The sequence below is a fragment of the Pseudomonas trivialis genome (assembly GCF_001439805.1).
GTDB classification, from domain to species: Bacteria; Pseudomonadota; Gammaproteobacteria; order Pseudomonadales; family Pseudomonadaceae; genus Aquipseudomonas; species Aquipseudomonas trivialis.
The window spans coordinates 115,344-201,141 of sequence record NZ_JYLK01000009.1; the positions used below are offsets into that span (position 1 = coordinate 115,344).

At 58.4% G+C, this 85,798-nt stretch carries 76 protein-coding genes, 2 tRNA genes, 1 other RNA gene and 2 pseudogenes (1 of these 81 running past the window's edge); 51 read left to right on the forward strand and 30 right to left on the reverse strand.

Features of this window, described 5'->3' with window-relative positions; all coding sequences use genetic code 11:
• Positions 1–311, forward strand: the end of a protein-coding gene (locus TU79_RS15025; protein ID WP_057008710.1) for a thioesterase II family protein. It extends 454 nt beyond the left edge of the window; only the last 311 of its 765 coding nucleotides appear in the window; its start codon lies beyond the left edge, outside the window; it ends in the stop codon at positions 309–311.
• Here the strand turns inward: TU79_RS15025 and TU79_RS25335 are convergent.
• Positions 267–824, reverse strand: coding sequence for a helix-turn-helix domain-containing protein (locus tag TU79_RS25335; protein WP_082638505.1), 558 nt, complete (start codon positions 822–824; stop codon positions 267–269). The genes TU79_RS15025 and TU79_RS25335 overlap by 45 nt on opposite strands.
• A gap of 349 nt (positions 825–1,173) precedes the next feature.
• Between TU79_RS25335 and argP the strand changes: the two genes are divergently transcribed.
• From argP to TU79_RS15050, 5 genes are all read left to right on the forward strand, one after another.
• Positions 1,174–2,070, forward strand: coding sequence for an HTH-type transcriptional regulator ArgP (gene argP / locus TU79_RS15030; RefSeq protein WP_069665333.1), 897 nt, complete (start codon positions 1,174–1,176; stop codon positions 2,068–2,070).
• A gap of 629 nt (positions 2,071–2,699) precedes the next feature.
• Entirely contained in the window at positions 2,700–3,215 is a 516-nt protein-coding gene (locus TU79_RS15035; RefSeq protein ID WP_057008712.1) for a GNAT family N-acetyltransferase, read from the forward strand.
• The gene (locus TU79_RS15040) at positions 3,199–4,011 is read left to right on the forward strand and encodes a class I SAM-dependent methyltransferase (RefSeq protein ID WP_069665331.1); all 813 of its coding nucleotides are present in this window, start codon (positions 3,199–3,201) and stop codon (positions 4,009–4,011) included. Before TU79_RS15035 ends, TU79_RS15040 begins: the two co-directional genes overlap by 17 nt.
• Before the next feature lie 24 nt (positions 4,012–4,035).
• A complete protein-coding gene (locus TU79_RS15045) occupies positions 4,036–4,638 on the forward strand; it encodes a gamma carbonic anhydrase family protein (RefSeq protein ID WP_057008769.1) in 603 nt (200 codons plus the stop codon).
• The gene (locus TU79_RS15050) at positions 4,631–5,590 is read left to right on the forward strand and encodes an amidohydrolase family protein (protein ID WP_057008714.1); all 960 of its coding nucleotides are present in this window, start codon (positions 4,631–4,633) and stop codon (positions 5,588–5,590) included. The genes TU79_RS15045 and TU79_RS15050 overlap by 8 nt, the downstream gene beginning before the upstream one ends.
• Positions 5,591–5,652: 62 nt before the next feature.
• Here the strand turns inward: TU79_RS15050 and TU79_RS15055 are convergent, their stop codons facing one another.
• From TU79_RS15055 to TU79_RS15075, 5 genes are read right to left on the reverse strand one after another with little or no spacing between them, the layout of a single operon-like run.
• Positions 5,653–6,972, reverse strand: coding sequence for a tetratricopeptide repeat protein (locus tag TU79_RS15055; protein ID WP_057008715.1), 1,320 nt, complete (start codon positions 6,970–6,972; stop codon positions 5,653–5,655).
• Between the two features lie 60 nt (positions 6,973–7,032).
• Positions 7,033–7,284: an acyl carrier protein gene (locus tag TU79_RS15060; RefSeq protein WP_057008716.1), complete on the reverse strand. Its 252-nt coding sequence runs from the start codon at positions 7,282–7,284 to the stop codon at positions 7,033–7,035.
• Positions 7,285–7,322: 38 nt separating this feature from the next.
• A complete protein-coding gene (locus tag TU79_RS15065) occupies positions 7,323–8,234 on the reverse strand; it encodes a beta-ketoacyl-[acyl-carrier-protein] synthase family protein (RefSeq protein WP_057008717.1) in 912 nt (303 codons plus the stop codon).
• 53 nt (positions 8,235–8,287) lie between these two features.
• A complete protein-coding gene (locus TU79_RS15070; RefSeq protein ID WP_057008718.1) occupies positions 8,288–9,232 on the reverse strand; it encodes a chlorinating enzyme in 945 nt (314 codons plus the stop codon).
• A gap of 50 nt (positions 9,233–9,282) precedes the next feature.
• Positions 9,283–10,752 (reverse strand): AMP-binding protein, encoded by a 1,470-nt coding sequence (locus TU79_RS15075; protein ID WP_057008719.1) that lies wholly within the window; start codon positions 10,750–10,752, stop codon positions 9,283–9,285.
• A 206-nt stretch (positions 10,753–10,958) separates the two neighbouring features.
• Here TU79_RS15075 and TU79_RS15080 point away from each other — a divergent pair, with 206 nt between their 5' ends.
• Genes TU79_RS15080 through TU79_RS15095 form a run of 4 tightly spaced genes read left to right on the forward strand, consistent with a single transcriptional unit; the run spans position 10,959 to position 14,656 of the window.
• Positions 10,959–12,143 carry a hypothetical protein gene (locus TU79_RS15080; RefSeq protein ID WP_057008720.1) on the forward strand — a complete coding sequence of 395 codons (1,185 nt, stop codon included), beginning with the start codon at positions 10,959–10,961 and terminating at the stop codon, positions 12,141–12,143.
• A 20-nt stretch (positions 12,144–12,163) separates the two neighbouring features.
• The gene (locus tag TU79_RS15085) at positions 12,164–12,433 is read left to right on the forward strand and encodes an acyl carrier protein (RefSeq protein WP_057008721.1); all 270 of its coding nucleotides are present in this window, start codon (positions 12,164–12,166) and stop codon (positions 12,431–12,433) included.
• A gap of 16 nt (positions 12,434–12,449) precedes the next feature.
• Positions 12,450–13,388 carry a hypothetical protein gene (locus tag TU79_RS15090; RefSeq protein ID WP_057008722.1) on the forward strand — a complete coding sequence of 313 codons (939 nt, stop codon included), beginning with the start codon at positions 12,450–12,452 and terminating at the stop codon, positions 13,386–13,388.
• A 53-nt stretch (positions 13,389–13,441) separates the two neighbouring features.
• Positions 13,442–14,656 (forward strand): cation:proton antiporter, encoded by a 1,215-nt coding sequence (locus TU79_RS15095; protein WP_057008723.1) that lies wholly within the window; start codon positions 13,442–13,444, stop codon positions 14,654–14,656.
• Positions 14,657–14,753: 97 nt separating this feature from the next.
• Here the strand turns inward: TU79_RS15095 and TU79_RS25340 are convergent.
• The 5 genes and pseudogenes from TU79_RS25340 to smpB form a co-directional block, all read right to left on the reverse strand.
• Positions 14,754–15,107, reverse strand: a pseudogene (locus TU79_RS25340) (tyrosine-type recombinase/integrase); the annotation flags it as partial.
• 136 nt (positions 15,108–15,243) lie between these two features.
• Positions 15,244–15,640, reverse strand: a transfer-messenger RNA (tmRNA) gene (ssrA, locus tag TU79_RS25345).
• A gap of 94 nt (positions 15,641–15,734) precedes the next feature.
• Complete coding sequence (locus TU79_RS15100; protein ID WP_057008724.1) at positions 15,735–16,016, reverse strand: hypothetical protein; 282 nt, start codon at positions 16,014–16,016, stop codon at positions 15,735–15,737.
• A 136-nt stretch (positions 16,017–16,152) separates the two neighbouring features.
• A complete protein-coding gene (locus TU79_RS15105; RefSeq protein ID WP_057008725.1) occupies positions 16,153–18,924 on the reverse strand; it encodes an FAD-binding and (Fe-S)-binding domain-containing protein in 2,772 nt (923 codons plus the stop codon).
• 188 nt (positions 18,925–19,112) lie between these two features.
• Positions 19,113–19,595: an SsrA-binding protein SmpB gene (smpB, locus tag TU79_RS15110; protein WP_003235073.1), complete on the reverse strand. Its 483-nt coding sequence runs from the start codon at positions 19,593–19,595 to the stop codon at positions 19,113–19,115.
• Between the two features lie 167 nt (positions 19,596–19,762).
• Between smpB and TU79_RS15115 the strand changes: the two genes are divergently transcribed.
• Entirely contained in the window at positions 19,763–20,197 is a 435-nt protein-coding gene (locus TU79_RS15115; protein ID WP_003235071.1) for a type II toxin-antitoxin system RatA family toxin, read from the forward strand.
• Positions 20,190–20,492 (forward strand): RnfH family protein, encoded by a 303-nt coding sequence (locus tag TU79_RS15120; protein WP_057008726.1) that lies wholly within the window; start codon positions 20,190–20,192, stop codon positions 20,490–20,492. The genes TU79_RS15115 and TU79_RS15120 overlap by 8 nt, the downstream gene beginning before the upstream one ends.
• 63 nt (positions 20,493–20,555) lie before the next feature.
• Here TU79_RS15120 and TU79_RS15125 read toward each other — a convergent pair whose 3' ends face one another.
• Complete coding sequence (locus TU79_RS15125; protein WP_057008727.1) at positions 20,556–21,086, reverse strand: outer membrane protein assembly factor BamE; 531 nt, start codon at positions 21,084–21,086, stop codon at positions 20,556–20,558.
• 98 nt (positions 21,087–21,184) lie between these two features.
• Here TU79_RS15125 and fur point away from each other — a divergent pair, with 98 nt between their 5' ends.
• Positions 21,185–21,589 carry a ferric iron uptake transcriptional regulator gene (gene fur, locus TU79_RS15130; RefSeq protein WP_003194220.1) on the forward strand — a complete coding sequence of 135 codons (405 nt, stop codon included), beginning with the start codon at positions 21,185–21,187 and terminating at the stop codon, positions 21,587–21,589.
• An 85-nt stretch (positions 21,590–21,674) separates the two neighbouring features.
• Here fur and recN read toward each other — a convergent pair whose 3' ends face one another.
• Entirely contained in the window at positions 21,675–23,348 is a 1,674-nt protein-coding gene (recN, locus tag TU79_RS15135; RefSeq protein WP_057008728.1) for a DNA repair protein RecN, read from the reverse strand.
• 254 nt (positions 23,349–23,602) lie between these two features.
• Here recN and grpE point away from each other — a divergent pair, with 254 nt between their 5' ends.
• From grpE to TU79_RS15175, 8 genes are all read left to right on the forward strand, one after another.
• The gene (gene grpE / locus TU79_RS15140; protein WP_057008729.1) at positions 23,603–24,163 is read left to right on the forward strand and encodes a nucleotide exchange factor GrpE; all 561 of its coding nucleotides are present in this window, start codon (positions 23,603–23,605) and stop codon (positions 24,161–24,163) included.
• Between the two features lie 102 nt (positions 24,164–24,265).
• Positions 24,266–26,182 (forward strand): molecular chaperone DnaK, encoded by a 1,917-nt coding sequence (dnaK, locus tag TU79_RS15145; RefSeq protein WP_003235059.1) that lies wholly within the window; start codon positions 24,266–24,268, stop codon positions 26,180–26,182.
• A 317-nt stretch (positions 26,183–26,499) separates the two neighbouring features.
• Positions 26,500–27,624: a molecular chaperone DnaJ gene (dnaJ, locus tag TU79_RS15150; RefSeq protein ID WP_003235057.1), complete on the forward strand. Its 1,125-nt coding sequence runs from the start codon at positions 26,500–26,502 to the stop codon at positions 27,622–27,624.
• Positions 27,625–27,633: 9 nt separating this feature from the next.
• On the forward strand, positions 27,634–28,440 hold the full coding sequence (gene dapB / locus TU79_RS15155) for a 4-hydroxy-tetrahydrodipicolinate reductase (protein ID WP_057008730.1): 807 nt from the start codon (positions 27,634–27,636) through the stop codon (positions 28,438–28,440).
• Between the two features lie 259 nt (positions 28,441–28,699).
• Complete coding sequence (gene carA, locus TU79_RS15160; protein WP_057008731.1) at positions 28,700–29,836, forward strand: glutamine-hydrolyzing carbamoyl-phosphate synthase small subunit; 1,137 nt, start codon at positions 28,700–28,702, stop codon at positions 29,834–29,836.
• 104 nt (positions 29,837–29,940) lie between these two features.
• The gene (gene carB / locus TU79_RS15165; RefSeq protein WP_057008732.1) at positions 29,941–33,162 is read left to right on the forward strand and encodes a carbamoyl-phosphate synthase large subunit; all 3,222 of its coding nucleotides are present in this window, start codon (positions 29,941–29,943) and stop codon (positions 33,160–33,162) included.
• Entirely contained in the window at positions 33,159–33,635 is a 477-nt protein-coding gene (gene greA, locus TU79_RS15170) for a transcription elongation factor GreA (RefSeq protein ID WP_003235048.1), read from the forward strand. Before carB ends, greA begins: the two co-directional genes overlap by 4 nt.
• Positions 33,636–33,663: 28 nt before the next feature.
• A complete protein-coding gene (locus TU79_RS15175; protein ID WP_057008733.1) occupies positions 33,664–34,068 on the forward strand; it encodes a hypothetical protein in 405 nt (134 codons plus the stop codon).
• A gap of 9 nt (positions 34,069–34,077) precedes the next feature.
• Here the strand turns inward: TU79_RS15175 and TU79_RS15180 are convergent, their stop codons facing one another.
• Positions 34,078–34,386 carry a YhbY family RNA-binding protein gene (locus TU79_RS15180; RefSeq protein ID WP_017139256.1) on the reverse strand — a complete coding sequence of 103 codons (309 nt, stop codon included), beginning with the start codon at positions 34,384–34,386 and terminating at the stop codon, positions 34,078–34,080.
• Positions 34,387–34,491: 105 nt separating this feature from the next.
• On the opposite strand from TU79_RS15180, the gene rlmE reads away from it, so the two are divergent.
• The 16 genes from rlmE (at position 34,492) to TU79_RS15260 (ending at position 50,708) form a co-directional block, all read left to right on the forward strand.
• Positions 34,492–35,142, forward strand: a complete 651-nt coding sequence (rlmE, locus tag TU79_RS15185) for a 23S rRNA (uridine(2552)-2'-O)-methyltransferase RlmE (protein WP_003235041.1) — start codon at positions 34,492–34,494, stop codon at positions 35,140–35,142.
• A 200-nt stretch (positions 35,143–35,342) separates the two neighbouring features.
• Positions 35,343–37,253 (forward strand): ATP-dependent zinc metalloprotease FtsH, encoded by a 1,911-nt coding sequence (gene ftsH, locus TU79_RS15190; protein ID WP_057008734.1) that lies wholly within the window; start codon positions 35,343–35,345, stop codon positions 37,251–37,253.
• 8 nt (positions 37,254–37,261) lie between these two features.
• Positions 37,262–38,113 carry a dihydropteroate synthase gene (gene folP, locus TU79_RS15195; RefSeq protein WP_057008735.1) on the forward strand — a complete coding sequence of 284 codons (852 nt, stop codon included), beginning with the start codon at positions 37,262–37,264 and terminating at the stop codon, positions 38,111–38,113.
• A gap of 16 nt (positions 38,114–38,129) precedes the next feature.
• Complete coding sequence (gene glmM / locus TU79_RS15200; RefSeq protein ID WP_057008736.1) at positions 38,130–39,467, forward strand: phosphoglucosamine mutase; 1,338 nt, start codon at positions 38,130–38,132, stop codon at positions 39,465–39,467.
• Positions 39,468–39,533: 66 nt separating this feature from the next.
• A complete protein-coding gene (tpiA, locus tag TU79_RS15205) occupies positions 39,534–40,289 on the forward strand; it encodes a triose-phosphate isomerase (protein ID WP_057008737.1) in 756 nt (251 codons plus the stop codon).
• A 4-nt stretch (positions 40,290–40,293) separates the two neighbouring features.
• The gene (gene secG, locus TU79_RS15210) at positions 40,294–40,677 is read left to right on the forward strand and encodes a preprotein translocase subunit SecG (RefSeq protein ID WP_003235031.1); all 384 of its coding nucleotides are present in this window, start codon (positions 40,294–40,296) and stop codon (positions 40,675–40,677) included.
• Positions 40,678–40,699: 22 nt separating this feature from the next.
• Positions 40,700–40,785 (forward strand) — tRNA-Leu (locus tag TU79_RS15215).
• A gap of 96 nt (positions 40,786–40,881) precedes the next feature.
• Positions 40,882–40,958: transfer RNA gene (locus tag TU79_RS15220), tRNA-Met, on the forward strand.
• A 140-nt stretch (positions 40,959–41,098) separates the two neighbouring features.
• Positions 41,099–41,557 (forward strand): ribosome maturation factor RimP, encoded by a 459-nt coding sequence (rimP, locus tag TU79_RS15225; protein WP_003235029.1) that lies wholly within the window; start codon positions 41,099–41,101, stop codon positions 41,555–41,557.
• 47 nt (positions 41,558–41,604) lie between these two features.
• A complete protein-coding gene (gene nusA, locus TU79_RS15230) occupies positions 41,605–43,086 on the forward strand; it encodes a transcription termination factor NusA (protein ID WP_003235027.1) in 1,482 nt (493 codons plus the stop codon).
• A 27-nt stretch (positions 43,087–43,113) separates the two neighbouring features.
• Positions 43,114–45,630 carry a translation initiation factor IF-2 gene (infB, locus tag TU79_RS15235; RefSeq protein WP_003235024.1) on the forward strand — a complete coding sequence of 839 codons (2,517 nt, stop codon included), beginning with the start codon at positions 43,114–43,116 and terminating at the stop codon, positions 45,628–45,630.
• A 159-nt stretch (positions 45,631–45,789) separates the two neighbouring features.
• A complete protein-coding gene (gene rbfA, locus TU79_RS15240) occupies positions 45,790–46,185 on the forward strand; it encodes a 30S ribosome-binding factor RbfA (protein WP_003176137.1) in 396 nt (131 codons plus the stop codon).
• Positions 46,186–46,188: 3 nt separating this feature from the next.
• Positions 46,189–47,106: a tRNA pseudouridine(55) synthase TruB gene (gene truB, locus TU79_RS15245; protein ID WP_027605370.1), complete on the forward strand. Its 918-nt coding sequence runs from the start codon at positions 46,189–46,191 to the stop codon at positions 47,104–47,106.
• A gap of 115 nt (positions 47,107–47,221) precedes the next feature.
• On the forward strand, positions 47,222–47,491 hold the full coding sequence (rpsO, locus tag TU79_RS15250; protein ID WP_003176135.1) for a 30S ribosomal protein S15: 270 nt from the start codon (positions 47,222–47,224) through the stop codon (positions 47,489–47,491).
• A gap of 194 nt (positions 47,492–47,685) precedes the next feature.
• A complete protein-coding gene (pnp, locus tag TU79_RS15255) occupies positions 47,686–49,791 on the forward strand; it encodes a polyribonucleotide nucleotidyltransferase (RefSeq protein WP_057008738.1) in 2,106 nt (701 codons plus the stop codon).
• A 296-nt stretch (positions 49,792–50,087) separates the two neighbouring features.
• Complete coding sequence (locus TU79_RS15260) at positions 50,088–50,708, forward strand: BON domain-containing protein (RefSeq protein WP_057008739.1); 621 nt, start codon at positions 50,088–50,090, stop codon at positions 50,706–50,708.
• A 214-nt stretch (positions 50,709–50,922) separates the two neighbouring features.
• On the opposite strand, the gene TU79_RS15265 is transcribed toward TU79_RS15260, so the two are convergent.
• The 12 genes from TU79_RS15265 to dksA form a co-directional block, all read right to left on the reverse strand.
• Positions 50,923–53,856 (reverse strand): DUF748 domain-containing protein, encoded by a 2,934-nt coding sequence (locus TU79_RS15265; protein WP_057008740.1) that lies wholly within the window; start codon positions 53,854–53,856, stop codon positions 50,923–50,925.
• A gap of 87 nt (positions 53,857–53,943) precedes the next feature.
• Positions 53,944–54,960 (reverse strand): class I SAM-dependent rRNA methyltransferase, encoded by a 1,017-nt coding sequence (locus TU79_RS15270; RefSeq protein ID WP_057008741.1) that lies wholly within the window; start codon positions 54,958–54,960, stop codon positions 53,944–53,946.
• A gap of 93 nt (positions 54,961–55,053) precedes the next feature.
• Positions 55,054–56,718 (reverse strand): glucose-6-phosphate isomerase, encoded by a 1,665-nt coding sequence (pgi, locus tag TU79_RS15275; protein ID WP_057008742.1) that lies wholly within the window; start codon positions 56,716–56,718, stop codon positions 55,054–55,056.
• A gap of 224 nt (positions 56,719–56,942) precedes the next feature.
• Positions 56,943–57,794, reverse strand: coding sequence for a pantoate--beta-alanine ligase (gene panC / locus TU79_RS15280; protein ID WP_057008743.1), 852 nt, complete (start codon positions 57,792–57,794; stop codon positions 56,943–56,945).
• Positions 57,791–58,591, reverse strand: coding sequence for a 3-methyl-2-oxobutanoate hydroxymethyltransferase (gene panB, locus TU79_RS15285; RefSeq protein ID WP_057008744.1), 801 nt, complete (start codon positions 58,589–58,591; stop codon positions 57,791–57,793). Before panB ends, panC begins: the two co-directional genes overlap by 4 nt.
• A gap of 267 nt (positions 58,592–58,858) precedes the next feature.
• On the reverse strand, positions 58,859–59,344 hold the full coding sequence (gene folK / locus TU79_RS15290; RefSeq protein WP_057008745.1) for a 2-amino-4-hydroxy-6-hydroxymethyldihydropteridine diphosphokinase: 486 nt from the start codon (positions 59,342–59,344) through the stop codon (positions 58,859–58,861).
• A gap of 2 nt (positions 59,345–59,346) precedes the next feature.
• Positions 59,347–60,753 (reverse strand): polynucleotide adenylyltransferase PcnB, encoded by a 1,407-nt coding sequence (locus tag TU79_RS15295; protein WP_057008746.1) that lies wholly within the window; start codon positions 60,751–60,753, stop codon positions 59,347–59,349.
• A 711-nt stretch (positions 60,754–61,464) separates the two neighbouring features.
• Positions 61,465–62,892 (reverse strand): sigma-54-dependent transcriptional regulator, encoded by a 1,428-nt coding sequence (locus tag TU79_RS15300; RefSeq protein WP_057008747.1) that lies wholly within the window; start codon positions 62,890–62,892, stop codon positions 61,465–61,467.
• A 22-nt stretch (positions 62,893–62,914) separates the two neighbouring features.
• Positions 62,915–65,869, reverse strand: a complete 2,955-nt coding sequence (locus TU79_RS15305) for a sensor histidine kinase (protein WP_162276072.1) — start codon at positions 65,867–65,869, stop codon at positions 62,915–62,917.
• A complete protein-coding gene (locus tag TU79_RS26075) occupies positions 65,853–66,029 on the reverse strand; it encodes a hypothetical protein (RefSeq protein WP_003176118.1) in 177 nt (58 codons plus the stop codon). The genes TU79_RS15305 and TU79_RS26075 overlap by 17 nt, the downstream gene beginning before the upstream one ends.
• Before the next feature lie 62 nt (positions 66,030–66,091).
• On the reverse strand, positions 66,092–66,979 hold the full coding sequence (gene gluQRS, locus TU79_RS15315; protein ID WP_057008749.1) for a tRNA glutamyl-Q(34) synthetase GluQRS: 888 nt from the start codon (positions 66,977–66,979) through the stop codon (positions 66,092–66,094).
• 81 nt (positions 66,980–67,060) lie between these two features.
• Positions 67,061–67,504, reverse strand: coding sequence for an RNA polymerase-binding protein DksA (dksA, locus tag TU79_RS15320; RefSeq protein ID WP_003235002.1), 444 nt, complete (start codon positions 67,502–67,504; stop codon positions 67,061–67,063).
• Positions 67,505–67,823: 319 nt separating this feature from the next.
• On the opposite strand from dksA, the gene TU79_RS15325 reads away from it, so the two are divergent.
• Positions 67,824–68,996 (forward strand): pyridoxal phosphate-dependent aminotransferase, encoded by a 1,173-nt coding sequence (locus TU79_RS15325; protein ID WP_057008750.1) that lies wholly within the window; start codon positions 67,824–67,826, stop codon positions 68,994–68,996.
• Positions 68,996–69,709 (forward strand): DNA/RNA nuclease SfsA, encoded by a 714-nt coding sequence (sfsA, locus tag TU79_RS15330; protein WP_057008751.1) that lies wholly within the window; start codon positions 68,996–68,998, stop codon positions 69,707–69,709. Before TU79_RS15325 ends, sfsA begins: the two co-directional genes overlap by 1 nt.
• Here the strand turns inward: sfsA and TU79_RS15335 are convergent.
• Positions 69,706–70,023, reverse strand: a complete 318-nt coding sequence (locus tag TU79_RS15335; protein WP_057008752.1) for a Rieske (2Fe-2S) protein — start codon at positions 70,021–70,023, stop codon at positions 69,706–69,708. The two genes, sfsA and TU79_RS15335, sit on opposite strands and share 4 nt — an antisense overlap.
• 157 nt (positions 70,024–70,180) lie before the next feature.
• On the opposite strand from TU79_RS15335, the gene TU79_RS15340 reads away from it, so the two are divergent.
• The 3 genes and pseudogenes from TU79_RS15340 to TU79_RS15350 all read left to right on the forward strand — a co-directional run.
• Positions 70,181–71,059, forward strand: a complete 879-nt coding sequence (locus TU79_RS15340) for a heme/hemin ABC transporter substrate-binding protein (RefSeq protein ID WP_057008753.1) — start codon at positions 70,181–70,183, stop codon at positions 71,057–71,059.
• Positions 71,056–72,093, forward strand: a complete 1,038-nt coding sequence (locus TU79_RS15345) for a FecCD family ABC transporter permease (protein ID WP_057008754.1) — start codon at positions 71,056–71,058, stop codon at positions 72,091–72,093. The genes TU79_RS15340 and TU79_RS15345 overlap by 4 nt, the downstream gene beginning before the upstream one ends.
• Before the next feature lie 47 nt (positions 72,094–72,140).
• A pseudogene (locus TU79_RS15350) lies at positions 72,141–72,860 on the forward strand (heme ABC transporter ATP-binding protein); the annotation flags it as partial.
• Positions 72,861–73,083: 223 nt separating this feature from the next.
• On the opposite strand, the gene TU79_RS15355 reads toward TU79_RS15350, so the two are convergent.
• The 3 genes from TU79_RS15355 to TU79_RS15365 form a co-directional block, all read right to left on the reverse strand.
• Positions 73,084–73,356 (reverse strand): TfoX/Sxy family protein, encoded by a 273-nt coding sequence (locus TU79_RS15355; protein WP_057008756.1) that lies wholly within the window; start codon positions 73,354–73,356, stop codon positions 73,084–73,086.
• Positions 73,357–73,548: 192 nt separating this feature from the next.
• A complete protein-coding gene (locus TU79_RS15360; protein ID WP_057008757.1) occupies positions 73,549–73,893 on the reverse strand; it encodes a pentapeptide repeat-containing protein in 345 nt (114 codons plus the stop codon).
• Between the two features lie 92 nt (positions 73,894–73,985).
• Positions 73,986–75,542 carry a bifunctional aminoglycoside phosphotransferase/ATP-binding protein gene (locus TU79_RS15365; RefSeq protein WP_057008758.1) on the reverse strand — a complete coding sequence of 519 codons (1,557 nt, stop codon included), beginning with the start codon at positions 75,540–75,542 and terminating at the stop codon, positions 73,986–73,988.
• Between the two features lie 119 nt (positions 75,543–75,661).
• Between TU79_RS15365 and mrcB the strand changes: the two genes are divergently transcribed.
• The 9 genes from mrcB to msrQ all read left to right on the forward strand — a co-directional run bounded on the left by mrcB (position 75,662) and on the right by msrQ (position 85,482).
• The gene (gene mrcB / locus TU79_RS15370; protein WP_057008759.1) at positions 75,662–77,986 is read left to right on the forward strand and encodes a penicillin-binding protein 1B; all 2,325 of its coding nucleotides are present in this window, start codon (positions 75,662–75,664) and stop codon (positions 77,984–77,986) included.
• Positions 77,987–78,003: 17 nt separating this feature from the next.
• Positions 78,004–78,738, forward strand: coding sequence for a tetratricopeptide repeat protein (locus TU79_RS15375; RefSeq protein ID WP_057008760.1), 735 nt, complete (start codon positions 78,004–78,006; stop codon positions 78,736–78,738).
• Positions 78,738–79,067 (forward strand): YqcC family protein, encoded by a 330-nt coding sequence (locus tag TU79_RS15380; protein ID WP_057008761.1) that lies wholly within the window; start codon positions 78,738–78,740, stop codon positions 79,065–79,067. Before TU79_RS15375 ends, TU79_RS15380 begins: the two co-directional genes overlap by 1 nt.
• Before the next feature lie 432 nt (positions 79,068–79,499).
• A complete protein-coding gene (locus TU79_RS15385) occupies positions 79,500–81,224 on the forward strand; it encodes an acetolactate synthase 3 large subunit (RefSeq protein ID WP_057008770.1) in 1,725 nt (574 codons plus the stop codon).
• 2 nt (positions 81,225–81,226) lie between these two features.
• On the forward strand, positions 81,227–81,718 hold the full coding sequence (gene ilvN, locus TU79_RS15390; RefSeq protein WP_057008762.1) for an acetolactate synthase small subunit: 492 nt from the start codon (positions 81,227–81,229) through the stop codon (positions 81,716–81,718).
• Positions 81,719–81,765: 47 nt separating this feature from the next.
• Entirely contained in the window at positions 81,766–82,782 is a 1,017-nt protein-coding gene (gene ilvC, locus TU79_RS15395; protein WP_003234988.1) for a ketol-acid reductoisomerase, read from the forward strand.
• A 145-nt stretch (positions 82,783–82,927) separates the two neighbouring features.
• Positions 82,928–83,785, forward strand: a complete 858-nt coding sequence (gene pssA, locus TU79_RS15400) for a CDP-diacylglycerol--serine O-phosphatidyltransferase (protein WP_057008763.1) — start codon at positions 82,928–82,930, stop codon at positions 83,783–83,785.
• Between the two features lie 63 nt (positions 83,786–83,848).
• Positions 83,849–84,862 carry a protein-methionine-sulfoxide reductase catalytic subunit MsrP gene (gene msrP, locus TU79_RS15405; protein ID WP_057008764.1) on the forward strand — a complete coding sequence of 338 codons (1,014 nt, stop codon included), beginning with the start codon at positions 83,849–83,851 and terminating at the stop codon, positions 84,860–84,862.
• Positions 84,862–85,482, forward strand: coding sequence for a protein-methionine-sulfoxide reductase heme-binding subunit MsrQ (gene msrQ, locus TU79_RS15410; RefSeq protein WP_057008765.1), 621 nt, complete (start codon positions 84,862–84,864; stop codon positions 85,480–85,482). The genes msrP and msrQ overlap by 1 nt, the downstream gene beginning before the upstream one ends.
• Positions 85,483–85,798 lie beyond the last annotated feature (316 nt).

Genomic DNA, 85,798 nt, shown 5'->3' on the forward strand with positions numbered 1-85,798 from the left:
ATCAACTGTTCAGGAAGTTGACCGATGACTTGCTTTTAGCCGATCAGGTGCCTTTCAACTTGCCTTTATTAGGCAATGCACCGGGTCTCATTATTTATGGGCGCGATGACCCATTGGTAACATCAGATATGGATAAATGGCAGGAGCTCTTTGGTGCACCAATAAAGCTGGTCAGTGTATCGGGTGGACATTTCGTTCTTCAGTCTCACTCCCGTCTCGTGTTCAACGAACTGATAGCTTTCTACGAAACATGCGAACTCAGCACGTCAACCGGTAGCATAAGACATGACAACGGTCGCCTGAACGGATAAATTGTGACTTTGATACGAATGATCGGAATCACCAGAAAATGCGTAGAAATCACCTTTATTTAACGTCTCTTTTACGCCGTCGATGTCCAGTGTTAAAATGCCCTCATGAACAAATATATGCTCTTTTGTACCCCGGTTGTGTGCGGGGCTGTTGATAACTACTTCGGGGTCCATGCGGAGATTCCAGATTTCAGATATGTTCCCGAGATTGATCCGAAACAGCATGTCTTGAGAAAGTTTGCCAGTTTTTTCTTTGAATCGCTCAATGCGCGGATAAATGTTTTCCTGACTTAAAAGCAGATCACCCAAGGGTAAGCGCAGAGCGATAGCCACTGAGTCAAGAGTATCAATTCTGGGGTTGGAGTTTCCTGATTCAAGCTGCGAAAGTGCAGCTTTTGAAACCCCGGAAAGTTTTGAAAGTTCACTAAGTGATAACCCTCTTATATTTCGCAGGTTTTTGACTTTGTTACCAATATCCGTGCACGTCTTTTTGAGTCTGTCTTTCTGTTGCATGTTAATGGCTCCATAAAAAATCCAATGATATAGAGGTAAGACGAGTTAGTAAAGTTGAGGGTCTTCTATAGCGGCATCCTCATCTGTTTAGGCTGTAGTCTTTGCGACCTCAGGCCGCAAACGTCTTGATTGGTATTCGTGAAAATAAAGACATGACATTAAGTCAACGTGCACTATCTTTCCACAGAGAGCTGCGGTCCCCACAGCATATCCCTTCTTCAACCTGTCCGGCTTTTCGGATAACTGCCAAGTGAAATGGTGTAGTGGCAACATTGCCATGAATACCCATATGTTCACGCGTGTGCATTATTGAACCCGGTAACGCCTAATGGTCTATAAGGAGGTCGACATGTTAGATCGCCAACAGCTGGAAGCATTTGCGTGTGTCATTGAATATAAAAGCTTTGAGCGTGCAGCCTCAGCGCTTAACATTACTGGCGGTGCTATATCGCAACGCATAAAGTCATTGGAGAACTCGCTTTCAACCATTTTAATTGTTCGTGAGCGCCCCATCCATCCGACGTCAGCTGGGCAAGTCTTGCTTCAGCATGTATCGACACTGCGCTCACTTGAGCATGACGTGCACAAGTTGCTGCGGCATAAAAATAATATGCAGTCAAAAGTGGCTATTGGTGTTCATCCTGACTCGCTCATTACATGGCTTGCGCCTTTGTTGATAGAGCTGATGAAGGCTAAACAGGTTTGCGTCGAAATTATTTCAGATGACCGTTGCTGTAACTTGAATATTCTGAAACGCGGAGACGTTCAAGGATGTGTGTCAGTCATTGCCGAGCCACTTGATGGTTTTGAAGTGCATGCGCTTGGTGCTATGGAATATAAGTGCGTCAGCACACCCGATTTTATGCACCGCCATTTTGCGAAGGGCTTGGGTGTGCATGCACTGCTTGACGCGCCAGCCATCACACGAGGCCGCAATGATACGCGCCATACAGCCTTCCTGCGCAAGCTGCTAGGGGTCTCTATCGAGAGCTTTCCTTGCCATTATCTTCCTTCATTACCCATGGTTCAGGAGGCTGTGTTAGCCGGAATTGGCTATACGTTGATACCCATGGATATCGCTGCTCCTCATATTGCCGATGGGCAGTTAGTGGACTTGATGCCACAACGCAGCCATCTGGAACCCCTCTACTGGCATGGTTGGACGAATCACTCCGTAGTCAACGAGGTTGTCGGTAAGCGGATTATTGATAGCGCGAGCACGTCCCTGAAATCAATATGCGAATGATTTTTTTGCGCCGAAGTCAAGTCTGCTAAGTGAAAGTTATTGAGCTTTAAAAAAACTAACGCGATGCCGGTGTTAATGGCTTGGGCGTAGAATGAAATGATTCAAAATCAGATAAGCGAGGGCGTGCCACTGTGACCATCTGTAGACACCGAGATCATCACACACAGCCCTTGTCACCTGATGCCTTGTTGGAACTCCTCATTGACAGCAAAGAAGAAGTCACCTGGAAGTACGTACTGGCCCCGCGTTTTTCATGCCCGGATGAGTGCGTGGCAGAAGTATTCAACCCGCACCGACCGGGGGGGGCTTATTGCTGTACCGATCGATATGGCAGCCGATTGGGCTGGGCCGTATATTTTCGCTTTCATGAACGTGCAGGTTATGACGGGAGTATGAAGTTAGTTCTGCACAGTGATGAAACCTCCTCGTGCCCTTCTACATTTGATAGTTTGGCTACCGCCTGTGTACGTGAGGGGACGAAACAGGGAGTTCATACAATGATCAGCCTTATTGACAGTAAGATGAGTGCGCACATCGATTGGTACTGCGCCAGTCCTTTTGTGCTCGGAGGTAGGGTCACTGCCAGCGCAGACTCTACATTGAATGTCTTCTATCGGAAGCTCCTCTAGATGATTCGGCCAGCCGTCCCTGCAGACTTACCGTCAATGGTAGAAACGTATAACCAGGCGATCGCCGATAAGGTATTTGCCAACTGCGATGTTCCCCATCGCGATATCAAAAAGTTCGCATTGACCTATTTCGGAGAACATCCGCGCTTTGCCGTGCTGGTTTATCTCTCTAACGCGGGCGACACCATTGCATGGGGTGCGCTCAAGCCGTTTTCCGCCCGGCCTGACGATCAAACAATGGCTGAAGTCGCCGTGTATGTACGACGGGACATGCGAGCCCGTGGCGTGGGTATTCGATTGTTGCGCGCCCTTGAGGACTGCGCGCGGGCAGCGGCTTTCGAGTCTTTGGTCGCAATTATTCTGGGGCCTAATCACGCCAGTGCGCGCGGTTGTATCTCCCAGGGTTTTTCAGAATGCGTACGCATCCCCCAGATTGCGAGACTGGAGAATCATCGGGTCGACATAGTCTGGCTACAGAAAAAAATGGAGAGCACTACCCATGGCATTGATCGTTGATGAGTCGTATCAGCTGGGCAGTTTTCGTGACAACGAAGACTCCTTGCGACGCCTGAAATCACAGGCGGGTATCGCGCTGGACCTGGAGTTCGAACACCTGCGACAAGCAGGGTTGGCTCAAGGGCAACGAGTCCTGGATGTGGGCTGCGGTCCAGGCATCATTACCACGCAGATTGCGCTACGAACCCAGCCGAGCCGGCTTGTGGCGCTTGATTGCAATCAAACCAGCATAACGGAGACGCGCCGGCAACTGGTCAGTGAGGGGTTCGACGAGGCTCAGGTTCGCCAGGCCAATCTCTACGACGATAACCTGGCTGAACCTGAGTCCTTCGACTTCAGCTATGCACGCCTGGTTTTCCAGCATTTGTCCGATCCCTTGCTGGCCCTGCGCAACATTCACCGCAGCCTGTCTATCGCAGGACGCCTGTGCATATGCGATATCGACGACCGGTGGTTCGGGTCGGCACCAAACCCTCCTCAACTGCAGTCCTTCCTGGCACGTGTTGCTCGAGCTCAGGCCGCCCGAGGCGGGGATCGACATGTGGGCAGCAAGCTGGCGAGCTACCTGGAAGAAGCCGGATACGCTGATATTCGGTGCAGCATGCTCTTGGTCTCTACATCATTGATCGGTGCGACGGCGTTCTGTGACTTGGTCTTTGGTTACAAGATGGAAGTGATTCCAGAAAACGAGTTGCAGGAGGCCCAGCGTGAAATGGTGGCCGTCAAGGAATGCATCGAGGGGCCGGGCGGATGGGCAGGCATAGGCGTATTCTTTGTTTCTGGAGAGAAACAGTAACTGAATGGAATCATGGAGCACTTTATGACTGACAAAGCCGAACGCAATGCCGTTGTACGCCAGGCCATCGCCTCGACTGCCCAAGTTGCCTCTAGCGCCATTCTGGAAGGCAATATCACCATCGGTGCGGGCACCGTTATAAGCCACGGCGCGGTCCTGGTTGCGCAAGGAGGTACACTGACCATCGGGGAGGATTGCGTCATCATGGAGCATGCCGTGATTCGCAGCACGTCCCATGATGATTGCCATATCGGAAACCACGTGTTGGTAGGGCCACATAGCCATTTGACCGGTTGCCGTATCGGCGATGAGGTTTTTGTCGCCACTGGCGCATCCGTGTTTAACGGAGCGCGCATCGGCAAGGGCGCGGAGTTGCGCATCAACGCGGTCGTTCACATCAAGACGGTGGTGGAGAGCGGCGCAACGCTGCCGATTGGCTGGATCGCCGTGGGCGATCCCGCTCAATTCTTTTCTCCGGACCAGCACGAGCAAATCTGGAGCGTACAGAAGGAACTGGATTTCCCGGGTTACGTTTTCGGCGTTGATCGGGAGACAGACGGGGTGGTCAAGCAAATTATGGAGCGGTACGCACGCTTCCTGCGCAAGCAGCAGGTGGACGATGAATGATGACTCCGACAGCACCCGCGCACTGACCGTTATTGACGGCCACAGCCACATCGCGTCCACGCACTTCACGCCATTGAGTTTCCTGGAAGGCGTGGCGGAAAATATCGAAGTGAAGCTTCGCGCCAGCGGGTACCCAGTTGCAAAAATAAGGATTGTCGACCAGTTTCTGCGCGAATTATGTGACCACCAGGGGGATGCTCAAGTCGCCGCCATGGACCGAGCGGGCGTCAATCGCTCGGTATTGTTACTGCCAGACTTTTCCTTTGCATTGCCGGATACACCACTGAACATAGAAGAAATGTTCAACGAGCACCGGGACATTCTCCTGCGTCATCCCGGACGCTTTGAGGTGTTTGCCGGCGTCGACCCGCGCTGGGGCAGGGACGGGCTTGAGCTGTTCATTCGAGGTGTCGAGGAGTATGGGTTCAGCGGCTTGAAACTCTATCCGCCCTGTGGATACCAAGCCAATGATCCGCTGCTGACACCGTTCTACGAGTATTGCAACGCCCATCGCCTTCCAGTGCTGCTGCACATCGGGCCCACTTCTCCCGTGCTGTCTTTCGCCCAGGCCCAGGCCATGTGGGTGGACGAGCCTGCACGACGCTACCGTGACACACCGTTTATCCTGGCGCATGGTGCGGTCAATGATCAGGCACAGTGTATTCAGTTGTGCAAATACCGACCCAACGTCTACTTGGATGTGAGTGGCGCTCAACACGCGATCGATGCTCGCGGTAACGCCGCGTCGTTGAAGACATTGTTCGATAGTGAGATCAATCACAAGATCATCTTCGGGACGGACTGGCCAATCAACAATCATGAGGTGATCAACAAACGCCTGCATGCGTTCATTCTCGATCCCGCTCAGGGTATCAGCCATCACGAAGCCAGTTTGATATTTGCCGCAAACATGCAGCGACTGCTTGACAGGAGCCCAATGCACGCGCAATGACGACGGCCTGGAGCGTAGTGCATTACGTCCTTTGGCGTAATGCAGCGCCCGTGTTGATCCGCTCATGCACGCCGGTGGATCGGCTCCTGATCCCGTAGGCGATCGACAAAAAACGTACGAAACGGCGAAGGATGACGCAAGCTGCGTCCGCATTCGATGAGCTGCTCGGCCTGGTCGAACTTGCGTGCTCGGATCGCCGCTTCGATCGTGGTCAACTCCAGGAGATCACGTTGCGCGTTGCTGCCTCCAATGGCACGCACCGCCGGCAGGATATTGCTCAACAATTCATAAGCAGCAGCGTAGTCGCCTTGCTGGAAAGCAACCAACCCTTGGCACACGGTGCGTGTCACAGTGGCAACCTGCGGGACTTTGCCGTAAGTGGCGTCGATACGCCGCAGGATGCGCTGCACCAAGACTTGATGATTAGAGCTGGCCATGGCCATGATCGAATGCACATCATTAAACCAGTACTGAGATTGGTCGATCGACGGCATCCAATGTTGCGCGACTTCCTGCCATAGCTCGCAGACATCCACGCCAGTCAGTGACAAGCGCCATAGCAGGCTGACAGCGTCGAGGTCTTCATACCCGTCGGGATCATTCTTGATTCTGATTTTCTGATGAAAGGTGTGTAGCACGTCCTCCGGGCGCTGCATGTAAAGATTAAACAGCGCGTGATGCCACCATAGGTGAATGCGCATACATGGATTAGTCGCCCAATTGCTCTGGGTATCGTCCAGCCACTTCAGGGTTTGCGCGTAATGCCCACGCTCATACCCGACATGACAGGCTGCATGTATTGCATAGATATCCCGGGGATTGATTGCCAACGCACACTCTGCCGCGATGCTGGCGGTGTCATAGTCACCGTTTTCCACCAGGGCAAAGGCCTCGATACCGCGTACGTAACCATAGTGAGGATGTGACGGCCCCCAGTAGGGTGTGACTGAAACAAGGGTTTCACGCATCCGCTCCGTCCAGCCCATATTGAACTCGAGCATGTGTACGCTGAACAAGGCCACCACATCCCGCGGATGTCGGGTCAGTAACTCACGCCAGCAGCCATGTGCGAGCTCGTAGTCCTGATTGACCCAGTGATTGCAAGCTGCCAGGTGCCCCTGCTCACGTTGATCAAGCTCTTCATGAGCCAGGCTGTCGAGCAGCCCCTTTGCCTGATGAATCTGTCGATCTTCCATACTCGACAGCCTGGCTGCGCACTCGATCAGCCGCGAAACAGGGCAACGCACTTCGCGCTGCTGAAGCAGGGGAAGTGGATCGAACTCCATCCCAAGAATGCCGGTGAGGGCATTCTCCAATTCGTCTGCTTCGGCGGCGTCCTGCACTCGCACAGGTACGCCACGAGGATCAATGAACTCGATCATACAAATTCCTTCCTGTCGGTCTCTGCGTAGCCCATTGAAAATATCCAGGCCTGTTCATCCTCAAGCTGCCAGCTCAGCCAGCCGGGCAGGGGTGATACCGTGGACCAGCGCGGCCGGACTAATCTCACGGTCAAGGCGCTCGTGGATCAGGTTCAGTATTGCGATCAGCAGCATGGAGTTACCGCCAGCGTCGAAGAAATCCGCCTGTTCGTTTTGAGCCGGTTGCTTGAGCACCTCAGCCCAAATGGCGAGGATCGTCGGCAAAGGGTTGGCACCGGTCTGGGTTTGGGATTGCTGGATGGGCATGTTCATGGCGTTCCTCCGGGGAGCGGATGGGTGAGTCGGCTCGGCTATTGTTTGCATTGAACGAGCATGTTGGCTCGCAGATTGGGTGCATCGACCGAGAACAGAAATTTCTCACCCTCAGCGGGCGGAGTCTGTCGGGCGTAGTCGAGATAGTTGATTAATGTATCCGCTGAAAAGCAGTGCCCGCAGCGAGCAACGTTATCCAGATAGAGTTGGCGGCGAGAAAAACCGAGGCGGGTTTCCTTGAGCTGCGTGACGGGACGGAAAATGTTATTGCAAAAAACTTTGCTGACCTCGTTCAAGGGGGTGGCTGCGTCAGCCAATACGTTCTGGAGGATTCGCGCATATAGCTCAGGCTCATCTTTTCCATGGTTGGACGTCATCGGGTCCTGGCTGACACCGAAACCAGCCGAGCATATTTGCAGGCCAGCGACTTCACGCCGGGAAACCATGCAACTGGCAGCCGAATCGCTGAGTAAGGCAAAGTTGTTAAAGCGTATGCATTCGTCGTACACCTTGTCAGCGGTGATGATCAACACATTGTTATACGTTCCACTCAGCACCAGGTGTTGCGCCATCACGATCGCACTCATGAAACTAATGCAATTATTCAATGTGATGCCGATGGGGAATGCTTTTTTTAATTCAAGACTTTTTTGAATTCGAACATTGTAATTAATGTACTCAATCTCGTTTCCCGGAAAGCAGGTAGAGCAGAACATCACGAAATCGACGTCATCTGCGGACACGCCGCTTGCCGCCAATGTCTGACGTGCGGACTTGATGCCCAAGTCAAAGATGTCGCCTTCGGTCTTGAAATAAGAGCCCCAGCCAAACACCGAAGGCTCATCGGGATAGCCATAGCGGCCAAGCATATTTTTGAAGTCGGGGACATCTTGATAGGGCCGTTCAATTTCGCCCAAGACGTAAGAACACGCATCAATAGTTATGTGCATCCGCATCTTCCTTGTCGCAGAACGGGGTCGGAGGTTATCCGACCCAAGCGCTGTCACGCCGGAATAAAAGGCTCGCCCAGCATATTCGTGTCACGGATCCGATTATGCGTGTAGCGGTTTTCGCCCGCGACCACGACGGCCCCGTAGTTTTCCAGGCTGACCTCCCCGCCAAACTCGTGGAGTATGTCCGTATCAGGGTGGATCAACACTTCCGGCGGTACGTAGCGCGCGGAATAACCCAGGCGCATCTTGTCGGTCAGGCCCAGATGGGGCAGCGAAGAATGCAGGACCGTAGACCAGAAGATCACGCACTCGCCGGCTTTCATTTCGAAATAGACGGCTTTTGATTCATCCGGCTTCCAGTCGGGATCGATCTGCAAATCGCGGTAGTCATAACCCCATAACCCGCGACGCACACCGTCTTTGACAACATCATTGTTTTTTTCAGGGTTGAAGATCAGACGCTTTTCTTCGTCGTAATGCATCATGTTGTGGGTGCCGGGCACGATGGCCATGCACGCCGTGTCTTTCATCGTATCAGTGAAAGCGGTCCACGCCGTCAAAGTGCCTCGACGCCCGGAATCATCGGGCCAGACGATATGCGGACGCCCCGCCACGCCAGCAAAGGTGTTTGCCTGATGCCAGTCGGTGCCAGCATCGCCCGGGTACTTGGAGAAAAACTCGGTACGCCAGCAAAGCAAATCCTTGCCCATCAGGCTGCGCACTTTGTGTACGATCTTGGGATGGCACACGTGACTGCCGAGAAAGGGGATATCCAAGTGTCGATCATAGTTGGCCAGATTATTATTGCCAGCGTTGGATAACGTGTTGTCGGCATACACCGCATTGCTGCGATCCAAGGTTTGCAGGCGAACCGTTCGCCACTGTTTTTCCATCTCCTCCGGTTCGTAAACCTTAAAGGGCTTTACATATCCATTCTTGAAGAAAAAAGCTATGTCTTCATCACTAAGCCCGAAGTCTTCTTTTAACTGATTCACGTTAAATCTCCTTGTCTTCCAGGTTGTAAGTTTTTTGTCTGCGTGACCACTCAGCTGAATACGGAAGTTTCATAACGTGACGCTATATTCTGGCGTTGTAGTTTCAAGTTCAAGGTGAGCAAACCATTCTCCGAGGTGAAGGGTTCGGTCGATAAAAAATAGTTGCGTATAGGGACTGTGGCACAGGCGTTATAGTCGTCGATGGTCGTTTCAATCAGTTGATGCGCGCGGGTATCAATCTGCTCGACCACCAACAACAGTCCCAAGTGCGGCCTGCTACCTCCCAGGGCAACGGCATGGAGCACACCTGGCAAACGATTAAAGGCTTGCTCAACGGAGGTGGGATGGATTTTCAGGCCACCGGAGGTAATGATCGTGTCGTTTTTGCGACCCTCGATAAAGAGGTATCCATCATCATCCATACGCCCGATATCGCCAGTGGCAATCAGCGTTTCGTCGCGATAAACAGCGCGCTCCACTTCTGCGGGCTGGCCGATGTATCCACAGGTCAGCCGGCACCGCGAGTTGAGCAATATTTCCCCATCACTTCCCAGCGTCACACTGCCTGGAACCAATGCACGGCCCACCGAGCCAGGTCGATGGTGATGCAGTGTATTGACCGCGATAGGCCCATACTCGGTCATGCCGTAGGCTTCCAGAAGCGGCAGGCCGGCAGTGCGATAGCCATCCAGAACGGCCAGTGGCAACGCAGCCATGCCGCTCCACATCTGCCGAATGTTTGCACCGAATGCCTCGCGCAACGCTCCCTCGCTGCCATCGCACAAACGCCACATCGCCTCGTAAAAAAGGGGAGGAGCCAGGAACAGACTCGGAGACGTTTGCTTAAGTGCCTGCATGACGTGCTGCATGCTGCTCACGGCGATATTGATGCCGGCGTCGATGCACCCGTAGATCAGTAACTTCTGCTGGTAGTTGGACAGCGGCAAAAAAATCAGAAAGCTATCGTCAGTCCTGGCGTCAATGGCTGAGAAAAACCCCCGCGCATTGGCCAGGACTGTCGCGTTATTAACCCTGATCTGCTTTTGTTTACCACTGGTTCCAGAAGAGAAAATGATCGGGCCGGACACCGCGTTCGTTGAACCGTCAACCGCGAGGTTTTGAAAAAATTCCAATCCACAGACCTGTCCCAGGGGGGCCCATGAATCGGTAGGGGCAATGCCGTCGTAAGAGGCGCTGGCAAGCAAGTAGGCGATGCTGGCACGCCCGATGACCGCCAGTGCGTCTTCAGGATTTTTTTCTGGAAGTTGTAAAACCGTACACCCGAGGTGCAGTAAAGCCAGATCGGCAATCAGTGCCGACTTGCCATTCTCTGCAACCAGGACGACCTGCATACCGGCTTCCACGCCATGGGCTTGGAGCTGCTGCGCTACAAGACAAACAGCCTCATAGACCTGCGAGAAGTGCAGACACTCTGTATCAGTGCGGCTATGAAACACCACGGTGTTGCGCCGGTTGTCTTTGAGTTGGGTAATGAGTGTGTCCAGTCTTTCGCTCTTCACGCTGCCCGCTCCTGCAACCGGTTGGTGATTCGAAGCCTACTACCGGTAAACACGCTCGGGGCGTTGCGTTAGGTTTTTGCAGTTGCCTTTAGTTTTGCTAACGCAAGTTGCGTCCCCTTACACGGCCTGGGTATTTTCGGACGTCCTTGATGATCCCTGCCTTGGCCACTCGTTCATCCACGACAGACCCACCGGGAGCTTCATTCATGCTGTCGCGAAACTATCTGTTTTACGCTGTAGTTGCGCTGGCGACGGCTTGTGATCAGGCCGTGCTGACTGGGGTCGTCTGGATGTCGCTGAAGTTATCCGGGTCAACCCTGCCACTGGGCATCGTGCTGTGTTTATCGGTCGCAGTACCGTTTGTGCTGGACCTTGCGAGTCGTGGGCGCGCTGCCGATATTAGTGCGACGTGGCTGGTTGCCTTGCGCATCGTGGCGTTCCTTGTAGCGGCCCTATTTGCATGGTGCGGACTGGCCACGGCGCTGAGCTTTTTTTTGTTAATCGCGCTGATGGTGGGTACGGTCGACTTCCTCACGGCCAGCTCGCTGGAAATCGAAAATACTCGTCGAGTGGTCGCTGGTTGGCTGCCAGCCGATAATGCCGCGCGCTATATGCAAACGGCGATACAAGTCGGCGGTTTCAGTGGCTCGCTGGCGGGAGGCGGGTTGTTGGGCCTGTTCAGCGATTCCACATTCCTGCTATGCGTGGCGTTGTCAGGCGCTGCGCTCAGCCCTGCGCTATTACTGGCACGGATGAAGCGCGGCGTGCCGGTTGCCGCTCAGGGACACGAGCAGCGTCCGACATCTCAAGCCAGCCCCGCGCCTTTCCAAATGCCCTATGCCGCGATGGCGTGCCTGGGCTTGATCGCCCTGCATATCGGCGCATTCAACAGCATGATGCCCATCGTCTATCAACAGGTTAACCATTGGAGTCCCACCAGTTACGGGGTTGCTTCTGGCGTTGCGGGCCTCGGCGCCTTCCTGGCCGCGTTGATTCCACTGAGCAAACATCGACTGGCAATGTTTGCGACGGCTCTGATCGTGGTCGATGCACTGATGGTGCTCGCCCCCCAAGTGCTGCTGTCGATGGTGGGCGCATTTCTGGTGGGTTTTATTACCAATCACCTGCGAATCGTGGTGCGTAGTCAACTGATGCGGGCGGCCAACAATGATGCTCAGGCCGCACTGATTGGCAGTCGCAGCACGTTCTGTGCGTACTCGATGCAGGCCACCGCGCCATTGCTGCTGACCTTTGCCACCACCGCGTCGATCTTCGGGCCCGCCAGTGGGCCTGCATTGATGATCGGCACCGGCGTAGTCAGCGCCACCGGGCTGCTGGGGTTGGCTCAATTACGTCGACAAGCACAGCCCCTTCCGCTGGCCCGCTTATAAATGATCAATGGAGGTAAACAATGAGTTTCGATACCAAAATGGTTGATCGTCACACTGTGCTGGCGCAGGTCAACCACCTCATGAAGGAAGTGGCCCCCCAGAGCGTCCAGGACAATCCAAACCTGTCTTTTCTTGAAGCGGGCATCGACTCGATGAAACTGATGCTGTTGGTCACACGTCTGGAAGACCAGTTCCAAGTCGAGTTCCAGACCGATCATCTTGCTCCCCAGTTTCTCGGCAGCCCGGCGTCCGTCACGGCCCTGCTCCTGGATCACTACCTGACCGTTTAAGCGAAGGATCGCTCCCATGGAAGAACGACCGTTTCCCTATGATGTGCACCTATACGACCGGCGCTTCCTCAATTGCTTCCAGCGACACGCCGTAGTCTTCATGAAGCGCCTAGGTATCGAGGTGGACTGGCTGTTCTACAATGCCTTGCCTACGGCAGGCAGTATTTTCCAGCAAATGGTGGTGGAAAATAAACCTAAGTACGCGCTGCAAAGCCCCTACTTCGCTGAAGAAGACCTGGCGCTGCTTGGGGTGGGGGTTCATGAGCAGCACGCTGAGTCCCTGGATGACCTGCTGCCGGTCATCCACCAGCAGATCCAAGCTAATGGGTGTGCCTTTTTATCGGGTGACGTGTACTACTTCGCCCATTGCCCCGAATACCGCAGCAAGCATGCCCAGCATGTCGTGGTGCTGCGCCAAGCGAATGCAAATGGTACCTGGGACATTGTGGATGACAATGCCGCCAGTGTTCTGTGCGAGTACCGCTACCCGCAAGAAGTCCTCGATCAGTTTTTCCAGAATGACGGTGGTCGGCGCATGTTTTGTCTGGAGTGGACTCCGACGCCTCTGAGCGATATCGAACCCGTGATCCGCCGGCGTCATGAAACGTTTCTGAACAACCGCACCGATGACACTTGGTTCTATCACAACCTTGAACCTGTGCTGGATAACTCATTGGCGTGCGATACGACCAAGTATCGGGCGTTGCATGACGTGTTCACGCTACTGGCGGGTTCACGTCATTGCTTTGCCCGCTACCTCGCCATAACGGCAGCGCCGGACGTCATCCAGGAGCGAGTTGCACGCTTTGCCGAGGAGGCAAGCGTACTCAAAAGCTTAATGGTGATGGCGCAGGTCACCGGCAAGCTGCGCCGCCGTGATGTCCTCGAACGCTGTGCGGCCCTGGCGGGCCTGGAAGCTGATTACCTTAACGACCTGCGTGTGGCGAGTAACTGAAAAGTTTCGCTTCAGTACGTGCAGCCGCTGTGCCCCGTCTACAGGATCCTGCCATGAACTTTCTTATTCAGGCGTCGCTGATCTTCAGCATGCCGTTGTTATTCTGGTTGCCACTGCGGCGCTTCGTACCGCTCGTGCTAGTCCAGATCCTGTGTGGCATATTGATTGGGCCGAGTTTGCTGGGCCGCTTGGCTCCCGAGCTTTACGCCAGCGTATTTCCACCCAATACGGGCGTGGCCCTGTCGAGCCTCTCGGCACTGGCAATCGTCTGCGTGGGCTTTATCGCCGGCATGGAACTGGAACTCGACGAACTCAAGCATCAGGCACGCCGAGTACTGCATGCAGGTTTCCTGAGTTATCTCATTCCTGCGGTGGGGGGCGGATGCTTCGCCTGGTGGGCGGGGCATCAATGGCCGGAGCTGGTGGGGGAGCGCGCCACATCAGGGGTCTTTGCCGTGGCCGGTTCGATTTGCTTCGGGGTAACTGCACTTCCCGTCCTGGCGGCGATTTTGCGCGAGATGAATCTTTCCAGCAGTCGGCTTGGCCACACATCGCTCACCTTGGCCGCCATCAATGACCTGCTATTGTGGAGTTGCCTGACCGCCCTGATGCTGGCAACTTCACAACCAAATGCTGCGCAACACGCCTGGGTTTGGCTGCTTTTGCCGGTACTGCTGGCAGCCGGGTTTATATTTCGTCCGTGGCTACGCAAATGGTTCGAGAGCCTGACTCAAATGAAGGAGCTTTCGACAAGTGCGCTAAGCATTGTGTTGGTTGGGCTTTTCCTTTCAGCCAGCGTCAGCGAAATGCTGGGGATGCATGCGGTGATCGGCTCTTTCATTTTCGGCATGCTCTTGCCAAAGGCACTGCGTCAGCACTTCACCAAGCTGACCGCCCCCTTCAGTAACGCGGTGCTACTGCCCTTCTTCTTTGTATCGGCAGGGCTCAGCCTCGACATCAGCGCCAGCCCTGCGTGGATGTTCTTCATGCTTAGCGTGGTGGTGGGCAGCGGCCTTAAAATCATCAGTACAGCCATCCCCGTGCACGCGTGGGGATGGAGTTGGCGCGAAGCCTTGCAACTGGGGGCGCTTATGCAGAGCAAGGGGCTGATGGAGATAGTTGTCCTTCGCGCGCTTTACGACGCAGGGATTATTTCGCAAAGCTGCCTAACGGCACTCCTGTTGATGGCGCTGGTCTGCACTGCACTGGCGATGCCTCTGACACGCGGATTGGCGCCGCAGGTCCACCGGAAATACCTGATGGAGTGAGCCTCTGCACACGGGAATGCGGAGCCTTCCCGTGTGCAGAGGCTTGGCATGAGCAGCGCTGGCAAGCACACGATTTGGCGACTTCTGGATATGCTCTACCACTGAGTTGCTTGAGCGTTTCCAGTAACGAAAGTGCCTGATCGGTGAGGGGGATTGTGTTCGGCCGGCGCTTTTTCATGCGCTCTGGCGGAATGGTCCAAATGCGCGTGTCGAAGTCGATATCTGCCCATCGTGTGGTGGCTGCTTCGGCAGGGCGGGTCATCGTGTGTAACTGCCATTCGATCAGGCAGCGGGTCGTGCGTTTGATGCTGGCATTCGCGATTTCCATCATGAGCTCGGGAAGCTCCTCAGGTGGTAGCGCAGCCATGTTCTCTTTTTTAGGTTTCTTGAACACCGCCCGAATTCCATTAAGGGGGTTCGCAAAAATCAGCCCGGAGTTGACCCCGTAGGTCCCGGGATACCACCTGGGATACCAAAGCGACTGGAACCCAGAAACCCTCCAAAGATCCCATAAGCTCTGAAGCCCTTGTATTTACTGGATTTCAGGCACAAAAAAAGACGTCCGTGGACGTCTTTAGATGATGAAGTGGTGGAGCCGGGGGGATTTGAACCCCCGTCCGCCAGTACTCCGCTGTCGGTACTACATGCGTAGCCGTTTCTATTAAGTTAACCCTCAGCGACCCGAAGGGCAGGGTGCTTTGGGCGAGTTGTGTAAGTTTTAGCCGCTTCGTCCACAACGTACTGCACGGCGATTCTGTTCTATATGACAATCACTTTGGGTTTACAGACATCCCCTGGTGATTGCTGGACCCGAAGGTACCAGAAGCTCAGGGCTAAGGCTGCTTACGCAGCGAGAGCGAATTCCTGGCCGTAGTTTTCGTCATTGGCAACTATAAGAAGTTGCAACAGTGGATTTACGAGTTCTGTTACCAACTCGGCATGCACCTAAAGTTTCGCGACCGGCGTCGAATCCTAAACGGCCCCGTGCTTGTAACTCGTTGTTTCTTAGTGAGTGACAAGCCTGTGCAGTGTACGTCAAATCGTCACGGAAGGCCAACCCGAAGGTTGGCCCTCTCGCTTACTGACCGCCTTTTTCGCTGTTTTGCAGGTCCTGCAGGGCCTTGGAGCTGATCTCGATGCACTTCTTGTCATCGCCCGCTGCATGAGCAGCCTTGGCCTGGGAGAAGGCGGTGTTGATTTCGCCGCTTTTGCCGCTGGTGTCGGTGGCGAGCAGGGCTTTGCCGTTGTTGATTTTGTCGAGGTTGATCTGGCACAGGTCTTTGTCATTACTCGCGGCGAACACAGGGGACGCCAGCATCGCAGCGGTAACAAACAAGCCAGCAAGAGCGGAACGCTTCATCGGGTATCTCCTTGCGCAAAAGGGCTCGACGCTGCTGGCGTTGAACGGCGGCCAGCGACATCACTGATGAGCCTCGTTCGTCGAGGCCTATGCAGATGACTACGCCAGTGCGCAGGGGTTCTGTTTTTTTGCGGGTTTAATGTGTACGTGCTTTTGTGACGCGGTCAACGAGGTACACCAGCCCATGGTAGTCGATGCCGCCATGTTGGCTCAGGCCGATTTCGCAGGTGCGGCTGGTGGAAATGCCTTCACTGCAAGAGTGCACCGCCGTCTTGAGTGAGCGCAGGGCGTGGGCGTTGAGTTCCGGCGTAGTGAAGCCTTTGTCGCCGGCGAAACCGCAGCAGTGGATACCTTCCGGAATGACCACGGTGTTGGCGCAGCGTCGTGCAAGGTCGATCAGTGCCTGGCTTTCGCCCAAGTGTTGAGTGCTGCAGGTGACGTGTACGGCGATTGGCGCTTGCTGAGGAGTGAAGTCTAGGCGGTCCATCAGGTGGGTGCGGATAAATCGTACGGGGTCGTAGAGGTCCAGGCGTGTTTCGCCCAGGTCTTGCACCAGGCGCAGTGTGCAGGGGCTGGTGTCGCAGTAGATCGGATCGAGGCCGCCACGGCTGGCCTGGAGCAGGGCGCCGATCAGTTCCTGGCGCTTGTGATCGGCCTGTTCGGCGTAGCCTTTTGAGGCGAAGGGTTGGCCACAGCACAGGCTGTCGAGGTTGTCGGGGATGACGACTTGGTAACCGGCTTTTTCCAACAGACTGCGGGTTTTGTCGTACAGCGACATTTGCTCTTTATCTGCCGCCGCCGGCCCCATCGCGCGTGAGACGCAAGCGGCGAGGTAGACCACGCGCGGACGTCCGTCGGTGGCTGCGGGGCTGAAGCGAATGGTTTTTTCCGGTTGCGGCATGGCAGTGGTCCACTGCGGAACCTGTCCCTTGGACAACCTGGTCATCTGCGCCGACAACTTTGCCAGGCGCGGGGCGCCCAATAGCATGCGCGCGCCGTTGGCGACATGCAGGGTGAATCGCATGCCTTGCAGCGCAGTGGCGAAATGGGTGGCGAGCCATTCGGCAGTTTTCCTGCGGTCGGCGTCTCGGCTGCGCAGCTTTTTCATCAGGTCACCGGTATTGATGCCTCCAGGGCAGCGCTGGGCGCACAGCCCGGTGGCGGCGCAGGTATCGATGCCCTGGTACTGGTAGGCGGCTTCGAGTTCGGCGGTATCCACGCCCGCGCGTTTCCTGGCCTGGATGTCACGCCAGATCACGATGCGCTGGCGCGGGCTCAAGGTCAGCCCTTTCGACGGGCACACCGGCTCGCAAAATCCGCACTCGATACACTTATCCACAAGCTCGTCGGCAGCCGGCAGGGGCTTGAAGTGCTTGAGATGGATTTGCGGGTCTTCGCTGAGCACTACGTCCGGGTTGAGGATGCCGTTGGGGTCGAGCAGGCGCTTGAGCTGCCACATCAGTTGATAGGCCTCGCTGCCCCATTCCAGTTCGACGAATGGAGCCATGTTGCGGCCGGTGCCGTGTTCGGCCTTCAACGAGCCGCCGAATTCCACGGCCACCAACTGCGCCACGTCATCCATGAACGCTTGATAGCGTGTGATTTCTTCCGCGCTGTTGAAGCCTTGGGTGAACACGAAGTGCAGATTGCCCTCCAGAGCGTGTCCGAACAGGATGGCTTCGTCGTAGTGATGTTTGTCGAACAGCGCGATCAGACGGTTTACGCCGATGGCCAGTTGCTCGACCGGGAAGGTCACGTCTTCGATGATGACGGTGGTGCCGGTCTTGCGCACCGCGCCGACGGCGGGGAAGGTGTCTTTGCGGATCGCCCACAGCCGGGCGTTTGCCACGGGGTCTTCAGTGAAGTCGACCTGCTTCTCCACCGCAAAGGAGGCCAGGGCCTTCATGATCAGCGCCAGTTGCTCACGGAGTAATGACGGCGACGCCGCGCGGGATTCAATCAATAGGGCGCAGGCTGTTTCCGATAGGTGCTGTACGAATTCGGGCATGCCTGGCTTGTTTTGCACGGAGCGCAGGCTGCGTCGGTCCAGCAGTTCCACGGCGGAAACTGGCTGGGTTTTCAGGACGGTTACGGCGTTGCAGCATGTCTCGACATTCGAGAATACGATCAGCGCCGAGGCTTTGTTCGGGTGGTCGACCACCGTGTTGTAGGTCACGGCACTGATAAACCCCAGGGTGCCTTCGGAGCCCACCAGCAAGTGGCTGAGGATCTCCAGTGGGTCATCAAAATCCACCAGGGCGTTGAGTGACAGGCCGGTGGTGTTTTTCAGACGGTATTTATGGCGGATGCGTGCGGCCAATTCGGCATTCGCCCGCGTCTGGCGACCGAGTGTCGCCAGACGCTCAAGCAGCGCGTCGTGTCGATTGCGAAATGCCGTCACGCTTGCCGCGTCTTCGGTGTCCAGGCGGCTGCCATCGGCCAGTACCAGGCGAATGCCGGCGAGGGTATGGTAGGTGTTCTGCGCCGTACCGCAGCACATGCCGCTGGCGTTGTTGGCGACGATGCCGCCGATTTTGCAGGCATTGATTGACGCCGGGTCCGGCCCGATCTTGCGCCCGAACGGGGCGAGCCAGGCATTGGCCTGGGCGCCGATTACGCCGGGTTGCAAGCGAATTTGCATGCCTTGCCCGCGAATCTCGTGGCCGTTCCAATTGTCTCCGAGGGCGATGAGCACCGAATCGCTGATAGCCTGCCCGGACAGGCTGGTGCCCGCCGCGCGGAATGTCACTGGCACGCCATCGCGTTGTGCCCATTGCAGCAGCGCGACCACTTCGTCTTCCGACTCTACACGGATCACCAGTTGTGGGATCAGTCGGTAAAAACTGGCATCGGTGCCGAAGGCAAGGGTCGAAAGCGGGTCGTCGAAACGCCGATCTTTCGGGATCAGCTGTGCGACATTCCTCCAGAAACAGCGGACGCCGGAGACGCTGTCCGGTGTCGATTCCTATCCTGTTACGCGCAGGTCATCAGCATACCGGTGAACCGGTACGTATGCGCTGGCGTTATTGGGAGGACGTCTGTGGGAGGCGAGGGCATGTAGCCACGGGATGTTCCCGGGGCTACGCCGTGACAAGGTTAGTCTTCCTTGCCTTTATTGCGCACGGCGCGATGCAGCTCGCGATTGGAATCGCGCTCGCGTTCGGTGTCACGCTTGTCGTATTCCTTCTTGCCCTTGCCCAATGCGATCTCGCACTTGACCAGGTGTTTGCTCCAGTACCAGGACAGGCAGATGCAGGCATAGCCTTTCTGTTGCACGGCAGCGGCGAGCTTTTCCAGTTCGCGGGCGTTGAGCAACAGCTTGCGTGTGCGTACCGGGTCGGCAATCACGTGGGTGCTCGCGGTGGTCAGCGGGGTGATATGACTGCCGAGCAGCCACGCCTCGCCATCCTTGAGCAGCACATAGCTGTCGACCAGTTGCAGCTTGCTGGCGCGCAGACTTTTTACTTCCCAGCCGGCCAGGACCAGACCAGCCTCGAAACGGTGTTCGATGAAGTAATCGTGTCGCGCCTTTTTATTTTGCGCGATGGTCCCTGTAGGGTGTTTCTTTTGTTTAGCCATAGGGGCGGCATTATAGGGAGTTGCGAGCGTGTCGGCTACGGTCAAGCTGCGTGCTTGAGCGCGTTGAGCGAATCCCGGACAATGCGGGCAGTTCTTTGGTTTTTTTCTCTCGCGGATTGGGCTGTTTTTTTCGCGATGTTTGTCTCAGCAGTGGAAATAACGCTCACATGACGACGCATATTCAACGTTCGGCCCTGCTGCCTTATCCGGCACAGGCGCTCTATGACCTGGTCAACGACGTGGCGCGTTACCCGGAATTTCTACCCTGGTGCTCGACCGCTGAAGTGCTGGAAGGCAGTGACGAGTACATGGTTGCCAGTGTTGGCGTCGCCAAGGGCGGTCTTAGCCAGCACTTTGTCACGCGTAATATCCTGGTGCCTGGCAAATCCATCGAAATGAATCTGCAGGAAGGCCCTTTTACGCAGTTGCATGGCGTATGGGTGTTCAAGGCATTGACCGAGAAGGCCTGCAAAATCAGCTTGGATCTGTCCTTTGATTACGCCGGACCGATTGTGCGGGCGACGTTGGGGCCCCTGTTTAATCAGGCGGCGAATACGTTGGTGGACGCTTTCTGTGAACGAGCCAAACAACTGCATGGTTGAGATTGAAGTGGTGTATGCCACTGCCGAACGCCAGGTTTTATTGGCGGTAAGCGTGCCGGCGGGCACCTGTCTGCGTGCCGCTGTACTGGCGTCAGGGATTGATGCGCAATTTCCTGAAGTGGCTTTTGCCGATTGTCCCTTGGGGATTTTTGGCAAGGTGGTGACGGACACCGAGACTCGCCCTGTGCAGTCAGGTGATCGCATCGAGATTTATCGCCCGCTGCTGGCAGACCCCAAGGAAGTGCGCAGGCTGCGTGCGGCCAAGGCTGCGCTGGCCAGACAGCAAAACGGTTAGGCCTGCCAATGGGCAGGCAACAAAAAGCCCGGCATGCCGGGCTTTTTATCGAGCGCCGCCAACTTACTGCGGGCTGGTGTCCAGTGGCTGTGGCGACGGGACTGGCACGGTTTCCACGCCGTCGACGTCTTTCTGGATCTTGTCCAGCAAAGAACCAGGCTTGGCCGGTACTTCGGACTTGGGCTGTTCGCTTTGCTGCGCGGGAGCAGGCACAGGCGCAGTGCCGGTGTCCTTGCCGAGCAGGGCTTCATCACGGCTTACGCCAGGCATGAAGTCGCCTGAAAGGCTGACGAGCTGGTCATTGCCATTGAAAATGACACTGACGCGTTCCTGCTGGCGTTCACCGCCACCCGGTTGAAGGCTGTACAGATAATCCCAGCGATCGGCATGGAAAGTGTCGGTCAGCAGGGGATTACCCATGATAAACCGTACTTGCCGTCGGGTCATTCCGGGGCGTAACTGGTCTATCATGTCCTGCGTGACGACATTGCCCTGCTGGATGTCGATTTTGTAAACCCCGGGGAATGAACAACCGGCGAGTGCGAGCAGTCCCACAAAGGTGAAACTGGTTAGCAAGAGCTTGGTGTTTTGCATCGGTGGGCGACTTCCACTATCTTGGCTGGGACAACGTAAACGCCGATCATACCCGTATTAAGAGAAGCTGCGAAGCAGCATCCGCGAGAAAGCTAACCATGGTTGAAAATAGCGAACTACGCAAAGCCGGTCTCAAAGTGACTCTGCCTCGAGTCAAGATTCTACAAATGCTCGATTCTGCTGAGCAGCGCCACATGAGTGCCGAGGATGTCTACAAGGCGCTGATGGAGTCTAACGAGGACGTAGGTCTGGCCACGGTTTACCGTGTGCTGACCCAGTTTGAAGCCGCAGGGCTGGTGGTTCGCCATAATTTCGACGGCGGTCACGCAGTGTTCGAACTGGCTGATGGTGGTCATCACGACCACATGGTCGACCTGGATACCAATGAGGTTATCGAGTTCACCAGTCCTGAAATCGAAGCCCTGCAGCACAAGATTGCTGAGGAGCATGGCTTCGATCTGGTTGATCACAATCTCGTGCTCTACATACGTAAGAAAAAGTAAAAATCGCTGCAGATTCGCTCTGCAAAACGATTGAAGGCGACCCCAGGGTCGCCTTCGTGCTTTCTATGAAAGAGAAAAATTCAGCTCAAGCCTTGGCTGCCACCACCATTTTCTTCGCGTGAGCCAGGGACTCCTTGGTCAAGTCGATGCCGCCGAGCATCCGAGCCACTTCCTCCACGCGCTCGGACTTGTTCAGCTTGGACACGGCCGTGTGGGTCGCATCACTGCCTCGGACCTTGTGCACAAACAAATGTTGATGGCCCTGGGCTGCCACCTGCGGCAAGTGAGTCACGGTCAGCACCTGGCCGCGATCCCCAAGCCGACGCAACAACTGGCCGACAATTTCCGCAGTTGGGCCGCCAATCCCCACGTCCACTTCGTCGAACACCAGCGTTGGTACGCGTGACGTTTGTGCGGTGATGACCTGGATCGCCAGGCTGATGCGTGACAACTCACCACCGGACGCCACTTTTGCCAGAGCCTTGAGTGGTTGGCCGGGGTTGGCGCTGACCAGCAGTTCGACCTGTTCCAGACCATGGGGTTGCAGTTCGTTGTTGGCATTGGCGCGAAGCTCAATCACAAAGCGGCCGCCTGGCATGCCCAGTCGCTGGATCTCTTGCTCCACTGCGCCGGCCAGGCGGGTGGATGCCTGCTGACGAAGCTCGCTCAGCTCCCTGGCCTTTTCCTGATAATGTCGGGCGAACGAAGCAAGTTCATCGCCCAAGCGCTCGATGGATTCATCATTGGCGTTCAGGGTCTCGATTTCATCCATCAGTTTCTGCTGCATCGCAGCCACTTCAGTAGGCTGGATGCGATGTTTGCGCGCCAGGGTATAGATAGTGTCCAGGCGTTCTTCGATGTGCTGCAGGCGTGCCGGGTCGGCATCGAAGTGGTCAAGGAAGCGGTTGAGTTCGCCCACGGCTTCCTCTACCTGGATCTGCGCACTGGTAAGCAGGGTAGTGGCTTCGCTCAGCGAGCCGGATGCGTTGTTTACGCTGGAAAGCCGATTGAGGCTGGCCGTGAGTGCATTCAGTACGTTACCCGAGTCACTCTCGCTGCATTGCTCGACCACTTGGCGGCATATGCCCAGCAGGGTCTCGGCGTTGGTGAGGTTTTTGTGTTCCTGTTCCAGCTGTTCCAGTTCGCTTTCGCCAAGACTCAGGCTTTCCAGTTCTTCAAGCTGATAGCTGAGCAACTGGTGGCGAGCACGTTGCTCGTCGCCGGAGTTTGAGAGGCGTTCCAGCTCCTGGCGGGTCTGGCGCCAGCGCTGGGCGGCCAGTTGGACCTGGCGCGCCAGCTCGGTGGCGCCTGCGTATTCGTCGAGCAGGCGGCGATGGGTGTCTGTTTTCAGCAGCGACTGATGTTCATGCTGACTGTGGATATCGATCAGCAATTCGCCCAAGGCCTTCAAGTCGCCGAGGGGGCAGGGGGTGCCATTGATATAGCCGCGCGAACGCCCTTCGGCGGTGATGACCCTGCGCAGGATGCAGGGGCCTTCATGGTTCAGGTCGCGCTCGGCCAGCCAGGTTTCGGCCTCGGGGATGTCCGCCAGGTCGAAGGTAGCCAATATGTCGGCCTTGTCTGCGCCGGGGCGCACCACGCCACTGTCGGCACGGTCGCCCAGTGTCAGGCCCAGGGCGTCGAGCATGATCGACTTGCCGGCGCCGGTTTCGCCTGTGATTACGCTCATCCCGCGATCCAGTTCAAGATCCAGATGTTCAACGATGGCGTAGTTATGTACGGACAGGTGCACGAGCATGACGGCCGCTCCCAGGCTTTAGGTCTGGTTATTTATACAGTGTTTTATTCAGGGCTGACAATCCTCCCCCTTAGCTCGATTTGCTTGGTCAATCGGTTTTTTTAGCGCAATGCAGAATGAATACGCAGGAAGTGTGCATGAGTGCACGAAAGATTTTTGGTAACGACCGCGCTCTTGAACCTGAAAATTGTGGCCCCATATACCGGAACAGAAGCGCGAGTTGAGTTCGCGCATGATTTTGAAAGGAGAAATCTATGGCTGACGAACAGACGCAGGATACGCAAGCGCCAGACGCCAATTCGGCTGTCGGCGATGAACTGACGACTCGTGTGCAAGTGCTCGAAGAGCAATTGGTCGCCGCGCAGGACCAGTCTCTGCGTGTTGCCGCCGATCTGCAGAACGTCCGCCGCCGCGCCGAGCAGGATGTGGAAAAGGCTCATAAATTCGCGCTGGAAAAATTCGCCAACGACCTGCTGCCGATCATCGACAGCTTGGAGCGTGGGCTTGAATTGTCCAACCCGGACGACGAAAACATCCGCCCGATGCGCGAAGGTATCGAACTGACCCTGAAGATGTTCCAGGACACTTTGAAGCGTTATCAGTTGGAGGCAATCGATCCGCAGGGCGGAGAGCCGTTCAACGCCGAACATCACCAGGCCATGGCCATGCAGGAAAGCCATGACCTGGAACCTAACAGTGTGTTGAAGGTGTTTCAGAAGGGTTACCAACTTAACGGTCGCTTGCTGCGCCCGGCAATGGTGGTGGTCAGCAAGGCGCCTGCACCGGCTGCGCCTTCTATTGATGAGCAGGCTTGAAATCCGCCGCAAGGCCCCCATTTATAAGTCAAGCGTTTAAGTGCTACCGCAGTTAGCCACCACTGCTGCGGCATCCAAATTCAAGTTTCGGGAGAGTAAATCATGGGCAAAATTATCGGTATCGACCTGGGGACCACCAACTCCTGCGTCTCAGTGCTGGAAAACGGCGTCGCTAAAGTTATCGAAAACGCCGAAGGCGCGCGTACCACGCCGTCGATCATCGCGTACGCCAACGATGGCGAAATTCTGGTAGGTCAGTCGGCCAAGCGTCAGGCTGTGACCAATCCGCATAACACCCTGTACGCGGTGAAGCGTCTGATCGGTCGCAAGTTCGACGAAGAAGTCGTACAGAAAGACATCAAGATGGTCCCTTACAAAATTGCCAAGGCCGATAACGGTGACGCCTGGGTTGAAGTAAACGGCCAGAAAATGTCTCCGCCGCAGATCTCGGCCGAAATCTTGAAAAAGATGAAAAAGACTGCCGAAGATTACCTGGGCGAAACCGTCACTGAAGCAGTGATCACCGTTCCGGCCTACTTCAACGACAGCCAGCGTCAGGCGACCAAAGACGCCGGCCGCATCGCGGGCCTGGACGTTAAACGTATCATCAACGAGCCCACCGCAGCCGCTCTGGCTTACGGCATGGACAAGGCCAAGGGCGACCACACCGTGATCGTTTATGACCTGGGTGGTGGCACCTTCGACGTCTCCGTGATCGAGATCGCGGAAGTGGACGGCGAGCACCAGTTCGAAGTGTTGGCCACCAATGGCGACACTTTCCTGGGGGGTGAAGACTTTGACATTCGTCTGATCGACTACCTCGTTGACGAATTCAAGAAAGAAAGCGGCATGAACCTCAAAGGTGACCCGCTGGCCATGCAGCGCCTGAAAGAAGCTGCCGAAAAAGCCAAGATCGAATTGTCTTCCTCGCAGTCGACCGATGTGAACCTGCCGTACATCACCGCAGACGCCACCGGTCCAAAGCACTTGAACGTGAAAATCTCGCGCTCCAAGCTCGAAGCACTGGTTGAAGACCTGGTTCAACGCACCATCGAGCCTTGCCGCATCGCGCTGAAAGACTCGGGCATCGATGTGGGCGCGATCAACGACGTCATCCTCGTCGGTGGTCAGACCCGTATGCCACTGGTGCAAAAGCTGGTGACCGAATTCTTCGGTAAAGAAGCACGTAAAGACGTGAACCCGGACGAAGCTGTTGCCATGGGTGCTGCCATTCAGGGCGCGGTATTGGCTGGCGACGTCAAAGACGTATTGCTGCTGGATGTCAGCCCGCTGACTCTGGGTATCGAAACCATGGGCGGCGTAATGACCGCGCTGATCGAGAAAAACACCACGATTCCTACCAAGAAATCTCAAGTGTTCTCGACTGCCGATGACAACCAGGGCGCCGTGACCATTCACGTGCTGCAAGGCGAACGTAAGCAGGCTGCGCAGAACAAGTCCCTGGGCAAGTTCGACCTGGCCGAGATTCCACCAGCACCACGTGGCGTGCCGCAAATCGAAGTGACCTTTGACATCGACGCCAACGGCATCCTGCACGTCGGCGCGAAAGACAAGGCTACCGGTAAAGAGCAGAAGATCACCATCAAGGCCAACTCCGGTCTGTCTGATGAAGAAATTCAACAGATGATTCGTGATGCTGAAACCAACGCTGAAGCGGACAAGAAGTTCGAAGAACTGGCCGGTGCCCGTAACCAGGGTGACGCGCTGGTTCACTCGACTCGCAAGATGATCGCTGACGCTGGCGACAAAGTGACCGCTGAAGAGAAGGCCGCGATTGAAGCTGCCGTGGTTGCCCTGGAAGCTGCCGTTAAAGGCGATGACAAGGCTGCCATCGAAGCGAAGGTCGAGGAACTGTCGAAAGTCTCCGCGCCGGTTGCTCAGAAAATGTACGCCGAGCAAGGTCAGCCGGCCGAGGGTGCTGCGCAACAGGCAGAGCCTGAAGCCAAGCACGATGACGTGGTTGATGCCGAGTTCGAAGAAGTCAAAGACCAGAAGTAACAGGTCGCCCGGTTGACCGCTTTCCAGCGGTGACTGGTAGGATGTCGCCGCGCGGGAGCTTGCTCCCGCGTTGGCGTGTCTGGGGTATGCGAATTTTTACAGCATGCGACAGTGTTCGGATGCTGGCGGTGTGATCGGGAATGCTCCTGCTTTCCGAGCAATAAATACCGCGCTTTTGGCCGGCTGCCTGGCTAAAAGGCAGTAACGACCAGGATCGTTGAATTGACGTGAGTTGGGTCCGGGCCTGTATTGGGGCTCAACGAGTTTGGCGAGGCTCAGGAGGGTCTGGCTGAACGTCCTTAAGAGTGCAAAGACTTATGGCAAAGCGTGACTATTACGAAGTGTTGGGTGTGGAGCGTGGCTCCAGCGAGGCGGACCTGAAAAAGGCCTACCGTCGCCTGGCGATGAAGCATCACCCGGACCGTAATCCGGACAGCAAGGAATCCGAAGAGATGTTCAAGGAGGCCAACGAGGCCTATGAATGTCTGTCTGACCCCAACAAGCGTGCGGCCTACGACCAGTATGGTCATGCGGGCGTCGACCCGAGCATGGGCGGCGGCGGTGCCGGCTTTGGCGGGCAGAATTTCTCCGATATTTTCGGTGACGTGTTCAGCGACTTCTTTGGCGGTGGTCGGGGTGGTCAGCGCGGTGGCGCTCAGCGTGGCAGCGACCTGCGCTACACCCTTGAGTTGAACCTGGAAGAAGCCGTGCGCGGTACCAGTGTCAATATTCGTGTGCCGACGCTGGTCAACTGCAAGCCGTGCGATGGTTCGGGTGCCAAGAAGGGCTCCTCGCCGATTACCTGCCCGACCTGTGGCGGCATTGGCCAGGTGCGCATGCAGCAGGGTTTCTTCTCGGTGCAGCAGACCTGCCCACGTTGCCATGGTCAGGGCAAGATCATTTCCGATCCGTGCGATTCCTGCCACGGCGAGGGGCGTGTCGAAGAGTACAAGACCCTTTCGGTGAAAGTGCCGGCAGGTGTGGATACCGGTGACCGCATTCGTCTGTCGGGCGAAGGCGAGGCGGGTGCCCAGGGTGGGCCTACGGGTGACCTGTATGTGGTGATCAGTGTGCGCGAGCACTCGATCTTCCAGCGCGATGGCAAGCACCTGTTCTGTGAAGTGCCGATCAGCTTTGTGGATGCGGCGTTGGGCGGCGAGTTGGAAATTCCGACGCTCGATGGTCGCGTGAAGCTCAAGATCCCGGAAGGCACCCAGACCGGCAAGCAGTTCCGTATCCGTGGCAAAGGCGTAGCGCCGGTGCGCGGTGGCGGTGCGGGCGACCTGATGTGCCGTGTTGCGGTAGAGACTCCGGTCAATCTGGGCCGCCGCCAGCGTGAGCTGCTGGAGGAATTCCGCAGCTCGCTGGAAGGCGACGACTCCCACTCGCCCAAGACCACGGGTTTCTTCGATGGCGTGAAGCGCTTTTTCGGCGACCTGTAAGGAATGAGTATGCGACGTATAGCCGTGATGGGCGCTGCCGGGCGCATGGGCAAGACGTTGGTCGAGGCGGTGCAGCAGCGCTCGCCGGCGTCGGGGCTGACTGCGGCGATTGTGCGTCCGGGCAGTACGCTGATCGGTGCGGACGCCGGTGAGTTGGCCTCGCTGGGGCGCATCGGTGTGTCGCTGTCCGGCAACCTGGAACAGGTGGCTGACGAGTTCGACGTCTTGATCGACTTCACCCTGCCGGACGTGATGCTGAAAAACCTCGCGTTCTGCCGCAAGGCGGGCAAGGCCATGGTGATTGGCACCACGGGCCTCAATGCCGAGCAGAAGCAGCTGCTGGTGGAGGCGGGCAGGGATATTCCTGTGGTGTTCGCGGCCAATTTCAGCGTGGGCGTGAATCTTTCGCTCAAGTTGCTGGACCTGGCGGCGCGCGTACTGGGAGATGAGGCGGATATCGAGATCATCGAGACCCATCACCGTCACAAGATCGATGCGCCATCGGGTACCGCGCTGCGCATGGGTGAGGCGATTGCCGATGCGCTGGGTCGTGATTTGTCGAAGGTCGCGGTTTACGGTCGGGAAGGTCATACCGGCGCGCGTGCGCGTGACACGATTGGTTTCGCCACCGTTCGTGGTGGAGATGTAGTGGGGGATCACACCGTGCTGTTCGCCACCGAAGGCGAGCGACTGGAGATCACCCACAAGGCCTCCAGCCGTATGACGTTTGCCAAGGGCGCGGTACGTGCTGCGCTGTGGCTGGAGGGTCGCGAGCCGGGCCTTTACGACATGCGTGATGTGCTGGACCTGCACTAGGCAGTCGCCAAAAAGGGGGTTCAGGACTATTCCTGGGCTCCGTTTTGACCCGCTAAGCGACGCCCTGTCGCATTGCCCTGTCTTCAAGGCTTATTAGCGGTGGACCCAAAAAGCCTTTTTCTGTAACCTACAGCTTTAGTGTGTTCACTAAAAGCGCGCAGAATAATTCAGTGAAGAAGCGGGGTGACGTGTCCATACGTCACTCCGCTTTTTTACAACCTGCGATCGCCCTTTCAGGCTTTATTTACGGGAGGTCTTCTTGACTAAGCCAGCCATACTCGCCCTTGCTGATGGCAGCATTTTTCGCGGCGAAGCCATTGGAGCCGACGGTCAGACCGTTGGAGAGGTAGTGTTTAACACTGCCATGACCGGCTATCAGGAAATCCTTACCGATCCTTCCTACGCCCAACAGATCGTTACCCTGACTTACCCGCACATCGGCAACACCGGTACCACGCCGGAAGACGTCGAGTCTGATCGTGTCTGGTCGGCCGGTCTGGTCATTCGTGACCTGCCGCTGGTGGCGAGCAACTGGCGTAACACGATGTCGCTGTCCGATTACCTGAAAGCCAACAATGTTGTGGCGATCGCCGGTATCGATACGCGCCGCCTCACGCGCATCCTGCGTGAAAAAGGCTCGCAGAACGGCTGCATCATGGTCGGTGACAATATTTCCGAAGAGGCGGCGATTGCCGCAGCCCAGGGTTTCCCAGGCCTCAAGGGCATGGACCTGGCGAAAGTCGTCAGCGTCAAAGAGAAGTACGAATGGCGCTCCACGGTCTGGGACTTGAAGACCGACAGCCACGCGACCATCGCTGCCGCCGAGCTGCCTTACCATGTGGTCGCTTATGACTACGGCGTGAAGTACAACATCCTGCGCATGCTGGTCGAGCGTGGCTGCCGCGTGACCGTGGTGCCGGCGCAAACCCCTGCCAGCGACGTACTGGCCCTGCAACCGGACGGCGTGTTCCTGTCCAACGGCCCGGGCGATCCCGAGCCTTGTGACTACGCGATCCAGGCCATCAAGGATGTGCTGGAGACCGAGATTCCGGTGTTCGGTATTTGCCTGGGCCACCAGCTGCTGGCGCTGGCCTCCGGCGCCAAGACCCTGAAAATGGGGCACGGCCACCACGGTGCCAACCATCCGGTGCAAGACCTGGACACTGGCATTGTGATGATCACCAGCCAGAACCACGGTTTCGCGGTGGACGAAGCGACCTTGCCAAGCAATGTGCGCGCGATTCACAAGTCGCTGTTCGACGGTTCCCTGCAAGGCATCGAGCGCACCGACAAGAGCGCGTTCAGCTTCCAGGGCCACCCTGAAGCGAGCCCGGGCCCGAACGACGTAGCACCGCTGTTCGACCGTTTCATCAATGAAATGGCCAAGCGACGCTGACTGAGCGGCCTGCGGGCGGCCCCGGTTTTCGGTGGCCCCCGCAGGCACTTCAAGATTGTTCAAGACGGCTTGCCGACTGACCTGCGGATTTGAGTGACAAACCCATGCCAAAACGTACAGACATAAAAAGCATCCTGATTCTCGGCGCTGGCCCGATCGTGATCGGCCAGGCCTGCGAATTCGACTACTCCGGCGCCCAAGCTTGCAAAGCCCTGCGCGAAGAGGGCTATCGCGTCATCCTGGTGAACTCCAACCCGGCCACCATCATGACCGACCCGGACATGGCCGACGCCACCTACATCGAACCGATCAAATGGCAGACGGTTGCCAAGATCATCGAGAAAGAGCGTCCGGACGCATTGCTGCCGACCATGGGTGGCCAGACTGCTCTGAACTGCGCCCTGGACCTGGAGCGCGAAGGCGTCCTGGAGAAGTTCGGCGTGGAGATGATCGGTGCCAACGCCGACACCATCGACAAGGCTGAAGACCGTTCGCGTTTCGACAAGGCCATGAAGTCCATCGGCCTGGACTGCCCGCGCTCCGGTATCGCCCACAGCATGGAAGAGGCCAACGCGGTTCTCGAAAAGCTGGGCTTTCCGTGCATCATCCGTCCGTCGTTCACCATGGGCGGCACCGGTGGCGGTATTGCTTACAACCGCGAAGAGTTCGAAGAAATCTGCGCCCGTGGCCTGGACCTGTCGCCGACCAAAGAGCTGCTGATCGACGAATCCCTGATCGGCTGGAAAGAGTACGAGATGGAAGTTGTCCGCGACAAAAAGGACAACTGCATCATCGTCTGCTCCATCGAAAACTTCGACCCGATGGGCGTGCACACCGGTGACTCGATCACTGTTGCGCCAGCGCAGACCCTGACGGACAAGGAATACCAGATCATGCGTAACGCCTCGTTGGCGGTATTGCGTGAGATCGGCGTTGAAACCGGCGGTTCCAACGTTCAGTTCGGCATTTGCCCGGACACCGGCCGCATGGTCGTGATCGAGATGAACCCGCGTGTATCGCGTTCATCGGCGCTGGCCTCGAAAGCGACCGGTTTCCCGATTGCGCGCATCGCTGCCAAATTGGCTATCGGCTACACCTTGGACGAGCTGCAAAACGAAATCACGGGCGGCGCCACGCCGGCGTCTTTCGAGCCATCCATCGACTACGTTGTGACCAAGCTGCCGCGCTTTGCTTTCGAGAAGTTCGCCAAGGCTGACGCGCGCCTGACCACCCAGATGAAATCCGTGGGTGAAGTCATGGCCATCGGCCGAACCTTCCAGGAATCCCTGCAGAAAGCCCTGCGTGGCCTGGAAGTTGGCGTTTGCGGTCTGGACGAGAAGCTTGACCTGAGCAACCCGGAAAGCATGAGTGTCCTCAAACGTGAGCTGACCGTGCCGGGTGCCGAGCGCATCTGGTACGTGGCGGACGCGTTCCGTGCCGGCCTGTCGGTCGAAGATATCTTCGGCATGAACATGATCGACCCATGGTTCCTGGTGCAGATTGAAGACCTGATCAAGGAAGAAGAGAAGGTCAAAACCCTCGGTCTGTCGTCTATCGACCGCGACCTGATGTTCCGCCTCAAGCGCAAAGGCTTCTCCGACCAACGCCTGGCCAAGCTGCTGGGTGTGACCGAGAAAAACCTGCGCACCCATCGTCACAAGCTGGACATCTTCCCGGTCTACAAGCGCGTTGACACTTGCGCGGCCGAGTTCGCCACCGACACCGCGTACATGTACTCCACCTACGAGGAAGAGTGCGAAGCCGCGCCGTCGGGACGCGACAAGATCATGATCCTCGGTGGCGGCCCCAACCGTATCGGTCAGGGCATCGAGTTCGACTACTGCTGCGTACACGCCGCCCTCGCCCTGCGCGAAGACGGGTACGAAACCATCATGGTCAACTGCAACCCGGAAACTGTTTCCACCGACTACGACACCTCCGATCGCCTGTACTTTGAGCCGGTGACCCTGGAAGACGTGCTGGAAATCTGCCGCGTCGAGAAGCCAAAAGGCGTGATCGTGCAGTACGGCGGCCAAACCCCGTTGAAACTGGCGCGCGCCCTTGAAGCCGCCGGCGTGCCGATCATCGGCACCAGCCCGGACGCCATCGACCGTGCCGAAGACCGTGAGCGCTTCCAGCAAATGGTTGAGCGCTTGAACCTGCGTCAGCCGCCAAATGCCACTGTGCGCAGCGAAGACGAAGCCATCCGTGCGGCCAGCAAGATCGGCTACCCGCTGGTGGTGCGTCCGTCCTACGTGCTGGGCGGTCGTGCGATGGAAATCGTCTACGAAGAAGACGAGCTCAAGCGTTACCTGCGTGATGCGGTGAAAGTGTCCAACGACAGCCCGGTGCTGCTCGACCACTTCCTCAACTGCGCCATCGAGATGGACGTGGATGCGGTGTGCGACGGCACTGATGTGGTAATCGGCGCAATCATGCAGCACATCGAACAGGCAGGCGTTCACTCCGGTGACTCAGCATGCTCGCTGCCGCCGTACTCGCTGCCGGCGCACATCCAGGACGAGATGCGCGAACAGGTCAAGAAAATGGCTCTGGAGTTGGGCGTGGTCGGCCTGATGAACGTGCAGTTGGCGCTGCAGGGCGAGGATATCTACGTCATTGAAGTCAACCCGCGTGCTTCGCGTACCGTGCCGTTTGTTTCCAAGTGCATCGGTGTGTCCCTGGCCATGATCGCTGCCCGCGTGATGGCCGGTAAGACCCTGAAGGAAATCGGCTTCACCAAGGAAATCATTCCGAACTTCTACAGTGTGAAAGAGGCGGTGTTCCCCTTCGCCAAGTTCCCTGGCGTGGACCCGATCCTGGGCCCTGAGATGAAGTCCACCGGTGAAGTGATGGGCGTGGGCGACACCTTCGGTGAAGCCTTCGCCAAAGCCCAGATGGGCGCCAGCGAAGTGCTGCCGACCGGCGGGACTGCGTTTATCAGCGTGCGTGATGACGACAAGCCACTGGTTGCAGGGGTCGCTCGTGATCTGATCAACTTGGGCTTCGAAGTCGTGGCTACCGCCGGCACCGCCAAACTGATTGAAGCTGCCGGCCTGAAGGTGCGCCGCGTGAACAAGGTGACGGAAGGTCGTCCGCACGTGGTCGACATGATCAAAAATGACGAAGTCACGTTGATCATCAACACCACCGAAGGTCGCCAGTCGATCGCGGACTCCTACTCCATTCGTCGTAATGCCTTGCAGCACAAGATCTACTGCACCACCACCATTGCTGCTGGCGAAGCCATCTGCGAAGCGCTCAAGTTCGGTCCGGAAAAGACCGTGCGTCGCTTGCAGGATCTACACGCAGGATTGAAGGCATGACCAAATACCCAATGACCGTCCAGGGCTTCAAGGCCCTGGAAGAGGAGCACGCCCACCTGACCAAGGTCGTACGTCCAAAGCTGAGCCAGGACATCGGTACGGCCCGCGAGCTGGGTGACTTGAAGGAAAACGCCGAATACCATGCCGCTCGCGAACAGCAAGGCATGGTCGAGGCGCGGATTCGCGATATCGAGGGCCGCCTGCAGAATTCGGTGGTTATCGACGTGACGACGATTCCGAAGACCGGCAAGGTGATTTTCGGCACGACCGTGGAAATCGCCAACGTCGAGACTGACGAAAGTGTCGTCTACCACATCGTCGGCGAGGACGAAGCTGACTTCAAACTCGGCAAGATTTCCGTAGGTTCACCGCTGGCCCGCGCCTTGATTGCCAAGGAAGAGGGTGACGTAGTGGCCGTGAAGACACCGGGTGGCGTGATCGAGTACGAGATTGTTGAAGTTCGTCACGTCTGAAAGACGGCGCCCGCTGCGTGCGGGCGCCATGCTTTGGCAACTGGCCCAGATGCTGTGGGTCGGTGGCCTGTGGTTGTTGCACATCGGCGTGTTGCCGGCGTTGGGCCTGATTGGCCTGGCGCCGATGCTGATTGACGAGATTGACGGATTATTGAGTGCGCTGCTGGTGGGTTTTGCAGCAGCGTGCGTGACGCTCCAGGCGCTGGTGCTGGTTACGGCAGAAGGCGTTGGGAGTTTGTTGCGGGATATTCGCGGGCAACTGCTGTTGATGGCGCTGTATGCCTGCGCGATGTTTTGCGCGGTGCATATCTGGCTGCCGGAAGCATTGCGCTGGCAGCTGTTTAGCTATCTTGTGTTAGGGTTTTCCGGCCTGGTGTTGGTGATGCAACCGGTGCCGGGGTGGAGTGGCGGGGCGCGCGAAGCACGCCCGTGACCCTTTTTGTTACTTGAAGCGATGAACGTTCGACAGTTGCTTGTTGACGCTGAAATTCTTGCGATACAGCAGCGCCATCTTGCCGATGACCTGGACCAGGTCTGCCTTGCCGACCTTGCACAGTTCTGCAATGGCCGCCAGGCGCGCTTCGCGATCAAGGATGTTGACCTTGATCTTGATCAGTTCGTGATCGCCCAATGCGCGTTCAAGTTCGGCTAAAACACCTTCAGTCAAACCGTTGTCAGCCACAATCAAAACTGGTTTCAGATGGTGGCCAATGGATTTGTACTGTTTCTTCTGCTCTTGAGTGAGCGGCATAATCTGACCCCTGCGTCTGATCTTGTAAAAAGCGGCGGCCAGTTTACCCGAGCGAGTCCGGGACCGCCCAGTTAATCACGACCCGTTTTATTTTCGAGGTGGCCCGTGGCCCGTTCCAAAACTAGCCTTAAGTGGCTGCAAGAGCATTTCAACGATCCTTACGTCAAAAAGGCGCAGAAGGACGGCTACCGTTCGCGGGCCAGCTACAAACTGCTGGAGATCCAGGACAAGGACAAACTGATTCGTCCAGGCATGAGCGTCATCGACCTGGGCGCGGCACCGGGTGGCTGGTCCCAGGTGACCAGTCGTCTGATTGGTGGGCAGGGTCGTTTGATCGCTTCCGATATCCTTGAGATGGACAGCATCCCCGATGTGACCTTTGTACACGGTGACTTCACCCAGGATTCGGTCCTGGCCGAGATTCTGGAAGCCGTGGGAAATTCTCAGGTGGACCTTGTGATTTCCGACATGGCCCCCAATATGAGTGGGTTACCGGCTGTCGATATGCCGCGCGCCATGTTTCTTTGTGAACTGGCGCTGGATCTGGCAGGCCGTGTGTTGCGTCCTGGTGGTGATTTTCTGGTGAAAGTCTTCCAGGGCGAAGGTTTTGACGAGTATCACAAGAACATCCGCAAGCTGTTCGACAAGGTGCAGACGCGCAAGCCGGACTCTTCCCGTGACAGATCCCGTGAACAGTACCTGCTGTGCCGCGGGTTTCGCGGAGTGGAAGGTGCGGCAAGCGAAGAGCGATTCTGATGTGTTCGAGCACGGCGATAGTTTTTTTTAAATCGCTTTCGTAATGAAGCTTTACGAATATTGTGTAGTCAAAGTTTCACAAAGGGTTACAGACGGCGTCTGCAAGAGTTGCAGGTAATGTAGTAAGTTAGGCCGGTGAATATCATGCGAAGCGCGCGCCAGCAGCGGAGCTTGCTTCAGAGGGTAGTTAATTGAACGATATGGCAAAGAATCTGATCCTGTGGTTGATCATCGCGGCTGTCCTGGTGACGGTGATGAACAACTTCTCCAGCCCTAACGAGCCGCAGACCCTCAACTATTCCGACTTCATCCAGCAGGTCAAGGATGGCAAGGTCGAGCGCGTAGCGGTTGATGGCTATGTGATTACCGGTAAGCGTAGCGATGGCGACAGCTTCAAGACCATCCGTCCGGCAATCCAGGACAACGGTCTGATTGGCGATCTGGTGGATAACCACGTGGTCGTTGAGGGCAAGCAGCCTGAGCAGCAGAGTATCTGGACCCAGCTCCTGGTCGCGAGCTTCCCGATCCTTGTGATCATTGCCGTGTTCATGTTCTTCATGCGCCAGATGCAAGGTGGCGCGGGGGGCAAGGGCGGGCCGATGAGTTTCGGCAAGAGCAAGGCGCGCCTGCTCTCTGAAGATCAGGTGAAGACCACATTGGCGGACGTCGCGGGTTGCGACGAGGCAAAGGAAGAAGTAGGCGAGCTGGTTGAATTCCTGCGCGATCCTGGCAAGTTCCAGCGCCTGGGCGGCCGTATTCCTCGCGGCGTGCTGATGGTCGGTCCTCCGGGTACCGGTAAGACCTTGCTGGCCAAGGCGATTGCCGGTGAAGCCAAGGTGCCGTTCTTCACGATTTCCGGTTCCGACTTCGTCGAGATGTTTGTCGGCGTCGGCGCCAGCCGTGTTCGTGACATGTTCGAGCAGGCCAAGAAACACGCGCCATGCATCATCTTCATCGATGAAATCGACGCCGTGGGTCGCCATCGTGGTGCTGGCATGGGCGGCGGTCATGATGAGCGCGAGCAGACCCTCAACCAGTTGCTGGTTGAGATGGACGGTTTTGAGATGAATGACGGTATCATCGTGATTGCCGCGACCAACCGTCCGGACGTGCTGGACCCCGCGTTGCTGCGTCCAGGCCGTTTCGACCGTCAGGTTGTGGTTGGTTTGCCGGATATCCGTGGTCGTGAACAGATCCTGAAAGTACACATGCGCAAAGTACCAATGGGCGACGATGTGGCCCCGGGCGTGATTGCCCGTGGTACCCCTGGCTTCTCCGGTGCCGACCTGGCCAATCTGGTCAACGAGGCTTCGCTGTTTGCGGCCCGCACCGGCAAGCGCATTGTGGAAATGAAAGAGTTCGAGCTGGCCAAGGACAAGATCATGATGGGCGCCGAGCGCAAATCCATGGTCATGTCCGAGAAAGAGAAGCAGAACACTGCTTACCACGAGGCGGGTCACGCCATCGTCGGTCGTGTTGTGCCTGAGCATGACCCGGTCTACAAGGTTTCGATCATTCCTCGCGGCCGTGCCCTGGGTGTGACCATGTTCCTGCCGGAAGAGGATCGTTACAGCCTTTCCAAGCGTGCGTTGATCAGCCAGATCTGCTCGCTGTATGGCGGTCGAATCGCTGAGGAGATGACCCTGGGCTTCGATGGGGTTACCACCGGTGCCTCCAACGACATCATGCGCGCCAGCCAGATTGCGCGGAACATGGTGACCAAGTGGGGGTTGTCGGAAAAACTGGGTCCATTGATGTATGCCGAGGAAGAAGGCGAAGTGTTCCTGGGGCGTGGCGGTGGCGGTCAAAGTGCAAGCTTCTCCGGTGAAACAGCCAAGCTGATCGACTCCGAAGTACGCAGTATCATTGACCAGTGCTACGGCACGGCCAAGCAGATCCTGACTGATAATCGCGACAAGCTGGACGCCATGGCTGACGCGCTGATGAAGTACGAGACCATCGATGCTGATCAGATAGACGACATCATGGCCGGTCGTACTCCGCGTGAGCCGCGCGACTGGGAAGGTGGTTCGGGCACTTCGGGCACTCCGCCCGTGGTTCAGAGCGAACGTCCTGAAGCCCCGATTGGCGGTCCTGCAGCTGACCACTAAGGTTTGAAATGACTTCTGTGTTGTCCTCCACCCGGTTGCCTTGCGGCAATCGGGTTCTTGATTTGGCCCATACACACGTTATGGGCATTCTTAATGTAACCCCTGATTCTTTCTCGGATGGTGGCCGCTTTAGCCAGTCGGATGCCGCTTTGCGTCATGCCGAGGCTATGGTATCGGCCGGCGCGACCTTGATTGATGTGGGGGGTGAGTCGACCCGGCCGGGCGCTCGAGTGGTCTCTCCTCTGGAGGAGCTTGAGCGTGTAGCGCCGATTGTCGAGCGCATCGCCCGCGAGCTGGACGTGATCATTTCAGTCGATACTTCCACGCCCGCTGTAATGCGCGAAACCGCGCGGCTGGGCGCCGGCCTGATCAATGATGTGCGTGCGCTCAGGCGTGATGGCGCCCTGGATGCTGCTGCAGCGACCGGTCTGCCGGTCTGTCTGATGCATATGCTGGGCGAGCCCGGCAATATGCAGGACAATCCCCATTACGACGACTTGGTGGGTGAAGTCAGTGGTTTTCTCGCTGAGCGCGTGGCGCAGTGTGCCTCAGCAGGTATTGCGTCTGAGAAGATTATTCTTGATCCGGGTTTTGGCTTTGCCAAAACGCTGCAACACAATTTAAGCCTGTTCAAGCATATGGAAGCTCTGCATGCCCTTGGCCGACCGTTGCTGGTCGGGGTTTCCCGCAAAAGCATGATAGGGCTGGCCTTGAATCGCCCGGTAGGTGAGCGGTTGTATGGCGGCCTTGCATTGGCCGCGCTCGCTGTAGCCAAAGGTGCGCGCATTCTGCGTGTGCATGATGTTGCCGAGACTGTTGATGTGGTGCGCATGATTGCCGCTGTAGAATCAGCCGAATAAGAATGACGGAGCACTTATGACTAAAAAATACTTTGGCACCGACGGTATCCGTGGTCGGGTCGGCGAATTTCCGATTACCCCTGATTTCATGCTCAAGCTGGGTTGGGCGGCAGGCATGGCGTTCCGCAGCATGGGCGCGTGCCGCATTCTGGTAGGCAAGGACACGCGCATTTCGGGTTACATGTTCGAGTCAGCCCTGGAGGCCGGCTTATCGGCCGCGGGTGCCGACGTGATGTTGCTGGGCCCAATGCCTACGCCTGCGATTGCTTACCTGACGCGTACCTTTCACGCTGAAGCCGGTATCGTGATCAGTGCGTCGCACAACCCGCATGATGACAACGGCATCAAGTTCTTCTCGGGGCAGGGCACCAAGTTGCCGGACGAGATCGAGTTGATGATCGAAGAGTTGCTGGACGCGCCGATGACGGTGGTCGAGTCCAGCAAGTTGGGCAAAGTTTCGCGGATCAACGACGCCTCCGGTCGCTATATCGAATTCTGCAAAAGCAGTGTGCCAACCAGCACCAGTTTTGCCGGGTTGAAGATTGTGGTCGATTGCGCCCATGGCGCCACCTACAAAGTCGCGCCAAGCGTATTCAAGGAGCTGGGGGCCGACGTGTCCGTGCTGTCGGCCCAGCCCAACGGCTTGAACATCAACGACAACTGCGGTTCCACCCATATGGAGCAACTGCAGGCGGCTGTGCTCGCCGAGCATGCCGACCTGGGTATTGCCTTTGACGGTGACGGTGATCGCGTGTTGATGGTGGATCACACAGGCGCCGTGGTAGACGGCGATGACCTGCTGTTCATCATCGCACGTGACTTGCATGAGCGTAACAAGCTGCAAGGTGGTGTAGTCGGCACATTGATGAGCAACCTCGGGCTTGAGCTCGCGCTGGCTGACCTGGGTATTCCGTTCATCCGTGCCAATGTCGGTGACCGTTATGTCATTGCCGAGCTGATCGAACGAAACTGGTTGGTGGGCGGCGAGAACTCAGGGCACGTCGTGTGTTTCCAGCACACCACCACCGGTGATGCAATTATTGCCGCGCTGCAGGTGCTGCTGGCCCTGCGTCGGCGCAAGGAAAGCCTGGCTCAGGCGCGTCAGGCGCTGCGCAAGTGCCCGCAAGTATTGCTCAATGTGCGTTTCGCCGGTGGAGAAAATCCAATCGAACATCCGGCTGTCAAAGAGGCCTGCGAGCGCGTGACACTGGCAATGGAAGGGCGCGGGCGCGTGTTGCTGCGCAAGTCCGGTACGGAGCCTCTGGTGCGTGTCATGGTCGAAGGTGAGGATGAAACTCAGGTTCGCGGCCACGCCGAAGACCTGGCAAAACTGGTAACTGAAGTTTGCGCCTGAATTCGGCTTGCCAGTGATGGTGTGGTTGGGTAACATCTGCGCCCACTTTGACCGACGGGGTACAGCATGCGTCGCACGATGGTAGCTGGTAACTGGAAGATGCACGGTACCCGCGCCAGTGTCGCTGAGCTGATCGACGGCCTCCGTGAGTTGGCCCTGCCTGGCGGTGTCGATGTCGCGGTTTTCCCGCCTTTGTTGCACGTCAGCCAAGTGGTTGATGGCTTGAAAGGCACGTCGATTCAGGTGGGCGCGCAGAACGCTGCGGTGCAGTCCGGACAAGGTGCGCTGACAGGTGAAGTAGCGCCGAGTCAGTTGATTGATGCGGGTTGCGCCTATGTGCTGGTCGGGCACTCAGAGCGTCGTCAGTTGATGGGCGAAAGCGATCAGATGCTCAATCGCAAGTTCGCAGCGGCGCAGGCCAGTGGCTTGATTCCGGTGTTTTGCGTAGGGGAGACCCTCGAGCAGCGTGAGTTGGGCAAGACGATTGAAGTTGTCTCGCGTCAGCTGGATAGCATCATTGGCGAGCTGGGTGTTGATGCGTTCGCAAGCGCGGTCATTGCCTACGAGCCGGTCTGGGCCATTGGCACCGGGCTGACTGCTACACCGCAACAGGCGCAGGATGTGCACGCAGCCATTCGTGCGCAGCTGGCGGAAAAGAATTCTGAAGTCGCACAAGGTGTGCGTCTTCTATACGGCGGCAGCGTGAAGGCGGCCAATGCGGTCGAACTGTTCGGCATGCCGGATATCGATGGGGGGCTCATTGGTGGAGCGTCCCTGAATGCAGATGAGTTCGGTGCGATCTGTCGCGCCGCGGGAAACTGAAAAAATGCTGGAAACAGTCGTAGTCGTTTTTCATCTGTTGGCTGCTCTGGGCGTAGTTGCCCTGGTTTTGCTGCAACAGGGCAAAGGTGCGGATGCTGGTGCGTCTTTCGGTGCAGGTGCTTCAAATACTGTGTTCGGAAGCCAAGGTTCCTCTACCTTTCTTAGTAAGTTTACTGCTATACTCGCCGCCGGTTTCTTCATAACCAGCTTGGGGTTAGGTTACTTTGCTAAAGAGAAAGCTCATGTGCTGACTCAGGCAGGTTTGCCAAACCCGGCAGTGTTGGAAGTACCAAAAGCGAAACCGGCTTCTGATGATGTCCCGGTGCTTCAAGAGCAAAAGTCGGCTACTCCAGCGACTGACGTGCCTCCAGCTCAAGAGCAGAAGTAAGAAGGGTTGTAAACGCTGTATTGCCGAGGTGGTGGAATTGGTAGACACGCAACCTTGAGGTGGTTGTGCCCATAGGGTGTAGGGGTTCGAGTCCCCTTCTCGGTACCAATTATCAGGAGAGCCCGCTGTTGCGGGCTTTTTTGTAGGTGGAAGGTTACATTGACCCTGTAAGGGATCGGTCGTATACTTCCGCCCCAGCTTTGTCGCGGGGTGGAGCAGTCTGGTAGCTCGTCGGGCTCATAACCCGAAGGTCGTCGGTTCAAATCCGGCCCCCGCAACCAGTTTTAGCGGAGCCCCTTTTAAGGGGCTTTTTGTTAGCTGGACACTTTCAACGCCGCTGTTCGACGGCGTTTCAAGGATGGGCGTTTCGCCCATTTTTTTATTTTGCACAGCATGCACATACATGCACGAGGGGGTTCAGGTGTCGAGCAAGCTAGAAGAGTTGCAGGCCTTGCTGGCCCCGGTGGTCGTGGCCCTGGGCTATGAATGCTGGGGTATTGAGTTCTCGGCTCAAGGTCGCCACTCAATGTTGCGCGTTTATATCGATAAAGAGGGCGGCGTGCTGGTGGACGATTGTGCCATTGTCAGTCGTCAGATCAGCGGTGTGCTGGATGTTGAAGATCCGATTTCCGTTGAATACACCCTCGAAGTTTCCTCGCCAGGCATGGAACGCCCACTGTTCACTATTGATCAGTTTGCAAAATTTGCCGGTGAACAAGTGAAGATCAAGCTGCGTTCCCCGTTCGAAGGGCGACGCAACTTTCAGGGCCTTCTGCGCGGTGTGGAAGAACAGGATGTCGTGGTGCAGGTAGAAGACCATGAGTTCCTGTTGCCGATCGATATGATCGACAAGGCCAACATTATTCCCAGTTTTGACTGAGACGCGGATCCCGCGGATCCAATGGCTTGCGAAAGGCGAGGCGTACGATGAGCAAAGAAGTACTGCTGGTTGTTGAGTCGGTATCCAATGAAAAGGGTGTACCGGCAAACGTGATTTTTGAAGCGCTGGAGCTGGCCCTGGCCACTGCTACCAAAAAGCGTTTTGAAGACGAAGTTGATCTGCGTGTGGAAATCAACCGCCACACCGGTGCCTATGAGACGTTCCGTCGCTGGACAGTTGTTGAAGAGGCCGATCTTGATGATCCGGCCATCGAAACCTGGCCGAGCAAGGTTGCCGAAACGCATCCTGGCTCCAACGTAGGCGATGTCGTCGAAGAAAAGATCGAATCGATCGAGTTCGGCCGTATCGCTGCACAGACCGCTAAACAGGTCATCGTGCAGAAGGTTCGCGAAGCCGAGCGCGCTCAAGTCGTTGACGCCTATCGCGAGCGCCTGGGTGAAATCATCTCCGGCACCGTCAAAAAAGTTACCCGCGACAACGTGATCGTTGACCTGGGCAACAACGCCGAAGCGTTGCTGGCCCGTGAAGACATCATTTCGCGCGAAACCTTCCGTGTGGGTGTGCGCTTGCGTGCACTGCTCAAGGAAATTCGCACCGAGAACCGCGGCCCTCAGCTGATCCTGTCGCGTACCGCGCCGGAGATGCTGATTGAGCTGTTCCGTATCGAAGTGCCCGAAATCGCCGAAGGTCTGATCGAAGTCATGGCAGCGTCCCGCGATCCGGGTTCGCGCGCCAAGATCGCGGTCCGTTCCAAGGACAAACGTATCGACCCGCAGGGCGCTTGCATCGGTATGCGTGGTTCGCGCGTACAGGCAGTGTCGGGTGAGTTGGGCGGTGAGCGTGTTGATATCGTGCTGTGGGACGATAACCCGGCCCAGTTCGTCATCAACGCAATGTCGCCGGCTGAAGTGGCGGCAATTATCGTTGACGAGGATGCCCATGCAATGGACATCGCCGTTGGCGCAGACAATCTGGCTCAGGCCATTGGTCGTGGTGGACAGAACGTGCGTCTGGCCAGCCAACTGACCGGTTGGACCCTGAACGTGATGACCGAATCGGACATCCAGGCTAAGCAGCAAGCTGAAACCGGTGACATCCTGCGAAACTTTATCGAAGAGTTGGAAGTCGATGAAGACCTGGCGCAGGTGCTGGTGGATGAAGGCTTCACCAGCCTGGAAGAGATTGCCTACGTACCGTTGGAAGAAATGCTCAACATCGACGGCTTTGACGAAGACACCGTCAACGAGCTTCGCGCTCGGGCCAAGGATCGTTTGTTGACTAAAGCCATCGCTACTGAGGAAAAGCTGGCAGACGCCCATCCGGCCGAAGACCTGCTCTCGCTTGAGGGTATGGACAAGGATTTGGCGATGGAACTGGCGGTGCGCGGCGTAATTACCCGCGAAGACCTGGCCGAGCAGTCTATTGACGATCTGCTCGACATCGACGGCATTGACGAAGATCGTGCCGGCAAGTTGATCATGGCCGCCCGAGCCCATTGGTTCGAGTAATTAGGCGCGGCCTGAGGAGAGAAGTGCATGACGCAAGTCACGGTGAAACAACTGGCCGATGAGGTCAAAACACCGGTAGAGCGCCTGTTGCAGCAGATGCGTGAGGCAGGTCTGCCGCACACCGCCGCCGACGAAGGTGTGAGCGATAGTGAGAAGCAGTCTTTGCTGACTCACTTGAAGAGCAGCCACAAGGCGAAAGTGGAAGAACCGCGCAAGATTACATTGCAGCGCAAAACCACCAGCACCCTGCGTGTTGCGGGTAGCAAGAGCATCAGCGTTGAAGTACGCAAGAAGAAAGTCTTCGTACAGCGCAGCCCGGAAGAAATCGAAGCCGAGCGCAAACGCGATCTGGAAGAACGTCGCGCGGTAGAAAATGCTGCACGTCAGAAGGCTGAAGAAGAAGCCAAGCGTCGCGCCGAAGAAGAAGCGCGTCGCCAGCCTGCTGCTGCGCAACCTGCTGCCACTGACGCGGTTGCTGCGCCTGTTGAAGCTGTGCGTGAGGCCGCTCCGGTTGCCGCCGCGCCTGCTCCGGCAGCCGACGCTCGCAAGCGCGACGAACCTCGTCGTCCGGACAAACCACGTGCCGACGACAACAATCGTCGCAGCGGTGGTGGCGATGGCGAGCGCAAAAACGCTCCACATCGTGCCTCGGTCAAAGAGAAAGCGCCTGCGCCACGCGTTGCCCCACGTACTACCGACGAAGAAAGCGATGGCTTCCGTCGTGGTGGTCGCGGCAAGGCCAAGCTGAAGAAACGCAATGCCCACGGTTTCCAGAGCCCAACCGGCCCTGTCGTGCGTGATGTGCAGATCGGCGAGACCATCACTGTTGGCGACCTCGCCAATCAGATGTCGGTCAAGGCGGCTGAAATCATCAAGTTCATGTTCAAACTGGGTACCCCAGCCACTATCAACCAGGTGCTTGATCAGGAAACTGCTCAGCTCGTGGCTGAAGAGTTGGGCCACAAAGTGACCCTGGTCAGCGACACCGCCCTGGAAGATTCCCTGGCCGAGTCCCTGAAGTTTGAAGGTGAGACGTTCTCCCGTGCGCCCGTCGTGACCGTAATGGGTCACGTTGACCACGGCAAGACTTCCCTGCTCGACTATATCCGTCGTGCCAAGGTTGCTGCTGGCGAAGCCGGCGGTATCACCCAGCACATCGGTGCGTACCACGTTGAAACCGAACGCGGCATGGTCACCTTCCTCGACACCCCGGGTCACGCCGCGTTTACCGCAATGCGTGCCCGTGGTGCCAAGGCGACCGACATCGTGATTCTGGTCGTTGCAGCGGACGACGGCGTGATGCCGCAGACCATTGAAGCGGTCCAGCACGCCAAGGCTGCCGGTGTTCCACTGGTGGTTGCGGTGAACAAAATCGACAAGCCGGGCGCCGATCTTGATCGCATCCGCAGCGAATTGTCGGTTCACGGTGTGACTTCAGAAGAGTGGGGCGGTGATACGCCATTCGTCTCGGTCTCGGCGAAAGTCGGTACCGGTGTGGACGAACTGCTCGAAGCTGTTCTGCTGCAAGCTGAAGTTCTGGAACTGAAAGCAACCCCGTCGGCCCCGGGTCGTGGTGTTGTGGTTGAATCGCGTCTCGACAAAGGTCGTGGCCCGGTTGCAACCGTTCTGGTTCAGGACGGCACCCTGCGTCAAGGCGACATGGTATTGGTCGGTTCGAACTATGGCCGTGTACGTGCCATGCTCGACGAGAACGGCAAGCCTATCAAGGAAGCTGGTCCTTCCATTCCAGTCGAGATCCTCGGCCTGGACGGTACCCCGGACGCTGGCGACGAGATGAGCGTGCTGTCCGACGAGAAGAAAGCCCGTGAAGTGGCTCTGTTCCGTCAAGGCAAGTTCCGCGAAGTCAAACTGGCCCGTGCCCACGCCGGCAAGCTGGAAAACATCTTCGAGAACATGGGTCAGGCAGAGAAGAAGACGCTTAACATCGTCCTCAAGTCTGACGTTCGTGGTTCCCTCGAAGCGTTGAACGGCGCCTTGAATGGCCTGGGTAACGACGAAGTGCAAGTGCGCGTTGTCGGTGGCGGTGTCGGTGGTATCACCGAGTCCGACGCCAACCTGGCACTGGCTTCCAACGCTGTACTGTTCGGCTTCAACGTGCGTGCCGATGCTGGCGCTCGCAAGATCGTCGAGCAGGAAGGCCTGGACATGCGTTACTACAACGTCATCTACGACATCATCGAAGACGTCAAGAAAGCCCTTACCGGCATGCTTGGCAGCGACGTTCGGGAGAACATCCTGGGTATCGCCGAGGTGCGTGACGTGTTCCGCTCGCCGAAATTCGGCGCGATCGCCGGCTGCATGGTGGTTGAAGGTACCGTGTACCGTAACCGTCCAATCCGTGTACTGCGTGATGACATCGTTATCTTCGAAGGCGAGCTGGAATCCCTGCGCCGCTTCAAGGACGACGCTGCCGACGTACGTGCCGGCATGGAATGCGGTATCGGCGTCAAGAGCTACAACGACGTCAAGGTTGGCGACAAGATCGAAGTCTTCGAGAAGGTTCAGGTTGCTCGCAGCCTCTGACTCGCGCACTTCAGGAGCCACGCGGCGTGTGGGCATGCAAATGCCCCGCGCAGCGTCCGGACTCTAAACGCAACGCCCGGTCTGGCTTTTGTCAGGCCGGGCGTTTGCCGCTTTCAGACCCCACGGGTTTCACCGTGTGGCAGTAACAGGTAACAAGTCATGGCAAAAGAATACAGCCGTACCCAGCGTATCGGCGATCAGATGCAACGCGAGCTGGCTCAATTGATCCGTCGCGAAGTCAAAGACCCGCGTGTCGGCCTGGTCACCATCACTGCCGTTGAAGTCAGTCGTGACGTGGGTCACGCCAAGATCTTCATCACCGTGATGGGGCAGGACAACAGTGAAGAAATCGCGCAGAGCATCAAGGTGCTCAACTCTGCGGCAGGCTTCCTGCGCATGCAGTTGGCCCGCGAAATGAAGCTGCGCAGTGTGCCTCAGTTGCACTTCCACTACGACGAAAGCGTCGTGCGTGGTGCGCACCTTTCGGCACTGATCGAGCGCGCCGTGGCGGAAGACAGCCAGCACCCGTCCACACCTGAAGACGCCAAGGAGTAAGCGGTGGCTCAGGTCAAACGTATCCGTCGCAACGTCAGCGGCATCATTCTGCTCGACAAGCCCATTGGCTTTACCTCCAATGCCGCTTTGCAGAAGGTTCGCTGGTTGCTCAATGCCGAAAAGGCCGGGCATACCGGCAGCCTCGATCCCCTGGCCACCGGCGTGTTGCCGTTGTGCTTTGGCGAGGCCACCAAGTTCTCGCAATACCTGCTCGATTCGGATAAGGGTTACGAAACCCTGATGCAGCTGGGCAAGACCACCACCACGGCCGATGCCGAGGGCGATGTTCTGCAGGTGCGTGATGTGACCGTTGGTCGTGCTGATATCGAGGCAGCTTTACCCGCTTTTCGCGGGCAAATCAGCCAGATACCGCCGATGTACTCGGCCCTCAAGCGTGATGGCCAGCCTCTTTACAAGTTGGCACGCGCGGGCGAAGTAGTGGAGCGCGAACCGCGTTCTGTTACTATTGCGCGCTTGGAATTGCTCGCCTGTGAAGGCGACACCGCACGCCTGGCCGTGGACTGCAGCAAAGGCACCTATATCCGTACCCTGGTGGAAGATATTGGTGAACAGCTCGGTTGCGGTGCATACGTGGCAGAACTGCGACGCACCCAGGCCGGCCCGTTCAGTCTGGCTCAGACGGTCACGCTGGAAGAGCTGGAAGCGGTTCACGCCGAAGGCGGCAACGAAGCGGTTGATCGCTTCCTGATGCCATCGGACAGCGGTTTGCTCGATTGGCCATTGCTGCACTTCTCGGAGCACAGCGCGTTCTACTGGCTCAACGGCCAGCCGGTACGTGCCCCGGATGCTCCGAAGTTCGGCATGGTGCGGGTACAGGATCACAACGGTCGTTTCATCGGAATCGGTGAAGTGAGCGAAGACGGGCGCATAGCGCCGCGTCGACTGATTCGGTCAGAATGACCGAACGAGTGTGGCTGTTAACAGGCATGGTCAACACTCATTTTTAGATACAGGGATTTGTCCCTGGCCTGTTGAGACTGCCCTTTGGGTGGTCTCCTGAAAAAAGGATTGCCTCATGGCTCTCGACGTTCAAGAAAAAGCACAAATCGTAGCTGACTATCAGCAAGCTGTTGGTGACACTGGTTCGCCAGAAGTGCAAGTTGCACTGCTGACCCACAACATCAACAAGCTGCAGGGTCACTTCAAGGCCAACGGTAAAGATCACCACTCCCGTCGTGGTCTGATCCGCATGGTAAACCAGCGCCGTAAGCTGCTGGACTACCTGAAAGGCAAGGATCTGGGTCGTTATCAGGCTCTGATCGGTCGCCTGGGTCTGCGTCGCTAACAAGCGATTGCGCTAGAGGTTGGTTGTCTGCCGTGTGTCAGTGGGATTCCCGCTGGCCCATGGCAGGCTCCCAGCCTCAAGTTTTATCTGGATACACGTTTTACCCTGGACAGGCGTTGGGCCGATTCCCGACATTGCCCAAGAATTTCGCAAGAAGACAAGTTCCCCAAGAGCCACAAAGAAGGTAGGACACCGTGAACCCGGTTATCAAAAAATTCCAGTTCGGTCAGTCGACCGTTACCCTCGAGACAGGCCGTATCGCCCGTCAAGCCTCCGGCGCAGTGCTGGTTACCGTTGATGACGACGTTACCGTACTGGTGACCGTTGTTGGCGCCAAGACCGCTGACCCAAGCAAAGGCTTCTTCCCTCTTTCCGTTCACTACCAGGAAAAAACTTACGCTGCCGGTAAGATTCCTGGTGGTTTCTTCAAGCGTGAAGGCCGTCCTTCCGAGAAAGAAACCCTCACTTCCCGACTGATCGACCGTCCGATCCGTCCGCTGTTCCCCGAAGGCTTCATGAACGAAGTGCAGGTTGTCTGCACCGTTGTTTCCACCAGCAAGAAGACCGATCCGGACATCGCTGCGATGATCGGTACCTCGGCTGCCCTGGCTATCTCGGGCATTCCGTTCGACGGCCCGATCGGCGCCGCCCGCGTTGCTTTCCACGAAAGCACCGGCTACCTGCTGAACCCGACCTACGAGCAACAGAAAGCTTCGAGCCTGGACATGGTCGTTGCCGGTACGTCCGAAGCCGTATTGATGGTTGAATCGGAAGCCAAAGAACTGACCGAAGACCAGATGCTGGGCGCGGTACTGTTTGCTCATGACGAATTCCAGGCTGTCATCAAGGCTGTCACCGAACTGGCCGCCGAAGCTGCCAAGCCGACCTGGACCTGGGCTGCTGCGCCGGAAGCCACAGAATTGCTGGGCGCTATCCGCTCGGAGTTCGGTGACGCGATCTCCCAGGCTTACGCCATCACCGTCAAGGCCGATCGTTACGCTCGCCTGGGCGAGCTGAAGGACCAGGTTGTTGCCAAGCTCTCCGGTGAGGAAGGCCAGCCTTCGTCCAGCGAAGTCAAAGCCGCTTTCGGCGAAATCGAATACCGCACCGTTCGCGAAAACATCGTTAACGGCAAGCCACGTATCGACGGCCGTGACACCCGCACCGTACGCCCGCTGAACATCGAAGTTGGCGTGCTGCCGAAGACGCACGGTTCGGCCCTGTTCACCCGTGGTGAAACTCAGGCGCTGGTCGTTGCGACGCTGGGTACTGCCCGTGACGCACAGCTGCTGGACACCCTGGAAGGCGAGAAAAAGGACCCGTTCATGCTGCACTACAACTTCCCGCCGTTCTCGGTCGGTGAGTGTGGTCGCATGGGTGGCGCTGGTCGTCGCGAAATCGGCCACGGCCGTCTGGCCCGTCGTTCGATCGCTGCGATGCTGCCGGCCGCCGACGTGTTCCCGTACACCATCCGTGTTGTATCGGAAATCACCGAGTCGAACGGTTCCAGCTCCATGGCATCCGTCTGCGGTGCTTCCCTGGCGCTGATGGACGCCGGTGTGCCGATGAAGGCACCGGTTGCCGGTATCGCCATGGGTCTGGTTAAAGAAGGCGAGAAGTTCGCCATCCTGACCGACATCCTGGGTGACGAAGATCACCTGGGCGACATGGACTTCAAGGTAGCCGGTACCGCCAAAGGTGTGACCGCGCTGCAGATGGACATCAAGATCAAGGGCATCACCGAAGAGATCATGGAGATCGCCCTGGGCCAAGCCCTGGAAGCGCGCCTGAACATTCTCGGCCAGATGAACCAGATCATTGGCCAGTCGCGCACCGAGCTGTCGGAAAATGCTCCGACCATGATCGCGATGAAAATCGACACCGACAAAATCCGTGATGTCATCGGTAAAGGTGGCGCGACCATTCGTGCGATCTGTGAAGAGACCAAGGCTTCGATCGATATCGAAGACGACGGCTCGATCAAGATCTTCGGCGAATCCAAGGAAGCTGCAGAGGCTGCGCGTCAGCGCGTTCTGGGCATCACTGCCGAAGCCGAGATCGGCAAGATCTACGTCGGCAAGGTTGAGCGCATCGTCGACTTCGGCGCATTCGTCAACATCCTGCCGGGCAAAGACGGTCTGGTTCACATCTCCATGCTCAGCGATGCTCGCGTGGAGAAAGTGACTGATATTCTGAAAGAAGGCCAGGAAGTGGAAGTGCTGGTACTGGACGTGGACAACCGCGGCCGTATCAAGCTGTCCATCAAGGACGTTGCAGCAGCCAAGGCCTCGGGCGTCTAATCACCCCCAGGCTTCACGCTGAAAAAGGACTCTTCGGAGTCCTTTTTTTATGGGCCCATAAAAGTTAAGCGTGATCAGGCGTTTAGCACCACGGACAAAAGCCGCAACTTGCATGCAGATCCGGCCGTCTTCATGCAAGTTGCACGATTCCGGGAAAAGAGAGGTTTTATAACCCATTGTTTTTAAAGGATTTAATACCTTGCGGCAACTTGGCACACTGCCTGCAATATCCCCATTAACGCTGCAGCATCTAGGTTTACGCGCCGCAGACTTTTAATAAAACAGGAGTTACTCGTATGAAGAAGTTCGCTTTCGCTACTGCTACCGCTCTGACTCTGGCCATGGGTGCTAACGTAGCCTTTGCTCAGACTTCCCAAGCCCCGATGACGTTGGCCGCCGGTGAAATGACCCAGGCTAAAGAGACTACTTCGGACACCTGGATCACCACCAAAGTCAAAGCTGACCTGCTGACTGAAAAAGGCATCCCAGGTTCGGACATCATGGTTGAGACCAACAAAGGTGTGGTTTCCCTGTCCTCCAAGGTAGCTATCTCGGACTCGCAGAAAGCGACCGCTGTAGCCATCACCAAGAAAATCAAAGGTGTGAATGCTGTTTCCGCTGACGGCCTGCTGGCTGGCGGCGCTACCAAAGCAGACAACATCGACAAGACCAAAGGCGCAGCTCATGACGCCAAAGGCGCTACCAGCGACACTTGGATCACTACCAAAGTCAAAGCTGATCTGGTAACCGAGAAAGGCATTCCTGGTACCGACATCAAAGTCGAAACCAACAAAGGCGTAGTTTCCCTGTCTTCCACCGTAGCGGTGACTGAAGCTCAGAAAACCACTGCTGTGAACATCGCCAAGAAAATCAAAGGCGTTAAAGCTGTTTCGGCTGATGGCCTGAAAGCAGAGTAACGCTCAACGGTTCAGCTGAACTGGATGGCGGCGGCGGGTGAGTCAGATATCCACCCAACGCACCCTGGAGTTCATGCGACCGACCACACGGATGTGGTCATTACAGGCCCCGGCACTTGTGCCGGGGCCTGTTTTATTGTGGGGCTGATGTACCCAAATCAAAAAAAGTGGAAGGGGGTTGCGCCCTCCCACATTGGGTCTACAGGGTTTCAGGTCACTCGGCATCCAGATGCATCGGTGTGACCACGCGGCCATCTTTCTCTGCCTGCCCCAGTTGAGTGTCGATGAAGTACACCCGGTCATCTTCCAACTGTCCCTTGTCCACCAGGTAATCCTTGATGGTACTGGCTCGGTCCTGACCCAGCTGACGCAGCAACACATCACTGGCGCTCCAGAACTTGAGCACACCGTCGCGCAGTTTTGCCGCGCGTTCGGCGTCACTCAAGCCTTTCCATTCAGCGGGCGGTTGCTGCTTGAGACGCGTGCGATAGATGCCTTCAAGCAATGGCGCCTTTTCCTTCTCCGGTACGTCCAGCAGTGATGCCTGGGCGGGAACCTTGTCGCCACGGCGCTGCAGAATCTTGTAGTAGTTGTATTGGTACTCACGCTCCAGACGCTCCTGTGCCAGGAACGGCCCGTCGCTGCTGGCTGCCGCCGTGCCTTCAATTTCCAGGCGCAGGGCAGGGCGTTCCTTCAAGGCCTTGGCGAGCGTGTTCAGCGCGCCTTCGGCATTCTTGTCCAAGTCACTGGAGCCTGCCGCAAACGACACACTGCCCAGATCCTCCGAACCGCCGCCCGTCACCAGCCCGCCAATGAACTTGAACGGCGCGGTGGCCGCACGGGCAACCAGGTTGCGCAGGGTCTGCCACACAATCGGCATCACGCTGAACTGTGGATTATTCAAGTCGCCGCTCACCGGTAACTCGAGGGAGATTCTGCCGTTGGTGTCCTTGAGCAGCGCAATCGCCAGACGAATCGGCAGGTCCACGGCATCGGCGCTGTCGACCTTTTCACCCAGTTGCAATTGCTCGACCACCACCTTGTTCTCAGCCTTCAGCTGGCCCTTGGTGATCACGTAGTGCAAGTCGAGGTTCAAGCGGCCCTTGCGAATGCGGAAACCGGCGAATTTCCCGGAGTAGGGCGTCAACGTGGTCAGCTCGACACGTTTGAAGCTGGTGGCAATGTCCAGCGCTGCCATCGGATCAAACGGGTTCACGCTGCCCTTGATGGTGACTGGTGCGTAGCGGTCCACCTTGCCCTTGATGTCGACACTGGCCGGTTTGCCCTGGCGACTGTCAATCGTGCCAATTTGCCCGTTGAGCTGCTGCACGGCAGTGGCGAAGTTGGGCGTGAGGCTGAAGTCGGCAAAGTTGGCCGAACCGTCATTGATCGCCACCTGGCCGATTCGGATGGCCAGCGGATTGTCTTTGCTCGCTGCCGGCTTGGCCGACGACTTGGCGCCATTGTCGGCCGGCTGCGGAATCAGCAGGTCATCGATGTTGGTGGTGCGGTCATCGTTGATCATGAAGCGCGCATAGGGCTGCAGCAGGTTGACTTTGTCGATGGACAGGCTGTCGCCGTGCTGATAATTCACACCTTCCAGCACCAGGCGCTGCCATTTGAGAAAGTCACGGGTCTTGAGGGTGTCGAGCGTGTGCAACTGGTCGACCTGCGCCCGGCCGGTGACCTGCAGCTTCAGCGGATCGGTGCTGGTGAGGTTTACATCCAGGTTGCTGCCGAGCATGCCGCTGCGCAGTTCCAGGCGGATGAACGGGCTGATGTAGGACTGCGCCACCCGCAGGTCGATATCCTGGGTGTTCACCTTCAACCTGGCGCTGACCGGGTTGAGGTTCACCTCACCGCTGGCCTGGAGTTTGCCCTGCTTGCCCAGGCCGCTGTCGAGCTTGAGGGTGAAGGGTTTCTGGTTGAGGCTGTCGAAGTTCTGCACATCGACGTTCAGCGGGCCCAGCTCCAGCGCGACGGCGGGTTGAGCCTGACGGTCAGCCAGATGTACCTGGTAGTTGCGCAGTTGCACGTCCTTGAGCAGCACTTGCCACGGTTTGCTTGGTGCTGCAGGGGCGGGCTTGGGCGAGTCGGCCGTCGCCGGGGCGCTGGCGGGTTCTGGCGCCCTGGCCGGTTTGTTCGGCTGGCTGGCGAACAGTTTCTGCCAGTCCAGTTGTCCATCGGCTTCGCGGGCGGCCCAGGTTTCCAGCGTGTTGCTGCGGATTTTGCCAACCACCACTTGCTGCCTGGCCAGGTCGACCGTGGTGTCACTCACGTCCAGACGCTCCAGGCGCACCAGCGGCCGGCCATCCGGGGCTTTGATGGCAAATGGCGCGATACTGGCCGTGGTGTTGGTCAGTTTGAGTTCGGTTTCCTTGGCCAGGCTGAAGGTGTAATGCGTATCGAAATTCAGCACCCCGTCTTCCAGCACCAGCGGCAAGGCGTCACGCACATAGGGCCACCAGGCTTTCATCTTGCCATCGGTGACTTTCAAGGTGCCTTCAGAGGTGATGGGCACCAGGCTGAAATTGCCCTTCCAGTCGATTTGCCCGCCCGCAGGGCCGGCGGCCACCAGAGTCATGTCGGCATTGTCTTCAGGCAATGTGCTGAGGTTTTTCAGCTCGAAGTCGAGCTTGTCGTAGAGGAATTCGATGGGTTCGCTGGGACGCAGGTCCTGAAAGTGCACGTAGCCACCGGCCAGCTTGACGCTGTCGATACGCAGGGGGAATGGCTTGGCGTCCGGGTCTGTCGGGGTGGGCTCGCTGGGCGGCAGCTTGAACAGCTGCGCCAGGTTCAGCGTGCCGGACTTGTCGAACAGCAGCTCGGTCTTGGGCTGGTCCAACTGCACATCCGCCAGGTGCAGCGCGCGGGTCCACAGGCTGTCGAGCTGAAGGTTGGCATAGAGGCGCTCAAAACCGACCTGCTCCTTGCCCGGTTCGCCGATTTTCAAGCCCCAGGCTGTCACTTCCAGGCTGAACGGGTTGAGTTCGATACGTTCCAGTCTTGCCGGCACCGTGGCGTAATGGGCCAGTTGCTGGTTGGCGATACGAAGCGCGATACCCGGCAAAATCAGAAAACCCAGCAAGCTGTACAGAGCCAGTGCGGTCAGCAGTGCGCCAATGGCGCGGATCAATCCTTTGGACATGGGCGACGCCATCTATCTCGAAGAGGAGTGCCTTGGAGTATGGCACGGGTTGTCGGTTCCGAAGCACCGGGCCTATTGGGAAAAGGACTACAACTGCAGGATCAGGGTCTTCAGTGGAGGCTGTTGATCCTGCGATGGAAAGTCGGCTCCCGGCGTCATGATTTGCCAGTCACGTACCGGCCGCCCGGCTTTTTCGGCACAGCGCAGCACCTGCTCACGCCAATCGTCCATGCCCACTTTGGCCAAATTATTGCAGCAGATCAGCACGCCATTGTCGGCGGTTGCCAGCAACGCCGGCTTGAGCAGGCTCTGGTAGTCGCGCAACAAATCGACCGTACCGAACGCACTCTTGGCCCACGCGGGCGGATCGAGCAGCACCAGGTCGTATTGGCGTTGCTCCAGGCGCGGGTAAGCTGGCAGTGTATGACCGCGCCGCTGGGTAATCGGCAGGCCGGCCAACTGACGAATCGCCGGAAAGTAATCGGATTGCACGAATTCCATGGTTGGCAATTGCGGGTTCAGCAGACCGTTCTCGCGACCGACCGCCAGGTTACCCTCGGCAAAGTCCAGGTTGCACACCTCGCGCGCACCGCCGGCCGCCGCGCTCAAGCCAACACCGCAGGTGTAGGCGAACAGGTTCAGCACGCTTTTGCCGGCGCTGTGCGCCTTGACCCAGCCACGGGTGTTGCGCAGGTCCAGGAACAACAGCGGGTCCTGCCCGGCGTGGCGCCCGCGTACGCGATAATTGAGGCCCCATTCGTGGCCGATCAGATCCTCCAGCGCCGCCGACTCGGCGCGATACACCGCGTCTTCACGGTCGATGCGCGAGTTGCCACGGGAGCGGTCGTTGTACACCAGCAGCAACTCCAGGCCCATGAACTGATTGATCTGCTGATGCAGGTCCAGCAGGTCTGCGGTGTCCAGCGACTGATGAAAACTTTGCACCAGCAATTGCGGGCCATAGCGGTCGATAGTCAGGCCGCCGGCGCCTTCCTGGCTGCCATGAAACAGCCGATAGCAGTCGGTGTCCTGGGCGTGCAGTTCGTTGATCAGGTCTTGGCGATGGTCGAGGGCGGCGCGCAGCGCCTGGTTCAGGGGGGACATGGAGCGCGCCTTGCTGTAAATGAGGAAAACAGGGGCGGGGAGTTTAACAGCTAACCCCGGCCTGAGCAGGCCGGGGTCGCGTTGAGGCAGGTATCAGCCGCGATGACGACCGCGGAAGTAGTTGATCAGGCCTTGGGTGGACGCGTCTTCGGCCGAGGTTTCTTCGGCGCCGGTCAGGCGGTTGTAAACGCCCTTGCCCAGCTCCTTGCCCAGCTCCACACCCCACTGGTCGAAGGCGTTGATGCCCCAGATCACGCTCTGCACGAACACCTTGTGCTCATACATAGCCACCAGCGCGCCGAGACGACGCGGGCTGATGCGTTCGACCACAAGGGTGTTGCTCGGACGGTTGCCCGGGATCACCTTGTGCGGGGCCAGCTTCTGCACTTCGTCCTCTGCGACGCCTTTGTCGCGCAGCTCGGCCTCGGCTTCGCTGCGGGTCTTGCCGAGCATCAGTGCCTGGCTCTGCGACAGGCAGTTGGCGTAGAGCCATTGATGGTGGTCGGACACCGGGTTGAAGCTGACAATCGGCACAATGAAGTCGGCCGGAATCAGTTGGGTGCCCTGGTGCAGCAACTGGTGGTACGCATGCTGGCCGTTGCAGCCCACGCCGCCCCAGATGACCGGGCCGGTGTCGGTGGCCACGGGTGTGCCGTCCTGGCGCACGCTCTTGCCGTTGGATTCCATGTCCAGCTGTTGCAGGTGTTTGGTGATGTTGCGCAGGTAGTGGTCGTACGGCAGGATCGCATGGCTTTGCGCTCCCCAGAAGTTGCCGTACCACACGCCCAGCAGGCCCAGCAGCACCGGCATGTTCTGCTCGAACGGTGCGGTCAGGAAATGCTGGTCCATGGTGTAGGCACCCGACAGCAGTTCCTTGAAGTTGGACATGCCGATGGCCAGGGCGATGGGCAGACCAATGGCCGACCACAGCGAATAACGGCCGCCGACCCAGTCCCACATCGGGAAGATGTTTTCTTCGCGGATACCAAAGGCCACCGCTGCGGCGTTGTTGCTCGACACGGCGATGAAGTGGCGGTACAGCTCGGCCTCTGAGCCACCCTGGGCCAGGTACCAGGCGCGGGCGGCCTGGGCGTTTTTCAGGGTTTCCAGCGTGTTGAACGATTTCGACGAGACGATAAACAGCGTGGTCTCGGCGCGCAGCTTCATGGTCAGCTCGTGGAACTCGCTGCCGTCGATATTCGCCAGGTAGTGGCAGCGCACGCCCTTATGGGCGTAGGACAACAGCGCCTCGGAGACCAGCTCCGGGCCGAGGAATGAACCACCGATGCCGATGTTCACCACGTCGGTGATCGGCTTCTCGGTGTAGCCGCGCCACAGGCCGTCGTGAATGCGGCCGACCAGGTCAGTGATCTGGTTCAGTACCTTGTGCACGTCCGGCATGATGTTCACGCCGTTGACCGACAGCTTGTCGCCCACCGGGCGACGCAGGGCGGTGTGCAGGGCAGGGCGACCCTCGGACGAGTTGACCGGTTCGCCGGCATACAGCGCGTTGATCGCGTCCTTGAGGCCCACTTCATCGGCCAGGCCCACCAGCAGGTCACGGGTTTGGCTGGTGATCAGGTTCTTCGAGTAATCGAGGAAAAGCCCGCAGCTGCTCAGGGTGAACTGGGAAAAGCGCTGCGGATCGGCATTAAAGGCTTCGCGCATGCTGAAATCCTGCATGGCTTGGCGATGTTGAGTGAGCGCTTGCCAGGCGGGCAGCGCGGTAACGTCATGAGGAGTGCGGTAGTACGCCATCGCTGCGGGTTTCCTTTTATTACGGGGACTGCCTTTAGGACACTTCAAAGCCCGGAACGTCCAGTCTTGTCGCAACAATTGGGTTGCGGACAGCACTAACCTTAGCGCCGGGCGATTACATTAAACCTAGCGTGTTGATATGTCTTGGCTTTGTCTGCGCCGTGGCCGGTACTTTTTTATACCGGCACGGCGATCAGGGCAACAGGCGGGCTGCCCGGGCGGGGTCAGTTGAGGTTCAGGTGCAGGTTGTCGATCAACCGGGTGTTGCCCAGGAATGCCGCGACCAGAATCACAATGTCCTTGTCCTGCGCTGTGGCGGGGCGCAGGTACACGCCGTGGCGCACTTCGAGGTAGTCCAGGCGCAGTCCGGCGGCTTCGATCTGCCGCACCTGTTCGGCACGCAGGCTGACGAAGTCATGGTCGCCAGCCTTGATGGCCGCAGCGATGTGGCTGAGGCTGCGATACAGCACCGGTGCGATTGCGCGTTCCTGCCCGGAGAGAAAGCCGTTACGCGAGGACAGCGCCAGACCGTCTTCGGCGCGCACGGTGGGCTCGCCGATGATCTGGATCGGCATGTTCAGGTCATGCACCATGGCGCGGATCACCGCCAACTGCTGGTAGTCCTTCTGGCCAAACACAGCGATGTCCGGCTGCACCATGTTGAACAATTTGCTGACCACCGTGGCGACGCCTTCGAAGTGCCCGGGACGGCTGGCGCCACAGAGGCCTTCGGAGAGGTGCGGGACGCTGACGCGGGTCTGGCCGGTCATGCCGCCCGGGTACATTTCCTCGACGGTGGGTGCAAACAGCAGGTTGCAGCCGGCCTGCAGGAGCTTTTCCTGGTCGGCGGCGAGGGTGCGGGGATACTTGTCCAGGTCTTCGTTGGCGCCGAATTGCAGCGGGTTGACGAAGATGCTGGCGACCACGAAGTCAGCCTGCTGCGCGGCCTTGGTCACCAGGGTGGCATGGCCTTCGTGCAGGTTGCCCATGGTCGGCACGAAGCCGATGCGCTTGCCGGCGCTGCGGGCGTGGGTCACGGCAGCGCGCAGTTCACGCAGGGTTTTTACGGTGTTCATGCAGAAAATCCGTGTTCGGCGGCGGGAAAGGTCACGCCTTTGACTTCGGCGACATACGCGCTCAACGCCGCGTGGATGCTGTCCTGGCCGGCCATGAAGTTCTTCACGAACTTGGGCACGCGACCGGTGATCGAGAGGCCGAGCATGTCGTGCAATACCAGCACCTGGCCGTCGGTGGCGCTGCCCGCGCCAATGCCGATGACCGGCACGCTGACGGCCTGGGTGATTTCCGCGGCCAGGTCGCTGGGCACGCATTCGAGCAGAATCATGGCAACGCCGGCTTGTTCCAGTGCGATGGCATCAGCCCGCATCTGGCGCGCCTGGGCTTCGCTGCGGCCTTGCACCTTGTAACCGCCGAGCAGGTTCACCGACTGCGGCGTGAGGCCCATGTGAGCGCACACCGGTACGCCGCGCTCGGCCAGCAGGCGGATCGACTCGGCGAGCCACAGCGCACCTTCGACCTTGACCATGTGCGCACCGGCGCGCATCAACTTGCCGGCGTTGAGAAACGTCTGTTCGACGGTGGCGTAGTCCATGAACGGCAGGTCAGCGATGATGAACGCGCCGTTGTTACCGCGCTTGACGCTGGCGGTGTGGTAGGCGAGTTCATCGGTGGTGACGGGGAGCGTGCTGTCATTCCCTTGAAGAACCATGCCCAGGGAGTCACCTACCAGCAGCACGTCGACGCCCGCCTGGCAGCAGGCGTTGGCGAACGTGGCGTCATAGCAGGTCAGCATGGTGATTTTTTCACCTTTGAGCTTGAGGCTCTGCAAGGTGGTCAGGGTAATGTCTGGCATCGAAAGGGTCCTCGTTCAGGCGCTTGGAAACAGCGAGTAACGCGCGTGAGTCTTCGTTTATACAGGCGCACCGTCTTGAGAGCAGTGCTTATAAGGCCTGGATTGCGCCCTTTATTGCCGGGTTGGCGGCAGCGGGACGCCTATAGTCGTGAGGAGGACACGGGAAGTCAATTGGATGTGTTACCGCATTGTTACGAGGGCACTGTTACCCCTGTTACTGACGCGATTCAGCAGGTTGAAGGCGGTGAAGCCCCCACATTGACCGCGTCAGTTCTGGGACATGCGTTCCAGGCCTTCGAACGGGCAAGCCGCCAGCAGGTGGCTCAAAGGCTGACCGTCCGGCAGCAGGAAATGTGCCGACGCCAATTCGGCGAGCGGATACAGCACAAACGCCCGCAGATGCATTTGGTAATGCGGCACCTTGAGGCGCGGCTCGTCGATGAGGCGATCGCCAAACAGCAGAATGTCCAGGTCGAGTGTACGTGGCCCCCAGCGCTCAAGGCGCTCGCGGCCCTGATCGTTCTCGATGGCTTGCAACGCATCCAGCAGTTCCAAGGGCGCAAGGCTGCTGTTCAGGGCGGCCACCGCGTTGGTGTAGCGCGGCTGGCCCGGGAGCAGGGAGTCACTTTGATAGAAGGCGGAGACACCGACGACGGTGGTGCCTGGCAACTGCGCCAGCGCCTCAATAGCGCTGCGCAATTGCTGATCCGGGGCAGCGAGGTTGCTGCCCATGCCGATGTAGATACGTTCCACGTTTATTCGCCTGCGGCGCCCGAGGCATCGGCGCCGCTGCGTTTGCGCTTGCTGCTGCTACTGCGCCGACGCTTTTTGGGCGCCGCGCCTTCGCCATCGCCTTTGCTGCCCAGCTCACGAATCATGTCGCGGCGCCCGCTGTCGTTGGCGTCCTGGTAATCGGTCCACCATTCGCCCAGGCCGTCGGTCTGCTCGCCGGCGCTTTCGCGCAGCAGCAGGAAGTCGTAGCCGGCACGGAAGCGCGGGTTGTCCAGCAGCATGTCGGCGCGTTTGCCACTGCGGCGTGGCAGGCGCTCCTGCATGTCCCAGATCTCGCGGATGGGGATGGTGAAGCGTTTCGGGATCGCAATGCGCTGACACTGCTCGGTGATCAGCTCGTGAGCGGCTTCCTGCATCGCCGGAATGGGCGGCATGCCACGGTCCTGCAGACGCAGCACACGTTTGGGCAGGGCTGGCCACAACAGCGCGGCAAACAGGAACGCCGGGGTGACCGGTTTGTTCTGCTTGATGCGCAGGTCGGTGTTGGCCAGCGCTTCGCTGATCAGGGTGTGGGTGTACGTCGGGTTGTATTCCAGGGCTTCGGCGCTGGCCGGAAACAGAGGATCGAACAACTGCAGGTCGACGAGCATCTCAAAGGTGTCGGCCGCATAACCCGAAAGGAACAGCTTGAGCACTTCTTCGAACAGTCGCGCCGAGGGAATTTCGCGCAGCATCGGCGCCAATTCGCGAATCGGTGCGGCGGTGTGTTTCTCGATGCCGAAATTCAGTTTGGCGGCAAAGCGCACGGCCCGCAGCATGCGCACCGGGTCTTCCTGGTAGCGCTGTGTCGGTTCGCCGATCAGGCGGATCAGGTTGTTGCGGATATCGGGCACGCCATTGGCGTAATCGAGGATGCGCTCGCTGACCGGGTCGTAATACAGCGCATTGATGGTGAAGTCGCGGCGCTGCGCGTCTTCTTCCAGGGTGCCGTAGACGTTATCGCGCAGGATGCGCCCACTTTCATTGCGGGAAGACTGGTTGGTGTCTTCCTCTTCATCGTTTTGCGGATGACCGGCACGGAAGGTCGCGACTTCGATGATTTCGCGACCGAAGTGAATGTGCACGAGCTTGAAGCGGCGACCGATGATGCGCGCATTGCGAAACTCGGCACGCACCTGTTCCGGCGTGGCGCTGGTGGCGACGTCGAAATCCTTGGGCGTGATATTGAGCAGCATGTCGCGTACGCAGCCGCCCACCAGATAGGCCTGGTAGCCGGCGTTCTGCAAACGTTCGACGATGTTCACCGCGTAGCGGCTGAACTGAGCGCGCTGCAATGAATGCTGATTGCTGTTAAGCACTTCAGGCGTGCTGCGAATGTGTTGCGTACGACGCACGGGAGAACGGAATGACTGGAACAACTTCTTCAGCATGGGATGCACTGTTTGAAGGAATGTTCGGCCATAACGAAGAATGACCGCATGATGGGCCGGGATTCTAGCATTTAGTCAGGGGATGGTGTAGGAACAAGCTGCAAGCGTTGCTCTGAAAGCTTCAAACGACTGCCAGGAGGGGGGAAATCGCAGAAACTACAAGGGGAGCCGAAGCTCCCCCAGAAGTAGTTGCGTACTCTATTTTTATTATTGGTGTCGGGCTTTTTGTTTTTATTGATCGCCCTCGTCAGGAAGCTTTACCTTCATGACACTCCCAATCGGGAGCCAAGAGCAAACGGATTGCTTTGGTCGCTGTGTTGCTGATCTACGATCCAACCAGTTCAGGCTCTGCCTTAGGGCAGTTTTTGTTGTTCTCGGCCTGGTTGCGGGGCAAGCCCCAAATGCAACGCCTCTCCAAAAGAATCAGTTAGCTGCGCCTCCGCCGTGTTGTTTTTGTTATGCGTGAGTCGATTCGTCTTATTTTTATTGTCTTGTTCAGAGCTTGTTATTGTTTTTGTACTAAGCATATAGCAGGGTGCGTGCCAACTTTGGTGGCGCCCAGCAAAAGCAGGGGGTTGAGGTGGTTTCAGGTTGGGGGCGGACGAAAAAAAGCCGGGGCTTCGTTACCGTAAGCCCCGGCTTTTGTTACGCGAAATATCTGCGGTAACAGTTTTTTCACATCTGAGGGTGTTACCTGTGAGGGCGCCCCCCTCAGCTCTCGCTGGCAACGCCGGTCTTGCGCCGCGGAATGCCCAGGCGTTGACGACGTTCCCACAGGCATTTACGGCTCACACCCAGCTTGCGCGCCAGTTCGGTCTCGGTCATGTGATCCTGATGCTCCAGCACGAAATGCTGAAAGTAGTCTTCCAGTGACAGATCCTCGGTCGGCTCATGACTGGTGTTACCGCCGCCCGATTGCGGCGCCAGGCCGATGAAGTCGTCATCCTCCAGATCACTGAGTTCGATATCGATACCCAGCAGCTCGGCGGAAATCTCCGGGCTCTCCGACAGGATGACCGCACGCTCCACTGCGTTCTCCAGCTCGCGCACGTTACCCGGCCACGAGTAGTGCCGAATCGCCTGCTCGGCGTCCGGGGCAAACGTCAGGTCGGTACGGTTGATCCGCGCACTCTGGCGCAGCAGGAACGCATTGGCGATCTCGTTGACGTCGGCGCCACGCTCACGCAGGGCCGGCAGCTTGAGAGCGATCACGTGCAGGCGGTAATACAGGTCTTCGCGGAACTGGCCGATCTTGGCCAGGCTCTTGAGGTCCCGATGGGTCGCGGCGATCAGGCGCACATCGACCTTCTGCGACTGCACCGAGCCGACGCGTCGAATCTCGCCTTCCTGCAATACCCGCAGCAACCGTGCCTGTGCTTCCAGTGGCAGCTCGCCAATCTCGTCAAGGAACAAGGTGCCGCCATCCGCCGCTTCCACCAGCCCCGCACGTCCGGCGCTGGCGCCGGTGAACGCACCTTTTTCGTGGCCGAACAATTCGGACTCGATCAGGGATTCGGGAATCGCCGCGCAGTTAACCGAAATCATCGGCGCCTTGGCGCGCCTGGACAGGTTGTGCAGTGCACGGGCCACCAGTTCTTTACCGGTACCGGACTCGCCCTGGATCAATACATTGGAGTCGGTGGGCGCCACTTTGCGGATTTTACTGTACAGATCCTGCATGGGCGGGCAGGAGCCGATGATGCCGATCTCGCCATTGCTGTTGTCGACGCCCGGTTTTTCGGCGGTTTTGCCGGCAGGGCGCGGTTCGGGCGGTGTGCTGCCGGCCGACTGACGGTCACGCAGAATGCGCGCCACGGCCTGGAGCATCTCGTCGTGGTCGAACGGCTTGGCGATGTAGTCCACCGCGCCCATCTTCATGGAGTCCACGGCCGAACGCAGGCTGGCGTAGCTGGTCATGATCAGCACCGGGGTGCCCTGGCCCAGCTTGATCAGCTCGGTGCCCGGTGCGCCAGGCAGGCGCAGGTCGCTGACAATCAGGTCGAACGAGGGAATGCTGAATCGCTCCTGCGCTTCCTGCACCGAGCCGGCTTCGCTGACCTGGTACTGATTGCGCTCAAGCAGGCGACGCAAGGCAGAGCGGATGATGGTTTCGTCTTCGACGATCAAAATGTGCGGCATTGATTCAATTCTCTCGACGGTCTCAGTTCACAGCGGACGTCGCTTCGACATGACGCGGCAAGGTCACCCGTATACGGGTGCCGCGTTGGCTTTCAAGGTCAGCCGGGCTGTCGATGGTGATTTGTCCATAATGCTCTTCAACGATGGAATAGACCAGCGCAAGGCCCAGACCGGTGCCTTCACCGGGGTCCTTGGTGGTAAAGAAAGGTTCGAACAGTCGGTCCATGATGTTCTGTGGAATGCCGCTGCCTTCGTCCTCCACGATCAGGTCCACCGTGTGCTCGAAAGCCTCGGTCTTGACCCGCACGGCGCCGCCGGCGGGCGTTGCATCGCGGGAGTTGGACAGCAGGTTGATCAATACCTGGGCCAGGCGTTGTGAGTCGCCGTCGACCCAGTGTTCCGGGTCGCACAGGTTGAAGAACTGTACCTCGAAATTGCGCCGGTTCAAGGCCAGCAGCCCAATGGCATCCTGGGCTACTTTGGCCAGGCACACCGCCTCGTCCTGATTCTGATGGGCGCCGGCATGGGCAAAGCTCATCAGCGACTGCACGATGCGCGACACGCGCTTGGTCTGCTCAAGGATCTGTCCGCTGATCTCGGTGATTTCGCCGTCTTCCTCACGCTCTTCGCGCAGGTTTTGCGCCAGGCACGCGATACCGGTAATCGGGTTGCCGATTTCGTGGGCCACGCCGGCGGCCAGGCGCCCAATGCTGGCCAGGCGCTCGGAGTGCACCAGCTTGTCTTCGAGCATCTGGGTATCGGTCAGGTCTTCCACCAGCAGCACCAGGCCGCTGTTGCCGGGGGCCAGGGGTTCGTCGATGGCGGCTTTGTGCAGGTTGAGCCAGCGGGTCTGGCCATCGAGCGCCAGGTGCTGCTTGTGCAAGTGCTCGTCGGGCAGGTTGATAAAGCCCTGCAACAATTCTTTCCATGGATCACCGAGCGTATTGAGGCGCGAGCCCACCACCCGTTGCGCGGCAATGCCGGTGAGTTCTTCCATGGCCTTGTTCCACATCAGGATTTCCTGATCCTTGGCCAGTGAGCACACGCCCATTGGCAATTCCTGCAAGGTCTGGCGGTGGTAACGGCGCAGGGCGTCGAGTTCGGCGGCAAGGCCGGTTAAACGCGAGTGGTAGTCCTCCAGCCGGCTCTCGATGAAGTGGATGTCTTCGGTCACGTAGTTTTCGCCGCCGGCCTTGTAGGGCAGGAAGGTTTCCACCATGTCCTGGGACACGCTGGGGCCCATCAGGCCGGACAGGTTGGCTTCGATACGGTCGCGCAGGCGGCGCAAGGCGTAGGGGCGGCGTTCGTCGAAGGGCAGGTAGAGGTCGCGCAACGCCTGCTCGACTTCCTTCTGCGCCGCCTTGGCACCCAGCGGCTTCGCCAGTTGGGTGGCGAACTCCTGGGGCGAGGCCGCGTGCAATTCGCGGCGTTGCGGGCGGCGTACGTTGTCCACCGCGCAGGCTTCGGCGGCGCTGGTTTCTTCGGGGCTGGCGTTGGTGAACAGCGAGATCAGCGTGAACATCAGCACGTTGGCTGCCAGCGAGGCAATCGCCGCCATGTGCCAGCTGGTGTCGTCGAGCACGTAGATCATGTTCAGCAGCGGGATGTAGAAGCCCTGCAGGTTGCCGACCAGCGGCAGCAGCATGGTCACCACCCATACGAGGATACCCGCCAGCAGCCCGGCGATAAAACCGCGACGATTGGCGGTCGGCCAGTACAGCACCGACAACACGCCCGGCAGGAACTGCAAGGTGGCGACGAAGGCAACGATGCCCAGGTTAGCCAGGTCCTGGCCGGCACCCAGCAGCAGGTAGAAGCCATAACCGGCCATGATGATCGCGACGATCAGCGCGCGGCGCGTCCACTTGAGCCAGCGGTAGATATTGCCTTCAGCCGGCGGCTGGTACAGCGGCAGCACCAGGTGGTTGAGGGCCATGCCCGACAGCGCCAGGGTGGTGACGATGATCAGCCCACTGGCCGCCGACAGACCGCCGACATACGCCAGCAATGCCAGGGCCGGGCTGTTGGCGGCGATGCCGATGCCGAGGGTGAAGTATTCCGGATTGGTGGTGGCCCCTAGTTTCAGGCCGGCCCACAGGATCAGCGGCACCGCCAGGCTCATCAGCAGCAAGAACAGCGGCAGGCCCCAGCTGGCGCTGACCAGCGAGCGCGGGTTGAGGTTTTCGGTGAACGTCATGTGGTACATGTGCGGCATCACAATCGCCGAGGCGAAGAACACCAGCAGCAGCGTGCGCCAGGGGCCTTCCTGCAGCGGCGTGTGCAGGGCAGCGAGGGCGGTCTGGTTTTGCAGCAGCCACAGTTCCAGCTGTTGCGGACCGTCGAACACGCCGTAGAGTGCGTAAAGGCCCACGCCGCCGATGGCGATCAGCTTGATCACCGACTCGAAGGCAATCGCAAACACCAGGCCTTCATGTTTTTCGCGGGTGGCGATATGCCGTGAGCCGAAGAAAATCGTGAACAGCGTGATCAGCGCACAGAAGGCCAGGGCCACGCGGTGCTGCACCGGCTCGCGGGTGAGGATGCTGATGGAGTCGGCTACCGCCTGGATCTGCAGGGCCAGCAAAGGCAGCACGCCGATCAGCATGAAAATGGTGGTGAGCGCGCCGGCCCAGGTGCTCCGAAAGCGGAAGGCGAACAGGTCGGCCAGGGAGGACAACTGGTAGGTGCGGGTGATTTTCAGGATCGGGTACAGCAGCACCGGCGCCAGCAAAAAGGCCCCGGACACCCCGAGGTAGCTGGAGAGAAACCCGTAGCCATACTGGTAGGCCAGGCCGACGGTGCCGTAGAACGCCCAGGCGCTGGCATACACGCCCAGGGATAAGGTGTAGGTCAACGGATGGCGAATGATCGCCCGCGGAATCATTCCGCGCTCACTGATCCAGGCGACGGCGAACAGCGCGGCCAGGTAGGCGGCGCTGATCAGCAGCATCTGGGTGAGGCTAAAGCTCATCGGCATCTTTTTGGCTCTGCAGGATGAAAGTCACGACGATCAGGATCAGCCACAGCAGATAAGGGCGATACCAGGCGCCCGTGGCGTCGATCCACCAATCCATGATGGCGGGGGAAAACAGGTAGATCCCGACGACCAGCAGCAGGACCAATCGATAGATGTACATGTTGGCCTCTGATTAAAAAACTGTCGCGATGGTAACGGATGCCGGGCCGGCTGCAAGCGCCTTCAACTCAATTGCGCTTCGGCCAGGGTGAGCGTGCGCGGGATCTGTAGCGGATTCCAGTGACAGATGCCCCAATCCAGCAGTTCCCGTGGGCTGGCGTGAAGCAGTTCGTCACCGGGTTGCTGGCCGAGGGCGCGCAAGGCGCGCAGCAGCAGCGGGGTGGCCTGGTCCTGAGTCAGCGGCGGCGAACGGTAGGATTTACCCAGCTTGTTGCCGTCCGGCTGCACGATCAGCGGCACGTGCAGGTAGCGCGGTTGGCGCAGGCCCAGCAGCTCCTGCAGGTAGAGCTGGCGCGGCGTGGAATCGAGCAGGTCGGCGCCGCGCACGATATCGGTCACGCCCTGCCAGGCATCGTCGAGCACCACGGCCAGTTGATAGGCGTACAGACCGTCGCGGCGACGGATGACGAAATCGCCAGCCTCGCGGCCCAGGTGCTGTCGGAATTCACCTTGAACGCGATCGGTAAAATGGTAGGCAAGTTCGGGCACGCGCAGGCGGATCGCGGCGTCCTGCTGGTCGTGCCCGGCATTGCGGCACAGGCCGGGGTAAATCCCGTTGTAGGGTTCCAGCTGTTTGCGTGAGCAGGTGCACGCGTAGGCCAGGCCATGGTTGAACAGGTCGTTCAGCACCTTGGCGTAGGCTTCGTGCCGCTCGCTTTGTCGGACCAGTTCGCCATCCCATTCAAAGCCATAGCTTTCCAGCGCGTGCAGGATGGCGGCCTGCGCGCCAGGTTCTTCGCGGGGAGGGTCGAGGTCTTCCATGCGCATCAGCCAGCGACCATGGTTGGCGCGGGCGTCGAGGTAGGAGGCGAGGGCGGCGACCAGGGAGCCGAAATGCAAGTGGCCGCTGGGCGTGGGGGCGAAACGCCCTATATAGGTAGAGGCTGTCATGGGCCGGATACTACTGGAAACAGGAACGCCAGATACACAAATGGGGCGTTTGCACGCCCCATTCGTTCAGTTCGGCAGCAATTACTTGCCGACCTGTTTTTCCTTGATTTCAGCCAAGGTCTTGCAGTCTACGCACAGGTCCGCGGTTGGGCGGGCTTCCAGGCGGCGAATACCGATCTCGACGCCGCAGGATTCGCACCAGCCGTATTCCTCGTCCTTGATCAGTTGCAACGTTTTGTCGATCTTTTTGATCAGCTTGCGCTCGCGATCACGGGCGCGCAGCTCCAGAGCGAACTCTTCTTCCTGACTGGCACGGTCGGCCGGGTCAGGGAAGTTGGCTGCTTCGTCCTTCATGTGGTCAACGGTACGATCAACCTCCTGCATCAAGTCCTGTTTCCACTTGTTCAGGATCTTGGTGAAGTGCTCGCGCATGGGCTCGCCCATGTACTCCTCGCCCTTTTTTTCCACATAAGGGTCGAAGCCGCCGAGGCCTTGAGTCTGCTGTTGCTTTGCTTGGGTGGACATGAATAGACCGCCTCTCACTCTTCTAATCCATTGCGCAGGATTGCAACGTCACCGACACCTGCCGGCCCTGCGGCTGCAAGCGGGCGAACTTACCAGATAGATTCGGGGTGCGCCACTCCCGGTTGTCGAGGTATCTCGACAGGGCTGCCAACGGCTGCAGCCCGCCATGGTTAGGCGTGGAGCGCCTCGAAGGTTGATTTTAGTCGTTTTGCTGGCACGTGCTGGCCCCTTCTTGGGCGACCGAACAGGCAATAGAGCATGTATTAACGCAAGGGTTCGGTAGAATCCTGACTTTGTTCTCACGCTTTAAGGAAGGCTAATGGCCCAGCCCTACAGTGCGCGCAGCCGCGCCATCGAACCGTTTCATGTCATGGCGTTGCTGGCGCGAGCCAATGAGCTGCAGGCGGCGGGCCTGGATGTGATTCACCTGGAAATCGGTGAGCCGGATTTCACCACTGCCGAGCCCATCATCCAGGCCGGCCAGGCCGCGCTGGCCAATGGCAAGACACGCTATACCGCCGCCCGTGGGTTGCCCGAGTTGCGTGAGGCCATCAGCGGGTTTTATCAGCAGCGCTACGGATTGAACGTAGACCCTGAGCGTATTCTGATTACGCCCGGTGGCTCCGGCGCCTTGTTATTGGCCAGCAGCCTGCTGGTCGATCCTGGCAAGCACTGGCTGTTGGCTGACCCCGGCTACCCCTGCAATCGACATTTTCTGCGCCTGGTGGAGGGTGCCGCTCAACTGGTGCCGGTTGGGCCGGACGTGCGTTATCAACTGACCGCCGAGCTGGTGGCCAAACACTGGGCCCCGGACAGCGTGGGCGCCCTCGTCGCATCGCCGGCCAACCCGACCGGCGCTCTGCTCACGCGGGATGAACTGGCCGGACTGTCCAGTGCAATCAAAGCGCGCAATGGTCATTTGGTGGTGGACGAGATCTATCACGGTCTGACCTACGGCACCGATGCCGCCAGCGTGCTGGAAGTTGATGATGAAGCATTTGTCCTGAATAGTTTTTCCAAGTATTTCGGGATGACCGGCTGGCGCCTCGGTTGGCTGGTGGCGCCCCCCGATGCGGTGGCGGATTTGGAGAAGCTGGCGCAAAACCTCTACATCAGCGCGCCGAGCATGGCCCAGCACGCTGCGCTTGCCTGCTTTACCCCACAAACCCTGAGCATTCTGGAAGCGCGCCGCGCCGAGTTCGGCCGCCGCCGTGATTTCCTGCTGCCGGCCCTGCGCGAACTGGGCTTTGGTATCGCGGTGGAGCCGGAAGGGGCGTTTTATTTGTACGCCGATATCAGCGCATTCGGCGGCGATGCCTTTGCGTTCTGCCGGCACTTCCTCGAGACCGAACACGTGGCATTTACGCCCGGACTGGATTTTGGCCGCTACCAGGCCGGTCATCACGTGCGTTTTGCCTACACGCAAAACATCGAGCGTCTGCAGGAGGCGGTGGAACGCATCGCCCGTGGCTTGCGGAGCTGGCAAGGCTGATGCGCTTTTATCCTCCCCTTGAAGAAGCGCGGCTGATTCGCCGCTACAAGCGTTTTCTCACCGATATCGAGACCGTTACCGGCGAGTTACTTACTATTCACTGCCCGAACACCGGTTCGATGCTCAATTGCATGGTCGAGGGCGGGCAGGTCTGGTTCAGCCGTTCCGATGACCCCAAGCGCAAGTTGCCCGGCACCTGGGAAATTGCTGAAACCCCTCAGGGCCGGTTGGCGTGCGTGAACACGGCGCGTGCCAATCAGTTGGTCGAGGAAGCGCTGCGCGCCGGGGTGATCAGCGAGCTCAACGGCTTTACCGCGCTGAAGCGAGAGGTGCCGTACGGTCAGGAGAAAAGCCGGATCGACTTTCGCCTGGAGTACCCGGAGGGGGCGGCGTATGTCGAAGTCAAAAGCGTCACCTTGGGCTTTGACGGTTCGGCGGTGGCGGCATTTCCCGACGCGGTGACCCAGCGTGGCGCGAAACACTTGCGCGAACTGGCACACCTGGCTCGCAGCGGGGTGCGTGCGGTGCAACTGTATTGCGTGAATCTTTCCGGGATCGAAGCGGTGCGGCCTGCCGTGGAAATCGACGCCGGCTACGCTGGCGCTTTGCGTGAGGCCAAAGCGGCGGGTGTCGAGGTGCTGGCCTATGGCGTGCGCGTGACCCACGAAGAAATCGTGGTGGACCGCAGACTCCAGGTGCTGCTCGGCGATTAGAGTTGCACCCACAGGCCGTGTTCGTCTTCGCGACCAGGCAGGGCCGTGAGGCTTTGACCTGCGCACGGCCCGGCGATGCACTCGCCACTTTCAATGAGGAACAGCGCTCCGTGAGTGGCGCACTGGATCAGGCTGGCGCTCTCGTCGAGAAAGCGATCAGGCTGCCATTCCAGCGGGATGCCGCGATGAGGGCAGCGGTTGATATAGAAGTAGGCGATGCCATCGCGGCGCACGGCCAACAGCTTGCAACCGTCTATTTCAAAACCGAGGCTGCTGTCGGGCGCGAGGGTATCGGAGGGGCAGACGAACTTCATTTCAATCCTCAAGTGCCTTGACGTCCAAATGAAAACAGTTATCAAATGCCGGCTTCGTTCGTCAGTTGATCTTGCGCTCAGTACGATGCCCGGCAGCGGTTATCTGTCACATCAACGAGTGCCGGAGCGGCTTCGCCCCTTGCAAGGAAACCCTGTTATGCGCCTGTGTACCAGCGCTATCGCGCTTGTTGTCGGACTGCTGGTCAACCCAGGGGCGCACGCCTCGGAACTGCCACAACGCTGGGTGAGTGCCGGTGGTGCGCTGACCGAATGGGTGGCCGCCCTGGGCGGCGAGTCGACACTGGTGGGGGTGGACACGACCAGTCAGCACCCAGAGTCGGTCAAGGCACTGCCCAGTATTGGCTATCAGCGGCAATTGTCGGCTGAAGGCATTCTGAGCTTGCGCCCGCAGGTACTCATCGGTACCGAAGAAATGGGCCCGCCGCCGGTGCTGGCGCAGGTACGCGGCGCGGGTGTGCAGGTGGAGATGTTCTCCGCGCAGCCGGATTTGCCGACCCTCAAGGGCAACCTTGAGCATTTGGGCAAGTTGCTGGGCAATGAGGCCAAGGCTCGCCAATTGTTTAGCGGGTACGAGCAAGCGCTGAATCAGCAGAAAAGCGCGCTCGTCAAGGCGCAGAGCACGCAACAGGCGCCGGGTGTGTTGCTGCTGCTCGGCCACGCGGGGGGCAAGCCGCTGATCGCCGGCAAGGACACGGCGGCGTATTGGCTGTTGCAACAGGCGGGCGGGCATAACCTGGCGACCCACACCGGTTACAAGCCGTTCTCGGCCGAGTCGCTGGCGGGTTTGAGTCCGGATGTGCTGGTGTTTGCTGATCGGGCCCTGACCGGCGAAGCGGCGCGTGCGGCGTTGTTCAAGGAAAATCCGATCCTGGCCGCAACGCCTGCCGCCAAAAATGGCCGCGTGGTTGAACTGGACCCAACCCTGTTGGTGGGCGGGCTGGGACCGCGTCTGCCGCAAAGCCTGGTGAAACTGTCTGCCGGATTTTATCCGTCTCAAGCTGAATCCGCCCCATGACGACGCCGGTCAGACCCAAAACCCTGTTTATTGGCTTGGCATTGTTATGTGTCCTGGCGATCTGGCTTTCGTTGGCGCTGGGCCCTGTGAGCCTGCCGTTGCTGGATACGCTCAGGGCCGCTTTGCGTTTGATGGGCTTGCCGATTGACCCTCAAGGTTTGGAGCAGGCGGAGCTGATCCTCGGGCAGATTCGTTTGCCGCGCACCTTGCTGGGACTGGCGGTCGGTGGCGTGCTGGCCTTGTCGGGCGTGGCGATGCAGGGTTTGTTTCGCAACCCGTTGGCCGATCCCGGGTTGGTGGGTGTGTCCAGCGGTGCTGCGTTGGGCGCAGCGGTTGCGATTGTTGGCGGTTCGTTGTTCGGCGGCTTGCCGGATGCGGTCGGCCCTTATCTGTTGTCGTTGTGTGCATTCCTCGGCGGTTTGGGCGTGACGGCGCTGGTTTACCGCCTGGGCCGGCGAAACGGGCAGACCCATGTGGCGACTATGCTGCTGGCCGGCATCGCCCTTACGGCGCTGGCCGGTTCTGCGGTGGGCCTGTTCACTTATCTGGCGGACGACGCCACCTTGCGCACCTTGACCTTCTGGAACCTGGGGAGCCTGAACGGCGCCAGTTATTCGCGGTTGTGGCCTTTATTGCTGGTGAGCGCGGCTGTGGCGCTGTGGTTGCCGCGCCGCGCGAAGGCGTTGAATGCGCTATTGCTGGGCGAGTCCGAGGCTGGGCACCTGGGTATTGATGTCGAAGGGCTCAAGCGTGAACTGGTGTTTTGTACGGCGCTCGGCGTAGGCGCGGCGGTGGCGGCGGCGGGGATGATCGGGTTTGTCGGGTTGGTGGTGCCCCATCTGGTGCGATTGCTGGCCGGTCCCGACCATCGGGTGTTGCTGCCCGCATCGATATTGGCGGGTGCGAGTCTGCTGTTGTTTGCCGATCTGGTGGCTCGTCTGGCGCTGGCACCGGCTGAATTGCCGATCGGGATTGTGACGGCGTTTATTGGCGCGCCGTTTTTTCTCTATTTATTGTTACGAGGGCGCGCCTGATGTTGCGAGTAGAGGCGCTGCAGGTGCGTCGGGGTCGCACAACCGTACTGGCGAATGTCACCCTGGCGCTGTTGCCGGGCGAGGTGCTCGGTGTACTGGGCCCGAATGGCGCTGGCAAAAGTACCTTGCTCGGTGCGTTGTGCGGTGAGTTGCAGCCCAACCAGGGCAAGGTGTGGCTGGACCAGCAGGAGTTGAAGCACTGGAGCGGCGCGCAACGCGCCCAGCGCCTGGCCGTGCTGCCCCAGTCCTCGACCCTCGATTTTGCCTTTCGCGTCGAAGAGGTGGTTGGCATGGGGCGTCTGCCCCATCAAACCGGGCGAGTACGTGATGATGAAATCATTGAGGCCGCGTTGCAGGCGGCGGATGTCGGGCACTTGATCGGTCGCAGCTACCTCTCGCTGTCCGGCGGCGAGCGTCAGCGTGTGCACCTGGCGCGGGTTTTGGCGCAGTTATGGCCGGGTGAGACGGGGCAGACGTTGCTGTTGGACGAGCCGACATCAATGCTTGACCCCCTGCACCAGCACACTGTTTTGCAGGCGATACGCACCTTTGCCGATCAAGGCGCGGCAGTGCTGGTGATTCTGCATGACTTGAACCTGGCCGCACGTTATTGCGACCGAATTCTGCTGCTGGAAAAGGGACGTCCTCATGCGTTGGACACGCCGGCGCAGGTCTTGCGGCCCGGCCCGCTCAAAGCCGTATTTGGCCTTGATGTGTTGGTGCAGCCGCACCCGGAACGTGGACATCCGCTGATCATTGCTCGCTAGCAGGACTTTATTACGGGCAAAAAAAGACCCGGCAAGAGCCGGGTCAAATAACCGTGATTAGCCTGATGAGGAGATAATCTGAGAGTCCGAACCAATGGCCTTTCAGTTATCGGCTGATCTCGCGACCAGTTGTGATAATCATAACGATTCTCATTTGAGAGTCAACAGCTGTTTTGAACGACGCTGTGTTTTCCTCAAACGCTTGTTCGAAACAGCCCACAAATTAATTCTTCTGACGCGCAGCCATTGCGTCCAGCTGGCGGTTCAACGCTTCCTTGCGTTCGGCGGGGATGTCATTCCAGTGAACATTCATTAATGCCCCCTCGATGGCATACAACAACACCTTCGAGGCGCGGAAACCGCGCGTGCGCACGGCGCGGTAGGCGTCGACCGCGCCCAGGCGGCGCAGGTCGGACGCACTGTGGATGCCTACCGCATGCAGCCATTGCGCCGACGTCTTGCCAAGATTTTTCAGGAGTTGCAGCTCATCGTTCATCAAGCCTCCTTGCGACGGCCGAATGGTGCGGTGGGTATCGTGACCAGGCAAGCCTGAAAAGGAGTGTAGCGCTCAGCAGGAAAAGCGTGATTCTTTACGAAAAAACGGCCAAATGCTTATAAGAATGGCGCGAAAATTTTGACGGCAGCGTCCGTGCCACGCGTTATACGTAGCCGGACGATGGGGCGGGCGTTACTTGGTGCGATAGCGCAGGCGGGTTCCGAAGTTGACCGACATGAGGATTTCATCGGCAGTCAATTGCGGTGGGAAATAAGTCCCGGAGATCTGCGCGTGGGCCAGGCTTGCGCCCTCCAGCGGGCAATCGCGTAGATCCAGGCCACGCAAATCGGCTGAGCGGAAATATGCGTCGGTGAAGTCCACACCGGCGGTGTCCAGTTCGCGCAGGTCCAGCCCACGGAAGTCGCCACCGCGCATATCGATTACGCCGTTTTTGGGGCGCTCCTGATTGAAGCCGCGAATATCGTCCTTATGCAAAAGCGAGTAGAGCGGGGTATCAAGAAGCTTCGGCTGACTCATGATGGCAATACCGGCTAGAGGTTGTAGGCCATTATAGTGCCACTATTGCATGGTCGTGCGACGAAGCCGACGACACGACCAAGAAACTTTTCTTACAAGCCCGGCAAACGCTGACGGATATGCGCGACCAACGCATCCAGCGTGCCGCTTTCATTGGTTTCTACCCGCTGGCTGAGGATCAGCTCCTCGGCTGTCAGCGGATCACGATTGGCGTGCTGTTCTTCGATAACCGCCAGCGTAGCGTCGGAAGGATCGTTTTTGTCCGCCTGACGCTGCGCCAACCAATTGGTGATAACGGCTTGCGGTGCCTTGCAATCCAGAATCAGGAACGGCGCGCCTGTGGCCTCGGCAACCTTGGCGGCGGCTTCGCGTTGCTCGCGTTTCAGGAAGGTAGCGTCCAGCACCACAGGGAAGCCGGCGCGCAGCACGGTGTCGGCGATTTCGTTCAGGCGCGCGTAGGTTTTCGCGCTGGCATCGGCTGCGTAGATGCCCGCCTGTGGCACGTTTTCAACCTGCTGCTCACCAAACAGACGCTTGCGCTCCACGTCCGAACGCAGGCGCACGGCGCCCAGCGCTTCGACCAGACGCATGCTGACGGTGCTCTTGCCCACGGCCGACACACCGTGGGTAATCGCCAGAAAGCGCGACGGAATAGTGCTGTAGCTCTCCGCCAGGTTGGCGTAATTGCGGTACTGGCGCAGCGTGGTGGCGCGTTGCACCGGGCTTGCTTCGCTTGGCATGCTGAACAGCGCGACCTTGGCGCGTACCAGCGCGCGATACGCTTTGTAGAAGTTCAGCACTTCCAGGCCCTGATAGTCGCCCGTCAGTTCCAGATACTGGCTGATGAAACGCCGTGCCAAAGACTTGAGCCCACGGTCTTCCAGGTCCATGGCCAGGAAACCGGTGTCGGCGTATACGTCGGTGAAACGAAACGGCTCGTTGAATTCAATGCAGTCGAAAATCACCACCTGGCCATCAATCACGGTGGCGTTACCCAAGTGAATATCACCGTGACACTCGCGGGTAAAACCCTCGGCCTTGCGCTGGGCCAGCAGTGGCTTGAGGCGCTCGAAGCTGCTTTCGGCCCACGCTTGCAGTGCTTCGAGCTGGAGCAGGTCGGCCTTGTCGCTAAGGAAGGGACGAATCTGTTCGAAGTTTTGCCGCACCGGTGCCATCACTTCGTCCGGCGTGCCGGCCGGATGTTGCTGAGGAACTTTGGGGGCGGTGAGGTGAAAGTGCGCGATCTGCCGGGCCATCTCGTCGATGTGTGCACTGGTCAGTTCGCCATTGGCCTGCAAGGTGCTGAGCATCTGGCTTTGCGGAAACTGGCGCATTTTCAGGGCGTATTCGATCACCGGCCCGTCGCCGCCCACCTGTGGGGATTCGGCAGTGCCGGTAATTGGCAACACCTCAAGATACAAATCTTTGGTCAGGCGCTGGTTGAGGCGCAGTTCTTCATTGCAGAAGTGACCGCGTTTTTCCAGATCGGTGAAATCCAGGAAGCCGAAGTTCATCGGTTTCTTCAATTTATAGGCGTAGGGGCCGGTGAGGATGACCCAGGAAATATGGGTCTCAATGACGTGGAACGCTTCAACCGGATGCGGGTACAACGCCGGGTTTTGCAGGGCAGCGATCAGGGACTGGCTCACGGGCGATCCTTCAGAGTCTGGAAAAATTCATGGCGGGCATTATGGCCGCTACGGACGGTCGTGCAAACCGCTGTCCGGCTCATGTTGATCATCAAATAAAGTGCGTATAATCCGCCGCCATGACTCGATCCCGATCTCCCCGTTCCCGTAAAAAACCTCCTTCCCGTGGCCTGCGCCCATGGCTTGGCTGGGCGCTCAAGCTCGGCCTCGTGGGCCTGGTCGTGCTCGCCGGCTTCGCGGTGTACCTCGATGCGGTGGTGCAGGAGAAATTCTCCGGCAAGCGCTGGACCATTCCGGCCAAGGTTTACGCCCGCCCGCTGGAGCTGTTTACCGGCCAAAAGCTGAGCAAGGACGACTTCCTCACCGAGCTCGATGCCCTGGGCTATCGCCGCGAACCCGTGAGCAATGGTCCTGGCGCTGCGGCTGTCAGCGGCAACACCGTCGACCTGAACACGCGCGGCTTCCAGTTCTATGAAGGACTGGAAAAAGCCCAGCAGGTTCGCGTGCGGTTTTCCGGTGATTACGTGGCCGAGCTGTCGTCGCTCAACGGCTCGAAGCTACCGGTGGTGCGCCTTGAACCGCTGATGATCGGTGGGATTTATCCTAAAAACCTGGAAGACCGCATCCTGATCAAGCTCGATCAGGTGCCGCCTTACCTGCTGGAAACCCTGGTCGCCGTGGAAGACCGCGATTTCTACAGCCACTGGGGCGTCTCGCCGAAGTCGATTGCACGCGCCATTTGGATCAACACGTCCGGCGGCAAGATGACCCAGGGCGGCAGTACGCTGACGCAGCAATTGGTCAAGAACTTCTACCTCACCAGTGAGCGCAGCCTGACCCGCAAGCTCACCGAAGCCATGATGGCCATGCTGCTGGAGCTGCACTACAGCAAGCAGGAGATTCTCGAGGCGTACCTCAACGAGGTCTTCGTCGGCCAGGATGGCCAGCGTGCGGTGCACGGTTTCGGTCTGGCCAGTCAATTCTTCTTTGGCCAACCGTTGTCCGAATTGAAATTGCATCAAGTCGCCTTGCTGGTGGGCATGGTCAAGGGCCCCTCCTACTACAACCCGCGTCGCAACCCGGAGCGCGCGCTGGAGCGTCGTAACCTGGTACTGGATGTGCTTGAGCAGCAGGGCGTCGCTACCGCTGAACAGGTTGCCGCGGCGAAGAAAATGCCCTTGGGCGTGACGACCCGCGGCAAGCTGGCGGACAGTTCCTTCCCGGGCTTTATCGATCTGGTCAAACGCCAGTTGCGTGAAGACTATCGCGACGAAGACTTGACCGAAGAGGGCCTGCGCATCTTCACCAGTTTTGACCCGATTTTGCAGATGAAAGCCGAGGCGTCCGTCAACGACACCTTCAAGCGCCTTACCGGGCGTAAAGGTTCCGATGAAGTCGAAGCGGCCATGGTCGTGACCAACCCGGAGACCGGTGAAGTTCAGGCCATGATCGGCAGCCGTCAGCCCAGTTTTGCCGGCTTCAACCGCGCACTGGATGCGGTGCGGCCGATTGGCTCGCTGGTCAAGCCGGCGGTCTACCTCACGGCGTTGGAAAAACCGAGCAAATACACCCTCACCAGTTGGCTCTCCGATGATCCGTTGTCGGTCAAGGGGGCTGACGGCCAAGTGTGGACGCCGCAGAATTTTGATCGACGCTCCCATGGCACGGTGTTTCTCTATCAGGGGCTCGCGCATTCCTACAACATCTCCACCTCGCGGCTGGGCCTCGAAGTGGGCGTGCCTAATGTGCTCAAAACGCTGGCAAGGCTGGGTATCACCCGCGAATTCCCGGCGTTCCCGTCGATCCTGTTGGGGGCGGGTGCGATGACGCCGATGGAGGTCACGACCATGTACCAGACCCTCGCCAACGGCGGCTTCAACACGCCGATGCGCGGGATTCGCAGTGTGCTCACGGCCGACGGTGAGCCGCTCAAGCGTTACCCGTTCCAGATTCAGCAGCGCTTCGATGCAGGCTCCATCTACCTGATCCAGAACGCCATGCAACGCGTGATGCGTGAAGGCACCGGTAGCTCGGTCTATAAAGTGCTGCCATCGAACCTGACACTGGCGGGCAAGACCGGTACCAGTAACGATTCGCGCGACAGCTGGTTCGCCGGCTTCGGCCAGGATGTGCTGGCGGTGGTGTGGCTGGGCCGTGACGATAACGGCAAGACGCCGTTCACCGGCGCGACCGGTGCGCTGCAGGTGTGGACCAGTTTCATGCGCAAGGCCGACCCGTTGCCGCTGAATATGCCGCAGCCGGACAACATTGTGCAGGCCTGGATTGATCCGCACAGTGGGCAAGGTTCTGATGCCAACTGTCCGGGCGCAGTACAGATGCCGTATATTCGCGGCAGCGAGCCACCACCCGGTCCCGCATGCGGTGGCAGTGCGCCTGCGGATGCGGATTCGGTGATGGATTGGGTCAAGGGCTGGATGCATTAAGCAAACGAGGGTTTCAAGTGAACAAGTTGTGGATTCCAGCTATTACCGTCCTGGCCTTGCTGGGCGGTTGCTCCAGCGTGCAGCGCGGCTCGATTCCCGTGGTGGATGCGAGCAGCAACGCTTCCAGCAATGACCGGATCTCGGCTAACGGCGGCTTCCGCCAGACCGTGACCAACCGTCCGGCGCAGGCCAAACCTCAGGCAATGCCTCAGGATTCGGGCGTGGTGGTGATGGTGCCGGGCAGCGGCGCCGCCACTGCGGCACCGATCAGTTCCGAGCCGTGGACACCCGGTCCGAGCAGCTCCGCACCGATCGACACCGCGCCGGTCCAGGCGGCACCGATCAATCAGGGTTCGTACAGCATGCCGTCGGCGCCCAGCGGCGTTCCGTCGTCCTCCGCTGGCGGTGGCCTGTCTGCTGACGAGCAATTGGATGGCCCGGTATTGGCTTTGCTCACCACCGCCCAGCAACAACAGGCGGGTGGCGATTTGAACGGTGCATCCTCAAGCCTTGAACGTGCCCAGCGTGTGGCGCCGCGTGAACCGCAAGTGCTGTATCGCCTGGCGCAAGTGCGCATGGCCCAGGGCGATGCACCGCAAGCCGAACAGTTTGCCCGCCGTGGGCTGAGCCTGGCCAACGGTCGCCCCGACCTGCAAGCCAGCCTGTGGGCCTTGATCGGTGATGCGCGTGCCGCCCAGGGCGATGCTGCCGGCGCTGCCCAGGCCCGCCAGAAAGCCAAGGTCAGCCTCTGATGGATGAGCGTTTTCCAGCGATTGCCGAACAGTTATTGCTGATTGAGCGCGAGTTGCGTGTGCAAGGCTGGTGGGATGAGCAATCCCCCAGCATGGAGGCGCTCAGCAGTGTCGAGCCTTTCTCGGTCGACACACTGGACTTTCACCAGTGGCTGCAGTGGATCTTCCTGGTACGCATGAAGAAGATTCTTGAACAGGATCTGCCATTGCCCAACGCTTCAGGGATCCTGGAGATGGCCGAGATGGTTTATGCCGATCGGCCACGGGAAAGCCTTGGATTGCGCAATGCGCTGAAAAAGTTCGACCAATTGATCGTCGACGCTCGTTAATTGCCTGGCTGTCGGGTTTTTCGGCAGTCTTGCGCATATTTCTACCGCTTGACGACATTCAGGCGAGTTTTATCCCTCCTCCAACGCCTTTCTTCTACGTTCTCATGCGCTTAGTTGGAAAAAAGCGCAATTATTGCTTGACTTGAACGGCCTGAAACAGAAGAATCCAAAGTCCGCTGTATCGGGACTGCCAGAAGCAGGCCCGCTCGGCAGATCATGAGGCGCACATCCGCGCCGACCTGTTACACCCGCAACGCGTTACCTCGCGCTGGGTGGGAAAAGCCCGCAACACTTGGGACGATCCCAATACTTGCTCAGTCAGTGCTGACGTAGTCGGCGACCACCGTCGCTCATGCTCTGTTGAGAAGTAAACCTATTAAGACCCGTCGGTTTTTCAACGGACGGTATTCTGGCGTTTTAGAGGTGAACAACGTGGAGCTTTTATCTGGCGGTGAGATGCTCGTCCGCTTTTTGCGTGACGAAGGCGTCGACTATATCTACGGGTACCCAGGTGGTGCTCTGCTTCATGTTTATGACGCACTGTTCAAGGAACCGGCTGTTACCCACATCCTGGTTCGCCACGAACAGGCCGCGACTCATATGGCTGACGGTTATGCCCGTGCCACCGGTAAAGCCGGCGTGGTCCTGGTAACCTCCGGCCCAGGCGCAACCAATGCCATTACCGGCATCGCGACTGCGTATATGGACTCCATTCCGATGGTGATCATCTCCGGCCAGGTGGCCAGCACCCTGGTGGGCACCGACGCATTCCAGGAAACCGACATGATCGGTATCTCCCGGCCGATCGTGAAACACAGCTTCATGATCAAGCACGCGTCGGAGATCCCCGAAGTCATGAAGAAGGCGTTCTACCTCGCACAGTCCGGTCGTCCGGGTCCTGTGGTGGTCGATATCCCGAAAGACATGACCAATCCGGCTGAAAAATTCGAATACATCTTTCCGAAGAAAGCCAAGCTGCGTTCCTACAGCCCGGCCGTGCGTGGGCACTCGGGGCAGATCCGCAAGGCGGCAGAAATGCTTCTGGCGGCCAAGCGTCCAGTGCTTTACTCCGGTGGCGGCGTGATTCTGGGTGGCGGCTCCGCACAACTGACCGAGCTGGCCAAGCTGCTCAACCTGCCGGTGACCAATACCCTTATGGGCCTCGGCGCATTTCCGGGCACCGACCGTCAGTTCGTCGGCATGCTTGGCATGCACGGCAGCTACACGGCCAACCAAACCATGCACCACGCCGACGTGATCCTGGCCGTGGGCGCGCGGTTCGATGACCGAGTGATCAACGGCGCGAGCAAGTTCTGCCCGAATGCCAAGATCATCCATATCGATATCGACCCCGCGTCCATCTCCAAGACCATCAAGGCCGACGTGCCGATCGTGGGACCAGTGGAAAGCGTATTGACCGAAATGGTCGCTGCGCTCAAGGACATTGGCGAAACGCCGAATAAGGAATCCGTCGCCAGTTGGTGGAAGCAGATCGACGAATGGCGCGGTGATCGCGGCCTGTTCCCTTATAACAAGGGCGACGGCAGCATCATCAAACCGCAAACCGTGATCGAAACCCTGTGTGAAGTGACCAAGGGCAATGCCTTTGTGACCTCCGACGTGGGTCAGCACCAGATGTTCGCCGCGCAGTACTACACCTTCGACAAGCCCAACCGCTGGATCAACTCCGGTGGTCTGGGCACGATGGGCTTTGGTTTTCCTGCTGCCATGGGCGTGAAACTGAGCTTCCCGGATGACGATGTCGCCTGCGTCACTGGCGAGGGCAGCATTCAGATGAACATTCAGGAATTATCGACGTGCCTGCAGTACGGCCTTCCGGTGAAGATCGTCTGCCTGAACAACGGCGTGCTGGGTATGGTTCGTCAGTGGCAGGACATGAGCTACGGCAGCCGTCACTCCCATTCCTACATGGAGTCGTTGCCGGATTTCGTCAAGTTGGTTGAAGCCTATGGCCACGTCGGCATGCGCATCACCGATCTGAAAGATTTGAAGCCGAAGATGGAAGAGGCGTTCGCCATGAAGGACCGCCTGGTGTTTCTCGATATTCAAGTGGACACCAGCGAGCACGTCTATCCGATGCAGATCAAAGACGGCTCCATGCGCGACATGTGGCTGAACAAGACGGAGCGTACCTAATCATGCGGCACATCATCTCCCTGCTTCTGGAGAACGAACCCGGCGCTCTGTCTCGTGTTGTCGGCCTGTTTTCGCAACGCAACTACAACATCGAAAGCCTGACCGTGGCACCGACCGAAGACCCGACGCTGTCGCGTCTGACGTTGACCACTGTGGGCCACGATGAGGTGATCGAGCAGATCACCAAGAACCTCAACAAGCTGATCGAGGTGGTCAAGCTGGTCGACCTGTCGGAAAGCGCTCACATTGAGCGCGAGTTGATGCTGGTCAAGGTCAAGGCCACGGGTGCCCAACGTGCCGAGATCAAGCGGACCACCGACATTTATCGCGGGCAGATCGTCGATGTGAGCGCCAGCGTTTATACCGTTCAACTGACCGGTACAAGCGACAAGCTGGACAGCTTCATCCAGTCGATCGGGACGGCCTCGATTCTGGAAACCGTACGCAGTGGTGTCACTGGCATTGCCCGTGGCGACAAAGTACTCAGCGTCTAACCCAAATTAGCGAATGGCCTTACGGCCTGGATATATAGAGGAACCTCATGAAAGTTTATTACGATAAAGATTGTGACCTGTCGATCATCCAGGGCAAGAAAGTCGCCATCATCGGCTACGGTTCCCAAGGGCACGCGCAAGCTTGCAACCTCAAGGATTCCGGCGTTGACGTCACCGTCGGCCTGCGCAAAGGCTCGGCCACTGTCGCCAAGGCTGAGGCCCATGGCCTGAAAGTGACCGACGTGGCTTCCGCCGTGGCAGCTGCCGACGTGGTCATGATCCTGACCCCGGACGAGTTCCAGTCCGCGCTGTACAAGAATGAAATCGAGCCGAACATCAAGAAGGGCGCTACCCTGGCCTTCTCTCACGGTTTTGCGATTCACTACAATCAGGTTGTGCCGCGTGCCGATCTCGATGTGATCATGATCGCGCCGAAAGCGCCGGGCCACACCGTGCGTTCGGAGTTCGTCAAAGGCGGCGGTATCCCTGACCTGATCGCGATCTACCAGGACGCATCGGGCAACGCCAAAAACGTTGCGCTGTCCTACGCTTCCGGCGTGGGTGGCGGTCGTACCGGCATCATCGAAACCACCTTCAAGGACGAGACCGAGACCGATCTGTTCGGCGAACAAGCCGTGCTGTGCGGCGGTACCGTCGAGCTGGTCAAAGCCGGTTTTGAAACCCTCGTTGAAGCGGGCTACGCGCCTGAAATGGCCTACTTCGAATGCCTGCACGAACTGAAACTGATCGTTGACCTCATGTACGAAGGCGGTATCGCCAACATGAACTACTCGATCTCCAACAACGCCGAATACGGCGAGTACGTGACTGGCCCGGAAGTGATCAACGCCGAGTCCCGTCAGGCGATGCGCAACGCTCTGAAACGTATTCAGGACGGCGAATACGCCAAAATGTTCATCAGCGAAGGTGCTACCGGCTACCCTTCGATGACCGCCAAGCGCCGTAACAACGCCGCTCATGGTATCGAAGTCATCGGCGAGCAACTGCGCTCCATGATGCCGTGGATCGGTGCCAACAAGATCGTCGACAAAGCCAAGAACTAAGTCGTACGCATCAAGTGAAAACGCGGCCTAGGCCGCGTTTTTTCGTTTGGGAGGCGTGTTCTGGTATAAAGCTGCATCGTTTGCGGGCGAACACTCGCCGCAAGTATTTGTCGAATTTTTTTCACACCGTTGCAAGGTAAAGTCCATGAGCGAACGTCCCGAAGAGCCAAACCAGGCTTACGACGCCGAAAGCATGCTGCCCATCGATGAACATGTCGAAGAAGGGCATGACGCTGAAGGCCGCAAGGTCAGGCATCGTGGCATCTATCTGCTGCCGAACCTGTTCACCACGGCGAACCTGTTTGCCGGCTTCTATTCCATCATCAATTCCATGAGCGCCCAGAGCGCGCTGGCGGCAGGTGACGCGGCAAGTGCCAGCAAGTATTTCGGTTTTGCCGCCATCGCCATTTTCGTGGCCATGGTGCTGGATGGCCTTGATGGCCGTGTAGCGCGAATGACCAATACCCAGAGTGCCTTCGGCGCCGAGTACGACTCGCTGTCGGACATGGTTGCCTTTGGTGTGGCGCCCGCGCTGCTGGCATTTGCCTGGGCACTGGGTGACATGGGTAAGGTGGGCTGGATGGTCGCCTTCATTTATGTCGCAGGTGCCGCGCTGCGCCTGGCGCGCTTCAACACGCAAGTCGGTACTGCCGACAAGCGTTACTTCATCGGCCTCGCCAGCCCGGCAGCTGCCGGTGTGGTCGCGGGCATTGTCTGGGCATTCAGTGATTACGGCATCCAGGGTTCGAAAATGTCGTTCCTGGTGGCGCTGATGGTTGCGGCTGCCGGCATGCTGATGGTCAGCAACATCAAGTACAACAGCTTCAAGGAGTTTGACCTCAAGGGCCGAGTGCCTTTTGTGGCCATCCTGGTAGTGGTGCTGATGTTTGCGGTGGTATTCAGCGATCCGCCGCGCATCCTGCTGCTGGCCTTCCTGGTCTACGCGGCTTCCGGACCGATTCAGTACCTGCTGCATATGCGTCGGGACAAAACATTGTCTTAATGTAATTTCCCCCATACTCCGCAGTCTATTGGTGCATCTGTCCTCCAATGCTGCGGAGTTGCCATGTTAATCAAATTGCCTAAAGCGTCCGATTGCCACGAATCGGATGTCACGCCTGAATCCTTTTACCTCTCCCGCCGCAGCATGCTTGGTGGTGCGCTTGCCGGTGTGGCTGCAGCCAGCCTGCCGCGTTGGGCCGCTGCCGAGGACACGGCGCGCTATGCCGATGTTGAGCCGGGCAAAGCGCCAAACTGGTTTGCCGACAAGTTGCCAGGTACGAAATGGCAGGCGGTGACCGTCAAGGACGAAGCCATCACACCGTTCAAGGACGCGACCCACTACAACAATTTCTATGAGTTCGGTACCGATAAGGGTGACCCGGCGAGTAACGCGGGTTCACTCAAGACCGAACCCTGGAGCGTGGTGATCGATGGTGAAGTCGGCAAGCCAGGGCGCTATGCCCTGGAAGATTTTATGAAGCCCTATCAGTTGGAAGAGCGGATCTACCGTTTGCGTTGTGTCGAGGCGTGGTCGATGGTCATTCCCTGGATTGGTTTTCCAATTTCGGCCTTGCTCAAGCAGGTCGAGCCTACGTCCAAGGCCAAGTACATTCGTTTCGAAACCCTTCAAGATCCAAAAAGCATGCCTGGGCAGCGCTCGAATTTCGGCCTGATCGACTGGCCTTATGTAGAAGGGTTGCGCCTGGATGAGGCGATGAACCCGCTGGCGATTCTTGCCGTTGGCATGTATGGGCGTGAGTTGCCCAATCAAAATGGCGCGCCGTTGCGCTTGGTGGTGCCGTGGAAGTATGGCTTCAAGAGTGTGAAGTCCATTGTGCGCATCAGTCTGGTGAGCGAGCAGCCTAAAACAACCTGGCAGAGTATCGCGGCCGATGAGTATGGCTTTTATGCGAACGTGAATCCTGCGGTTGATCATCCACGCTGGACACAAGCCCGGGAGCGGCGATTGCCGAGTGGCCTGTTCAGCCCGAATGTTCGGGAGACTCAGATGTTCAATGGCTATGCAGATGAGGTCGCTTCTCTATATACCGGTCTGGATTTGCGGAAGAATTACTGATGCGTTATCCCATCTGGCGCATCGGCGTCTTTATAGCAGCGGCTGTATGGCCGTTGTTCTGGCTCTATGAGGCGTGGAGCTCTGCGCTGGGCCCGGACCCGGGTAAAGTCCTGGTTGATCGTCTTGGCCTGGGCACCTTGATTCTGTTGCTGATCACGCTTTGTATGACGCCCCTGCAAAAACTGAGTGGCTGGGCGGGGTGGATAGCCGTGCGCCGGCAATTGGGGTTGTGGTGTTTCGCTTACGTGGTGCTGCACTTGGCAGCTTATTGCGTGTTCGTGCTGGGGTTGGACTGGTCACAGCTGGGCGTTGAGTTGCGCAAGCGACCTTACATTATTGTAGGAACGCTGGGCTTCCTGTGTTTGCTGGTGCTTGCGGTCACGTCGAATCGCTATAGCCAGCGGCGACTGGGTAGTCGTTGGAAGAAGCTGCACCGGCTGGTGTATGGGGTTCTTGGGCTTGGGTTGCTGCACATGTTGTGGATCGTACGGGCAGACCTGAAGGAGTGGGCGGTCTACGCCTCTATAGGCGCGTTGCTTCTGATCCTGCGAATCCCGCCTGTGATGCGCCGTATTCCCCGGCTTATTGCGAAAAAATCTGCTTCTGCAACAAAACTGTAATTAGTGCTTGACGGCAAATCCTGGACGTCTATAATTCGCCCCACTTCCGGCGCAGTCGAAACGGAAAACTCCTTGGTAAACAAGTAGTTATGCAAGATTCGACAGCGAGTTGCTTCAGTTCATCGAAGCCTGGAAGAAGTTGATAGTGCGGTGTTGTTTGGCGCTATTAACGTTTCGATCTTCTCGGTCGAAAGCGGATAAAAAGAGGTGTTGACAGCAGCGTGTAACGCTGTAGAATTCGCCTCCCGCTAACGAGAGATCGGAAGCGCAAGTGGTTGAAGTTGTTGAAGAATTCTTCGAAAGCTTCTGAAAATAA

Coding starts and splice junctions, on each gene's coding strand:
- TU79_RS25335 (WP_082638505.1), bottom strand. CDS start 824: ATGCAACAGAAAGACAGACTCAAAAAGACGTGCACGGATATTGGTAAC.
- argP (WP_069665333.1), top strand. CDS start 1,174: ATGTTAGATCGCCAACAGCTGGAAGCATTTGCGTGTGTCATTGAATAT.
- TU79_RS15035 (WP_057008712.1), top strand. CDS start 2,700: ATGATTCGGCCAGCCGTCCCTGCAGACTTACCGTCAATGGTAGAAACG.
- TU79_RS15040 (WP_069665331.1), top strand. CDS start 3,199: ATGGCATTGATCGTTGATGAGTCGTATCAGCTGGGCAGTTTTCGTGAC.
- TU79_RS15045 (WP_057008769.1), top strand. CDS start 4,036: ATGACTGACAAAGCCGAACGCAATGCCGTTGTACGCCAGGCCATCGCC.
- TU79_RS15050 (WP_057008714.1), top strand. CDS start 4,631: ATGAATGATGACTCCGACAGCACCCGCGCACTGACCGTTATTGACGGC.
- TU79_RS15055 (WP_057008715.1), bottom strand. CDS start 6,972: ATGATCGAGTTCATTGATCCTCGTGGCGTACCTGTGCGAGTGCAGGAC.
- TU79_RS15060 (WP_057008716.1), bottom strand. CDS start 7,284: ATGAACATGCCCATCCAGCAATCCCAAACCCAGACCGGTGCCAACCCT.
- TU79_RS15065 (WP_057008717.1), bottom strand. CDS start 8,234: ATGCACATAACTATTGATGCGTGTTCTTACGTCTTGGGCGAAATTGAA.
- TU79_RS15080 (WP_057008720.1), top strand. CDS start 10,959: ATGCTGTCGCGAAACTATCTGTTTTACGCTGTAGTTGCGCTGGCGACG.
- TU79_RS15085 (WP_057008721.1), top strand. CDS start 12,164: ATGAGTTTCGATACCAAAATGGTTGATCGTCACACTGTGCTGGCGCAG.
- TU79_RS15090 (WP_057008722.1), top strand. CDS start 12,450: ATGGAAGAACGACCGTTTCCCTATGATGTGCACCTATACGACCGGCGC.
- TU79_RS15095 (WP_057008723.1), top strand. CDS start 13,442: ATGAACTTTCTTATTCAGGCGTCGCTGATCTTCAGCATGCCGTTGTTA.
- TU79_RS15100 (WP_057008724.1), bottom strand. CDS start 16,016: ATGAAGCGTTCCGCTCTTGCTGGCTTGTTTGTTACCGCTGCGATGCTG.
- smpB (WP_003235073.1), bottom strand. CDS start 19,595: ATGGCTAAACAAAAGAAACACCCTACAGGGACCATCGCGCAAAATAAA.
- TU79_RS15115 (WP_003235071.1), top strand. CDS start 19,763: ATGACGACGCATATTCAACGTTCGGCCCTGCTGCCTTATCCGGCACAG.
- TU79_RS15120 (WP_057008726.1), top strand. CDS start 20,190: ATGGTTGAGATTGAAGTGGTGTATGCCACTGCCGAACGCCAGGTTTTA.
- TU79_RS15125 (WP_057008727.1), bottom strand. CDS start 21,086: ATGCAAAACACCAAGCTCTTGCTAACCAGTTTCACCTTTGTGGGACTG.
- fur (WP_003194220.1), top strand. CDS start 21,185: ATGGTTGAAAATAGCGAACTACGCAAAGCCGGTCTCAAAGTGACTCTG.
- recN (WP_057008728.1), bottom strand. CDS start 23,348: ATGCTCGTGCACCTGTCCGTACATAACTACGCCATCGTTGAACATCTG.
- grpE (WP_057008729.1), top strand. CDS start 23,603: ATGGCTGACGAACAGACGCAGGATACGCAAGCGCCAGACGCCAATTCG.
- dnaK (WP_003235059.1), top strand. CDS start 24,266: ATGGGCAAAATTATCGGTATCGACCTGGGGACCACCAACTCCTGCGTC.
- dnaJ (WP_003235057.1), top strand. CDS start 26,500: ATGGCAAAGCGTGACTATTACGAAGTGTTGGGTGTGGAGCGTGGCTCC.
- dapB (WP_057008730.1), top strand. CDS start 27,634: ATGCGACGTATAGCCGTGATGGGCGCTGCCGGGCGCATGGGCAAGACG.
- carB (WP_057008732.1), top strand. CDS start 29,941: ATGCCAAAACGTACAGACATAAAAAGCATCCTGATTCTCGGCGCTGGC.
- greA (WP_003235048.1), top strand. CDS start 33,159: ATGACCAAATACCCAATGACCGTCCAGGGCTTCAAGGCCCTGGAAGAG.
- TU79_RS15175 (WP_057008733.1), top strand. CDS start 33,664: ATGCTTTGGCAACTGGCCCAGATGCTGTGGGTCGGTGGCCTGTGGTTG.
- TU79_RS15180 (WP_017139256.1), bottom strand. CDS start 34,386: ATGCCGCTCACTCAAGAGCAGAAGAAACAGTACAAATCCATTGGCCAC.
- ftsH (WP_057008734.1), top strand. CDS start 35,343: ATGGCAAAGAATCTGATCCTGTGGTTGATCATCGCGGCTGTCCTGGTG.
- folP (WP_057008735.1), top strand. CDS start 37,262: ATGACTTCTGTGTTGTCCTCCACCCGGTTGCCTTGCGGCAATCGGGTT.
- glmM (WP_057008736.1), top strand. CDS start 38,130: ATGACTAAAAAATACTTTGGCACCGACGGTATCCGTGGTCGGGTCGGC.
- tpiA (WP_057008737.1), top strand. CDS start 39,534: ATGCGTCGCACGATGGTAGCTGGTAACTGGAAGATGCACGGTACCCGC.
- secG (WP_003235031.1), top strand. CDS start 40,294: ATGCTGGAAACAGTCGTAGTCGTTTTTCATCTGTTGGCTGCTCTGGGC.
- nusA (WP_003235027.1), top strand. CDS start 41,605: ATGAGCAAAGAAGTACTGCTGGTTGTTGAGTCGGTATCCAATGAAAAG.
- infB (WP_003235024.1), top strand. CDS start 43,114: ATGACGCAAGTCACGGTGAAACAACTGGCCGATGAGGTCAAAACACCG.
- rbfA (WP_003176137.1), top strand. CDS start 45,790: ATGGCAAAAGAATACAGCCGTACCCAGCGTATCGGCGATCAGATGCAA.
- rpsO (WP_003176135.1), top strand. CDS start 47,222: ATGGCTCTCGACGTTCAAGAAAAAGCACAAATCGTAGCTGACTATCAG.
- TU79_RS15260 (WP_057008739.1), top strand. CDS start 50,088: ATGAAGAAGTTCGCTTTCGCTACTGCTACCGCTCTGACTCTGGCCATG.
- TU79_RS15265 (WP_057008740.1), bottom strand. CDS start 53,856: ATGTCCAAAGGATTGATCCGCGCCATTGGCGCACTGCTGACCGCACTG.
- TU79_RS15270 (WP_057008741.1), bottom strand. CDS start 54,960: ATGTCCCCCCTGAACCAGGCGCTGCGCGCCGCCCTCGACCATCGCCAA.
- pgi (WP_057008742.1), bottom strand. CDS start 56,718: ATGGCGTACTACCGCACTCCTCATGACGTTACCGCGCTGCCCGCCTGG.
- panC (WP_057008743.1), bottom strand. CDS start 57,794: ATGAACACCGTAAAAACCCTGCGTGAACTGCGCGCTGCCGTGACCCAC.
- panB (WP_057008744.1), bottom strand. CDS start 58,591: ATGCCAGACATTACCCTGACCACCTTGCAGAGCCTCAAGCTCAAAGGT.
- TU79_RS15295 (WP_057008746.1), bottom strand. CDS start 60,753: ATGCTGAAGAAGTTGTTCCAGTCATTCCGTTCTCCCGTGCGTCGTACG.
- TU79_RS15300 (WP_057008747.1), bottom strand. CDS start 62,892: ATGCCGCACATTTTGATCGTCGAAGACGAAACCATCATCCGCTCTGCC.
- TU79_RS15305 (WP_162276072.1), bottom strand. CDS start 65,869: ATGCCGATGAGCTTTAGCCTCACCCAGATGCTGCTGATCAGCGCCGCC.
- TU79_RS26075 (WP_003176118.1), bottom strand. CDS start 66,029: ATGTACATCTATCGATTGGTCCTGCTGCTGGTCGTCGGGATCTACCTG.
- gluQRS (WP_057008749.1), bottom strand. CDS start 66,979: ATGACAGCCTCTACCTATATAGGGCGTTTCGCCCCCACGCCCAGCGGC.
- dksA (WP_003235002.1), bottom strand. CDS start 67,504: ATGTCCACCCAAGCAAAGCAACAGCAGACTCAAGGCCTCGGCGGCTTC.
- TU79_RS15325 (WP_057008750.1), top strand. CDS start 67,824: ATGGCCCAGCCCTACAGTGCGCGCAGCCGCGCCATCGAACCGTTTCAT.
- sfsA (WP_057008751.1), top strand. CDS start 68,996: ATGCGCTTTTATCCTCCCCTTGAAGAAGCGCGGCTGATTCGCCGCTAC.
- TU79_RS15335 (WP_057008752.1), bottom strand. CDS start 70,023: ATGAAGTTCGTCTGCCCCTCCGATACCCTCGCGCCCGACAGCAGCCTC.
- TU79_RS15340 (WP_057008753.1), top strand. CDS start 70,181: ATGCGCCTGTGTACCAGCGCTATCGCGCTTGTTGTCGGACTGCTGGTC.
- TU79_RS15345 (WP_057008754.1), top strand. CDS start 71,056: ATGACGACGCCGGTCAGACCCAAAACCCTGTTTATTGGCTTGGCATTG.
- TU79_RS15355 (WP_057008756.1), bottom strand. CDS start 73,356: ATGAACGATGAGCTGCAACTCCTGAAAAATCTTGGCAAGACGTCGGCG.
- TU79_RS15360 (WP_057008757.1), bottom strand. CDS start 73,893: ATGAGTCAGCCGAAGCTTCTTGATACCCCGCTCTACTCGCTTTTGCAT.
- mrcB (WP_057008759.1), top strand. CDS start 75,662: ATGACTCGATCCCGATCTCCCCGTTCCCGTAAAAAACCTCCTTCCCGT.
- TU79_RS15380 (WP_057008761.1), top strand. CDS start 78,738: ATGGATGAGCGTTTTCCAGCGATTGCCGAACAGTTATTGCTGATTGAG.
- ilvN (WP_057008762.1), top strand. CDS start 81,227: ATGCGGCACATCATCTCCCTGCTTCTGGAGAACGAACCCGGCGCTCTG.
- ilvC (WP_003234988.1), top strand. CDS start 81,766: ATGAAAGTTTATTACGATAAAGATTGTGACCTGTCGATCATCCAGGGC.
- pssA (WP_057008763.1), top strand. CDS start 82,928: ATGAGCGAACGTCCCGAAGAGCCAAACCAGGCTTACGACGCCGAAAGC.
- msrP (WP_057008764.1), top strand. CDS start 83,849: ATGTTAATCAAATTGCCTAAAGCGTCCGATTGCCACGAATCGGATGTC.
- msrQ (WP_057008765.1), top strand. CDS start 84,862: ATGCGTTATCCCATCTGGCGCATCGGCGTCTTTATAGCAGCGGCTGTA.